105 protein-coding genes, 1 tRNA gene and 3 pseudogenes (1 of these 109 running past the window's edge) are annotated in these 114,656 nt (G+C 64.9%); 41 read left to right on the forward strand and 68 right to left on the reverse strand.

Annotated elements, in window-relative coordinates; translation table 11 throughout:
* Positions 1-65: 65 nt before the first annotated feature.
* The gene (locus U5809_RS20900) at positions 66-842 is read right to left on the reverse strand and encodes an enoyl-CoA hydratase (protein WP_322087980.1); all 777 of its coding nucleotides are present in this window, start codon (positions 840-842) and stop codon (positions 66-68) included.
* 129 nt (positions 843-971) lie between these two features.
* Here U5809_RS20900 and paaN point away from each other — a divergent pair, with 129 nt between their 5' ends.
* The 5 genes from paaN (at position 972) to paaK (ending at position 6,596) form a co-directional block, all read left to right on the forward strand.
* Positions 972-2,678 carry a phenylacetic acid degradation protein PaaN gene (gene paaN / locus U5809_RS20905; RefSeq protein ID WP_322087981.1) on the forward strand — a complete coding sequence of 569 codons (1,707 nt, stop codon included), beginning with the start codon at positions 972-974 and terminating at the stop codon, positions 2,676-2,678.
* An 87-nt stretch (positions 2,679-2,765) separates the two neighbouring features.
* The gene (pcaF, locus tag U5809_RS20910; protein ID WP_322087982.1) at positions 2,766-3,968 is read left to right on the forward strand and encodes a 3-oxoadipyl-CoA thiolase; all 1,203 of its coding nucleotides are present in this window, start codon (positions 2,766-2,768) and stop codon (positions 3,966-3,968) included.
* Between the two features lie 45 nt (positions 3,969-4,013).
* Positions 4,014-4,805 carry a 2-(1,2-epoxy-1,2-dihydrophenyl)acetyl-CoA isomerase PaaG gene (paaG, locus tag U5809_RS20915; RefSeq protein ID WP_282506585.1) on the forward strand — a complete coding sequence of 264 codons (792 nt, stop codon included), beginning with the start codon at positions 4,014-4,016 and terminating at the stop codon, positions 4,803-4,805.
* A gap of 1 nt (position 4,806) precedes the next feature.
* Positions 4,807-5,259, forward strand: a complete 453-nt coding sequence (paaI, locus tag U5809_RS20920; protein WP_322087983.1) for a hydroxyphenylacetyl-CoA thioesterase PaaI — start codon at positions 4,807-4,809, stop codon at positions 5,257-5,259.
* A gap of 38 nt (positions 5,260-5,297) precedes the next feature.
* On the forward strand, positions 5,298-6,596 hold the full coding sequence (gene paaK / locus U5809_RS20925) for a phenylacetate--CoA ligase PaaK (protein WP_282506583.1): 1,299 nt from the start codon (positions 5,298-5,300) through the stop codon (positions 6,594-6,596).
* Positions 6,597-6,761: 165 nt separating this feature from the next.
* Here paaK and U5809_RS20930 read toward each other — a convergent pair whose 3' ends face one another.
* Both U5809_RS20930 and apaG read right to left on the reverse strand, forming a co-directional pair.
* Positions 6,762-7,994 (reverse strand): murein transglycosylase A, encoded by a 1,233-nt coding sequence (locus U5809_RS20930; protein WP_322087984.1) that lies wholly within the window; start codon positions 7,992-7,994, stop codon positions 6,762-6,764.
* An 81-nt stretch (positions 7,995-8,075) separates the two neighbouring features.
* Positions 8,076-8,450 (reverse strand): Co2+/Mg2+ efflux protein ApaG, encoded by a 375-nt coding sequence (gene apaG / locus U5809_RS20935; RefSeq protein WP_011350820.1) that lies wholly within the window; start codon positions 8,448-8,450, stop codon positions 8,076-8,078.
* Between the two features lie 178 nt (positions 8,451-8,628).
* On the opposite strand from apaG, the gene rpe reads away from it, so the two are divergent.
* The 8 genes from rpe (at position 8,629) to U5809_RS20975 (ending at position 15,944) form a co-directional block, all read left to right on the forward strand.
* The gene (gene rpe, locus U5809_RS20940; protein ID WP_011883156.1) at positions 8,629-9,315 is read left to right on the forward strand and encodes a ribulose-phosphate 3-epimerase; all 687 of its coding nucleotides are present in this window, start codon (positions 8,629-8,631) and stop codon (positions 9,313-9,315) included.
* A 4-nt stretch (positions 9,316-9,319) separates the two neighbouring features.
* The gene (locus U5809_RS20945; RefSeq protein WP_322087985.1) at positions 9,320-10,084 is read left to right on the forward strand and encodes a phosphoglycolate phosphatase; all 765 of its coding nucleotides are present in this window, start codon (positions 9,320-9,322) and stop codon (positions 10,082-10,084) included.
* Between the two features lie 357 nt (positions 10,085-10,441).
* Positions 10,442-11,935, forward strand: coding sequence for an anthranilate synthase component I (trpE, locus tag U5809_RS20950; protein ID WP_322087986.1), 1,494 nt, complete (start codon positions 10,442-10,444; stop codon positions 11,933-11,935).
* 13 nt (positions 11,936-11,948) lie between these two features.
* Entirely contained in the window at positions 11,949-12,539 is a 591-nt protein-coding gene (locus U5809_RS20955; protein WP_322087987.1) for an aminodeoxychorismate/anthranilate synthase component II, read from the forward strand.
* A 13-nt stretch (positions 12,540-12,552) separates the two neighbouring features.
* Positions 12,553-13,584, forward strand: a complete 1,032-nt coding sequence (gene trpD, locus U5809_RS20960) for an anthranilate phosphoribosyltransferase (protein WP_282506579.1) — start codon at positions 12,553-12,555, stop codon at positions 13,582-13,584.
* A 29-nt stretch (positions 13,585-13,613) separates the two neighbouring features.
* Positions 13,614-14,399: an indole-3-glycerol phosphate synthase TrpC gene (trpC, locus tag U5809_RS20965; protein ID WP_322087988.1), complete on the forward strand. Its 786-nt coding sequence runs from the start codon at positions 13,614-13,616 to the stop codon at positions 14,397-14,399.
* The gene (locus U5809_RS20970) at positions 14,399-15,025 is read left to right on the forward strand and encodes a CYTH domain-containing protein (RefSeq protein WP_322087989.1); all 627 of its coding nucleotides are present in this window, start codon (positions 14,399-14,401) and stop codon (positions 15,023-15,025) included. Before trpC ends, U5809_RS20970 begins: the two co-directional genes overlap by 1 nt.
* Before the next feature lie 13 nt (positions 15,026-15,038).
* Entirely contained in the window at positions 15,039-15,944 is a 906-nt protein-coding gene (locus tag U5809_RS20975) for a uracil-DNA glycosylase (RefSeq protein WP_322087990.1), read from the forward strand.
* A 123-nt stretch (positions 15,945-16,067) separates the two neighbouring features.
* On the opposite strand, the gene U5809_RS20980 is transcribed toward U5809_RS20975, so the two are convergent.
* From U5809_RS20980 to U5809_RS20995, 4 genes are all read right to left on the reverse strand, one after another.
* Positions 16,068-16,664, reverse strand: coding sequence for an FMN-dependent NADH-azoreductase (locus U5809_RS20980; protein WP_282506575.1), 597 nt, complete (start codon positions 16,662-16,664; stop codon positions 16,068-16,070).
* 147 nt (positions 16,665-16,811) lie between these two features.
* A complete protein-coding gene (locus U5809_RS20985; protein ID WP_322087991.1) occupies positions 16,812-18,611 on the reverse strand; it encodes a M61 family metallopeptidase in 1,800 nt (599 codons plus the stop codon).
* Between the two features lie 105 nt (positions 18,612-18,716).
* Positions 18,717-19,445 (reverse strand): DsbC family protein, encoded by a 729-nt coding sequence (locus tag U5809_RS20990; RefSeq protein ID WP_176051151.1) that lies wholly within the window; start codon positions 19,443-19,445, stop codon positions 18,717-18,719.
* A 90-nt stretch (positions 19,446-19,535) separates the two neighbouring features.
* On the reverse strand, positions 19,536-20,714 hold the full coding sequence (locus U5809_RS20995; RefSeq protein ID WP_322087992.1) for a UbiH/UbiF family hydroxylase: 1,179 nt from the start codon (positions 20,712-20,714) through the stop codon (positions 19,536-19,538).
* Between the two features lie 247 nt (positions 20,715-20,961).
* Here U5809_RS20995 and ychF point away from each other — a divergent pair, with 247 nt between their 5' ends.
* Complete coding sequence (gene ychF / locus U5809_RS21000; RefSeq protein WP_282506572.1) at positions 20,962-22,056, forward strand: redox-regulated ATPase YchF; 1,095 nt, start codon at positions 20,962-20,964, stop codon at positions 22,054-22,056.
* 143 nt (positions 22,057-22,199) lie between these two features.
* Here ychF and gabP read toward each other — a convergent pair whose 3' ends face one another.
* From gabP to U5809_RS21015, 3 genes are all read right to left on the reverse strand, one after another.
* Positions 22,200-23,591 (reverse strand): GABA permease, encoded by a 1,392-nt coding sequence (gene gabP, locus U5809_RS21005; protein WP_322087993.1) that lies wholly within the window; start codon positions 23,589-23,591, stop codon positions 22,200-22,202.
* A 367-nt stretch (positions 23,592-23,958) separates the two neighbouring features.
* Positions 23,959-24,294 (reverse strand): MmcQ/YjbR family DNA-binding protein, encoded by a 336-nt coding sequence (locus U5809_RS21010; protein ID WP_322087994.1) that lies wholly within the window; start codon positions 24,292-24,294, stop codon positions 23,959-23,961.
* 66 nt (positions 24,295-24,360) lie between these two features.
* Complete coding sequence (locus tag U5809_RS21015; RefSeq protein WP_322087995.1) at positions 24,361-25,626, reverse strand: MFS transporter; 1,266 nt, start codon at positions 25,624-25,626, stop codon at positions 24,361-24,363.
* Positions 25,627-25,819: 193 nt separating this feature from the next.
* Here U5809_RS21015 and gcvA point away from each other — a divergent pair, with 193 nt between their 5' ends.
* The 3 genes from gcvA to ettA all read left to right on the forward strand — a co-directional run bounded on the left by gcvA (position 25,820) and on the right by ettA (position 28,974).
* Positions 25,820-26,758 (forward strand): transcriptional regulator GcvA, encoded by a 939-nt coding sequence (gcvA, locus tag U5809_RS21020; RefSeq protein ID WP_282506566.1) that lies wholly within the window; start codon positions 25,820-25,822, stop codon positions 26,756-26,758.
* A gap of 53 nt (positions 26,759-26,811) precedes the next feature.
* Complete coding sequence (locus U5809_RS21025) at positions 26,812-27,120, forward strand: DUF3761 domain-containing protein (RefSeq protein ID WP_322087996.1); 309 nt, start codon at positions 26,812-26,814, stop codon at positions 27,118-27,120.
* Positions 27,121-27,306: 186 nt separating this feature from the next.
* The gene (gene ettA, locus U5809_RS21030) at positions 27,307-28,974 is read left to right on the forward strand and encodes an energy-dependent translational throttle protein EttA (RefSeq protein WP_098549884.1); all 1,668 of its coding nucleotides are present in this window, start codon (positions 27,307-27,309) and stop codon (positions 28,972-28,974) included.
* A 132-nt stretch (positions 28,975-29,106) separates the two neighbouring features.
* Here the strand turns inward: ettA and U5809_RS21035 are convergent, their stop codons facing one another.
* From U5809_RS21035 to U5809_RS21050, 4 genes are read right to left on the reverse strand one after another with little or no spacing between them, the layout of a single operon-like run.
* Positions 29,107-29,730, reverse strand: coding sequence for an HAD-IA family hydrolase (locus U5809_RS21035; protein ID WP_322087997.1), 624 nt, complete (start codon positions 29,728-29,730; stop codon positions 29,107-29,109).
* Positions 29,727-30,278 (reverse strand): cysteine hydrolase family protein, encoded by a 552-nt coding sequence (locus tag U5809_RS21040; protein ID WP_322087998.1) that lies wholly within the window; start codon positions 30,276-30,278, stop codon positions 29,727-29,729. Before U5809_RS21040 ends, U5809_RS21035 begins: the two co-directional genes overlap by 4 nt.
* A 58-nt stretch (positions 30,279-30,336) precedes the next feature.
* Positions 30,337-32,151, reverse strand: a complete 1,815-nt coding sequence (locus U5809_RS21045; protein WP_322087999.1) for an aminopeptidase P family protein — start codon at positions 32,149-32,151, stop codon at positions 30,337-30,339.
* A gap of 18 nt (positions 32,152-32,169) precedes the next feature.
* The gene (locus U5809_RS21050) at positions 32,170-32,424 is read right to left on the reverse strand and encodes a hypothetical protein (RefSeq protein WP_282506559.1); all 255 of its coding nucleotides are present in this window, start codon (positions 32,422-32,424) and stop codon (positions 32,170-32,172) included.
* Positions 32,425-32,595: 171 nt separating this feature from the next.
* Between U5809_RS21050 and U5809_RS21055 the strand changes: the two genes are divergently transcribed.
* From U5809_RS21055 to U5809_RS21085, 7 genes are all read left to right on the forward strand, one after another.
* A complete protein-coding gene (locus tag U5809_RS21055; RefSeq protein WP_322088000.1) occupies positions 32,596-33,360 on the forward strand; it encodes a response regulator transcription factor in 765 nt (254 codons plus the stop codon).
* A 26-nt stretch (positions 33,361-33,386) separates the two neighbouring features.
* Positions 33,387-34,685, forward strand: a complete 1,299-nt coding sequence (gene hemA, locus U5809_RS21060) for a glutamyl-tRNA reductase (protein WP_322088001.1) — start codon at positions 33,387-33,389, stop codon at positions 34,683-34,685.
* An 82-nt stretch (positions 34,686-34,767) separates the two neighbouring features.
* On the forward strand, positions 34,768-35,850 hold the full coding sequence (gene prfA / locus U5809_RS21065; RefSeq protein ID WP_282506555.1) for a peptide chain release factor 1: 1,083 nt from the start codon (positions 34,768-34,770) through the stop codon (positions 35,848-35,850).
* Positions 35,851-35,857: 7 nt separating this feature from the next.
* On the forward strand, positions 35,858-36,700 hold the full coding sequence (gene prmC, locus U5809_RS21070) for a peptide chain release factor N(5)-glutamine methyltransferase (protein WP_322088002.1): 843 nt from the start codon (positions 35,858-35,860) through the stop codon (positions 36,698-36,700).
* Between the two features lie 67 nt (positions 36,701-36,767).
* On the forward strand, positions 36,768-37,079 hold the full coding sequence (grxD, locus tag U5809_RS21075; RefSeq protein WP_121859134.1) for a Grx4 family monothiol glutaredoxin: 312 nt from the start codon (positions 36,768-36,770) through the stop codon (positions 37,077-37,079).
* Between the two features lie 24 nt (positions 37,080-37,103).
* Positions 37,104-37,700 (forward strand): UbiX family flavin prenyltransferase, encoded by a 597-nt coding sequence (locus tag U5809_RS21080; RefSeq protein WP_322088003.1) that lies wholly within the window; start codon positions 37,104-37,106, stop codon positions 37,698-37,700.
* A gap of 210 nt (positions 37,701-37,910) precedes the next feature.
* A complete protein-coding gene (locus tag U5809_RS21085) occupies positions 37,911-38,702 on the forward strand; it encodes a class III extradiol ring-cleavage dioxygenase (protein WP_322088004.1) in 792 nt (263 codons plus the stop codon).
* Between the two features lie 106 nt (positions 38,703-38,808).
* Here U5809_RS21085 and U5809_RS21090 read toward each other — a convergent pair whose 3' ends face one another.
* Positions 38,809-40,407: an APC family permease gene (locus tag U5809_RS21090; protein ID WP_322088005.1), complete on the reverse strand. Its 1,599-nt coding sequence runs from the start codon at positions 40,405-40,407 to the stop codon at positions 38,809-38,811.
* Positions 40,408-40,827: 420 nt separating this feature from the next.
* Here U5809_RS21090 and U5809_RS21095 point away from each other — a divergent pair, with 420 nt between their 5' ends.
* Positions 40,828-41,031 (forward strand): cold-shock protein, encoded by a 204-nt coding sequence (locus tag U5809_RS21095; RefSeq protein ID WP_006477070.1) that lies wholly within the window; start codon positions 40,828-40,830, stop codon positions 41,029-41,031.
* Between the two features lie 99 nt (positions 41,032-41,130).
* Here the strand turns inward: U5809_RS21095 and U5809_RS21100 are convergent, their stop codons facing one another.
* The 3 genes from U5809_RS21100 to U5809_RS21110 all read right to left on the reverse strand — a co-directional run bounded on the left by U5809_RS21100 (position 41,131) and on the right by U5809_RS21110 (position 44,614).
* Positions 41,131-42,381 carry an Hsp70 family protein gene (locus U5809_RS21100; protein ID WP_322088006.1) on the reverse strand — a complete coding sequence of 417 codons (1,251 nt, stop codon included), beginning with the start codon at positions 42,379-42,381 and terminating at the stop codon, positions 41,131-41,133.
* A gap of 186 nt (positions 42,382-42,567) precedes the next feature.
* Positions 42,568-43,173, reverse strand: coding sequence for a nitroreductase family protein (locus U5809_RS21105; protein ID WP_322088007.1), 606 nt, complete (start codon positions 43,171-43,173; stop codon positions 42,568-42,570).
* Between the two features lie 157 nt (positions 43,174-43,330).
* Positions 43,331-44,614, reverse strand: a complete 1,284-nt coding sequence (locus tag U5809_RS21110) for an MFS transporter (RefSeq protein WP_322088008.1) — start codon at positions 44,612-44,614, stop codon at positions 43,331-43,333.
* A 219-nt stretch (positions 44,615-44,833) separates the two neighbouring features.
* Here U5809_RS21110 and U5809_RS21115 point away from each other — a divergent pair, with 219 nt between their 5' ends.
* Both U5809_RS21115 and U5809_RS21120 read left to right on the forward strand, forming a co-directional pair.
* A complete protein-coding gene (locus U5809_RS21115) occupies positions 44,834-45,454 on the forward strand; it encodes a TetR/AcrR family transcriptional regulator (RefSeq protein WP_322088085.1) in 621 nt (206 codons plus the stop codon).
* 76 nt (positions 45,455-45,530) lie between these two features.
* Positions 45,531-46,103, forward strand: coding sequence for a DUF1415 domain-containing protein (locus tag U5809_RS21120; protein WP_322088009.1), 573 nt, complete (start codon positions 45,531-45,533; stop codon positions 46,101-46,103).
* Between the two features lie 20 nt (positions 46,104-46,123).
* Here the strand turns inward: U5809_RS21120 and U5809_RS21125 are convergent, their stop codons facing one another.
* The 5 genes from U5809_RS21125 to U5809_RS21145 all read right to left on the reverse strand — a co-directional run bounded on the left by U5809_RS21125 (position 46,124) and on the right by U5809_RS21145 (position 49,997).
* Positions 46,124-47,014, reverse strand: coding sequence for an SAM-dependent methyltransferase (locus U5809_RS21125; protein WP_322088010.1), 891 nt, complete (start codon positions 47,012-47,014; stop codon positions 46,124-46,126).
* 89 nt (positions 47,015-47,103) lie between these two features.
* The gene (locus U5809_RS21130) at positions 47,104-48,237 is read right to left on the reverse strand and encodes a class I SAM-dependent methyltransferase (protein ID WP_322088011.1); all 1,134 of its coding nucleotides are present in this window, start codon (positions 48,235-48,237) and stop codon (positions 47,104-47,106) included.
* Positions 48,238-48,373: 136 nt separating this feature from the next.
* Positions 48,374-48,706, reverse strand: a complete 333-nt coding sequence (locus U5809_RS21135) for a YegP family protein (RefSeq protein ID WP_322088012.1) — start codon at positions 48,704-48,706, stop codon at positions 48,374-48,376.
* Positions 48,707-48,859: 153 nt separating this feature from the next.
* Entirely contained in the window at positions 48,860-49,354 is a 495-nt protein-coding gene (locus U5809_RS21140) for an LEA type 2 family protein (protein ID WP_322088013.1), read from the reverse strand.
* Positions 49,355-49,775: 421 nt separating this feature from the next.
* Positions 49,776-49,997 carry a hypothetical protein gene (locus tag U5809_RS21145; RefSeq protein ID WP_322088014.1) on the reverse strand — a complete coding sequence of 74 codons (222 nt, stop codon included), beginning with the start codon at positions 49,995-49,997 and terminating at the stop codon, positions 49,776-49,778.
* On the opposite strand from U5809_RS21145, the gene U5809_RS21150 reads away from it, so the two are divergent.
* Positions 49,996-52,164 (forward strand): M1 family metallopeptidase, encoded by a 2,169-nt coding sequence (locus U5809_RS21150; RefSeq protein ID WP_322088015.1) that lies wholly within the window; start codon positions 49,996-49,998, stop codon positions 52,162-52,164. The two genes, U5809_RS21145 and U5809_RS21150, sit on opposite strands and share 2 nt — an antisense overlap.
* 121 nt (positions 52,165-52,285) lie before the next feature.
* Here U5809_RS21150 and U5809_RS21155 read toward each other — a convergent pair whose 3' ends face one another.
* Positions 52,286-53,206, reverse strand: coding sequence for a LysR family transcriptional regulator (locus U5809_RS21155; RefSeq protein WP_322088016.1), 921 nt, complete (start codon positions 53,204-53,206; stop codon positions 52,286-52,288).
* Positions 53,207-53,367: 161 nt separating this feature from the next.
* On the opposite strand from U5809_RS21155, the gene U5809_RS21160 reads away from it, so the two are divergent.
* Positions 53,368-54,345, forward strand: coding sequence for a zinc-binding alcohol dehydrogenase family protein (locus U5809_RS21160; protein ID WP_322088017.1), 978 nt, complete (start codon positions 53,368-53,370; stop codon positions 54,343-54,345).
* A gap of 24 nt (positions 54,346-54,369) precedes the next feature.
* A complete protein-coding gene (locus U5809_RS21165) occupies positions 54,370-54,522 on the forward strand; it encodes a DUF1427 family protein (protein ID WP_282506538.1) in 153 nt (50 codons plus the stop codon).
* Positions 54,523-54,543: 21 nt separating this feature from the next.
* Here the strand turns inward: U5809_RS21165 and U5809_RS21170 are convergent, their stop codons facing one another.
* Both U5809_RS21170 and U5809_RS21175 read right to left on the reverse strand, forming a co-directional pair.
* Positions 54,544-55,572, reverse strand: a complete 1,029-nt coding sequence (locus U5809_RS21170) for a transporter (protein ID WP_282506537.1) — start codon at positions 55,570-55,572, stop codon at positions 54,544-54,546.
* Between the two features lie 206 nt (positions 55,573-55,778).
* Entirely contained in the window at positions 55,779-56,747 is a 969-nt protein-coding gene (locus U5809_RS21175) for a phage tail protein (protein ID WP_322088018.1), read from the reverse strand.
* A 121-nt stretch (positions 56,748-56,868) separates the two neighbouring features.
* On the opposite strand from U5809_RS21175, the gene U5809_RS21180 reads away from it, so the two are divergent.
* The 4 genes from U5809_RS21180 (at position 56,869) to U5809_RS21195 (ending at position 63,910) form a co-directional block, all read left to right on the forward strand.
* Positions 56,869-57,714, forward strand: a complete 846-nt coding sequence (locus U5809_RS21180; protein WP_176051188.1) for a M15 family metallopeptidase — start codon at positions 56,869-56,871, stop codon at positions 57,712-57,714.
* A 301-nt stretch (positions 57,715-58,015) separates the two neighbouring features.
* Entirely contained in the window at positions 58,016-61,969 is a 3,954-nt protein-coding gene (gene tssM, locus U5809_RS21185) for a type VI secretion system membrane subunit TssM (RefSeq protein WP_322088019.1), read from the forward strand.
* Positions 61,966-62,955: a type VI secretion system-associated protein TagF gene (gene tagF / locus U5809_RS21190; protein WP_322088020.1), complete on the forward strand. Its 990-nt coding sequence runs from the start codon at positions 61,966-61,968 to the stop codon at positions 62,953-62,955. The genes tssM and tagF overlap by 4 nt, the downstream gene beginning before the upstream one ends.
* Positions 62,956-62,959: 4 nt before the next feature.
* On the forward strand, positions 62,960-63,910 hold the full coding sequence (locus U5809_RS21195) for an OmpA family protein (protein WP_322088021.1): 951 nt from the start codon (positions 62,960-62,962) through the stop codon (positions 63,908-63,910).
* A 94-nt stretch (positions 63,911-64,004) separates the two neighbouring features.
* Here U5809_RS21195 and U5809_RS21200 read toward each other — a convergent pair whose 3' ends face one another.
* From U5809_RS21200 to U5809_RS21270, 15 genes are all read right to left on the reverse strand, one after another.
* Entirely contained in the window at positions 64,005-66,299 is a 2,295-nt protein-coding gene (locus U5809_RS21200; RefSeq protein ID WP_322088022.1) for a DUF2235 domain-containing protein, read from the reverse strand.
* Positions 66,292-67,143 carry a hypothetical protein gene (locus U5809_RS21205; RefSeq protein ID WP_322088023.1) on the reverse strand — a complete coding sequence of 284 codons (852 nt, stop codon included), beginning with the start codon at positions 67,141-67,143 and terminating at the stop codon, positions 66,292-66,294. The genes U5809_RS21200 and U5809_RS21205 overlap by 8 nt, the downstream gene beginning before the upstream one ends.
* 158 nt (positions 67,144-67,301) lie before the next feature.
* Positions 67,302-68,174, reverse strand: a complete 873-nt coding sequence (locus U5809_RS21210) for a hypothetical protein (RefSeq protein ID WP_322088024.1) — start codon at positions 68,172-68,174, stop codon at positions 67,302-67,304.
* Positions 68,167-68,997 (reverse strand): DUF3304 domain-containing protein, encoded by an 831-nt coding sequence (locus U5809_RS21215; RefSeq protein WP_322088025.1) that lies wholly within the window; start codon positions 68,995-68,997, stop codon positions 68,167-68,169. Before U5809_RS21215 ends, U5809_RS21210 begins: the two co-directional genes overlap by 8 nt.
* The gene (locus tag U5809_RS21220) at positions 68,984-70,024 is read right to left on the reverse strand and encodes a DUF4123 domain-containing protein (RefSeq protein WP_322088026.1); all 1,041 of its coding nucleotides are present in this window, start codon (positions 70,022-70,024) and stop codon (positions 68,984-68,986) included. Before U5809_RS21220 ends, U5809_RS21215 begins: the two co-directional genes overlap by 14 nt.
* A complete protein-coding gene (locus U5809_RS21225; protein ID WP_322088027.1) occupies positions 70,024-72,585 on the reverse strand; it encodes a type VI secretion system Vgr family protein in 2,562 nt (853 codons plus the stop codon). Before U5809_RS21225 ends, U5809_RS21220 begins: the two co-directional genes overlap by 1 nt.
* A 67-nt stretch (positions 72,586-72,652) precedes the next feature.
* Positions 72,653-73,774, reverse strand: coding sequence for a type VI secretion system protein TssA (gene tssA, locus U5809_RS21230; RefSeq protein WP_322088028.1), 1,122 nt, complete (start codon positions 73,772-73,774; stop codon positions 72,653-72,655).
* A 42-nt stretch (positions 73,775-73,816) separates the two neighbouring features.
* Entirely contained in the window at positions 73,817-76,486 is a 2,670-nt protein-coding gene (gene tssH / locus U5809_RS21235; protein ID WP_322088029.1) for a type VI secretion system ATPase TssH, read from the reverse strand.
* Between the two features lie 43 nt (positions 76,487-76,529).
* A complete protein-coding gene (gene tssG / locus U5809_RS21240) occupies positions 76,530-77,630 on the reverse strand; it encodes a type VI secretion system baseplate subunit TssG (protein WP_282506522.1) in 1,101 nt (366 codons plus the stop codon).
* Positions 77,594-79,429: a type VI secretion system baseplate subunit TssF gene (tssF, locus tag U5809_RS21245; protein WP_282506520.1), complete on the reverse strand. Its 1,836-nt coding sequence runs from the start codon at positions 79,427-79,429 to the stop codon at positions 77,594-77,596. The genes tssG and tssF overlap by 37 nt, the downstream gene beginning before the upstream one ends.
* A gap of 77 nt (positions 79,430-79,506) precedes the next feature.
* The gene (tssE, locus tag U5809_RS21250) at positions 79,507-79,992 is read right to left on the reverse strand and encodes a type VI secretion system baseplate subunit TssE (RefSeq protein ID WP_034187524.1); all 486 of its coding nucleotides are present in this window, start codon (positions 79,990-79,992) and stop codon (positions 79,507-79,509) included.
* 62 nt (positions 79,993-80,054) lie between these two features.
* Positions 80,055-80,558 (reverse strand): Hcp family type VI secretion system effector, encoded by a 504-nt coding sequence (locus U5809_RS21255; protein ID WP_048251029.1) that lies wholly within the window; start codon positions 80,556-80,558, stop codon positions 80,055-80,057.
* 71 nt (positions 80,559-80,629) lie between these two features.
* On the reverse strand, positions 80,630-82,120 hold the full coding sequence (tssC, locus tag U5809_RS21260) for a type VI secretion system contractile sheath large subunit (protein WP_176051199.1): 1,491 nt from the start codon (positions 82,118-82,120) through the stop codon (positions 80,630-80,632).
* 15 nt (positions 82,121-82,135) lie between these two features.
* Positions 82,136-82,651: a type VI secretion system contractile sheath small subunit gene (gene tssB / locus U5809_RS21265; RefSeq protein ID WP_282506518.1), complete on the reverse strand. Its 516-nt coding sequence runs from the start codon at positions 82,649-82,651 to the stop codon at positions 82,136-82,138.
* Between the two features lie 54 nt (positions 82,652-82,705).
* Positions 82,706-83,335: a tetratricopeptide repeat protein gene (locus U5809_RS21270; protein ID WP_176051200.1), complete on the reverse strand. Its 630-nt coding sequence runs from the start codon at positions 83,333-83,335 to the stop codon at positions 82,706-82,708.
* 384 nt (positions 83,336-83,719) lie between these two features.
* Between U5809_RS21270 and tssJ the strand changes: the two genes are divergently transcribed.
* From tssJ to icmH, 3 genes are all read left to right on the forward strand, one after another.
* Positions 83,720-84,319 (forward strand): type VI secretion system lipoprotein TssJ, encoded by a 600-nt coding sequence (gene tssJ, locus U5809_RS21275; RefSeq protein ID WP_322088086.1) that lies wholly within the window; start codon positions 83,720-83,722, stop codon positions 84,317-84,319.
* A 102-nt stretch (positions 84,320-84,421) separates the two neighbouring features.
* Entirely contained in the window at positions 84,422-85,768 is a 1,347-nt protein-coding gene (gene tssK, locus U5809_RS21280) for a type VI secretion system baseplate subunit TssK (protein WP_322088030.1), read from the forward strand.
* Positions 85,765-86,547, forward strand: a complete 783-nt coding sequence (gene icmH / locus U5809_RS21285) for a type IVB secretion system protein IcmH/DotU (RefSeq protein ID WP_282506514.1) — start codon at positions 85,765-85,767, stop codon at positions 86,545-86,547. Before tssK ends, icmH begins: the two co-directional genes overlap by 4 nt.
* A gap of 81 nt (positions 86,548-86,628) precedes the next feature.
* On the opposite strand, the gene U5809_RS21290 is transcribed toward icmH, so the two are convergent.
* The 13 genes and pseudogenes from U5809_RS21290 to tssI all read right to left on the reverse strand — a co-directional run bounded on the left by U5809_RS21290 (position 86,629) and on the right by tssI (position 101,140).
* The gene (locus tag U5809_RS21290; protein ID WP_322088031.1) at positions 86,629-86,964 is read right to left on the reverse strand and encodes a hypothetical protein; all 336 of its coding nucleotides are present in this window, start codon (positions 86,962-86,964) and stop codon (positions 86,629-86,631) included.
* 166 nt (positions 86,965-87,130) lie between these two features.
* Entirely contained in the window at positions 87,131-87,448 is a 318-nt protein-coding gene (locus U5809_RS21295; protein WP_322088032.1) for a hypothetical protein, read from the reverse strand.
* 301 nt (positions 87,449-87,749) lie between these two features.
* A complete protein-coding gene (locus U5809_RS21300; RefSeq protein WP_322088033.1) occupies positions 87,750-88,058 on the reverse strand; it encodes a hypothetical protein in 309 nt (102 codons plus the stop codon).
* 317 nt (positions 88,059-88,375) lie between these two features.
* Positions 88,376-88,717, reverse strand: a complete 342-nt coding sequence (locus tag U5809_RS21305; protein WP_322088034.1) for a hypothetical protein — start codon at positions 88,715-88,717, stop codon at positions 88,376-88,378.
* Between the two features lie 784 nt (positions 88,718-89,501).
* Positions 89,502-89,705, reverse strand: coding sequence for a hypothetical protein (locus U5809_RS21310; RefSeq protein WP_322088035.1), 204 nt, complete (start codon positions 89,703-89,705; stop codon positions 89,502-89,504).
* A 325-nt stretch (positions 89,706-90,030) separates the two neighbouring features.
* Positions 90,031-90,390 carry an SMI1/KNR4 family protein gene (locus tag U5809_RS21315; RefSeq protein WP_322088036.1) on the reverse strand — a complete coding sequence of 120 codons (360 nt, stop codon included), beginning with the start codon at positions 90,388-90,390 and terminating at the stop codon, positions 90,031-90,033.
* Positions 90,391-90,461: 71 nt separating this feature from the next.
* Positions 90,462-90,677, reverse strand: coding sequence for an HNH/ENDO VII family nuclease (locus U5809_RS34670; RefSeq protein WP_415877955.1), 216 nt, complete (start codon positions 90,675-90,677; stop codon positions 90,462-90,464).
* Between the two features lie 824 nt (positions 90,678-91,501).
* Positions 91,502-91,676, reverse strand: a pseudogene (locus U5809_RS34675) (RHS repeat-associated core domain-containing protein); the annotation flags it as partial.
* Positions 91,677-91,755: 79 nt separating this feature from the next.
* Entirely contained in the window at positions 91,756-92,127 is a 372-nt protein-coding gene (locus U5809_RS21325; RefSeq protein WP_322088037.1) for a hypothetical protein, read from the reverse strand.
* 416 nt (positions 92,128-92,543) lie between these two features.
* Positions 92,544-92,702 (reverse strand): annotated as a pseudogene (locus U5809_RS34680) (RHS repeat-associated core domain-containing protein); the annotation flags it as partial.
* Positions 92,702-93,280, reverse strand: coding sequence for a hypothetical protein (locus tag U5809_RS21335; protein WP_322088039.1), 579 nt, complete (start codon positions 93,278-93,280; stop codon positions 92,702-92,704). The pseudogene U5809_RS34680 and the gene U5809_RS21335, both read right to left, overlap by 1 nt.
* Positions 93,264-97,913, reverse strand: coding sequence for an RHS repeat-associated core domain-containing protein (locus U5809_RS21340; RefSeq protein WP_322088041.1), 4,650 nt, complete (start codon positions 97,911-97,913; stop codon positions 93,264-93,266). Before U5809_RS21340 ends, U5809_RS21335 begins: the two co-directional genes overlap by 17 nt.
* A gap of 56 nt (positions 97,914-97,969) precedes the next feature.
* Positions 97,970-101,140, reverse strand: a complete 3,171-nt coding sequence (gene tssI / locus U5809_RS21345) for a type VI secretion system Vgr family protein (RefSeq protein ID WP_322088042.1) — start codon at positions 101,138-101,140, stop codon at positions 97,970-97,972.
* A gap of 326 nt (positions 101,141-101,466) precedes the next feature.
* Between tssI and U5809_RS21350 the strand changes: the two genes are divergently transcribed.
* Positions 101,467-102,267 (forward strand): transporter substrate-binding domain-containing protein, encoded by an 801-nt coding sequence (locus U5809_RS21350; RefSeq protein ID WP_282506506.1) that lies wholly within the window; start codon positions 101,467-101,469, stop codon positions 102,265-102,267.
* A gap of 59 nt (positions 102,268-102,326) precedes the next feature.
* Here U5809_RS21350 and U5809_RS21355 read toward each other — a convergent pair whose 3' ends face one another.
* The gene (locus tag U5809_RS21355; protein ID WP_282507472.1) at positions 102,327-102,530 is read right to left on the reverse strand and encodes a hypothetical protein; all 204 of its coding nucleotides are present in this window, start codon (positions 102,528-102,530) and stop codon (positions 102,327-102,329) included.
* 354 nt (positions 102,531-102,884) lie between these two features.
* Entirely contained in the window at positions 102,885-103,427 is a 543-nt protein-coding gene (locus U5809_RS21360; protein WP_322088043.1) for a DUF6622 family protein, read from the reverse strand.
* Positions 103,428-103,882: 455 nt separating this feature from the next.
* On the opposite strand from U5809_RS21360, the gene U5809_RS21365 reads away from it, so the two are divergent.
* Together U5809_RS21365 and U5809_RS21370 are read left to right on the forward strand one after the other, a co-directional pair.
* Positions 103,883-104,905, forward strand: coding sequence for a sensor histidine kinase (locus tag U5809_RS21365; RefSeq protein ID WP_415877957.1), 1,023 nt, complete (start codon positions 103,883-103,885; stop codon positions 104,903-104,905).
* A gap of 1 nt (position 104,906) precedes the next feature.
* Positions 104,907-105,641 carry a LytTR family DNA-binding domain-containing protein gene (locus U5809_RS21370; protein ID WP_322088045.1) on the forward strand — a complete coding sequence of 245 codons (735 nt, stop codon included), beginning with the start codon at positions 104,907-104,909 and terminating at the stop codon, positions 105,639-105,641.
* A gap of 267 nt (positions 105,642-105,908) precedes the next feature.
* Here U5809_RS21370 and U5809_RS21375 read toward each other — a convergent pair.
* From U5809_RS21375 to U5809_RS21405, 7 genes are all read right to left on the reverse strand, one after another.
* Positions 105,909-105,984 (reverse strand) — tRNA-Thr (locus tag U5809_RS21375).
* Between the two features lie 18 nt (positions 105,985-106,002).
* Positions 106,003-106,530, reverse strand: a complete 528-nt coding sequence (locus U5809_RS21380) for a ClpXP protease specificity-enhancing factor (RefSeq protein ID WP_282506500.1) — start codon at positions 106,528-106,530, stop codon at positions 106,003-106,005.
* Between the two features lie 71 nt (positions 106,531-106,601).
* Positions 106,602-107,213 carry a glutathione S-transferase N-terminal domain-containing protein gene (locus U5809_RS21385; RefSeq protein ID WP_006400565.1) on the reverse strand — a complete coding sequence of 204 codons (612 nt, stop codon included), beginning with the start codon at positions 107,211-107,213 and terminating at the stop codon, positions 106,602-106,604.
* A gap of 93 nt (positions 107,214-107,306) precedes the next feature.
* Positions 107,307-108,065: a cytochrome c1 gene (locus U5809_RS21390; protein ID WP_176051077.1), complete on the reverse strand. Its 759-nt coding sequence runs from the start codon at positions 108,063-108,065 to the stop codon at positions 107,307-107,309.
* A 21-nt stretch (positions 108,066-108,086) separates the two neighbouring features.
* Positions 108,087-109,469, reverse strand: coding sequence for a cytochrome b (locus tag U5809_RS21395; protein ID WP_176051078.1), 1,383 nt, complete (start codon positions 109,467-109,469; stop codon positions 108,087-108,089).
* Positions 109,466-110,086 (reverse strand): ubiquinol-cytochrome c reductase iron-sulfur subunit, encoded by a 621-nt coding sequence (petA, locus tag U5809_RS21400; RefSeq protein WP_322088088.1) that lies wholly within the window; start codon positions 110,084-110,086, stop codon positions 109,466-109,468. Before petA ends, U5809_RS21395 begins: the two co-directional genes overlap by 4 nt.
* 218 nt (positions 110,087-110,304) lie before the next feature.
* On the reverse strand, positions 110,305-111,051 hold the full coding sequence (locus tag U5809_RS21405) for a Nif3-like dinuclear metal center hexameric protein (protein ID WP_322088046.1): 747 nt from the start codon (positions 111,049-111,051) through the stop codon (positions 110,305-110,307).
* 21 nt (positions 111,052-111,072) lie between these two features.
* On the opposite strand from U5809_RS21405, the gene U5809_RS21410 reads away from it, so the two are divergent.
* A complete protein-coding gene (locus tag U5809_RS21410; RefSeq protein WP_322088047.1) occupies positions 111,073-112,278 on the forward strand; it encodes a Do family serine endopeptidase in 1,206 nt (401 codons plus the stop codon).
* 207 nt (positions 112,279-112,485) lie between these two features.
* Here the strand turns inward: U5809_RS21410 and tatC are convergent, their stop codons facing one another.
* From tatC to U5809_RS21435, 5 genes and pseudogenes are all read right to left on the reverse strand, one after another.
* Positions 112,486-113,274: a twin-arginine translocase subunit TatC gene (gene tatC / locus U5809_RS21415; protein ID WP_282506492.1), complete on the reverse strand. Its 789-nt coding sequence runs from the start codon at positions 113,272-113,274 to the stop codon at positions 112,486-112,488.
* A 41-nt stretch (positions 113,275-113,315) separates the two neighbouring features.
* On the reverse strand, positions 113,316-113,846 hold the full coding sequence (gene tatB, locus U5809_RS21420; RefSeq protein ID WP_282506491.1) for a Sec-independent protein translocase protein TatB: 531 nt from the start codon (positions 113,844-113,846) through the stop codon (positions 113,316-113,318).
* A 26-nt stretch (positions 113,847-113,872) separates the two neighbouring features.
* Positions 113,873-114,103, reverse strand: a complete 231-nt coding sequence (gene tatA, locus U5809_RS21425) for a Sec-independent protein translocase subunit TatA (protein ID WP_059232563.1) — start codon at positions 114,101-114,103, stop codon at positions 113,873-113,875.
* A gap of 92 nt (positions 114,104-114,195) precedes the next feature.
* Positions 114,196-114,561 carry a histidine triad nucleotide-binding protein gene (locus U5809_RS21430; RefSeq protein ID WP_282506489.1) on the reverse strand — a complete coding sequence of 122 codons (366 nt, stop codon included), beginning with the start codon at positions 114,559-114,561 and terminating at the stop codon, positions 114,196-114,198.
* Between the two features lie 31 nt (positions 114,562-114,592).
* Positions 114,593-114,656: pseudogene (locus U5809_RS21435) on the reverse strand (DUF4870 family protein); it runs 330 nt beyond the window's last position.

A 114,656-nucleotide genomic window follows, 5' to 3' on the forward strand; every position in this document is an offset into this window, starting at 1 on the left:
GCCGGGCGACCGTACTTACAGCAGGCGCCAAACAGCCTTCGGATACCCGCCGTGGCGCAGCCCGATCAGCGGTTCTTGAACTCCGGCTTGCGCTTCTCGACGAATGCCGCCATCCCTTCCTTCTGATCTTCGGTCGCGAACAGCGAATGGAACAACCGACGCTCGAAGTGGACACCCTCGGCCAGCGTCGTCTCGTATGCCCGGTTCACCGACTCCTTGACCATCATGATCGCCGGCAGCGAGAACTCGGCAATCGTCGCCGCAGCAGCAAGCGCCTCGTCGAGCAACTTGTCGGCCGGCAGTACGCGCGACACGAGCCCGGCACGCTCGGCTTCGGCGGCGTCCATGAAACGTGCGGTCAGACACATGTCCATCGCCTTCGCTTTCGACACCGCGCGCGGCAGCCGCTGCGTGCCGCCAGCACCCGGCATGATGCCCAGCTTGATCTCAGGCTGACCGAACTTGGCCGTATCCGCCGCGAAGATGATGTCGCACATCATTGCGAGCTCGCAGCCGCCGCCCAGCGCAAAGCCCGAAACCGCCGCAATGATCGGCTTGCGGATCTCGCGGACCGTCTCCCAGTTGCGCGTGATGTAGTCGCCCCGGTAAACATCCATATAGGAGTAGGTCGCCATCATGCCGATGTCCGCGCCGGCCGCGAATGCCTTCTCGCTCCCCGTGACGACGATCGCGCCAATGTTGTCGTCCGCATCGAACGCCTTCAGCGCGGCGCCCAACTCGTCCATCAGCGCATCGTTCAGCGCATTCAGCGCCTTCGGGCGGTTCAGCGTAACCAGCCCGACACGCCCCCGGGTCTCCACCAGGATGTTCTCGTAAGCCATCTATTTCTCCTCGATCAATGAAATGAGAAACGCCTCGCACATGCGAATAGTTTGATGCTACCATTCTCCGACCAACCGGTCGGTTAATTAATCGATCCAACCCCTCTCAACGTCCATCAGGCCGCCGCCATGACCCATGCACTGTTCACGAAGCACGAAGACACGCTGAAACACGCACTCGCCGCCATCGAGAGCCGCGGGTACTGGAGCCCGTTCGCCGAAATGCCGAGCCCCAAAGTGTACGGGGAAAGCGCGAACGCCGATGGCGAGGCCGCGTTCAAGTCGCACCTCGACAGCACGTTCGAGCTCGACCAGCCGGCTTCCGGTGAAACGGTCGGCGCGGAGCAGTCGCCGTACGGCATCGCGCTCGGCATCCGGTATCCGAAATCGACGCCCGACACACTGATCGCCGCCGCGGCCGCCGCGCAACGCACGTGGCGTGAAGCCGGCCCGAGCGCCTGGGTCGGCGTCAGCCTCGAAATCCTCGCGCGTCTGAACCGTGCGAGCTTCGAGATCGCGTACAGCGTGATGCACACCACCGGGCAGGCATTCATGATGGCGTTCCAGGCCGGCGGCCCGCACGCGCAGGATCGCGCGCTCGAGGCAGTCGCCTATGCGTGGGACGAACTGCGCCGCATCCCCGCCGACGCGCACTGGGAAAAGCCGCAAGGCAAGAACCCGCCGCTCGCGATGCACAAGCGCTACACGATCGTCCCGCGCGGCACGGGGCTTGTGCTTGGCTGCTGCACGTTCCCGACCTGGAACGGATACCCGGGCCTGTTCGCCGACCTGGCAACCGGCAACACCGTGATCGTCAAACCGCATCCGGGTGCGATCCTGCCGCTCGCGATCACGGTCCGGATCGCTCGCGACGTGCTGCGCGAGGCCGGGTTCGATCCGAACGTCGTCACGCTCCTCGCGACCGAGCCCAACGACGGCGCCCTCGTTCAGGATCTCGCACTGCGCCCCGAGATCAAGCTGATCGACTTCACCGGCAGCACGCAGAACGGTACGTGGCTCGAACGCCACGCCCATCAGGCACAGGTCTACACCGAGAAGGCTGGCGTCAACCAGATCGTGATCGACTCGACCGACGACCTGAAGGCCGCCGCCAAGAACATCGCGTTCTCGCTGGCGCTGTACTCCGGCCAGATGTGCACGGCGCCGCAGAACATCTACGTGCCGCGCGACGGTATCCGGACGGCGGACGGTCATGCGAGCTTCGACGAAGTCGCACAGGCCATCGCCGTTTCCGTGCAAAAACTCACCGGCGACCCGGCACGCTCGGTCGAACTGATCGGCGCGATCCAGAACGAAGGTGTGACCGCACGTATCGACGACGCCCGCCAGCTCGGCCGCGTGCTCGCCGACAGCCTGACCCTCCAGCACCCCGCCTTCCCCGATGCCCGCGTGCGCACGCCGCTCGTGCTGCAACTCGACGTGGCCGATCGCGCGAAATTCACGCAGGAGTGGTTCGGCCCGATCTCGTTCGTGATCGCGACCGACTCAACCGCGCAGTCGCTTGATCTCGTCGGGGAAATTGCGGCAGAACATGGCGCGCTGACGCTTTCTGTCTATAGCACCGACGGCGCAATCGTCGATGCCGCGCACGACGCAGCGGTACGCGGCGGTGTCGCGCTGTCGATCAACCTGACAGGCGCTGTATTCGTCAACCAGTCGGCCGCGTTCTCCGATTTCCACGGCACCGGCGCAAACCCGGCGGCCAACGCGGCGCTGGCCGACCCGGCGTTCGTCGCCAACCGCTTCCGTGTGGTGCAAAGCCGCGTCCATGTTGCCCCGAAGGCGGTCCCCGCGGAAGCTGGCCAGACGGCATAACCCGAATGGCCGACGTGCAAACGCCGCCACGTTCTCTACCATGAACGAATCCGCCACCCGGCGGGTTCGTTGCTCATCGATACGCCCATGACAGACGCCTACATCTGCGACGCGATTCGCACCCCCATCGGCCGCTACGGCGGTGCCCTGAAAGACGTCCGCGCCGACGACCTCGGCGCGGTGCCGCTCAAGGCGCTCATCGAGCGCAACCGGAACGTCGACTGGTCAGCGATCGACGACGTGATCTACGGCTGTGCGAACCAGGCCGGCGAGGACAACCGCAACGTCGCGCGCATGTCGGCGCTGCTCGCGGGCCTGCCGACCGACGTGCCGGGCACGACGCTGAACCGGCTGTGCGGCTCCGGGATGGACGCGGTCGGCACGGCCGCACGCGCGATCAAGTCGGGCGAAGCCGCGCTGATGGTCGCAGGCGGCGTCGAGAGCATGACGCGCGCGCCGTTCGTGATGGGCAAGGCCGCCAGCGCGTTCGCGCGCCAGGCCGACATCTTCGATACGACGATCGGCTGGCGCTTCGTCAATCCGCTGATGAAACAGCTGTACGGCGTCGATTCGATGCCGGAGACGGCCGAGAACGTCGCGGTCGACTACAACATCAGCCGAGCCGACCAGGATCTGTTCGCACTGCGCAGCCAGCAGAAGGCTGCACGCGCGCAGCAGGACGGCACGCTTGCCGACGAGATCGTCGCGGTCACGATTCCGCAGAAGAAAGGTGACGCCATCGTCGTGTCGCGCGACGAACATCCGCGCGAGACGTCCCTCGAAGCGCTCGCGAAGCTGAAGGGTGTCGTGCGTCCGGACGGCTCGGTGACGGCCGGCAATGCATCGGGCGTCAACGACGGCGCATGTGCGTTGTTGCTCGCCAATGCACAAGCAGCCGACCAGTATGGTCTGCGTCGCCGCGCGCGCGTTGTCGGCATGGCGACCGCCGGTGTGGAACCGCGCGTGATGGGCATCGGCCCCGCGCCGGCCACGCAAAAGCTGCTGCGCCAGCTCGGCATGACCATCGACCAGTTCGACGTGATCGAGTTGAACGAGGCGTTCGCGTCGCAGGGCCTCGCGGTGCTGCGCATGCTCGGCGTCGCCGACGACGACCCTCGCGTGAACCCGAACGGCGGCGCCATTGCGCTGGGCCATCCGCTCGGCGCTTCCGGCGCTCGTCTCGTGACCACGGCACTCCATCAACTCGAACGTACGGGCGGCCGCTTTGCGCTCTGTACGATGTGCATCGGCGTCGGCCAGGGCATCGCCCTCGCGATCGAACGCGTGTAACCGACGCGCCGCGCGCCTATAACGAAGTCATGAAGGAGACACTGCATGTCCTATCAGGCGATTCAGCTGGATATCGATCAGGCCGCGCGCGTGGCCACGATCACCCTCAACCGCCCCGACAAGCTGAACAGCTTCACGCGGGCGATGCATCGCGAACTGCAGTCGGCGCTCGATGAAGTCGAAGCGGCCGGCGCACGCGCGCTGATTCTGACGGGTGCGGGGCGCGGCTTCTGCGCGGGCCAGGACCTGGCCGACCTCGACTTCACGCCGGGCGCGTCCACCGACCTCGGCACGCTGATCGACGAGCACTTCAATCCGCTGATCCGCCGCCTGCAGCGTCTGCCGATTCCGGTGATCGCCGCCGTCAACGGCACGGCGGCCGGCGCCGGCGCGAATCTCGCGCTCGCGTGCGATCTCGTGTTCGCTGCCCGTTCGAGCAGTTTCATCCAGGCCTTCGTCAAGATCGGGCTCGTACCGGATTCGGGCGGCACGTGGTTCCTGCCGCAGCGCGTCGGCATGGCGCGTGCGCTGGGGCTCGCACTGACCGGCGACAAGCTCGGTGCCGAACAGGCCGAGCAATGGGGCTTGATCTGGCGTGCAGTCGACGACGACGCGCTCGTCGCGACCGTCCGTCAACTCGCCACCCAACTCGCGCAACAGCCGACGCTCGCCATCGCATCGATCAAGCAATCGATGCGCGACAGCGTCACGAACACGCTCGACCAGCAACTCGACCTGGAACGCGACCTTCAGCGCGAGCTCGGTCAGTCGCACGACTATGCGGAAGGCGTGAAGGCATTCATCGAGAAGCGCGCGCCGCGCTTCGAGGGGCGTTGACATGACGAACGCCACCGACACGCTCGAACCCGATTCGCTGGCGCGCGCCACGGCGCAGGCCATGTACGACGCAGATGCGTGCAGCCGCGCGTTCGGCATGGAAATCGCCGAAGTACGCGCCGGCTACGCCCGCCTGCAGATGCGCGTACGGCCCGAATTCCTGAACGGACACCAGACCTGTCACGGCGGCATCATCTTCACGCTCGCCGATTCGACCTTCGCGTTCGCGTGCAACTCGTACAACCTGAACACGGTCGCAGCCGGCTGCTCGATCGAATTCCTGCGCCCAGTGCACGGCAACGACATGTTGACGGCCGAGGCGATCGAACAGGCGCGCGCCGGCCGCCACGGCATTTACGACATCCGCGTCACGAACCAGACCGGTGAAACGGTCGCGATGTTTCGCGGCAAATCCGCCCAGATCAAGGGCACGGTCATCCCGGAAGACCGCTGACGCCGACGGTTCGCACATAACAAACACTGGAGACAGGCATGACTACCCCGCTACCGCTCGAGCCGATCGAGACCGCCTCGCGCGACGAGCTGATCGCACTGCAGCTCGAACGCCTCAAGTGGTCGCTCCGGCATGCGTATGACCACTCGCCCGTCTATCGTCGCAAGTTCGACGACGCGGGCGTGCATCCGGACGACCTGAAGACGCTCGCCGACCTGTCTCGCTTCCCGTTCACGACGAAAGGCGACCTGCGCGACAGCTATCCGTTCGGGATGTTCGCCGTGCCGCAGGATCAGATCTCGCGCATCCATGCGTCATCGGGCACGACCGGCAAGCCGACAGTCGTCGGCTATACGGCCCGCGACATCGACACGTGGGCGAATCTCGTCGCGCGCTCGATCCGCGCTGCCGGCGCGCGCCGCGGCGACAAGGTGCACGTCAGCTACGGCTACGGCCTGTTCACGGGCGGGCTCGGTGCACATTACGGCGCCGAACGCGCAGGGCTGACCGTGATCCCGTTCGGCGGCGGCCAGACCGAAAAGCAGGTCCAGCTGATCCAGGATTTCCGGCCCGACATCATCATGGTCACGCCGAGCTACATGCTGTCGATCGCCGACGAAATCGAGCGCCAGGGCCTCGATCCCGTGCAGAGCTCGCTGCGTATCGGCATCTTCGGCGCGGAGCCCTGGACCAACGACATGCGCGTCGCGATCGAACAGCGGATGGGCATCGATGCGGTCGACATCTACGGACTGTCTGAAGTGATGGGCCCCGGCGTCGCGTCCGAATGCGTCGAGACCAAGGACGGCCCGACCATCTGGGAAGACCACTTCTATCCGGAAATCATCGACCCGGAAACCGGCGAAGTGCTGCCGGACGGCGAACTCGGCGAGCTCGTGTTCACGTCGCTGACCAAGGAAGCGCTGCCGATCATCCGCTATCGAACCCGCGACCTCACGCGCCTGTTGCCCGGCACCGCCCGCACGATGCGCCGGATGGAGAAAATCACCGGCCGCTCGGACGACATGATGATCGTGCGCGGCGTCAACGTGTTCCCGACGCAAATCGAGGAGCAGTTGCTCAAGCAGCGCGCGCTCGCGCCGCACTATCAGATCGTACTGACGAAGGAAGGCCCGCTCGACGTGCTGACGCTCAACGTCGAGCCGTGTCCCGACTCCGCGCCCGATACGGCGGCGATCCACGCGGCAAAGCAGGCGCTCGCGTACGACATCAAGTCGCTGATCGGTGTGACGGCCGTGATCAACGTGCTGCCCGTGAACGGGATCGAGCGCTCGGTCGGCAAGGCGCGCCGCGTCGTGGACAAGCGCAAGGGATAAAGCCAGGCGCAGCCTGTCAGCAATGTGGCGCAGCCATCGCCCCGCGCCAAAAAGAAACAGCCCGATCGGCCCAAACCGATCGGGCTGTTTCGTCTCGGGCACGGCCCGTCAAATCGAGTCACGTCACGTCAGGCATTCCGCACGGAACACCCGCGCCGCTGCGCATCACGAATTCGGGAACAGCAGCCACATCCGGCCGACCTGCTTCATCCGGCCGGCCTGATCACCGGCGTCGTCGCCGAGCCCCCAGAAATAGTCGGCGCGCACGCCACCCTTGATGGCCGAGCCCGTATCCTGCGCGAACACGAGCCGGTTCATCGGTGTATTCGTCAGCGGACGCGTAGTCTGCAGGAACACGGGCGTGCCGAGCGGGATCGCCGACGGGTCGACCGCGATCGAACGCTCCGGTGTCAGCGGCACGCCTAGCGCGCCGATCGGGCCGTCCGCGCCGCCGTGCGGCGCATCTTCCTTGGTCGGCATGTCGCGGAAGAACACGAACCGCGGATTCGTGTCGAGCAATGCGTCGACGCGGGTCGGGTTCGCCTTCGCCCATGCCTTGATGCCCTGCATCGTTGCCTGGGCGGGCGTCAGCTCGCCGCGATCGAGCAGCCACTTGCCGATCGACCGGTACGGCTGGTTGTTGGTACCGCCGAAGCCGACCCGCATCACCGAGCCGTCGTCGAGCAGCACGCGTCCCGAGCCCTGCACCTGCAGGAAGAACGCCTCGATCGGATCGTCGACCCACACGAGTTCGTTGCCGCTCAGGATGCCGGCTCGCTCGAGCTGCGCGCGTACCGGCAGCGCGGCACCCGCGCGATAGCCGGACGGCCAGCGATAGAGCGCGTACTGATACGGGCCGCGGCGCACGCGCGAACCGTGCAGCAGCGGCTCGTAATAGCCGGTCACGAGCCCGTCGAGCGTCCCGTCGGTGTTCGCGAGCTGGAACGGTGTGAAATAGGTTTCGAAGAAAGTGCGTGCGCTGCTGACGTCGAGCTCGTCGAGCCGGTCGGCGGCCGCGCAGGCACGCGCCCACGCCGGCTGGCGCGCGAGCCGCGCGCAGTTCTGCCGCAACGCGGCCGTCGCGCCGATCAGCGAATCGTCCTGCCAGCCCGGCACCTGCTGCCACGCGACCGGCGTGAGCCGCTTCGCGGCGATCTGCCCCGGCACGATCGCCGCGCCGGTCGGCGGCTTCAGCGACGACGTCCGCGTCGGCGCGCTGCCGCACGCGGCAAGCAGCGCCGCCGCCGCGGCCGCTACCACCCACCCGGCCAACCGGGGCCCAAACCACATACAATGTCCGTTCTTGATGGAAACCGCCATGTCAGATTTTCTCGACCAATATCCGATGCTCATCTTCGCGCTCGAAGCCTTCGTAGCGCTTGCCCTGCTGATCTTCATCGTCGTGTGGACGTCGTCGGGCAGAAAGAAGCACACCCGCGGCAACAACGACCGCCAGCCGCGCTGACGCGCTTCGCACGCTCAATGCAGCGTGCGCGGCATGTGCAGCGCGAACTCGTCGACCGGCGCCTCGAAACGTTCGCCGTCTTCCGCCACGCAGAAGTACGCGCCCCGCATCGTGCCGACCGGCGTCGCGATCACGGCCCAGCTCGTGTATTCGAAGTGCTCGCCCGGCTGCAGCAGCGGCTGGTGCCCGACGACGCCGAGCCCCTTCACTTCCTGCACGTGGTTCTCGCTGTCCGTGATGATCCAGTGACGCGCGATCAGTTGCGCCGCGACCTGTCCCGTGTTGCGGATCGTCAGCGTGTACGCGAATGCATATTGACGGCGATCGGGGTCGGATTGTTCCGGCAAGTAGCTGGTTTTCACCGAAACGGTGAACTGATACTGACTCATGATGTTTCCGGTGGAAGGTGACTGTCCGTGCCGGCATGGGCAACGGGGCCGCGGGCGTGCCGCATTGGTTCGGCATTCTATGCGCAATCGGGCCTCGGCCGCACGGCCCGCCGCCGCGTACCGGGTCGCCGGACGGTAGAATGACGGTTTTGCGCCGCAACGTCCCCGCTCCCCTGCCATGACCCAATTTCGTATCGCTCCCAGCATCCTGTCGGCCGATTTCGCGCGGCTCGGCGAAGAAGTCCGCAACGTCGTCGCCGCCGGCGCCGACTGGATCCACTTCGACGTGATGGACAACCATTATGTGCCGAACCTGACGATCGGCCCGCTCGTGTGCGAAGCGATCCGCCCGCACGTGCAGGTGCCGATCGACGTGCACCTGATGGTGCGCCCAGTCGACCGGATCGTGCCCGATTTCGCGAAGGCCGGTGCGAACCTGATCAGCTTCCACCCGGAAGGCTCCGATCACATCGACCGCACGCTGTCGCTGATCCGCGACCACGGCTGCAAGGCCGGCCTCGTGTTCAACCCGGCCACGCCGCTGAACTACCTCGACCACGTGATGGATCGCCTCGACTTCGTGCTGCTGATGTCGGTCAACCCGGGCTTCGGCGGCCAGTCGTTCATTCCGGAAACGCTGAACAAGCTGCGCGAAGCGCGCGCACGCATCGACGCCTATACCGAACGCACGGGCCGCGAGATCCTGCTCGAGGTCGACGGCGGCGTGAAGACCGACAACATCGCGGAAATCGCGGCGGCCGGCGCCGACACGTTCGTCGCGGGTTCGGCGATCTTCGGCAAGCCCGACTACCGCAAGGTGATCGACGAGATGCGCGCGGCGCTCGCCACCGTCGAGCGGAGCTGACACCGTGGCCGATTCGTCGCTTGCCGGCCATGCGCCGGCCGGGGCTGCCGTGGACGCTGCCCCGATCCGCTTCACCGCGCCGCGCATCGAAGCCGCGCTGATCGACCTCGACGGCACGATGGTCGACACGGCCGACGATTTCACGGCCGGCCTGAACGGGATGCTCGCGCAGCTCGGCGCGCCGGCCACGTCGCGCGACGAGGTGATCGGCTACGTCGGCAAGGGCTCCGAACACCTGATCCAGAGCGTGCTGAAGCCGCGCTTCCCGGCCGACGAAGCGCACGCGCGCTTCGACGATGCGCTGGCGATCTACCAGACCGAATACGCGAAGATCAACGGCCGCCATGCGCGCCTCTATCCGGAGGTGGCCGCCGGCCTCGAAGCGCTGCGCGCGGCCGGCATCCGGCTCGCGTGCGTGACGAACAAGCCGCACCGCTTCGCGGTCGAGCTGCTCGAGCAATACGGGCTGGCCGATCGCTTCGGCATCGTGCTGGGCGGCGACAGCGTCGCGCGCAAGAAGCCCGATCCGCTGCCGATGCTGACGGCCTGCGATGCGCTCGGCGTCGCACCGGACGCGGCGGTCGCGATCGGCGACTCGGAAAACGATGCGCTGGCAGGCCGCGCGGCCGGGATGGCGACGCTGACGGTGCCGTACGGCTACAACCACGGCAACGCTATACAAACGATAAATTCGGATGGTATAGTCGATTCGTTGCTGGTCGCAGCTCGCGCGATCACCGCGCACAATGCCGGCCGGCCAACCCTCTGATCATTTCTTCCATCTGCATGTTTCTGAATAAAAAACGGAGTCTGAGCAGCATCGACCGGGGAGCCTGGCCCTGGCGTCGCTGGTCGCGCTAACCTCTTCGATGAGGTACGCTGAAGCACGTCTTCAGCGCCGTTTTTTATCTCGCTGCGCATCCGCGCGCCGATCGTCGCACCACCTCGAGTTCTACCGCGTCCGAACGCTTGCGTTCAGGCTCGGCCGCAGGCTCGCGACGTTCACGCCCGGAGTGCCGGCCGGCAACAGGCACTTCTCGATCGACCGCCCTTTCGCCGACGGCAACCTGCGCAGCGTCAAGTGATCCCTGGCGCACGCGCCGCTCGTCCCGAACAGGACCGGAACATGACCGAACTCGAATTTCAATCGCTCGCGAACGAAGGCTACAACCGCATCCCGCTGATCGCGGAAGCCCTCGCCGATCTCGAAACGCCGCTGTCCCTCTACCTGAAGCTGGCCCAGCCCGAACGCGCGGGCGCCAACTCGTTCCTGCTCGAATCGGTGGTCGGCGGCGAACGCTTCGGCCGCTACTCGTTCATCGGCCTGCCGGCCCGCACGCTCGTACGCACCCGCAACGGCGTGTCGGAAGTCGTGCGCGACGGCAAGGTCGTCGAGACGCACGACGGCGACCCGTTCCAGTTCATCGAATCGTTCCAGGCGCGCTTCAAGGTCGCGCAGCGCCCGGGCCTGCCGCGCTTCTGCGGCGGTCTCGCCGGCTACTTCGGCTACGACGCGGTGCGCTATATCGAGAAGAAGCTCGCGAACACCGCGCCGCGCGACGATCTCGGCCTGCCCGACATCCAGTTGCTGCTGACCGAGGAAGTCGCGGTCATCGACAACCTCGCCGGCAAGCTGTACCTGATCATCTACGCGGACCCGAGCCAGCCCGAAGCCTACGCGAAGGCGAAACAGCGCCTGCGTGAACTGAAGCAGCGCCTGCGCACGACCGTGCAGCCGCCCGTCACGTCGGCGAGCGTGCGTACCGAGACGTTCCGCGAATTCAAGAAGGACGACTACCTCGCCGCCGTGCGCCAGGCGAAGGAATACATCGCGGCCGGCGAACTGATGCAGATCCAGGTCGGCCAGCGGCTGACGAAGCCGTACCGCGACAATCCGCTGTCGCTGTATCGTGCGCTGCGTTCGCTGAACCCGTCGCCGTACATGTATTACTACAACTTCGGCGATTTCCACGTGGTCGGCGCGTCGCCGGAAATCCTCGTGCGCCAGGAAAAGCGCGGCGAAGACCAGATCGTCACGATCCGCCCGCTCGCCGGCACGCGCCCGCGCGGCAACACGCCCGAGCGCGACGCGGAACTCGCAACCGAGCTGCTCAACGATCCGAAGGAAATCGCCGAGCACGTGATGCTGATCGACCTCGCGCGCAACGACGTCGGCCGTATCGCGGAAATCGGCTCGGTGCAGGTGACCGACAAGATGGTCATCGAGAAGTACTCGCACGTACAGCACATCGTCAGCTCGGTCGAAGGCAAGCTGAAGCCCGGCATGACGAACTACGACGTGCTGCGCGCGACGTTCCCGGCCGGCACGCTGTCCGGCGCGCCGAAGGTGCGCGCGATGGAACTGATCGACGAGCTCGAGCCCGTCAAGCGCGGGCTGTACGGCGGTGCGGTCGGCTACCTGTCGTTCTCGGGCGAGATGGATCTCGCGATCGCGATCCGCACGGGGCTGATCCACAACGGCAACCTGTATGTGCAAGCGGCGGCCGGCGTCGTCGCGGATTCGGTGCCCGAATCCGAATGGCAAGAGACCGAGAACAAGGCGCGCGCAGTGCTGCGTGCGGCCGAACAGGTCCAGGACGGCCTCGATAGCGACTTCTGACCGGAGACTGACCATGCTGCTCATGATCGACAACTACGACTCGTTTACCTACAACCTGGTCCAGTACTTCGGCGAACTCGGCGAGGACGTACGTACCTACCGCAACGACGAAATCACGCTCGACGAGATCGCGCGCCTGAATCCCGACGCGATCTGCCTGTCGCCCGGCCCGAGCAATCCGCAACACGCGGGCATCACGCTCGACGTGCTGCGCGAATTTTCGGGCAAGAAGCCGATCCTCGGCGTCTGCCTCGGCCATCAGGCGATCGGTGAAGCGTTCGGCGGCCGCGTCGTGCGTGCGGCGACCATCATGCACGGCAAGGTGAGCCGGATCGAAACCGACTGCCGGGGCGTGTTCGCCGACCTGCCGAAGCACTTCGACGTCACGCGCTACCACTCGCTCGCGATCGAGCGCGAATCGCTGCCCGACTGCCTCGAGGTGTCCGCGTGGACCGACGACGGCGAAATCATGGGCGTGCGTCACAAGACGCTGCCGATCGAGGGCGTGCAGTTCCACCCGGAATCGATCCTGTCCGAGCATGGCCATGCGCTGCTCGAGAATTTCCTGAAGCTGGCCCGTGCCGCGGCCGCGCAAGCCGCCTGACGGGAGCCTCACGATGACGATTACCCCGCAGGAAGCGCTGCAGCGCACGATCGAACACCGCGAGATCTTCCACGACGAAATGCTGCACCTGATGCGGCTCATCATGCGCGGCGACCTGTCGCCCGTGATGGCGGCCGCGATCATCACCGGGCTGCGCGTGAAGAAGGAGACGATCGGCGAGATCGCCGCCGCCGCGACCGTGATGCGCGAATTCGCGAACCACGTCGAGGTGCAGGACAACTCGAACTTCGTCGACATCGTCGGCACCGGCGGCGACGGCTCGCATACGTTCAACATCTCGACCGCGTCGATGTTCGTCACGGCCGCGGCCGGCGCGAAGGTCGCGAAGCACGGCAACCGCGGCGTGTCGAGCAAGTCCGGCAGCGCCGACGTGCTCGAGGCGCTCGGCGTGAACATCGACCTGCAGTCGGAGCAGGTCGCCGCGTCGATCGCCGAAACGGGCATGGGCTTCATGTTCGCGCCGAACCATCATCCGGCGATGAAGAACATCGCGGCCGTGCGCCGCGAGCTCGGCGTGCGCACGATCTTCAACATCCTCGGCCCGCTGACCAATCCGGCCGGTGCGCCGAACCAGCTGATGGGCGTGTTCCACCCCGACCTCGTCGGCATCCAGGTGCGTGTGATGCAGCGTCTCGGTGCGCAGCACGTGCTCGTCGTGTACGGCAAGGACGGGATGGACGAGGTTTCGCTCGGCGCGGCGACGCTCGTCGGCGAATTGCGCGACGGCAAGGTGCACGAATATGAGATCCATCCGGAGGACTTCGGCCTGCAGATGGTGTCGAACCGCACGCTGAAGGTGGAAAATGCCGACGAATCGCGCAAGATGCTGCTCGGCGCGCTGGACAATCAGCCGGGCGTCGCGCGCGAGATCGTCACGCTGAACGCGGGCACCGCGCTCTATGCGGCAAACGTCGCCGAATCGATCGCGGATGGCATCCAGCTCGCCCGCGAAGCGATCGCGAGCGGCAAGGCCCGCGCGAAGGTCGACGAACTCGTGCGCTTCACGCAGCAGTTCAAGCGCTGACACCCCTTACGAATCAAGCAGGAATCCACATGAGCGACATTCTCGACCGAATCATCGCCGTCAAGCGCGAAGAAGTCGCGGCGGCCATGCGCAGCGCGCCGCTCGAGGCACTGAAGCTGGACGCCTCGGCGCGCGACCTGCGCGACTTCGTCGGCGCACTGCGCGCGAAGCACGCGGCCGGCCACGCGGCCGTGATTTCCGAAATCAAGAAGGCCAGCCCGTCGAAGGGCGTGCTGCGCGAGCATTTCGTGCCGGCCGACATCGCGCGTTCGTATGCGGCTCACGGCGCCGCGTGCCTGTCGGTGCTGACCGATGAGCAGTTCTTCCAGGGCAGCGTCCGCTACCTCGAAGAAGCGCGCGCTGCCTGCACGCTGCCCGTGCTGCGCAAGGACTTCATCGTCGACGCGTACCAGATCATGGAAGCCCGCGCGATGGGCGCCGACGCGATCCTCTTGATCGCCGCCGCGCTCGACACGCCGCTGATGCAGGATCTCGAAGCGTATGCGCATTCGCTCGGCCTCGCGGTGCTGGTCGAAGTGCACGACCGCAACGAGATGGAACAGGCGCTGACGCTCAAGACGCCGCTGCTCGGCATCAACAACCGCAACCTGCGCACGTTCGAGACGTCGATCCAGACCACGCTCGACATGCTCGACATGATTCCGGCGGACCGCATCGTCGTGACCGAATCGGGCATCCTGGCGCGCACCGATGTCGACACGATGCGCGCGGCGAACGTGAACACGTTCCTCGTCGGCGAAGCATTCATGCGCGCCGAGCAGCCGGGCGAGGAACTCGCACGGATGTTCTTCTGATGGCGATCGAAAAGGAAATCAAGCTCGCGCTGCCGGCTGGTCAGGCCGACGACGCGCGACGCTTCTTCGAGACGCTGACCGGCGAACCCGGTCACGACATCACACTCGCGAACGTCTACTACGACACGCCCGATCTCGCGCTGGCACGCTCGAAAAGCGCGGTGCGCGTGCGTCGCGCGCCGCAGGGCTGGCTGCAGACGTTCAAGACGGTCGGCAGCGCGGAAGGCGGCCTGCATCGCCGTCACGAATGGGAACTGCCGGTCGCGGGCGACGCACTCGAAATCGACGCGCTCGTCGCGGCCTGCGACGTGCCGGAAGCCGCCGCCGCGCTGAATGACGCGGCCGGCGCACTGCATGCGCTGTTCCGAACGGATTTTTCGCGTACGCTGTGGCGCATCGCAATCGGCGGCGCGACCGTCGAAGCCGCGGTGGACCTCGGCGAGATCGTCGTCCAGGCGGAAAACGAAACGCGCCGCGAACCGATCAGCGAAATCGAACTCGAACTGATCGACGGCCCGGAAGCGGCGCTCGCGACGCTCGCCGCCGAACTGCAGCAGGCGCTGCCGGGTCTCGCTCCCGAAAACATCAGCAAGGCGCAGCGCGGCTACCGGCTGCGCGCGCAATAAACACGCATCACGCATGGCAACCCGCAAGACTTCCCGCGCGCCGCAACAGGCGTCGCTGTTCGACGATCCCGTGCCGGAAACGGCACCGTTCGATATTCCTTCCGCGGCTTCCGAGCCGCCCGCGGCCGGGCGCAAACCCGCGAAGAAAACCGCCGCACCGGCTGCGGCCGCCGCGGCACCGCAGCCCGCAACCGCTGACGTTCCGCATCTCGCCGCGCAATTCGACGCGCTGCCGACGGTCTGGCGCGACGTGCTGAAACCGTTCACCGACAGCGACGCGTACGCGCCGCTGTGCCGCTTCGTCGACGACGAGCGCGCAGCCGGCAAGACAGTCTACCCGACCGACGTGTTCCGCGCGCTGCGCCTGACGAGCCCGGACGACGTGAAGATCGTGATCCTCGGCCAGGATCCGTACCACGGCGACGATCGCGGCACGCCGCAGGCGCACGGCCTCGCGTTCTCGGTGCCGCCGGCCGTCCGCACGCCGCCGTCGCTGCGCAACATCTTCAAGGAAATCGCCGCGAACTTCGGTCACGACACGCCGCGTCACGGCTGTCTCGACACGTGGGCGCGCCAGGGCGTGCTGCTGCTCAACACCGTGCTGACGGTTGAGCGCGGCGCGGCCGCGAGCCACGCGAAGCGCGGCTGGGAGCAATGCACGGACACGCTGATCCGTGAGCTCGCCGGCCGTCATCGCGGGCTCGTCTTCATGCTGTGGGGCGCGCACGCACAGGCGAAGCGCGCGCTGTTCGACGCGAGCGCGCATTGCGTGCTCGAGGCGCCGCATCCGTCGCCATTGTCCGCGCACCGCGGCTTCCTCGGCTGCCGCCATTTCGCGCTCGCGAACGACTATCTGGTCGACGCCGGCCGCGAACCGATCGACTGGCGCCTGCCGGAAGTGGCCGAAACGCTCGCGTAACGCACCGCGCCGGGCCCTTCGAGCCGGCGGTCGGCCGGCATAAAAAAACGCCGCGCCCCTTTTGGGGACGCGGCGCTTTTTTTGGGCGATGCAGCAGGTGCGTCGCACCCGCATCGACCTTCCTTACGCAGCGGCGATCGCTTCGCGCGCGCTGGCCAGCGCGGCGCTTTGCGCATCCGGGCCGAGGTTCAGGCCTTCAGCGTGAATGAAGTTCACGTCGGTCAAGCCGATGAAACCGAGGAACGAGCGCAGGTACGGCGTCTGGCTGTCGTTCGGCGTACCCAGGTACTTGCCGCCGCGAGCCGTCACGACGTGAACCTTCTTGCCCTTGATCAGGCCTTCCGGACCGTTTTCGGTGTAGCGGAACGTGACGCCTGCGCGGGCGATCCAGTCGAAGTACGTCTTCAGTTGCGACGAGACGCCGAAGTTGTACATCGGTGCGCCGATCACGATGATGTCGGCGGCTTGCAGTTCGGCGATCAGTGCATCGCTCTTCGCGACGATCGCATTCTGCTCCGCGGTGCGGTTTTCGGCCGGCGTGAAGAACGCGCCGAGCACCGATTCGTCGAGGTGCGGCAGCGCATCGGCCAGCAGGTCGCGAACCACGACCTTCGCGCCGGCGTTCGATTGTTGCAGCTTTGCCGTCAGTTCGTTAGCCAACAGCGTGGATTGCGCACCTTGCGAACGTGCGGCGGAATTGATTTGCAGAATGGTCGTCATGTCAGGCTCCAGTAGGGTTGCGCTTCGGTAGCGCGAGTGACCCCATTGTGCGTGGCCGCATGACCGCGAAAAAGCGGGTTCAGGGCGACGGATTGTTGCAGCAGCAGAACAATCCATGATCGCGCCCCGATACCCGCTTCAGTACGTTCAACCCTTCAGCCAGGCTTCCCGGGCCTTCGAGACCGCGGCCGGCTTCGCAGCTGCCGTCAGCCGGTAGCGCGTGACTTCCGGGCCGTCGAGCTTCAGCTTCGCGGTGCGCAGCTCGTCGCGGCGGAATGCGTGAATCTCAACCTTGTCGCCCGGCCGGTAGCGCGCGAGCAGCGCATCGAGGTTCGTGCCCGTCACACGCAGCCCGTCGACCGCGATCAGCGTGTCGCCGGCCGACAACCCCGCGCGATGCGCGGCGCCACCTTCGTAGACCGCCGCGAACGTGCAGTCCGCGCCGCCGCGCAGACGCGCGCCGATCGTCGGCTTCGCGGCCGCGCCGTTCGCGACATCGGGTGCGAGCGTCACGCCGAACGGCGCGAGCAGCTCGGCGAGCGGCAGGTCGCGCGTGCCATGCACGGCGTCGGTGAACAGGCGGCCGAGCGCGACGCCCGTCGCTTCCTCGATCAGTGCATCGACTTCGTTTTCCTCGACACCCGCCTGCTTGCCGCGGTAGAAATCACGACCGTAGCGTTGCCACAGCAGGCGCATCACGTCGTCGAGCGACTTCCGGTTGCGCGTCTGCGCGCGGATCGCGAGATCGAACGCGAGCGCGACGAGCGACCCCTTCGTGTAATAGCTGACGATCGCGTTCGTCGCGTTCTCGTCCTGGCGGTAGTACTTGATCCATGCGTCGAACGAGCTATCCGCGACGCTCTGCTTGAGCCGGCCCGTGCCGCGCAGCACGCCGCCGACCGTGCGGCCCAGCGCCGCGAAATATTCGTCCTGCGACATCAGCCCGCTGCGCACCAGCATCAGGTCGTCGTAATACGACGTGAAGCCCTCGAACAACCACAGCAGCGACGTGTAGTTCTCGCGCGTCAGGTCGTACGGCACGAACGCCGCCGGCTTGATGCGCTTCACGTTCCACGTGTGGAAATACTCGTGGCTGCAAAGGCCGAGATACGTGCGATAGCCTTCCGTCGTTTCCGGGCGCCCCTTCACCGGCAGGTCGGTGCGGTTGCAGATCAGCGCGGTCGACGCACGATGCTCGAGGCCGCCGTAACCGTCGCTGACCGCGAGCGTCATGAACACGTAGCGATCCATCGGCGCCTTCTTCGACTTCGGCTCGAACAGCGCGATCTGCGCTTCGCATACGCGCTTCAGGTCGGTACGCAGCCGCTCCATGTCGAGCTGCGTCACGCGCCCGGCGATCACGATGTCGTGCGGCACGCCATGCGCGTCGAACGTCGCGAGCGCGAATTCGCCGATCGTCACCGGATGGTCGGACAACTCATCGTAGTTCGCTGCGCGATACGCACCGAAACCGTAGCGCTTCGTACCGCGCGCTTCGGGCAGCGCGGTGCCGACACGCCACGAGCGGAACGCCGCGCCGGCCGGTTTCGCGATGTCGACTTCGCACGGTGCATCCTCGCGGCCGGCGACGCTCAGGAACACGGCCGTCGCGTTGAAGAAACCGCCCGATTCGTCGAGATACGCGGAACGCACCGACAGGTCCCACGCATACACGTCGTAGCGCAGCGTCAGCGCGCCGGTCACGGGCGCGGCTTGCCACGTGTGCTTGTCGGTCTTCGCGATGCGCACCTTGCGGCCCGCGTCGTTGAACGCACCGAGCGTCACGATGTTGCGCGCGAACTCGCGCACGAGGTAGCTGCCCGGAATCCACACCGGCAGCGAGAAGCGCTGGCCCTCGGGATCGGGATCGGCGACCGTCACCGATACTTCGAACAGGTGCGCGGCAAGATCTTTCGGGACAATCGAATAGCGGATCGGCTGGGTCATCGTGGCAATCGGTCGGTCGAATACTGCGGCGAAAACGAAGAGAGGCGCCGGCAGATCATGCGGGCGCCCCTCGCTGGCCGGGCCATGTGCCCGGCGTGTGGTCGGTTACTTGCTCGAGGCGAGCGCCTGATTGAGCTGGTCGGCCGAGACTGCGCCCGGCAGACGGCGGCCATCCGGCAGGAAGATCGTCGGCGTGCCCGTGACGTTCATCCCGCGGCCGAGCGCGAGGTTCTTGTCGAGCGCGCTGGTATCGCAAGTGCCGGCGCCGGACGGTGCACGGTGGTCGAGCATCCAGCCTTCCCACGTCTTCGCACGGTCGGTCGCGCACCAGATCGCCTTCGACTTCACCGTCGAATCCGGCGACAGCACCGGGTACAGGAACGTGTAGACGGTGACGTTGTCGACCGACTGCAGCGTTGTCTCGAGCTTCTTGCAGTACGGGCAGTTCGGATCGGAGAACACCGCGATCTTGCGTGCGCCGTTGCCCTTGACGACCTTGATCGCATTCGCGAACGGCAGGCTCGCGAAATCGATCTTGTTGATTTCGGACAGGCGGGCGTCGGTCAGGTTCTTGTGCGTCTTGGTGTCGACGAGATCGCCGAGCAGCACGTAGTCGCCCGCCGCGTCGCTATAGATGATCTGCGTGCCGAGGTTCACTTCGTAGAGGCCAGCGACCGGCGATTTCGACACGCTCTTGATCGGTGCGTCGTTACCGAGACGCGCTTGCAGCGTTGCCTTCAACTTGTCGGTGGTCTGGTCGGCCTGCGCGGTGCAGCCGAGCGTCGCCATCGTGACGGCCAGCGCCAGCGACGCGATGCGGATCGTTTTTTTCATCGAAATCTTCCTTCAGCTCAATCGGTATGCACGGCACAGTGTACGCCGTAACGGAACGGAGTCCGACCGGCGAAACAGCCGAAGGTTCGCTCAGCCGAGCGCGGCCGACACGAGCCAGCGCTTCACGAGCGGCTGCGCGCCGACGAAGGCCATGCCCGCATTGCGTACCGCCTTCGCGAGCGAGCCCGGCACCGCGAACAGACGCTGCAGGCCGTCGGTCGCGACCATCAGCGCGCGGATGTCCTCGCGGCGCGAACGCTCGTAGCGGCGCAGCAGCACCGTATCGCCGAGGTTGCGGAAGCTTTCCTTGCCTGAGATCGCGTCGGCGAGCGCCGCGACGTCGCGCAGCCCGAGGTTCATCCCCTGCCCTGCGAGCGGGTGGATCAGGTGCGCGGCATCGCCCACCAGCGCGACGCGCGGCGCGATCAGCTTGTCGACCGTCTGCAGCGCCAGCGGAAAACCGGCGGCCGGCGTCACGCATTCGAGCGTGCCGACCTGGCCGTGCGACACGCGCTCGACCTCGGCCGCGAGCTGCGCCGGATCGAGTGCGAGCAATTCATCGGCATGCGCGGTGTGCGCGGACCATACGAGCGACACGTGGCCGTCCGGCAGCGGCAGCAGCGCGACGATCTCGCCTTCGTGGAACCACTGGTAGGCCGTCTCGCGGTGTGGCAGCGATGCCTTGAAGTTCGCGACGACGCCCGTCTGCCGATAATCGCGCCGCTCGACCTTGGCCCCCATTTGGGAGCGCACCCACGAATGCGCACCGTCGGCGCCGACGATCAGGTCGGCTTCGAGCACCTGCCCGGACGACAGCGTGAGCACGGCCGCGTCGGCACGCACGTCGAAGCCCTGCGCGCGCGCATCGAACCACGTGAGGTTCGGCTGGAACCGCAGCGCGGCGTCGAGCGACGTCTCGACCAGCGACGATTCGGCGATCCACGCGAGCTGCGGCACGGAGGCCTGGTATGCGGAGAAATGCAGTTCCGCATGCGCATCGCCGTACACGCGCATGTCGTAGGCAGGCGCGAGCCGGCTGTGGTCGAGTGCCTGCCAGACCCGCAGCCGCTCGAGCAGTGCTTGCGAACTGGAGGACAGCGCGTAGACGCGCGTGTCGAACGCGAGATCGGCGGGGCGCGGCGTGGCCGGCTGGGCAAGCAAGGCTGTCTTGTAGCCGGACTGGGTCAGCGCGAGCGCGGCCGTCTTGCCGACGAGCCCGCCGCCGACCACGGCGACGTCGAAGGTGTGGTGGGCAGTCATGGCGGGCATTATAGCCGCGGGGCCAAACCCTTACGCGGCCGGACTTTGCGGGAAATCAGCAGAATCGCAGGCGGCCGACGAGGGCGCGGCGGCCCGCCGCATCGGCCATTCGGCGCAACCCCGGAATCCGGGGCGTCGGCACGGTACAATAGCGTTTTTGACCGTCGGCCCGCTGCGCTCCACGCGCCGGCCGCCCTTTTTTCCCGCGCCGCCGTGCCCTGTCCGGCCGCGCCGCCTTACCCGTCCGAAGGATTCCATGAGTCTCAAATGCGGCATCGTCGGCTTGCCCAACGTCGGCAAGTCCACCCTGTTCAATGCGCTGACCAAGGCCGGCATCGCCGCCGAGAACTACCCGTTCTGCACGATCGAGCCGAACGTCGGCATCGTCGAAGTGCCCGATACGCGCCTGAAGGCACTCTCCGAAATCGTCAAGCCGGAGCGTGTCGTGCCGGCCGTCGTCGAATTCGTCGACATCGCGGGCCTCGTCGCGGGCGCGAGCAAGGGTGAAGGCCTCGGCAACCAGTTCCTCGCGAACATCCGCGAAACCGATGCGATCACGCACGTCGTGCGTTGCTTCGAGGACGAGAACGTCATTCACGTCGCCGGCAAGGTCAGCCCGATCGACGACATCGAAGTGATCAACACCGAACTCGCGCTGGCCGACCTCGGCACCGTCGAGAAGGCGCTCACGCGCTACTCGAAGTCTGCGAAGTCGGGTAACGACAAGGAAGCGGCAAAGCTCGTCGCGGTGCTCGAGAAAGTGCAGGCGCAGCTCGACCAGGGCAAGGCCGTGCGCGGCCTCGTGCTGTCGGAAGACGAAGAGGCGCTGATCAAGCCGTTCTGCCTGATTACCGCGAAGCCGGCGATGTACGTCGCCAACGTGAAGGACGACGGTTTCGAGAACAACCCGCACCTCGATGCGGTGCGCAAGTACGCGGAAAGCGAGAACGCGCCGGTAGTCGCCGTGTGCGCGGCGATCGAGGCGGAAATCGCCGATCTCGACGATGCGGACAAGGAAGCGTTCCTCGCCGACATGGGCATGGAAGAACCGGGCCTCGACCGCGTGATCCGCGCGGGCTTCAAGCTGCTCGGCCTGCAGACCTACTTCACCGCGGGCGTGAAGGAAGTGCGCGCATGGACGATCCACATCGGCGATACGGCTCCGCAAGCAGCCGGTGTGATCCACACCGACTTCGAGCGCGGCTTCATCCGCGCGCAGACGATCGCGTTCGACGACTTCGTCTCGTACAAGGGCGAACAGGGTGCGAAGGAAGCCGGCAAGATGCGTGCGGAAGGGAAGGAATATGTGGTGCACGACGGCGACGTGATGAACTTCCTGTTCAACGTCTGATCTGCATCGGCGTGATGCCGTGCGAGATGCACGGTATCGCGTAGCGCGTGCTCCGGCACGAAAGACAAATGGCCCGACCGGCAAACGCCGATCGGGCCATTTTTCATGACCGGGGCTCCCGGCCCCGCCGTCACATCACTTCATCACGTTGCAGACACCCGTCGCCCCGCGCTCGCCCGTGCATCGCGACCGCGCTTGTTCAGCCACGACGCGAGCAGCACGATCAACGCCAGCACGGCCGTCGCACCGACTTCCATCCGGTGATCCTCGCTGATGAACATCACGGTCAGCGTGCCGCAGATGAACAGGATCACCGCCCACGTGAGCCACGGGAACAGCCACATCCGCAGCGTCAGGTCGGCGCCGGTCGATTCGAGCGTCCTGCGCATCCGCAGTTGCGAGATCGCGATCACCAGATACACGAGCAGCGCGATCGCGCCCGACGTCGCGAGCAGGAAGCCGAACACCTGTTCCGGCATCAGGTAGTTCGCGATCACGGTCACGAAGCCGAATGTGGTCGACGCGAGCACGGCCGCGCGCGGCGTGCCGGTCGAATCGGTGCGATGCAGGAAAGCCGGCGCGTCCTTGCGCTTCGACAGCGAGAACAGCATCCGCGACGCCGTGTACAGCGCCGAATTCAGGCAGCTCGCGACCGACACGAGCACGATCACGTCGATGATCGCCTTCGCATTCGGGATGCCGATCAGTTCCATCGCGCGCTGATACGAGCCGTGCTTCGGCAGCAGCGGGTCGTTCCACGGCACGATGGCCGCGACGATCAGGATCGAGCCGAGATAGAACAGCGTGATACGCCAGATGACCGAGTTCGTCGCACGCACGATCTGGCGTTGCGGATTGTCGGATTCGGCGGCCGCGATCGTCACGATCTCGGTGCCGAGGAACGAGAACATCGTCGTGAGCATTGCCGCCAGCACCGCGCCGGCGCCGTTCGGCATGAAGCCCTGATGCGCGAACAGGTTCGATACGCCCGAGACGGCCGGCGCCGGGATGATTCCAACGATCGCCGCGCCGCCAATGCACAGGAACACGACGATCGCGACGACCTTGATCAGCGCGAACCAGAACTCGAATTCGCCGTAGTTCTTGACGGAGAAGAGGTTGGTGATGGTGAGCAGCAGCGTGATGCCGAGCGCGAAGATCCAGGTCGCGATGCCAGGGAACCAGGCGTTGAGGATGGTTGCGGCGGCCGTCGCCTCGATCGGGATCACGAGCACCCAGAACCACCAGTACAGCCAGCCGATCGAGAAGCCGGCCCAATGGCCGATCGCGCGATCGGCATAGGTCGAGAACGACCCGCTGTCCGGATGCGCGACGGCCATCTCGCCGAGCATGCGCATCACCAGCACGACCAGTACGCCCGCGATCGCATACGCGAGTATCGATGCCGGACCGGCTTCCGCGATCGCGTGGCCGGAGCCGACGAACAAACCCGCGCCGATGACGCCGGCAATCGACATCATCGTCACGTGACGCTGCTTCAGGCCCGTGCCGAGGCCTGTATTGCTTCCACTCATCTGTCTCTCTCCAAAAAACGGTTCCGGTACGACCGGGTGTCGCATGAAGGCGGCGCGGGGAGTTGTCGTTCTTGAATCCGGCTGCGACCGCGCGTGCGTCGCACGCGGGCATGAGGCCGGACGGGGCCTGTCGGGTCGATGCGCCCGCGCAGTCTGCGAAGCTGCGGGTGCGATGCGGTGCGCAACGCGCCGGCGCATCGCGTGCGCCCTTTCCATCGGCTTTCGTCAGCCGCCTTCGAAGCGAAGGAGTGTAAGCATCAAACGGTTCTTCACTGAGAACCAATTGAAGAATTTCGATGGAACCACTTGTTGCATCGATGCGAACCGATGCAACGCTTGATCCGGTTCGGCGCCGGTTCGCGTGCTGTCAGCGCGCCGCTTCGTCCCGCCACTTGGCCGGGACGATCGCGTGCCATTCTCGCAGAAGCAGGTTTTTCACGGCGTCGGGATGCGCAGCCGACAGGCGCACCAGCACGATCGGCCAGCCGACATAGTGATCGGTCACGTAATACACGTCGGGTTCCGATTCGATCAGCCATGCGCGCTCGTCGGGGCCGACACCCTTCACGACGAGCGTGTCGCCATCCTCGCGCAGCCGAGCAAGCATCTTGCCCTTCACCTTGAGGGCGGGCGTGCCGTACGAGGTGCCCTCCTCGACACCGCGCCACGCGAGCGCAATCTGCCGGACTTCGTCGAATGTCACGATGCCTCCCGACCGTTGGCCGATGGTTGACGCTCCGGCTACCCTACCGGAAATCGCGCGGCGCGCCTATCCGCCGGCTGCACGCGCGGCCGCCGGCGCCCGCCCCGTCGTCGCGACGATCGCGAACGCGATCGCATTCGCGGCGGCGCTCGCGAGGATCGGCACGAGATAACCGCCGCCCGCGTCGTAGATGAAACCGGCGGCGGCCGGCCCGATCAGCGTGCCGAATGCGACGCTCGTGTACAGGATACCGATGATCGCGCTCACGTTGCGCCCGCCGAAGTAGTCCATCACGACCGCCGGCAGCACGGCGACCCAGCCGCCGTAGAACACGCCGAACACGAGCGCGAACGCGGCAAGCGTCGCGACCGTGCCGGCGCCCGCCCACGCAACGAGCGCAACGGCCATGCCGGCGAACATTGCGAGCAGCGACGCGCGGCGGCCGAAGCGGTCGGCCAGGCCGCCGAGAAAGAAACGGCCGGCCGTGCTGCCGACGCCGATCGCGCCGAGCAGCAACACCGCCGTCGATGGCGCGACGCCATGATCGAGCGCGTACGGCACGAGGTGAACGAACGGGACGAACACGCCGAACGAGCACACGAGGCACGCGGCATAGAGGCTCGCGAACGGCCGCGACGTGACGGCTTCGCGCACCGTCGCGCCGGCGTGTGCGGTCGCGCTGGCCCGGGCCGCAACGGGCTGCCGGCCGCCCTCGTCGGCGGCATCGCCATCCGGCAACAGTCCGCGCCCGCGCGGATCGTTCTCGATCAGCAGCGAGATGCCTGCTCCCAGAACGACCGCGATCACGGCCAGCGTGAAATATGCGCCACGCCAGCCGACATGCGCGATCAACGCGGACGCGAGCGGCGGCATCACGAGCGTACCGACGCCGATCCCGGCGACCGCGAGCCCCGACGCGAAGCCGCGCCGGCGCACGAACCAGCGCTGCACCGCGCCGACGGCCGGCACGTATGCGCAACCGACGCCGAGACCGACCCCGAGCCCATACGCGACATAGACCTGCAGCAACGACTGCGCGGCGCCGGCGGCCGCCAGCCCGGCGCCCGTCAGCAGCATCCCGACGATGGCGAGCCGCCGCGAGCCGAAGCGATCGGCCAGCGGCCCGCTGATGATGCCGAAACCGAAATACAGGAACCCCGCGAGCGAAAACACGAGCGAGATCTGCCCGCGCGACGCCGAGAAATCCCGCTGCAGCGACTCGACGAACGCGCTGAACGAATACGCGCTGCCGAACCCGACGAACGTGACGGCGAACGCGGCCGCGACCACGTACCAGCCGTAGAAGAGACGCGATGCGCCCGGGCGGTTCATGACGATGCTCCTCTCAGGCTCCACCGGCCGCCGGACGGCGTCCGGATTGCCTCATGGATATAGATGAACTATGTTGATCGCATCGGCCGCCGAAAGACGGCCACGAAACATGCGATTCGATGCGACAACGGTACTCGTGAGCATGCATCGCCTCAAACGATATTTCGTCGGCCTTTCGCTTTAGAAAAACTGAATGAATCGTTCCCGCCTGCCGCCGCTCAACGCGCTGCGCGCCTTCGAAGCGGCCGCCCGCCACCTGTCGGTGAAATCGGCAGCCGAGGAGCTGTCGGTCACGCCCGGCGCGGTGAGCCAGATGATCCGCACGCTCGAGACGCATCTCGGCGTGCAACTGTTCGAGCGCGTCAATCGCGGCATCCTGCTGACGGCCGCCGGCCGCGACTACCTGCCGCCGGTGCGCAACGCGTTCCGGCAGATCGCCGATGCGTCGCAGCGCGTATCGGGCGCCGCCGACAGCGGCGTGCTGACCGTGAGCGTCACGCCGTTCTTCGCGTCCGCGTGGCTCGTCCCGCGCCTCGCGCAATTCCGGCACGCGTGCCCGGACGTCGACCTGCAGGTCGTCACCAGCCACGCGCTCGCAAATTTCTCGCGCGACGGCGTCGATGTCGCGATCCGTCACGGCCTCGGGCGCTATATCGGGCTGTGCAGCGAACGCCTGCTGACCGTGGAGATCGTCGCGCTCGCCTCGCCCGAACTCGTCGCGCGGCTCGGCATGCCGGCGACGCCGGCCGATCTCGTCGGCTGGCCGCAGTTGCACGACGCCGAACGCAAGGGCTGGCACATCTGGTTCGGCGCGCAGCGGATCGACGATTTCGGCCCGCCGCGCGGCGCCGCGTTCGACGATTCGGGATTGCTGCTGCAGGCGATCGTCGCCGGCCAGGGCGCCGGGTTGCTGCCGGCCGCGATGGTGCGCGGCGAACTGGCGAGTGGCCGGCTCGTGCAACTCGCCGACGTCGCGTGGCTCGACGATTTCGCGTACTACCTCGTCTATCCGCCGCATCACGCCGAACGGCCGAAGGTTGCCGCGTTCCGTCGCTGGATTCTCGATGCCGCCCGGGCCGACGGCGCGGCGTCGATGTCCGGCGCCGGCAACGATCCGGCACGGATCCGCTAACATGCGGCGCGGGCCACCGGCCCGACCGCCATAACAACAAACCGAGAGAGACCATGCCTGCCCTGCTCCGCCGCGCGACGCGCATCGCGACCCTGTCCGTCGCTTTTTTCGTCGCATGCGCCGCGCTGCCTCCTTCTGCGCATGCGTACCGCGCCACGCCCGGCTACGGTAACGAAGCCGATCTCGACCGTCACGACACGTATCGCAACCGCGACGGCGAAACCGTGCATGCGCCCGCGCATTCGAAATCGGGCCGCGCTCCGGAAGGCGCGAGCGCGCGCTGCCGCGACGGCACGTACAGCTTCAGCCGTCACCGGCGCGGCACGTGCTCGGGGCATGGCGGCGTCGCCGCGTGGCTGTAACGCGGCGCGTCCCGATGGCTGCGCTGCGCCAGCGGCAGTCGACGGCGAAGTACAATACGCGTTCGCACCGCCGACACGCGGCGACGCCGCCGCGCCCCGCGCGGCACGCTCCGTACCGAATCACCCGACGCCGCCACGCCCGCGCGCTGCGCGGCCGTCTCAACCACTTCTGACTTTCACACCGAAATGGCCCAATACGTTTTCACGATGAACCGGGTCGGCAAGATCGTGCCGCCCAAGCGCCAGATCCTGAAGGACATCTCGCTGTCGTTCTTTCCCGGCGCGAAGATCGGCGTGCTCGGCCTGAACGGCTCGGGCAAGTCGACGCTGATCCGCATCATGGCGGGTGTCGACAAGGACATCGAAGGCGAAGCCACGCCGATGCCGAATCTGAACATCGGCTACCTGCCGCAGGAACCGCAGCTCGACCCGACGAAGACCGTGCGCGAAGCCGTCGAGGAAGGCCTCGGCGACCTGTTCCAGGCCAACAAGAAGCTGGAAGAAATCTACGCGGCCTACGCGGAACCGGACGCCGACTTCGACGCACTCGCGGCCGAACAGGCGAAGTACGAGGCGATCCTCGCATCGAGCGACGGCGGCAGCCCCGAGCAACAGCTCGAAGTGGCGGCCGACGCGCTGCGCCTGCCTGCGTGGGACGCGAAGATCGAGCACCTGTCCGGCGGTGAAAAGCGCCGCGTCGCGCTGTGCAAGCTGCTGCTCGAAAAGCCGGACATGCTGCTGCTCGACGAACCGACCAACCACCTCGACGCCGAATCGGTCGACTGGCTCGAGCAGTTCCTCGTGCGCTTCCCGGGCACCGTCGTCGCAGTCACCCACGATCGCTACTTCCTCGACAACGCCGCCGAGTGGATTCTCGAACTCGACCGCGGCCACGGCATTCCGTGGAAGGGCAACTACAGCAGCTGGCTCGACCAGAAGGAAGAGCGCCTGAAGCAGGAAGAGGCATCGGAATCGGCACGCCAGAAGGCGATCAAGAAGGAACTGGAGTGGGTGCGCCAGAACCCGAAGGGCCGTCAGGCGAAGTCGAAGGCGCGTATCGCGCGCTTCGAGGAACTGAGCAGCCAGGAATACCAGAAGCGCAACGAGACGCAGGAAATCTTCATTCCGGTCGGCGATCGCCTCGGCAACGAAGTGATCGAGTTCAAGAACGTCAGCAAGGCGTTCGGCGATCGCCTGCTGATCGACAACCTGAACCTGAAGATCCCTGCTGGCGCGATCGTCGGCATCATCGGCCCGAACGGCGCCGGCAAGTCGACGCTGTTCCGGATGCTGACGGGCAAGGAACAGCCGGATTCGGGCGAAGTCGTGATGGGCCCGACGGTGAAGCTCGCGTACGTCGACCAGAGCCGCGATGCGCTCGACGGCACGAAGACGGTGTTCGAGGAAATCTCGGGCGGCGCCGACGTGCTGACGGTCGGCAAGTACGAAACGCCGTCGCGTGCGTACATCGGCCGCTTCAACTTCAAGGGCGGCGACCAGCAGAAGATCGTCGGCAACCTGTCCGGCGGTGAGCGCGGCCGTCTGCACCTCGCGAAGACGCTGATCTCGGGCGGCAACGTGCTGCTGCTCGACGAACCGTCGAACGACCTCGACGTCGAAACGCTGCGCGCACTGGAAGATGCGCTGCTCGAATTCGCGGGCTCGGTGATGGTGATCTCGCACGATCGCTGGTTCCTCGACCGGATCGCGACGCACATCCTCGCGTTCGAAGGCGATTCGCAGGTCACGTTCTTCGACGGCAACTACCAGGAATACGAAGCCGACAAGCGCGCGCGCCTCGGCGAGGAAGCCGCGAAGCCGAAGCGTCTGCGCTACAAGCCGATCAGCCGCTGACCGGCGCGGCCCGGGCACCCGATACGGCGGCAACGCTGCGCCGGATGCCGTAGGGGCTCGCTTCCGGAGCGGGACAAAGAAAAAGCGGGCCGATGGCCCGCTTTTTTATTCGCCCGAGCCTTCGCCCACCGCTTACGCGAGCGCGCCCAGTTCGCGCAACCGCGCCTCGGTCGTCGCCGCGCTCGTGTGATGAATGCCGTGCCAGCCGAGCGCCGTCGCGGCCGCGGCGTTCTTCGCGTTGTCGTCGATGAACACGAGTTCGTGCGGCGCGATGCCCGGCAGGTGCGGCTCGATCCGCGCATGCATCTCGCGGTAGATCGCAGGATCGGGTTTCACGAGCTTCACACGGCCCGACACGACGATGTCCTTGAAACGCCGCAGGATCGGGAAGTTGTCCCACGCATACGGAAACGTCTCCGCAGACCAGTTCGTCAGCCCGAACAGCGGCATCCCCTGCGCGTCGAGCCGGTCGACGAGCGCGGCACCTTCGTCGAGCACGCCGCCGATCATCTCGTGCCAGCGCGCATAGAACGCACGGATCAGCGCCTCGTGCTCCGGAAACTTCGCGACGAGTTCGGCCGTGCCTTCCTCGATCGTCTGCCCGCCGTCCTGGCGAACCACCCAGTCCATCGCGCACACATGCGTGAAGAACCAGCGGCGCTCCGCCTCGTCGGGAATCAGCTCCCTGTAAAGGTACTCGGGGCTCCAGTCGATCAGCACGCCGCCGAAATCGAACACCACGGCCTTGATCGTCATGCGAACTCCGTTGTCAGCACGTCGGCGAGCGGACGCGGCGTGACCGCGTTGCCCGACAGCGAATTGTTTGCCCAGATGAAGTGGTGATGCGCGACGATCTGCGCGGCCGACAGGTGCGCGCGCTCGTTCGTCGTGTGCAGGTCGGACACGACGGTCGTCCGGTAGCCGAGCAGCGCGGCACGGCGCGCGGCCGAATCGACGCAGAACTCGGTCGCGTAGCCGCAGATCAGCACCGAACGGATGCCATGGCGGTCGAGCTGCGCCGCGAGCGGCGTGTCGTGGAACGAATCGCTCATCTGCTTGCGCACGCGCCAGTCGTCGCTGCCGACGACCAGCCCCGCATGCAGCTCCCAGCCCGGCGTGCCGGGCACGACATCGTCGTCCGCATCGCCGTCGTGCTGCACGAAGCAGACGGGCGCGTTTGCCGCGCGCGCCGCCGCCGTCAACCGGTTGATGCCCGACACGACGTCGTCGAGCCGGTACGCGGGCTGCGCCCGCTCCACCAGCCCGCGCTGCATGTCGATCACGATCACTGCAGTGTCCGCCATTGCTTGCCCTCGGTTTTGTCGTTCGGCCGTTGTCCGGCCGTTATCGCATGTTGTTGCGTCAGATCGGCTGCGTGCGCGCGTCGAGCCATGCCTTCGCATCGCCGCTCAGGTGCCGGCCGACGCGCTCGCGCACCGTCGCGTGATACGTGTTCAGCCACGCGCGCTCTTCGTCGTGCAGCATCTCGATCAGCACGCAGCGCGTGTCGATCGGGCACAGCGTCAGCGTCTCGAACGCGAGGAAATCGCCGAATTCCGTCTTCCCGGCCGCGCGGTTCACGACCAGGTTCTCGATCCGGATGCCCCACTGGCCGGGGCGGTACACGCCCGGCTCGATCGACGTGATCATGCCTTCTTCCATCGCCGTGTGCGGCTCGGCCGGCGCGTAGTGCGAGATGACCTGCGGGCCTTCGTGCACGTTCAGGAAGTAGCCGACGCCATGCCCCGTGCCGTGCCCATAGTCGAGCCCGGCCGCCCACATCGGCGCGCGTGCGATCGCGTCGAGCATCGGCGAGCGGATGCCGCGCGGGAAACGTGCGCGCGACAGCGCCATCATCGATTTCAGCACGATAGTGAAATCGCGCCGCTGCAGGTCGCTGACGGTGCCGACCGGCACGACGCGTGTGATGTCGGTCGTGCCCGTCATGTACTGGCCGCCCGAATCGATCAGCAGCAGGCCGTCGCCGGCGATCGTCGCGTGCGACTCGGGCGTCGCGTGGTAGTGCGGCATCGCGCCGTTCGCGTTGAAGCCGGCGATCGTCGCGAAGCTGGCAGACACATAGCCGGGGCGCCGGGCGCGCGCAGCCGTGAGCTTCTCCTCGATCGTCAGCTCGGTGATCGTCTCGCGGTTCACGGCCTGCTCGAACCACGCGAAGAATTCCGCGAGCGCGGCGCCGTCGTGCTCCATCGTCACGCGCACGTGCTCGATCTCGGCGGAGGTCTTGCGCGACTTCGCGAACGTCGACGGATTCACCGCCTCGACGAGCGTTACGCCGGCCGGCACGGCCTCGAGCGTGCCGAACGTCACGCGGCGCGGGTCGACCAGTAGCGTCGCGCCAGCGGGCAGCGCCGCGAGCGACGCGCGCGCGGCGTCGTAGGCACGGACGTCGACGCCGTCCTGTGCGAGCGACGCGGCCAGCGCCGGCGACACCTTGCCGTCGGCGACGAACAGCGTCGCGCGATCGGCACCGATCATTGCGTGCGCAACGAACACGGGATTGAAGTTGACGTCGGCACCGCGCAGGTTGAACAACCAGGCGAGATCGTCGAGCGTCGACACGAAATGCCACTGCGCACCCTGCGCGTGCATCGCGCGGCGCACTTCGGCCAGCTTGCTCGCGCGCGTCGTGTCGGCCTGCGGCGCCGCGTGCTCGAACACCGCGTCGCCGGGCAGCCCCGGCCGCTCGGGCCAGATCGCGTCGAGCAGGTCGAGATCGGTGCGCAGCGCGATGCCGCGCGCGCTCAGCGCGGCCGTCAGCCCGCGCGCGGCCGCGACGCCGAGCACCGCACCGTCGACGCCGACCGTCATGCCGGCCGGCACGTTCTGCGCCAGCCAGTCGACGTGCGGCGCGCTCTGCTGCCCGCCCGTCATCTTCATCAGCTGCACGCCCGTGCCGGCCAGTTCGGCGTCGGCCTGCACCCAGTAGCGGCTGTCGACCCACAGCCCCGCGAAATCTGCGGTCACGACCAGCGTGCCGACCGAGCCCGTGAAGCCGGACAGCCAGCGGCGCGCCTGCCAGCGCTCGGGCAGGTACTCTGACAGATGGGGATCGGCGGACGGCACGAGATAGGCGGCCAGGTCCTCGCGGGCCATGGCGCCGCGCAACAGCGCAAGGCGGGCCGGCACCGGCGAGACTTCGGGAAGACGGGCATTCATGATTTCACCTGAGAGCATTCAGCGACGGGCCGACAGCGCGACCGTCGCGGCTACGGCGAGGAACGCGACGCCGGTGCAGACCGGCCATTCGAGCGTCTCGCCATCGTAAAACAGTCCCGAGAGATTGCCGGCCATGCGGGCGGCCGCCGCACCCACGATGCCGGCGAGCACCGCGATCCACCACGCCGGCCGACTCGTGCGCCGCATCGGATGCAGCCAGCGGCCCAACAGCCCCACGGCCGCTCCCAGGACAAGGATTCCAAACCAGTTCATTCGACGCCTTCTATAAATTCGGATTCGTCCAATAGGCGTGAACGTTACCAGCGGCTAGCATCGATTCATCCATCGAACCCGGGACCAGCCGGGTGCCGCGAACATTCGAGTGTAGGGGCCGACTCGACGTTATGGCAAGCGCGCACCGGCTGCCGTATTGAAGAAATTCTCATGCGAATCGCTCTGATCGATCCGGAAGCGCGTCATACCGCACTCCTGAACCGCCTGCTCTTCGCGGGCGGTCACGTGTGTCACGCGTTTTCGTCCAGCACCGCATTCTTCGCATGGCTCGCCGCCGACAACACCTGCGACATGCTGATCACCTGCCACTGGGCCGGCGACCAGCCGGCTCAGGAGGTCATTCCGCGCGCGCAGGCGGTCCTGCCCGGTTTGCCGGCCATCGCGATAATGCAGTCGCCGCGCGAAAGCGAAATCGTCTCTTGCCTGCACGCGGGCGCCGACGATTGCCTCGCGCGGCCCGTGAGCGGCCCCGAACTGCTTGCGCGCGTCAACGCGCTGAGCCGGCGCGCCGGCGTACGCCGGCCGCCCACTCGCTCGCGCGAAATGTATGGGGAATATGCATTCGACGCCACGCACGATCTCGTGCGCTTCGGCGACGCAATCGTTTCACTGACGCCCAAGGAATTCCGTTTCGCCCAACTGCTGTTCACCAACCTGTCGCGGCCCGTATCGCGCGCCCATATCCTCGAAACGGTGTGGGGGCGCCGCCGCGACATGAAGTCGCGCACGCTCGATACGCACGCGTCCCGGTTGCGCAGTAAATTGCGGCTGCTTCCGGAGCGCGGCTACCGGCTGCTGCCGCTCTACGGCTTCGGCTATCAGCTCGACCGTGTACCGATCGAGCCCCCAAATTCGCGACCCCGCCGCGCTGATGCCCGGTATGCGGCGAGTGAGGAAATCGCTGAAACGCTATAATATGGGGCTAAACGATAGCCCTCGATATGCAACTCCTCACGATCGGAATCAATCACCACACTGCGCCTGTCGCCCTGCGCGAACGCGTGGCGTTTCCGCTCGAGCAAATCAAGCCGGCTCTCGTCACGTTCAAGAACGTGTTTCTCGGCCCCCAGGCGCCCAATACGCCCGAAGCGGCGATTCTTTCCACCTGCAACCGCACCGAGCTGTACTGCGTGACCGACGATCGCGCGGCACGCGAAGGCGCGGTCCGCTGGCTGTCGGAATATCACCGGATTCCGGTCGACGAGCTTGCCCCGCACGTGTACGCGCTGCCGCAGTCTGAAGCGGTCCGGCACGCATTCCGCGTCGCGTCCGGCCTCGATTCGATGGTGCTGGGCGAAACCCAGATTCTGGGCCAGATGAAGGACGCCGTTCGCACCGCGACGGAAGCCGGCGCGCTCGGCACCTACCTGAACCAGCTGTTCCAGCGTACGTTCGCGGTCGCGAAGGAAGTGCGCGGCACGACCGAAATCGGCACGCAGTCGGTGTCGATGGCCGCCGCCGCGGTGCGCCTCGCGCAGCGGATCTTCGAAAAAGTATCGGATCAGCGCGTGCTGTTCATCGGCGCCGGCGAAATGATCGAGCTGTGCGCGACGCACTTCGCCGCGCAAGGCCCGCGCGAACTCGTCGTCGCGAACCGCACGGCCGAACGTGGCCAGCGGCTCGCCGAACGCTTCAACGGCCGCGCGATGCCGCTGGCCGACCTGCCGGCCCGCATGCACGAATTCGACATCATCGTGTCGTGCACGGCGTCGACGTTGCCGATCATCGGCCTCGGCGCAGTGGAGCGCGCGGTGAAGGCACGCCGCCACCGCCCGATCTTCATGGTCGACCTCGCGGTGCCGCGCGACATCGAGCCCGAAGTCGGCAAGCTGAAGGACGTGTTCCTCTACACCGTCGACGATCTCGGTGCGATCGTGCGCGAAGGCAACGCATCGCGCCAGGCCGCGGTCGCGCAGGCCGAAGCGATCATCGAGACGCGCGTGCAGAATTTCATGCAATGGCTCGACACGCGCAGCGTCGTGCCGGTGATTCGTCACATGCATACGCAGGCCGACGCACTGCGCCGCGCCGAAGTCGACAAGGCGCAGAAGCTGCTCGCACGCGGCGACGATCCGGGCGCCGTACTCGAAGCGTTGTCGCAAGCGCTGACCAACAAGCTGATCCACGGCCCGACGAGCGCGCTCAACCGCGTGAACGGCGCCGATCGCGATTCGCTGATCGACCTGATGCGCGGCTTCTACCAGCACGCGCCGCGCTCGAACGACCAGTCCGGCCACTAGCGCCGGCCGGTCGCCCTGCCGCCGGCCGCGAGCCGGCCTATCCTTTCCGAATACCCCTTGCCCGGGAGCGCCGCTCCACACCATGAAGACGAGCATGCAACGCAAGCTCGACCAGCTGTCCACACGGCTGGCCGAACTGAACGATCTGCTGAGCCGCGAAAACGTCACGGCCGACCTCGACCAGTACCGCAAACTGACGCGTGAACATGCGGAACTCGGCCCGGTCGTCGAGCAATACGCACTGTGGCGCCAGTCGCGCAATGACGAGGCGGCCGCGCAGGAGTTGCTCGCCGATCCGTCGATGCGCGACTTCGCGGAAGACGAAATCCGCGACGCGCGCGACGGCATGGCGCGCCTCGAGACCGAGCTGCAGAAGATGCTGCTGCCGAAGGATCCGAACGACGACCGCAACATCTTCGTCGAAATCCGTGCGGGCGCGGGCGGCGACGAATCGGCGCTGTTCGCGGGCGACCTGCTGCGCATGTACCTGCGCTTCGCGGAACGCCAGCGCTGGCAGGTCGAAATGATGTCGGAGAGCGCGTCGGATCTCGGCGGCTACAAGGAAGTGATCGTGCGGATCGCGGGCCAGGGCGCGTATTCGCGCCTGAAGTTCGAATCGGGCGGCCATCGCGTGCAGCGCGTGCCGGCGACCGAGACGCAGGGGCGCATCCATACGTCCGCGTGCACGGTCGCGGTGATGCCGGAAGCCGACGAGATCGGCGAAGTCGAGATCAATCCGGCCGACCTGCGGATCGACACGTTCCGCGCATCCGGCGCGGGCGGCCAGCACATCAACAAGACCGATTCGGCGGTGCGCGTGACGCACATCCCGACCGGGATCGTCGTCGAATGCCAGGACGACCGTTCGCAGCACAAGAACAAGGATCGCGCGCTGAAGGTGCTCGCCGCGCGCATCAAGGACAAGCAGTATCACGAGCAGCACGCAAAGGAAGCCGCGACGCGCAAGAGCCTGATCGGCTCCGGCGATCGTTCCGAACGGATTCGCACGTACAACTTCCCGCAAGGCCGGATGACCGACCACCGGATCAACCTGACGCTGTACCGGCTCGAGGCGATCATGGACGGCGATCTTGACGAGCTGATCGGCGTGCTCGTTACCGAGCACCAGGCCGAGCTGCTTGCATCGCTCGGCGAAGCCGACTGAGGCCGCGATGCCCGACACCACCGCCGACGAACTGCTGCGCGCGTCGCCGCTCGACGCGGTCGATGCGCGCGTACTGCTTGCGCACGCGCTCGGCTGGACCCGCACGCAGCTGATCACGCGCGGCGACGCGCCGCTCGATGCGGCCGCGGTCGAGCGCTACCGCGCGCTCGAAGCGCGCCGCGTCGCCGGCGAGCCGGTCGCGCAACTGGTCGGGATGCGCGAGTTCTTCGGCCGCCCGTTCGACGTGACGCCGGACGTGCTGATCCCGCGCCCCGAAACCGAACTGCTCGTCGAAGCCGCGCTCGATGCGATCGACGGACTGCCGCATCCGGCCGTGCTCGATCTCGGCACCGGCAGCGGCGCGATCGCCGTGTCGATCGCCGCCGAGCGTCCCGATGCGCGCGTGTGGGCGCTCGACCGTTCGCCGGCCGCGCTCGCGGTCGCGCAACGCAACGCGGACAAGCTGCTCGACGCACGCCGCCCCGGCGGCCCGCCGCAGTGGCTGCAGAGCGACTGGTACGCGGCGCTCGATCCGGCGCTCGTATTCGATACGATCGTCAGCAACCCGCCGTACATCGCGCAGCACGATCCGCATCTCGCGCAGGGCGACCTGCGTTTCGAGCCGCGCGGCGCACTCACCGACGATGCCGACGGCCTCAGCGCGATCCGCACGATCGTCGCGGGCGCCGGCCCCCGTCTGAAACCGGGCGGCACGCTCTGGATCGAGCACGGCTACGATCAGGCCGAAGCCGTCCGCACGATCCTCGCCTCGCACGGCTTCGTCGCGGTCGAATCGCTCGCCGATCTCGCCGCGATCGAACGCACGACCGGCGGCCGGCGGCCGGGCTGATGCCCGGCCCGTCCGGTTGAAATCCGCTATCATTTCGATCTAACGCCCCGCAAACGCAAGGTCAGTCATGGACACCCAACAACGTATCAAGCAAATCGTCGACGAAAATCAGGTCGTGCTCTTCATGAAGGGCAACGCGCAATTCCCGATGTGCGGCTTCTCCGGCCGCGCCGTGCAGGTGCTGAAAGCCTGCGGCGTCGACCAGTTCAAGACGGTCAACGTGCTTGAAGACGACGAAATCCGCCAGGGCATCAAGTCGTTCTCGAACTGGCCGACCATCCCGCAGCTCTATGTGAAGGGCGAATTCATCGGCGGCTCGGACATCATGATGGAGATGTACCAGTCGGGCGAACTGCAGCAACTGTTCGCCGCCGCTTAACACGCGGCATCCGCTCCCCTTTCGATGGCATCTCCCAGCGCGCCGCCACGCCGGCTGATCGTTGCGATCACCGGCGCCACCGGCGCGATCTACGGCGTCCGGCTGCTCGACCTGCTGCGCGCCGCGGGCGGCGTCGAAACGCACCTGCTGGTTTCGAACGCCGGCTGGCTCAACATCCAGCATGAACTGAGGCTGCCGAAGGCCGATCTCGAAAGCCGTGCGGACGTCGTGCACTCGGTGCGCGACGTCGGCGCGACGATCGCGTCGGGTTCGTTCGCGACCGACGGGATGGTGATCGCGCCATGCTCGATGAAGACGCTCGCGAGCGTCGCGCACGGGCTGTCCGACAACCTGATCACGCGCGCGGCCGACGTCACGCTCAAGGAACGCCGTCGTCTCGTGCTGATGGTGCGCGAAACGCCGTTCAACCTCGCGCATCTGCGCAACATGACCTCCGTCACCGAGATGGGCGGCATCGTCTTTCCGCCGCTGCCCGCGTTCTACGCGATGCCGAAGACGATCGAGGAACTCGTCGACCAGACCGTCACGCGTGTGCTCGACCTGTTCGCGCTCAGCGCGCCGCAGACAACACCGTGGGCCGGCATCCGGCACGCGCAGTAAGCGCCACCACAGCGCCCTTCTTCACGCATCTTCTTCGATTTTCACGAGAATTCATTCGATCGCACGCGTATTGATGATTAACCGCGTCGCCACGCATTGCGTTGCGCCAATTATCAACAAACAAGCGTCAATCAAATTCCGAAACGCGAATTTATCAATTCACGGTGCGCGCCTATAGTCACAGGCAAACCCTTTTCGCAGGCCACCACCATGAACCGCTTGCCTTCGCTGTACCTGTCCCACGGCGCTCCGACGCTGCCGATCGACCCGACGCTGCCGTCCGGTGCGTTCACGCACCTCGGCGCCCAATTGCCGCGCCCGCGCGCGGTGCTGATGCTGTCCGCGCACTGGGGCACGCAACGGCCGGTCGCGAGCGTCGCCGCGCACCCGGAAACGATCCACGATTTCTACGGTTTCCCGCAGGCGCTGTACGACATCCGCTATCCGGCACCGGGCGCGCCCGACGTCGCCGAGCGCGCGGTCACGCTGCTGAACGCGGCCGGCATCGCGACCGCGACGACCGAGCACGGCCTCGACCACGGCGCGTGGGTGCCGATGCTGCTGATGTTCCCGGAGGCCGACGTGCCCGTCGCGCAGTTGTCGATCCAGCCGCGCGCGGATGCGGCGCACCACTTCGCGCTCGGCCGCGCGCTGCGGCCGCTGCGCGACGAAGGCGTGATGGTGATCGGCTCGGGCCAGATCACGCACAACCTGCGCGCAGCCGATTTCGGCGCGGCGCCCGAAGATGCGGACCCGCGCGTCGCGGAATTCACCGACTGGTTCGAGACGAAGCTCGCCGCGCGCGATGTCGACGCGCTGCTCGACTACCGCCGGCAGGCGCCGCACGCAGCGCTGATGCATCCGACCGACGAGCACCTGCTGCCGGTCTTCGCGGCGCTCGGCGCGGCGGACGACGATTATCAGCTCGGCATCCAGTCGCTCGGCACCTACCAGCGCGTGCTCGCGATGACGAACTACGTGTTCGCAAGCGCCGGCGCCTGAGCCGCGCAACAATCGTCGACGCAAACAAAAAGCCCGCCCGAGCAGCGCTCGGGCGGGCTTTTTTCGCTGCGTCCTGCCGCCGCCGAATCCGGCGACAGGTCAGGCGTCAGGCACCGATCCCTTCGAGGATCTCGTCGTGCGACTCGCGCTCGTCGAGATATCGGGTCCGGTAGCCGGTATTCACGCCCCAGAAGTAGAACACCAGCGCGATCGCGGCGACGACCAGCATGTCCCAACCGTACGGCAGGTAGCCGTGACCGCCGAATTCCTTGCTGCCGATCAGCGACAGCACAGCCATCGTCGGCAGGTACGCGACCAGCCACCATGCAGCCTTCAGGTCGGCGCCCCAGCCGCTCCAGCCCGACTTCGCCTGGAAGAAGAAGTACACCGGCAGCGCGACGATCATCAGCAGGATGATTTCGCCCGTCAGCGGCCACTTCGCCCAGTACAGGATCAGCGACGCGCACACGAACGCGAACGGTGCGATCAGCTTCATCAGCGGAATCGACAGCGGACGCTCGATGTCGGTCGCCGCGCGACGCAGCGCCATCAGGCTGATCGGGCCGGTCAGGTACGAGATCACCGTTGCGACCGAGATCACCGCTGCGAGCGAGCTCCAGCCGCGGAAGAAGAACAGGAAGATGAACGACACGAGCAGGTTGAACCACATCGCCTGGCGCGGCACACCGTAGATCGGGTGCACGTTGCCGAACATCTTCGGCATCGTGTTGTTGCGCTCCATCGCGTAGATCATCCGCGTGGTCGTCGCCATGTAGGTCGTGCCGGTGCCGCTCGGGCTGATGAACGCGTCGACGTACAGCAGGATCGCGAGCCAGTTCAGGTTCAGTGCGATCGCGAGTTCCGCGAACGGCGACGAGAAGTTGAAGTGCGCCCAGCCCTTCGCGACGTCAGCCGGATTCACCGAGCCGATGTACGCCATCTGCAGCAGCACGTAGATCACGAGCGCGATCAGGATCGACGTGATCACCGCGAACGGCACGCTGCGCGACGGATTGCGCGCTTCGCCCGCCAGGTTCACGGGACTCTGGAAGCCGTTGAACGCGAACACGATGCCGCTCGTCGCGACCGCGGTCAGCACGGCCGACCAGCCGTACGGCGCGAAGCTCGCATTCGATGCGGTGCCGAGGTTCTCCGAATGGAAGCTCGTCAGCATCAGGCCGAGGATCGTGGCGCCCGGGATCAGGAACTTGAAGATCGTGATCGCGGTGTTCGCACGCGCAAAGGCCTTCACGCCCCAGTAGTTCAGCAGGAAGTAGATGACGACCAGCACGGCCGACAACAGCAAGCCTGGTGTGGTCAACTCGCCGTTCACGAACAGCGCATTCGCCCACGGATACGGCCACGTGCTCATGTACTGGATCGACGCTTCAGCTTCGATCGGAATCACGGAAACGATCGCGATCCAGTTGGCCCACGCGCTGATGAAACCGACCAGCGACCCGTGCGAGTAGCGCGCATAGCGCACCATGCCACCCGACTCGGGGAACATCGCGCCCAGTTCGGCGTACGTCAGTGCAATCGCGAGAATCACGACCGCGCCGATGATCCATGCGCAGATCGCCGCCGGACCGGCGATCTTCGCGGCTTTCCAGGCGCCGAACAGCCAGCCCGAGCCGATAATCGAACCCAGCCCCGTCAGCATCAATGCAAACGGGCCGATGTTCCGTTGAATAGAACTCTTCACATCCTCTCCTGTGTCTCAAAAAGCATGGTCGGCCTGCGGTCCGGGATCGGCTCGGACAGCACCGCGCACGCATTCTTGGGGGGACGCGCCACCCGATCAGGGCAACCCGTCCGCGCGGCGCGTAGTTTAACGGTTGCACCTCAAACGTGCCGCCAAAATCGTTCGGCCCCTACAAAAAATTCGCATCGCTTGCAAGCTTTGTAAACCTGATCTACGCAATAACCCTGAGTGCATGGGAATACGGTTGACCATGAGAGCGATTAGCCGTATAAAGGACTTCGCAGGATTTCAAGTGGCGAGTGAATTGGTTCTTTCGTAGTTCGCCCATCAACGGTACTCCGGTTGGTCCTATTACCCCTTCCTTGATTTTCCGCACCCCATGGGCTTCGGCCCCGTTTTATCTTTTTAGGAACAAGTAACATGGCAACCGGTACCGTCAAGTGGTTCAATGACGCAAAGGGCTTCGGCTTCATCACCCCGGAAGGCGGCGGCGACGATCTGTTCGCGCACTTCTCGGAAATCCGCGTCGAAGGCTTCAAGACGCTGCAAGAAAACCAGAAGGTTGAATTCGAAGTGAAGACGGGCCCGAAGGGTCTGCAAGCTGCGAACATCCGTCCGGTCTAAGCTTGGCGCGATAATTCGTGTAAAAAAGCCCCGCTTCGGCGGGGCTTTTTGTTTTTCGGCGCCGGTTGTCCGGCATGACGGCCTTTCAGCCGCTCGCATTCAACCGAATAATCGCTGCGCGTGAATGCCGAGACCCGTCGCGACACTCGCGAGGCGGTCGCCGAACACCGGCTGCGCGTCCGGGAACGCACCCGCAAGCGCACCCGACAGGAACGCGAGCCCGGTCGAACCACCGGTGAAATACAGTGCGCCGACATCGCGCGGCGCGATGCCCGCGAGCCGCACCGTCTCGCGCGCGGCGTCGACGATGCGTGAGGTGTCGTCGCGGCTCGCATCGACGAGGCGATCGGCGTCGAACGCGATCAGCAGGTCTTCTTCCACGTCGTTCAGGTTGATCATCGTCTCCCCGCCCGCCGCAACGCCGATCTTCGCTTCTTCCGCGCGCGCCATCAGCCCGTGCCCGAGCCGCTGCTCGACCACGCTCGTGAGCCGGTCGTACTGCCGCACGTCCTGGTACAGGTGCTTCATCAGCTTCAGCTCGCCGATCCGCTTCGGCGTGTAGACCGTGTTGATCAGGTGCCAGGTCGCGAGATCGAAGTAGATCTTGTTCGGCAGCTCGCGCCCTTCCGGGTCGAGCGAACGGTAGCCGAATGCGGGCAGGATCGACGCCAGCTCGACGCGCCGATCGTAGTCGGTACCCGCGACGTGCACGCCGTGGTGCGCGAGCACGTCGTCCTTGCGCTCGAGCCGCGCCATCCGTTCGGGCCCGACGCGCACCAGCGAAAAGTCGGACGTACCGCCGCCGATGTCGGCGACAAGCACGAGGCGCTCGGCCTGCTGGCGCGATTCGTAGTCGAATGCGGCGGCGATCGGTTCGTACTGAAAATGCACGTCCGCGAAGCCGACCGATTGCGCGGCCGCCTCGAGCTGATCCTGCGCGAGGCGGTCGGCGCGCGGATCGTCGTCGACGAAGAACACCGGCCGGCCGAGGACCGCGCGGCCGATCGGCGCGCCCGCGCGCGCTTCGGCCTTGCGCTTAAGGTGCGTCAGGAAGCGCGCGATGATTTCGGTGTACGCGATTGCGCTGCCGTCACCGAGATCGGTCGTCGTTTCCGCGAGCGGCGAGCCGAGGATGCTCTTCATCGAGCGCATCAGCCGGCCGTCGAAACCGTCGATATAGGAAGCCAGCGCCGCACGGCCGTATTCGACCGTTTCTTCGTCGTTGTTGAAGAAAATCGCGGTGGGCAGCGTCAGGTGGTCGCCCTCGACGGGCGCGAGGCGCATGCCATCGCCGTCGGGCAGCGCTACGGCGGAATTGGACGTGCCGAAATCGATCGCGCAGTAAGTCATGGGAAATTGCCGCAGCAGGGCCGGCGCGAAAACGGAAAGGACGGGCTTTTTAACATGAAGCCCGCGGGATCACAACCGGGGCCGGCCACCGGTACCGCTCAGCGGGCACCGATGGCAACGGCGCGGTGCGCCGCGCCGGGGGCACGCGCGAACGGGATGCACGATGCAGCCCGCCCGCTCGCGCGGTCAGGCTGCCGCGTCGAAACTCTTCTTCCACGCGCCTGCATAAACGACTTCGCCGATCGCATGGCGCGTACGCGGCGCCTTTTCGCGATCGCGCAGCACGGGATCGAGCTTGTCGACGTTGCCGTAGTGGCCGAGCGAGATGATCGACAGGATCGCAACGTCGGCCGGAATCGCGAACGCGTCGCGAAACGCCTTCGCGTCGAAACCGCTCATCTGGTGTGCGGCGAGGCCAAGCGCGTGCGCCTGCAGCACCAGCGACATCGCGGCGGCGCCCGCGTCGTACGACGCGGTCGGCGCCGGTTCGCCCTTCGACGTCAGCGTGTGCGCGGTCACCGCGATCAGCACGGGCGCCGGCGCATTCCAGCCCTGGTTGAACGGCACCAGCGTCGCGAACGCGCGCTTGAACGCATCTTCGTCCTGCGCGCGATCGAATACGACGAAACGCCACGGCTGCGCGTTGTACGCGGACGGGGCCCAGCGCGCGGCTTCGAGCACTGCGTGCAGATCGCCGGCGCTGACGGGCTCGTCCGAATAGGCGCGCGGGCTCCAGCGGCCGGCAATCAGATCGTGAATCGAAACAGTGGTGGGAGCAGGTTTGACGGACATGCGGTTCCTCGCTGAAATCGATGAAAGGGCGCGAACGCCCGGCAAACCGCAAGCATACCCGCTTGAGCGGCTGCGCGCCCGATCCTCCCGCGCTATGCAAATCTCCGTGCCTGCATTGGCCGGCCGCGGGCTGCACGGCCAGCCGCCTTCATCGCGATCAGGCCGCCTGAGCCGCTGCGCGCGACGGGCCGCGGTTGATCCGCAGCACGATCAACGCACCGACGATACACAGCCCGCCCGAGATCATCGACGCGATCGTGTAGGTGCCGAGGCTCGCGCGCAGCAGCCCGGCGCCGAGCGCCGCGAACGCCGCGCCGAGCTGGTGGCCGGCGACGATCCAGCCGAACACGACCGGCGCCGCGGCCTTGCCGAACACGTCGGTTGCGAGCCGCACGGTCGGCGGCACGGTCGCGATCCAGTCGAGCCCGTAGAACATCGCGAACAGCGGCAGCCCGAAGAAATCGATCCCGAACGCATGCGGCAGGTAGATCAGCGACAGCCCGCGCAGCCCGTAGTACCAGAACAGCAGCACGCGATTGTCGTAGCGGTCGGACAACCAGCCGGACAGCGTCGTGCCGAACAGGTCGAACACGCCCATCGCCGCGAGCAGCGACGCGCCCTGTACTTCGGTCATCCCGTAGTCGCTGCACATCGCGATCAGGTGCGTGCCGACATAGCCGTTGGTGCTCGCGCCGCAGATGAAGAAACTGAAGAACAGCAGCCAGAAATCGCGCGAACGGCTCGCCATCAGCAGCGTGCGGAACGCGACCGCGAGCGGGTTCTCCTTCGACACGTCGGGCGCGGCCGGCGCATCGGCCGGTTCGCCGTACGGGCGCAGCTGCAGGTCGGCCGGCCGCTCGGGCAGCAGGAAAGCGACGAGCGGAATCACGATCGCGGCCGCCACCGCGACGACCAGCACGACCGGCCGCCAGCCGTGGTGTTGCGCGATCGCCGCAAGCATCGGCAGGAATACGAGCTGGCCGGTGGCCGTGCTCGCGGTCAGGATCCCCATCACGAGGCCGCGCCGCGCATGGAACCAGCGCGTGACGAAGGTCGCGGACAGCGTCAGTGCGACGACGCCCGTCGAGCAGCCGACCATCAGGCCCCAGATCACGACCATCTGCCAGCTCTGCGTCATCATCGACGACAGCGCGACGCCCACGCTCATCGTCACGAGCGCCGTGAGGATCGTCGGGCGCAGCCCGAAGCGCTGCATCGCGGCGGCCGCGAACGGGCCCGTCAGGCCGTACAGCGCGATGTTCACGGAGATCGCCAGCGAAATCGCCGCCCGGCTCCAGCCGAGTTCGCGCTCGAGCGGCACCATCAGCACGCTCGGCGTCGCGCGCGTGCCGGCTGCCGCCAACAGGATCAGGAATACCACCGCCGCCGCGAGCCATCCGTAGTGAAACCGCCCGCCGATTCTTGTCACTGCCCAGTTCATCTTCGCGTTCTCCAGTTGGCGGTTCCGGCGCCATCGCACCCGCTCCGCCCCGACCAGGCCACCTCCGCCGCACATTTCCACATCGGCTGACCCGGGCCGACGCTTGGCATTTGTCTGTTGATCCGGCCGCGATTGTTACCGACCAGTCACAAGTGTGTTGCGATCGTAGTTACCAGTCGGTAACATGTCAAGCAATTCACTATGCAGCCGAGGGTCATCATGTCGGGCATCGAGATCGCCAAGCCGCCGGCGCGCCGCACGCGCCGGCCGATCGACGGCGCCACCGCGCAGGAGCACCTGCTGCGCGCCGCCGAGGAGCTGTTTTACAAGGAAGGGGTTCGCACGGTCGGCGTCGAGGCGGTCGTGGAGCGTGCAGGCGTCAACAAGATGAGCCTGTACCGCCAGTTCTCGTCGAAGGACGAACTGATCCTCGCGTATCTGGAGCGGATGGATGCGTGCTTCTTCGAGCGCCTCGACACGAGCGCCGCGAAGCACCCGGGCCAGCCGAGGGCGCAGTTGATCCAGTATTTCGTCGATCTCGCCGAGCGCGCGACGCAGAAGGACTATCGCGGCTGCCCGTTCGTCAATGTCGCCGCGGAATTCCCCGATGCGTCGCACCCGGCGCGCGAGCGCGTCGCGCAGAACAAGGAGCAGCTGATGAAGCGGCTCGTCGCGCTGTGCGAAGGCGTCGGCGCGCGGCAACCGAAGGCGCTGGCCGACGCGCTTGCACTGGTGGTCGAAGGCATCTACGCGGCAAGCCAGACGTACCGGCACGGCGAGACGCCAATCGGCACCGCGCCCGCGCTCGTCACGCAGTTGATCGAAGCCGCCTGCGCTTGACGGGGCGCATACGCCCGAGCGCGGCGGGCCCGCTACAATGCGGCCCTCGCCGTTCTTCCGCCCGACTGGTTTCACGATGACCGACACCCGCACCGAATCGCACGACGACATCCTCGCCGCCACCCGGCACTGGCTCGCGCGCGCGGTCATCGGGCTCAATCTGTGCCCGTTCGCGAAAAGCGTCTATGTGAAGGAACAGGTGCGCTACGCGATCAGCGACGCGACCACGCTGGAAGACGCGCTCGCCGAACTCGAAACAGAGCTGCGCGCGCTCGATGCGGCGGATCCGCAGCAGGTCGACACGACGCTCGTGATCTTCCCGCATGCGTTCGCCGATTTCGTCGATTACAACGATGCGCTGTTCTTTGCCGAGCGGCTCGTGCAGCAACTGCGGCTCGACGGCGTGCTGCAGATCGCGAGCTTCCATCCGCAATACCGGTTCGAAGGCACCGAGCCCGACGATATCGAGAACTACACGAACCGCGCGCCGTACCCGATCCTGCACCTGTTGCGCGAGGACAGCATCGCGCGCGCGGTCGACGCGTTTCCGGATGCGTCCGCGATCTACGAAAAGAATCAGGAAACGCTGCGCCGCCTCGGCCACGACGGCTGGCGCGAATGGATGCGCCGGCCGGGCGACGACGTCTGACGCGCCGCGCGGGCTGCGCGTCAGCCTTCGGCCGGCTCGACGGCCTCGCCGCCTGCCGCCGCGGCTTCCGCCACGAAGAAGCGCTCGTTCAGTTCGGCAAGGCCGAACATCCCGAGGATCTCGTTCAACCGCTCGCCGGGCCGCCGGCGCGGCAGGTTCTTGTACTGAGCGATGATCAGCTCGTTCTTCATCGAATGCTCCCAGCCGACCAGCTCGGTCACGCTGACCTGGTAGCCGTGCGCCTCGAGTTGCAGGCAGCGCAGCACGTTGGTGATCTGGCTGCCGAATTCGCGCGTATGCAGCGGATGCCGCCACACCTCGGTCAGCGCGTTCGCGAGCGACTTGCCCTTGTTCTTGCGCAGCACGCCCGCGACTTCCGCCTGGCAGCACGGCACGAGCACGATATGCTGCGCGCGCTTCGCGAGCGCGAAGCGGATCGCGTCGTCGGTCGCCGTGTCGCACGCATGCAGCGCGGTAACGACATCGACGGTTTCGGGCAGCCGCGGCGACGTGATCGAATCGGCGACCGACAGGTTCAGGAACGACATGCCGCCGAACCCGAGCCGCTCGGCCAGCTCGGTCGAGCGCGTGACGAGCTCCTCGCGCGTCTCGATCCCGTACACGTGCGACGCGAATTCCGGCGTGCCGTGCCCCGGCTGCTGCTTGAAGAACAGGTCGTACAAGATGAAGCCGAGATACGACTTGCCGGCACCGTGATCGACGAGCGTCACGTTGCTTTTGTCGGCTTGCACGCCGGCGAGCAGCGGCTCGATGAACTGGAACAGGTGATAGACCTGCTTCAGCTTGCGGCGGCTGTCCTGGTTCAGCTTCCCGTCGCGGGTGAGGATGTGCAGTTCCTTCAGCAGCTCGACGGACTGTTCCGGGCGGATTTCGTGGGTTTTGTTCGACATCGTGATGCGGCGCCGGGCCACGGTCGGTCGACCACGGCCCGGCGGCGGGAATTCGTGAGGAATGGCGACAGTTTACCGAAAATACGCGGTCAGGCTCGCGTGCCGAGCCGCCAGAGCGACGTGACCTCGGCGCGGCGCGCCGCGTGAAGCGGATCGTCGGCGTCCATGGACTTCGGATGCGCGGGGCGGATGTCGTCGCGGCCGAGCACGACGAGGCCCGCCTCGTCGATCCATTGCAGCAGTGTCTCGCGCGGCCGCAGGCCGAGATGCTCGGCGAAATCGGACAGGATCAGCCAGCCTTCGCCGCCCGGCTCGAGGTGCGCGGCGAGCCCTGCGAGGAAACCGCGCAGCATGCGGCTGTCGGGGTCGTAGACCGCGTATTCGATCGGCGCGCTCGGCCGGGCCGGCACCCACGGCGGGTTGCAGACGACAAGCGGCGCACGGCCGGCCGGAAACAGGTCGGCTTTGACGACGTCGACCTGGCTCGCATGACCAAGCCGCGCGATGTTCTCGCGCGCGCAGGCGAGTGCACGCGGATCCTGGTCGGTCGCGACGACACGCTCGACGCCGCGCGACGCAAGCACGGCCGCCAGCACGCCGGTGCCGGTGCCGATGTCGAATGCGAGCGACGTCGCCGGCAGCGGCGCGCGCGCGACGAGTTCGACGTATTCGCCGCGCACCGGCGAGAACACGCCGTAGTGCGGGTGAATCGGCGCGCCGCCGAGCGCCGGAATCGGTACGCCCTTCTTGCGCCACTCGTGTGCGCCGACGAGACCGAGCAGTTCACGCAGCGACACGACCGACGGTGCGCCGCCGGGGCCGTACGCCTCCTCGCATGCGGCTCGCACATCGGGCGCGCGGCGCAGCGGGATCGTGTAGTCGGCGTCGAGCGGGATCAGCAGCATCCCGAGCGTGCGGGCGCGCTGCGATTGCGCGAGACGATGCAGATTGAATGCGTCGACGCCGGCCGCGGCTTGCGCCTTCTTCGGCTTGCGCTCGACACGGCGCGCCATCGCCTGCACGAGCTGGCGCGCATTCTGGAAATCGCCCTGCCAGACGAGCGCAGTGCCCTCGCACGCAAGGCGATAAGCCGCGTCGGCAGTGAGGCGATCGTCGGCGGGCACCGCGCGCTTCGGCGGTTGCACACCGGCTTCGGAGCGCCAGCGCACGGCATGATCGGCGCCGTCGGCGTCGGTCCAGTGGAAAACAGGGGAATCGGTCACGCGAACTCGGTTACGGTTGGCTTCAATGGCGGCGAGAATTCACCGCGCGGACCACACCATACCGCGCTTTGCCCGACCCGGCAAAACGGGCGCCGCAACGCCCGCCGATCAGCGCTCGTCGCGGCGCAAGCGACGATCAGGCGAGATCGAAGGTTTCCGCACCGGGCGCATCGCGCTTGACGGCCGCGATGCCATTCTCGCGGCCCTGCACGCTCCTGTACGTTTCGCTCGTGCCGATGATCTGGTGGTTGGCGGCCTTCAGGTTGAACATCGGCTCGCCGTTGTGGGCAAGCTTGCGCTCGTAGCGCTCATCCAGCGGCGCATTGTCCCGCACTGACGCGATCCCGTTTCTCGCGCCGCCCTTCTCTTCGTACCGCTCGCTCGCGAGGATGATCTCGCCGTTCGCCGACTTCAGGTGAAAGTAGTACTGACCGTTCGTGGCTTTCCCGATCTCGAATTTTGCCGCCATGGTTTGCTCCCGAAAGAATGTCCGACCGTCGGACATCGGCAAGTGTAGGGGCAACACCATCGAAAATCGGCATCAGGCGGCGATAAGCGTTGAAGACTGTCAAATGGTCAATTTTCAGCGACATTTGAACGACGTTTCCGAAAACCACACGACCTACCCGCCCCACCCCGGCATGACGGGCAAGCGCAGCGTGCCCGCGTCGTTGAAGTGCACGGTGCCGAGCACGCCGCCCGCGAGCCGGCCGCGCAGCGCATACGGCAGCTCGCCGTTCGCGGCCGCGCCGGGCAGGTTCCACGCCTGCCGCGCGGCGGCGAATGCGGACACGGACACCGGCACGTCGAGCACGGCTTCGCCGAAACGCGGCACGGTGCCCGAGCGATCGCTGACGCCGCTCGCGAACGGCGTGCCGTTCAGGTCGAGCGCGACCGAGATGCCGTCGTATTCGATCGGTGCGTCGTTCGGGTTCTGCACGCGCAGCTTCAGGTTGAAGCGCATCTCGAGGCCCTGCCCGACGAGCGGGTCGAGCCCCGCGACCGACACGCGCACGGGGTCGCGCGTCAGCCCCGCGCAACCGCCGAGCAGCAGCGCGGCGGCAACCAGCATCGGCACGGCGCGCAGCGGCGCGAAACGGAACAGGGTACGTGGCATGGAACAGCCTCCTCGCGGCGATCGGTGAGCGGGTCGTCGATGCATTGTACCGAGCGCACCGCCCCACGCCGGATTTCGTAGTTTCCGCGGCGACCCAAGATCGTTAATAGATTAAAACTACGAATTCGACAGCTAAACGGAAAGCGAATTAATGACTTCCAGCATTCAATGAAGCGCCAAGAATTCAATAGATGCTCTTTCTAAATTTTTCGTTTCCTTTACCCAAAACCATCAAGTATATTTACGCATCCTTGGAGCAAGCCGACAAACCTTGAAGCCGCATGACGGCGAATTTACGGAACGGCAACACGCCTTCCTTCCGTCCTGCGGACTGGCCCGGCCAGCCCCGTAGGTCGTCGGTTCAAAGGGATTGCGCGCCCACGCCGGGCGTGCGGCCCCGTGTCGTGCGCGCGAAATCAATTCAGTACAACACGCGTCCGGCCATTTTGAACTGGCAAGTTAACCAATATCCGGAAATCCAGAGGGGGCAGTAAACCATGATTACCTTCACGTAGTCGGCTACCGTCTTTCCGAATAATCCGTCATTGCCATTTTTTCGCTGTTGATTAACGGCGAGGGGATTGCTTTTGCCGGCGTTTTCGCAGCACTGAACGATTCTTTCCACAATCGAGGTTTCAGTCATGTCGATTCATATTCGCAAGATGCGTTATCTGCCGCTCGTCGCCGCCCTGGCGCTCGCCGGGTGCGGCGGCGACGACGGCGGTGCAGGCTCCGCTTCCGCGCTCAGCTCCGCCGGCGCGCCGCATACGGGCTCGTCGCCCGCCGTCACCGCGCCGCCGAGTGCCTCCAACGTCGACAAGAGCGTGTCGCCTGTCGAATTGCCGGCCACCGTGGTACCGGTGAACTACCGGCTGTGGTTCCGCCCGAACGAGGCGCTGAACGCGTTCGACGGCCGTGCAGATGTCGAAATCAAGGTGCTGAAGCCGGTCAACAACATCGTGATCGCCGGCCACCGGATCAAGTTCACGAACGGCCGCATCACGCTGCAGCCGGGCAACATCCAGCTGATCGCGACGCCGCAGGACAAGGGCGACTTCTATCAGCTGCGCCCCGTGAGCGGCACGATCTCGCCGGGCAACTACTCGCTGCACATGGAGTGGTCGGGCATCATCAACTTCAAGTCGTACGACGATCCGGTCGCGAAGACGGGCGGCAGCTGCGGCGACGATCCGTATCCGGGCTGCTCGGCCGCGGAAGGCATCTTCCGCGTCGACCTGAAGGGCACCGACGGCAAGACGAGCGGCGCGATCCTGACGCAGGGCGAAACCAACCTGTCGCGCCAGTGGTTCCCCGGCTGGGACGAACCGGCATTCCGCCCGACCTATGAAGTGACGGCCGAAGTGCCGTCGAGCTGGCGCGTCGTGTCGAACGCGGCCGAGAAGCCGTCGACCAATGTCGGCGGCGGCTACAAGCTCGTGCAGTTCGAGAAGACCCCGCCGATGCCGTCGTACCTGCTGTTCTTCGGCGGCGGCCTGTTCGACACCTACGAGGACGACTTCACGAGCCCGCTGCCGGGCGGCAAGGGCGGCCTGCACCTGCGCGTGTTCACGCCGCCGGGCATGAGCGACTGGGCGAAGCCGGCGATGGATCGCACCAAGCAGGCGCTCGACTTCTACTACCGCTACACGGGCATCGCGCTGCCGCTGACGAAGTTCGACACGGTGGCCGCGAACGACGCGTTCAAGGAGCAGAAGGACCTGAACTTCGGCGGGATGGAGAACTGGGGGTCGATCCTCGAGTTCGCCGACGACATCCTGCCGCAGCCGGGCCAGCCGATGTCGCACTACGGCAACGAGGTGCTGACGCACGAAGTCGCGCACCAGTGGTTCGGCGATCTCGTCACGACCGACTGGTGGGACAACGTATGGCTCAACGAATCGTTCGCGACGTTCTTCGAAACGAAGACGACGATCCAGTTCTTCCCCAACGAGTTCAGCTGGCTCGACCAGGTGAAGAACAAGTATCGCGTGATCAATCGTGACATCGGCCCGAACGCGTTCCCGGTCGCGCCGAACTTCAACGACTGGGCGTCGAACGATTTCGTGCTGAGCGCCAGCGCGTTCACGTACGACAAGGGCGGCCACGTGCTGAAGACGCTCGAGAACTATCTCGGCGAACAGACGCTGCGCAAGGGTCTGCAGCAGTACCTCGTCGACTACTCGTTCGGCAACGGCACGCCGAAGCGTCTGTGGGATGCGCTGTCGAAGGAAAGCGGCCAGGCGGTCGGCCCGATCGGCGACAGCTACGTGCGCCAGACCGGTGTCCCGCTGATCTCGCTCGACACGCAGTGCGACCTGACGAAGAACCAGACGGTCATCACGCTGAAACAGCAGCCGTTCCCGAACAAGAACGCGTATCCGGGCCTGCAGTGGACGGTGCCGATCACGCTCGCGTACGGTCAGGGACTCGCGAAACGCACGACGCTCGCGCTGAAGGACACGCAGACGCAGACGCGGATCGACGGCTGCACGGGCGTGGTCGCCGACCCGAGCGGTCTCGACTACTACATCGTGAACTACAGCGACGCGGCCTGGAGCGGGCTGCTCACGCAGGTCAACGGCTCGACCGATCCGGTCCTGCTGGCGAACCTGAAGAGCGAAGCCGCGCTGCTCGTCGCGAACAACCTCGCACCGGCATCGCGCTCGACGTCGATCGGCTCGGTGGCTTCGCCGGCCGCGATGAAGCTGCGCCAGACGCCGACCTTCGGCGGCGTCGAGCTGACGACGAAGGAGCGCCCGGCACTGCACTACCAGGGCGTCTTCAAGCCGCGCAAGGTAGTGACGCAGTAACGGTGCGCATCCGGCCGGCGCCGCGCAGCCTGCGGCACCGGCCGGCGCACCGGCTTCTCCGACCTTTGACGGGCCTCGCATGCGAGGCCCTTTTTTCTTTCCGTACGGTGCCCGCCCGCCGTCATGCCCACGCGGCATCCCACGCCGGCTGCGCGAACCACGACACGAGGAATGCAACGAGTTTCGACGTCCGTGCGCTGCCGCGCGCCTGCTGGCGCAGCACGTGGATCGTCGCCGGCTCGGGCGTCGCCGCGTACTGCGGCAGCACCGCACGCAACCGCCCGTCGCGCAGCGCGTCCCCCGCGAGCCAGGTCGGCAGGTGCGCGAGACCGAGCCCCTCGAGCGCCGCTTCGAGCAACGCCTCCGAATGATTGCTGCGAAACCGCGGTTGCGCCGGGACATGGCGACGCTCGCCGAAGCGCCACGCACCCGGCGGCGGCGCGCCGTGCCAGGCGAGACAGTCGTGGCCAGCGAGCGCGTCCGGCGATTCGGGCTCGCCGCGCCGCGCGAGGTAGGCCGTACTCGCACACAGCACGCGCCGCTGCGGCGCGAGCACGGTCGCGACCAGGCGCGTGTCCTCGAGCGGGCCGATGCGCACCGCGAGATCGACGTCGGAGCCGAGCCGCGCACCCTGCAGGTCGACCATGCTGTCGGTCAGCACCAGGTCGACCTGCAGCGCCGGATGACACTGCATGAACGCGGCCAGCGCGGCCATCAGGTGCCGCCGGCCGAACGGCGCCGGACAGTCGACGCGCAGCAGTCCGCTCGGCTCGTCGCGCTGGCTGTGCAGGTCCTCCTGCAAGCCGCGCAGTTCGGCCAGCATCCGCGTCGCGCGCCCGTACAGCAGTTGGCCGGCCTCGGTCGGCCGCAGCGCGTGCGTGGTGCGATGCAGCAGGCGAATGCCGAGCTGTGCCTCGAGGCGGTCGATGCGCCGCGTAACCGACGACGCGGCGACGCCGAGCCGGCGCGCGGCCGCCGAGAAGCTCTGCTGATCGACCACATCGACGAACAGCGCGAGATGCGGGGTAAGAAAGTCGTCCATGCGGGGCCTTCGGATTTGGCTATGCGTTTATCGCAAAGCAATCATCCGCTTTTGCCTGTTTCCGCGTCAAATCGGGCCGACTAGACTGCACTCATCCTTTTCATCCGCTGCACGCACCGGCCCGCCGGGTCGCACGGCAGCCATCCGTCACGGAGATCATCATGCGCAGCATCCGCTTCGACGCCCCCGCCGCCGACATCGAGTCGCTCGACGCGCGCGTCCGGGAACTCGACACGCCCGCCCCGGCCGACGGCCAGATGCTGATCGAGGTGCGCGCGGCCGGCGTGAACCCGAGCGACGTGAAGGCCGCGCTCGGCCGCATGCCGCATGCGGTGTGGCCGCGCACGCCCGGGCGCGACTGGGCCGGCATCGTGCGCAGCGGCCCGGACGGCTGGATCGGCGCGCCGGTGTGGGGCTCAGGCGGCGATCTCGGCGTCGGACGCAACGGCTCGCACGCGGAATGGCTCGTGCTCGATGCGGCACAGGTGCGCCGCAAGCCGGCCGTGCTGACGCTCGACGAAGCAGCCGGCGTCGGTGTGCCGTTCGTCACCGCGTACGAAGGCTTGCGCCGGGCCGGCATGCCGGCGGCCGGCGACGTCGTGCTCGTGTTCGGTGCGAACGGCAAGGTCGGCCAGGCCGCGATCCAGCTCGCGAGCGCGCATGGCGCGACCGTGATCGGCGTCGAGCGCAGCCCAGGCGGCTATCGCGGCCACGCATCGGGCAACGTGCACATGATCGACGCGTCGAAAGAACCCGTGGCCGACGCGGTGCGCGCGGCGACCGGCGGCCACGGCGCGGACATCGTCTACAACACGGTCGGCAGCCCGTATTTCGAAGCCGCGAACGCGTCGATGGCGATCGGCGCGCGGCAGATCTTCATTTCGACGATCGACCGCAGCGTGCCGTTCGACATCTTCGCGTTCTATCGCGGCCAGCATACGTTCGTGGGGGTCGATTCGCTGCAGCTCGGCGGTGCCGCGGTCGCGCAGATCCTCGACACGCTCGCGTCCGGTTTCGGCAACGGCACGCTGCGACCGTTCCCGATCGGCGACGACTACGTGTACCCGCTCGACCGCGCGCACGACGCATACCGCGCGGTGCTGGCCGGTGCGCGCGAGCGCGTGATCCTCAAGCCCTGACGCCGGACCACACGGGAGGCTGCCATGACGGATTACGTGACCTCGCTCGCGGCGGGCCTCGGCGTCGGCGTGCTGTACGCGCTGCTGAACGTGCGCTCGCCAGCCCCGCCGCTGGTCGCGCTCGTCGGCCTGCTCGGGATGGTGATCGGCGAGCGTGCGATCGCGCTGCTGCGTTGACGTGCCGATGCGGCTGCCGCGCTAACGGTCGCCGCGACGCCGGAACGCCCACCATGCGGCGAGCCCGGTGAAGCCCGCGACGAGCAGCACCATCAGCCAGAAGCCGTGCTTGTTTTCCGAGAACGGCACGCCGCCGACGTTCATCCCGAAGAAGCCGGCGACGATGTTGATCGGCAAGGCGATCACGGTCACGAGCGTGAGCGTGAACAGCGTCCGGTTGTTCTGCTCGTCCAGACGCGAGCCGATCTCTTCCTGCAACAGCTTGATCCGCTCGTTGAGCCCCGCCAGATCGGCAAGTACCAGCGAAAACTCTTCGGTCGACTCGCGCAGCTCCTGCACGTCTTCCAGGTGCAGCCACGCGGGCGGCTTCGCGAGCAGCCGGAAGATCGACCCGGGTTCGGGCGCGAGCATGCGCTGCAGGCGCGTCAGCGTGCGGCGCATCGCACCAAGCTCGATGCGGCTCGACGTGAGCCGCTGCGACAGGAAGCGATCCTCGATGCGGTCGACGTCGACGCTCGTGCGCCGCATGATCTGGATCAGCAGGTCGGCCTGGTCGCGCAGCAGGTGCACGAGCAGTTCCGCGGGCGACCTGAACTGCTCGCCGTCGCGCACGCACGCGCGCAGCGTGTCGACCGAGCGCAGCGGCTTGAGCCGCGCGGTCACCATGATGCGCTGCTCGACGTGGACGAACAGCGTCGCAATCTCCGACGGCGTCAGTTCGAGGTTGAACATCACGTCGTTGACGATCGCGCGCAGCGCACCGTCTTCCTGCTCGATGCGGGTCGAACGCGACCCTTCGTGGAGAAATTCGAAGAAACTGTCGGGCAGCCCGAGATGCGTGCGCATCCAGCGCTCACTCGCGCCATGCGCGAGATTGAAGTGCAGCCAGACGAAATCGCCCGACGCGCCCGCACCGTGCGCGCGGCACGTGCGCAGCCACGCGGCGGCCGCGTCGGCATCGAGCGTCGCGCCGGAGCCGCCCGGCACGAAACGGAAGCCGCACACCATGCCGGACGTATCGGCGCCGTAAGTCTGTACGATCAGGTCCATCGTGTCGAAGGTCGTGCGGCGCGCGACGCGCCGCACATCGCGGGTCGCGGGCCCGCGCCGGGAAAAGAAAGGAGACGTATGCCCGACGGGCGTGACGCTCTCGTGACAACATCAGGCCGCATCATACCGGCAGCTTCGTGGCCCCAAAAGCAACGCGCCGCCCAACGGGCGGCGCGGTCCATGCATGGCGGCAAGCGCAAGACGCGTTACTGCCGCGTCTCCGACTGTGCGGCGCTCGGGCACGCGGGGTCCTTGCCCCAGTGGCCGTCACACACGCGCCAGCGGCACAGCTGATCTTCGAAGAAACCGCGCTCCGAACACTCCTTCACGCGCGACCCGAGCGAGCCGGTCGTCGCTGCCGTCTTGGTCGGCACGACCTGCCCCTTCTGCGCGGCGAGTTTCTTGTCGGCCGGCTTCGTGCGCGCAACGAGCGCCGCGAGCAGGTCGGCATCCGGATCGTCCTTCCCGGCCGCCTTCGCGGTACGGGTCGACGTCGCATCGCGGCGCTTCCTGGCCTGCGCGAGCTCCGCCTCTTGTTCCTTGCGATGCTTGCGGGCCTCGGCCTTTGCATCGGCCTTCGCGTCGGCCTTGCCATGCGCCGCGACCTTCGTGCTCTTCGTGGCGTCGGCCTTCGCGGTCCTGGTCGTCGCGACAGCGGCGGCAGTGGCGGCTGCGGCTGCACCGGCCGTGGCTGCGCCCGATGCGTCGTCGGCGCCATTGGCCAGCGCGCGCGACAGGCGGCTGCCGTCCGCGGCGGACGCGGCCGATGCGGATGCAACGGTCTGGGAAGCCGAATCGTCGTTGACGATCGTGGCCGGCTGGACGGCGGACGCGGCGGATGCGCCATTCTGCGCGACCTGCACGGCGGCGTTGCTGGCCGGTGCGGCCTTGGCCGGCGCGGCTGCCGCGGGCTCGGCGGCCGTCACGGCGCCGACCTGCTCGCCCGAATGCTGCTGCATGCGCCACGCGCCCCAGCCGCCGACGGCGACCACCAGTGCGACGACGGCGGCGATCGGCGCCTTCAGCGAACGGCGCGGCGGTTCGGCGGGCGGCGTGACACGGCCTTCCAGATTCGCGAGAATGCGCGACTGCTGAGGTCCTCCCTCGCCTGCCGGTTTCGTATCGGACAGCAGGCTGGGCGGAGTTTTCGAATTTGAATTTTCCGGCGCACTCATTCAGCGTCTCATTGAATCCTGGTTTAATTCACCGCGATAATATAGCCCGGCCTCTCGAAGCAGCCTGATTCTAAGAGCAAGCATTGCAAAACACAATCAATTCCAATTTCCGGGGATTTCTTTGATTGCCGTCGCACTCGTCGCCTATTTCGCCCTTGCCGTAGCGGTTGCGGCACTGTTGCTTTTACCGGGTATCCGCGCGACCGTTTTCGAATCCGTCGCCCAGTTTCACGGCCGTCTTACGCGCCGTGCGAACGATCGCGCCGCGCGTACGCGGAGTCAGATTGTTAAATCGGCAAGCGTTACGCGCGGCGCATTAAACGATGTGCAAAATTTACTGGTTCGCCGGCGCTTGATGATTATGGTATCGGCAGGTATTCTTGCGACGCCGCCATTGGTCGCCATTGCTTTACGCGGCCGGCAATTGTTCCAGTACGACGACACGGCGCGCGTGCCCGACGAGAAAATCGCCGCGCTGCTGCAGGGCGAGCAGCTCGTGCCGCCACCGCCGCTGCCGCCGGAAGTCTTCGCCACCAAGGAAGTCGAGCAGATACGCCCGGCGCTGAAGGATGCGAGCCGCGACTGGAACCTGCTGGATCCGGATTTCCGTACGCGTTTGCTGCTGGTCTACAAGATCATGCACGAACAACACGGTTATGAAATGGCGCTGCTGGAAGGGTACCGAAGCCCGGAACGGCAGAACCGGCTGGCGGCGATGGGCGGCAACGTGACCAACGCGGCAGCCTTCCAGAGTTATCACCAATTCGGGCTGGCGGCCGACAACGCATTCCTGCGTGACGGCAAGCTGGTCATTTCCGAGAAAGATCCCTGGGCGATGCGCGGCTACCAGTTGTACGGCCAGGTCGCCGAACAAGTCGGCCTGACCTGGGGCGGCCGATGGAAAATGATGGATCTCGGGCACGTTGAATACCATAAACCCGGTTTTAAACTGGGACGCGGCAGCTAGCCAGGGCTGCCGGACAGGAAATAATGAGGGCGGCATGGGGCTTTTTAATATCCCGGCAGGAAACGATATGGGCGACGCAAAAAATCGGGCATTCCAGTGCGCGATTTTTTCCGGCCGCCGCTTCCGTTTTAAATCTCACAGCGTCCTTTCATTAATGCGCGCGCCTTCTCCGATGCCGCGGGCGCATTGATGCCAGCCCCCTTCATCCCGTTTGACAGCATGGCGACACATCGCGGCGCCACCCTTGCCGCTCGGCGCGCCTGCGTCGCCTCACCGAATCGCACCGGAACCTGAACGTCCTATGCAACGCATCCTCAACGTGCTGACTCATCCGCGTACGCTCTCGATTGTCGGGATCGTCGCGCTAGCGGCGATCCTCTTCATCGTCGCCGACATGCTGCAGCTGCCGCTCCTGTGGGCGGCGATCGCGTTCGCGGCGATCCTCGCGCTGTGGCTCGTCGTCGCGCTGTGGCGCCGCTGGCGCGTGAAGCGCGCGAACCAGCAGCTCGGCCAGGTGCTCGAGGAGCAGGCGGAAACCGGCAAGATCGCCGCGCCCGCCGCCGCCGCGCTCGCCCCCGATTCGAAGACCGCCGACCTCGACGTGCTGCGCACGCGCCTGTCGGATGCGGTGAAGACGATCAAGACGTCGAAGATCGGCCAGGTGTCGGGCGGCTCCGCGCTGTATGAACTGCCGTGGTACATCGTGATCGGCAACCCGGCTGCGGGCAAGAGCAGCGCCGTGCTCAACTCCGGCCTGCAGTTCCCGTTCGCGGACAAGAACAGCGCCGTGATCCACGGCATCGGCGGCACGCGTAACTGCGACTGGTTCTTCACGACCGAAGGGATCCTGCTCGACACGGCCGGCCGCTATTCGGTGCACGAGGAAGACCGCAGCGAGTGGCTCGGCTTCCTCGGCCTGCTCAAGCGTTATCGTCCGAAGGCGCCGATCAACGGCATCATCGTCACCGCGAGCATCGCCGAACTCACCGGCAACCGTCCCGAATTCGCCATCAACCTCGCGAAAAACCTTCGTCAGCGCGTTCAGGAGCTGACGGAAAAGCTGGAAGTGTTCGCGCCGGTCTACGTGATGTTCACGAAGGCCGACCTCATCACCGGCTTCACCGAATTCTTCAGCAGCAGCGACAAGCACGAGTACGACCGCGTGTGGGGCGCCACCCTGCCCTACGAGCCCGACGACAAGCGCGACGTGGTCGCGCAGTTCGACACGCACTTCGAGGAACTCTACGAAGGGCTGAAGGAAATCAGCGTCGCGCAACTGTCGCTGTCGCGCGGCAACCAGTTGTCGCCGGGCCAGTTGAGCTTCCCGCTCGAATTCTCGACGATCAAGCCGTCGCTGCGCGCGTTCCTCGCCACGCTGTTCGAGAACAATCCGTTCCAGTACAAGCCGATCTTCCGCGGCTTCTACTTCACCAGCGCGCTGCAGGAAGGCGAAACCAACAGCGCGGCCGCGCAGCGCATCGCGCACCGCTTCGGCCTCGACGGCAGCGCGCTGCCGAAACCGCACAGCGCCTTCTCGAAGAACGGCTTCTTCCTGCGCGACCTGTTCTCGAAAGTGATCTTCGCCGACCGCCAGACGGTACGCCAGTTCGCGAGCCCGACCAAGACGCGGCTGCGCTATGCGACCTTCTTCGGCTTCGTCGCGGCGCTCGCGATCGCGCTCGGCGGCTGGACCTGGTCGACGATCGGCAACCAGCAGCTCGTGTCGAACGTGCAGGCCGACCTCGACAACGTCACGCGCCTGCAGCAAGGCCGCAACGACCTGCAGTCGCGCCTGCAGGCGATGGACATCCTCGAAGACCGGATCGAACAGCTCGAGCAGTTCCGCCGCGACAAGCCGCTGTCGGTGTCGCTCGGCCTGTACCAGGGCGACCGTCTCGAGCAGCACCTGCTGACCGAGTACTACAACGGCGTGCGCCAGATCCTGCTGGCCCCCGTGTCGCAGAACCTCGCATCGTTCATGAAGGACGTGAACGCGCACCCCGAACAGCTCGTGCCGATGACGCGCCCGCCCGAATCGGGCGCCGTGCAGGGCGGTGCGATTCCGGTCTCGACGAATGCGGCAGGCGCCGCGCCGACGGCCGGCGCCGCACTGGCCGCGTCCGGTACCGCACCGGCCGCCGCAACGGCACAACAGCCGGCCGCACCGCAGGGCGGCCTCTACAGCGACGCGTCGCCGACCAACGTGCAGGACGCGTACAACGCGCTGAAGACGTACCTGATGCTGTCCGACAAGCGTCACGTCGAGCAGGCGCACCTGACCGACCAGCTCGCCCGCTTCTGGCGCGGCTGGCTCGAGACGAATCGCGGCAACATGCCGCGTGACGAGATGATCAAGAGCGCCGAGCGCATGATCTCGTTCTACCTGTCCCGCGTGAACGACAACGACTGGCCGATGATCGACGCGAACCTCGCGCTCGTCGACCAGACCCGCGAGAACCTGCGCCGCGTCGTGCGCGGCATGCCGGCCCGCCAGCGCGTCTACGAGGAAATCAAGGCACGCGCGTCGACCCGCTTCGCGCCGATGACCATCGCGCGCATCGTCGGCGACGGCAACCAGTCGCTCGTGGCAGGCAGCTACGCGATTCCGGGCACGTTCACGCGCGAAGCGTGGTTCGACTACGTGCAGCCGGCGATCCGCGACGCGGCGACCAAGGAACTGCAGGCGAAGGACTGGGTGCTGAACACGTCGACGCAGGACGACCTGACGCTCGAGGGCAGCCCCGAGCAGATCCAGAAAACGCTCGTCGGCATGTACAAGACCGAGTACGCGCAGCACTGGCAGAAGTTCATGCAGGGCATCGCCGTGCAGGGTTTCAGCAGCTTCGGCCAGGCTGTCGACGGGATGAACCGCCTCGGCGACCCGCAGGATTCGCCGATCCGCAAGATCCTCGAGACCGCGTACGACCAGACGTCGTGGGACAACCCGTCGCTCGCGAACGTGACGATCAAGAAGGCGCAGACGGGCGTCGTGAACTGGGTCAAGCAACTGTTCTCGCGCTCGCAGGCCGGCCAGATGGCGGCCGCCAACATCGACATCAACGGCAACCCGGCCGAGGTGCCGATGGGTCCGATCGGCCAGGAGTTCATCGGGCTCGCGCGGATCGTCGCGACGCATGACGGCACGTCGATGCTCAAGGGCTACATGGATTCGCTGTCGAAGGTCCGTACCCGCTTCAACGTGATCAAGAACCAGGGCGACCCGGGCCCGGGCGCGCGCCAGCTGATGCAGCAGACGCTCGACGGCAACGGTTCGGAGCTCGCCGATTCGCTGAAGCTCGTCGACGAGCAGATGCTGACGGGCCTCACCGATTCGCAACGCAAGTCGCTGCGTCCGCTGCTCGTGCGGCCGCTGATGCAGGCGTTCGCCGTCGTGATCCAGCCGGCCAGCGCCGAAGTCAACAAGGTGTGGAACGCGCAGGTCTACCAGCCGTTCCAGAACTCGCTCGCGACGAAGTACCCGTTCGCGGCCAGCGCGAAGGTCGAAGCCGGCGCCGGCGAGATCGCGCAGGTGTTCGGTCCGGACGGCTCGATCGCGAAGTTCGTCGGCACGACGCTCGGGCCGCTCGCGGTGCGCCGCGGCGACACGCTCGCCGCCCGCACGTGGGGCGACATGGGCATCGGGCTCACGCCGGACTTCACGAACGGCTTCGCACGCTGGGTCGCGCCGCTCGCAGGCGGTGCCGCCGGCAGTGCAGCTGCATCGTCCGAGCCGCAGACCGTGTTCCAGATCCTGCCGCAGCCGAGCACGGGCACGACGGAATACACGATCGCGATCGACGGCCAGCAACTGCGCTACCGCAACACGCCGCCGCAGTGGACCAACTTCGTGTGGCCGAACCCGCAGGGCTCGCCGGGCGCGACGCTGTCGGCGACGACCTTCGACGGCCGCACGGTGCAGCTCGTCAACGAACCGGGCCGCTACGGTCTCGAGAAGCTGATCAACTCGGCGCAGCGCAAGCGCCGCCCGGACGGCACCTTCGACCTGACGTGGGCGCAGGGCAGCGTGAACGTGTCGGTGACGATGCGCATCATCAGCACGTCGCAACCGTCCGGCGGTGGCGGCAGCGACCAGCCGCAGCAGCAGAGCCTGCGCGGCCTGCAACTGCCGTCGTCGGTCGCCGACGCGAGCGCGGGCGCCGCGCAGAACGCGACCCAGTCCGCCGGCACGGGCACGCCGGCGGCCGCACCGGCCGTCGCGGCCGCCAACGCAACGAATGCACAGGGGGCGCAATGACGCAAACCGTTCAGGCGCAAATCGCCTACTTCGGCAAGATTCCGTCGCGTGGCGACTTCGTCAAGAGCGCACACAATCCGCAGCTGCTGCAGACGCTCGACCGCTGGATCGCGCAGGCGCTCGAACTGCTCGCGGAAGATCCGCGCTGGAAGATCGTCTACGAGGATGCGAAGCCGATGCATTTCGCGTTCCTCGGCTCGCGCAGCAAGCTCGCGATCGCGGGCCACATGGTCGCGAGTCACGACGTGTCGATGCGCCGCTTCCCGTTCCTCGGCGCAACCGCGCTCGAGGTCGACCGGCCGCTCGCGTTCCTCGCGCGCAGCCCGCTCGCGTTCGCACGGCTGTGGTCGCGCGTCGCCACGCAGATCCCGCCGCTGCTCGGCAGGGACGAGCCGCCCGGCGCGCTGCAGGCGCTCGGCGACACGCAGGTGCCGATCGACGTCGGCGGCCCCGGCACGTCGCATGACGGCACCTTCAACGACTTCGTCGAACACCAGTCGCTCTACGGCCTCCAGGAGATGCTGCTCGAAAGCGGTCATCCGGTGCGGCTGCGCGGCGCGATGCTCGCGCTCGGCTCGCTGCTGCGGCCGGTGATGCAGAGCGGCTCGTCGCACATCGAACGCGGCCTCACGCTGCCGCTGCCGGTCGATCCGTTCTACCGCAGCCTCGTCGCCGCGTTCTGGCTCGAACTGATCGCGCCGTTCGTCGCGCAGGCCGACTTCGAGCTCGCGATCTTCATCGGCACGATCGCCGAGCGCGAACGGCTCGTCATCGGCTTCAACGGCGCGTCGGCGAAGACGCTGCTGAGCGTGGTCGACCCGCAGACCTACGCCGCCCACAACATCGACATCGACGATCCCGAGTGGATCGACGCCCATGCGCAAAACGATCAGCAGATCAGCAAGCTCGTCAGCTACCTCGACCAACCGCAACTCTCGCTGCGCGTCGCCATCGACGCGTTCCGCGAAGCGTTCATCGGAGGCTGACCGGATGCATCGCACGATTCAAGACCGGCGCCCGCGTTTTTCGGTCGCCCTCTCGCCCGCCCTCGCCGCCCTCTTCGCCGCGGGCCTCGTCGCCAGCGGTGCAGCCTTCGCGCAGAACACCGGCGCCACCGTCACGCCGGTCGGCAACGGCACGGTCGCCACGACCGCGCTGCCGTCGTCGAACCCGAACGCCGGCGCCGCATCCGGCACGGTGGTACGCGGCACGGCCGGCACGATCACGCCGCCGCCCGCGAACGCGACGCCCGGCCAGGTGGTCGTCGGCGGCAAGGTACCCGACGAGGCGACCAAGGCCGCCGTGCTGCAGAAACTGCGCGATACCTACGGCGCGACGAACGTCGTTGACCAGATCGAGGTCGGCGACGTCGCGACGCCGCCGAACTGGAGCGCCAACGTGCAGAAGCTGCTCGGCACGCAGCTCAAGCAGATCAGCAAGGGCCAGTTGAAGATCAACGGCACGCAGATCGAGATGAAGGGCGAGGTGCACAACGAAGCGTTGCGCCAGCAACTCGCCAGCGACATGGCGAACACGCTGAACCCGACGTACACGATCAGGAACGGGCTGCGCGTGTCGGCGTCCGAACAGGGCGTGCTCGACCAGACGCTCGCGAACCGGACGATCGAGTTCGAGACCGGCAGCGCGACGCTGACGCCGCAGGGCCGGCTGATCCTCGACCAGATGGCGGCCGCGCTCGCGAAGATGCAGAACCGCACGGTCGACATCATCGGCCACACCGACAACTCGGGGAACCGGACGTCGAACATCGCGCTGAGCCAGGCGCGTGCGGACGCGGTGAAGGGTTACCTGATCACGAAGAGCATTCCGCCGCAGCAGATGACGACGACGGGCGTCGGGCCGGATCAGCCGATCGCGCCGAACGATACGGCGGACGGGCGGGCACGGAATCGAAGGATCGAGTTCCGGGTGGGACAGTAAGACGTGCGGCCGGCTCATCGCGAGCCGGCACGCGATCCGATGCGGGCGGCGACAGGCATGTCGCCGCCCGTTTTTCATGGGCGGCCGCCGGCCGTCAGTGGACGGGAGGCGTCGCGCCGCCCTTGTAGCTTTTCGCCCATTCCTGGCTCTGCTTGGCAGCCTGATCGATGCGGGCGGCGACGCGATCGTCTTTCTGGCGCTGCTTCGCTTCCTTGGCGAGATCGCTCGAACCGAACTCGTCCTTGTCCCGTGTGCGGAAGTACAGCGACGGTGCCAGCACATGGTCCTGCCAGCTCGTCAGCAGCGTGTCGTGAACGAGCATGTCGAACAGCGCCATCACGTCCGGCGGAAGCGGGTGTTTGCCGTCGATGCCTTCCTTCCAGGCCGACACGAGTTCCATCTGCGGTTCGGGCAGCATGGCTGCTTCGACGGCGTCCGCGCTTGCCTTGTTGTTGGAATCCCAGGAGTCCGGCATGTTTCGGATTTGCTCTGCGGATTTCTTCAGGCCTTCCTGGTACGACGCGCGACGCAGCTTCTTTGCCGCCTCTTTCTCGAGACGCTCCCAGACCGTCGAATAGTCATTCGGCGCTTCCGCGATCAGTTGCTCATAGCGCTTTTGCGCAGCGTCGCTCGCGGCCTTCATCCCCCGCAGCTTCTCCTGATCCGCCGGGCTGCGGCTGGCCAGCATGCTCATGTTGATGCCTTGCCGCTGCAGTTCCCAGTCGAGTTGCGACTTCGTCGTCTTGCGCTGCAGGTCGGCGTCGCTCGTGTTCCGCTTCCAGTCAGCGACCGGGTCCGAAATCGTGCGACGAAACTCCGGGTCCATGTAGCGGGCTGCAATCCAGCGCATGAATATCTTCGAGTGTGCAATGAAGTCGACACCGGCTTTGCGGGGCACAAGGGCATAGTAAGCGTCGACGAGTTGCTTGATTCGGTATTGCTTGCCGTCCGCGTTGATCGGCTGTGCGATCGTGAATTTCCGGAAGGTGTCAGGCTTTTTGTCTCGCAGGTCCTCCATCGTGTCCATGACCGCGCCTGCCTTCAATGCTTCCAGCAGCATGTCTCGCAGAGGAATCCGCATCAACTCGGCATTGAAGCCCAGTGAACCCTTGGGCGCGCCGCCGACGACATCGCAACTCGTGCCCGGATAAAGGAATTGCTCGCCACGGGTCTTCTCGAGACTGTCGAGACGCTGATAAAAGCGCATCTCGTGCGCCGCGGCGAAATGAACGCAGCGCTGCACACTGGCCGGTATGCCAAGGGCTCGATCCTTGTAGCTGGTCTTGATCATTCCCAGATACGGCACCATACCGATCAACTCGCCGGCCTCTTCCGACATGGCCGATGAAACAGCGTCGAGCAGACCGACAAACTTGATCTGGATCGATACGCCGTCAATGGCGAGATCCATGTCGTCCCTGCGCTTGTATTTCTCCGCCAGGTCGTTGATGAACGCGCGTGCGAGCACGCACCCGCGATCCGCGCCGAACACCGATACCTCGATGGCCCGAACTTTCGGCATCTGCTTCTTGACGGCGTGGTACGCCTGTTCGAACTGATCCTTGGCTGCGATCACCCGTGTGTCGACGCCCGTCCCGAAAGCCTTGGCCATGACGGAGTTGTCACGTACGATCGGCACGTTCTCCATCGCTATGCCGACAAAAAGACTGCGGGCAACTGCCCAGCCCGCCTTCATCGGGGCGCCTTTGACGTTGTTCTTGAAATCGTTCTTCGCGTTACGCCACAGCAGCGTTCCGGTGGCCTTGGTGCGCTCCCAATATCGCTCCGGCGACGCATTCACCACATTCATGATCCGCCGCGCCTGCGCGGGAATGTGCTCGATATCCTTCCGAAGATCCTGGAATGCCTTGTCGATGGGTCGAAGCGAAAAATCTCCCTCAAGAAAATTCTCGATGAACTGCTTCTTGACGTCGTCGACACGCGTTTTGACGCTGGCCTGTTTGATTGGGGTATTGACGCGCGTGAACGACTTGGCGGCCGACTCCGCTCCGCTCAACGCCTTCTTGCCGCCCATCTTGGCGGCGGCTACACCCGCATTGATCCACTCGTTGGCTTTGGCCGACTCGTTGAGCGGTGTGCCCAGCCCCGAATAATAGAAGCGGAACCAGAACTGATTGACTGGCCGATGCCTGTCGTCGTTGTCCCGGTGCGCTTCCCACAAACGGCAGATGTTCGAATATTGAGAGCTCGACTTGTCGTCGATATCGCGATTTCTGCCAAATGCATCGAAGAAAAATCCCATGCGGATCGTCGCGCCGCACGGCAGACAATCCCCTTTCGGGTACATGTTCGCGTCCTGGCAGACGAGCTGCATGTACGTGGACATCGGCGTCGCGTCATCCGGATCGAGCTTGATTCTCTCAGCCATGCTGCTTCTCCTCCGTGCGCGGCGGCGGCACCAGGCCGTCGGGAATCGTCGGTACGTTCACCGGCCTGAACTTGCCGCTCGCCAGTTCGGACAACACGTTCTTCGGTAGCGCTTGCATCGATCTGGCGAACGCACCGGGCTTTCCAGCCGCTGCCCGCAGGACCCGCTGCACCTCCGGATGCGCGTCGAATCGACTGTTCACGAGCAAACTGAAATACGCGTACTGATCGAGGTCATTCCGGTCGGTCAGCTGGTATTTCAACCACGCGGCCGCTACGACACGCGCAATGCGCCGATGCGACTGCCCATCCGTATCGTCGAATTTCTTGTCCAGTTGCTCCTGATAATGCGCCGCCATCCATCGGGAAACATCCACGACCGGAATGCGCGATTCGTCCAGAAGTTGGCCCGGAAACTGAAGCTCGACGTGACGATCCGGATAGAAATGAACTTCAAGAATGCGGCTGCCGACTTTCTCCGGAACGGCTGACGGTGGCATCGCGACCTTGGTCTCGACTTGCTGCGCATGCGAGTCGTCCATCGTCCATCGATCCGCGTCGTAGTACTTCCACTTGACCGTAAACTCGGTGCCCTTGAGCGTGTAGCAACACGCGACACTGCCGCCACCTGCGCCAGGTGGATCGTCTCCGCCACCGCTTGCCTTGTTGCCGTAAGCATCGGTGATGGTGAAGCCGTTCATGTTGTACGGCAGATAATTCCGACCCATCACCGAAATCCCGCTGTAGGTCGGCTCGGATTTACCACAGGCCGTCACGGCTGCGAACAACAGGCAAGTCGCCAGAACACGGCCCGTCATACGCGCCAGTTTCGTTCCTCTATGCATCGATGTTTCCCTTCTGAGTGACACCTCGCACGCCGTTCCGTGGCAAGCAAGCGCCTGTTTTACATCTGTGTTCGATCGCATTCGCGCGCGGCTCGGGGGCCGTCCTGCGTGCGATATCGACGAGCGCCGGACCGCGCCGCTGATCGAACGCGCCCGACTCAGCCATGCCGCACCTCCGGCACACGCGGCGGCGGCAGCAATCCGTCCGCAATCACCGGGACAACCACCGGCTCGAAGTTATCGCTCGCCAGCGCCGACTGCACGCTCTTCGGCAGGGACTGCATCGACTTCGCGAACGTACCGGACTTGCCGGCGGCCTCCTGCAGGACACGCTGAACCTCGGGATGCGCATCGAATCGGTTGTTCACAAGCAAGGCGTAATACGCATACTGCTCGAGATCGCCTCGATCGGTCAGACGATATTTCAACCACGCAGACGCCACGATCCGGGCGACACGACGAAACTGCTGGTCTTCGCGCTCGTCGTATCGCTTGTCCAGTTTCCCTTGATACCGCTTCACCCATCTCACGACATCGACAATCGGCAGGCGTGCATCATCGAGCATCTGGCCGGGAAACTGGAATTCGACATGCCGGTCGGGGAAGAAGTGCACTTCGAAAATGCGGGAACCCACATTGTCCGGCGACCGGGACGGCGGCATCGACACCTTCGCCTCGGCACGGAACGTCTGCTTGTCCCCTTTGTGCCATTGGTCGACATCGTAGTAATTCCATTTGACGACAAACTCCGTGCCCTTCAGCTTGTAGCAACATTTGACACTACCGCCCCCCGCACCCGGCGGATCATCACCGCCGCCACTCGCCTTGTTCCCGTACGCGTCGGTAATGGTGAAGCCGCTCATGTTGTACGGCAGATAGTTGCGGCCAATAACCGAAATCCCGCTGTAGGTGGGCTCAGACTTCCCGCATGCCGTCACGGCCGTGAACAACAGGCAAGCCAACGCCGTCCTGCGTGCGATATCGACGCGCGCCAGACCGCGCCCTTGATCGAACGCACCCGACTCAGCCATGCCGCACCTCCGGCACACGCGGCGGCGGCAGCAATCCGTCCGCAATCACCGGGACAACCACCGGCTCGAAGTTATCGCTCGCCAGCGCCGACTGCACGCTCTTCGGCAGAGACTGCATCGACTTCGCGAACGTACCGGGCTTGCCGTCGGCCGCCTGCAGGACACGCTGAACCTCGGGATGCGCATCGAATCGGTTGTTCACAAGCAAGGCGTAGTACGCGTACTGCTCCAGATCATCGAGATCCGTGAGTCGGTATTTCAGCCATGCCGTTGCTACGACACGAACGATGCGTCGAAACTGCTGATCTTCGCGTTCGTCGTACCGCTTGTTCAACTGATCCTGATAGCGGCTGGACATCCAGCGCGACACATCGACCATCGGAATGCGCGATGCATCCGCCAGCGCACCGGGAAATTGCAGCTCGACGTGACGATCCGGGTAAAAATGCACTTCGAGAATTCGGTCACCGATCTTTTCCGGAACCTGGGCCGATGACATCACGGCCCTTGCCTCGGCATGAAGCGTTTCCTCGTTACCTTTGTGCCACTGGTCGACGTCGACATAGTTCCATTTGACCGTGAACTCGGTACCCTGGAGCTTGTAGCAACAAGTCACCCCGCCTCCGCCACCCGGCAAGCTATTCCCACCACCCGCCTTGTTTCCGTAAGCATCGGTGATCGTAAATCCATCCAGGTTGTAGGGCAGATAGTTGTGAGCGATCACCGAGATCCCGCCATACACCGGCTCCGACTTGCCGCACGCGCTCAAGCTCGAAGCCACCGCAAGCAGGCCCACCGCCACCCCGGACCTACGCCACGCCACTGCGCGCCTCCAGCAACGCGCGCTCGTGCGCATCGCGAATCGCATCCCAGGTCGCATCGTCGATCGACGCCAGCGCCGCATCGACGCTCGTTTCTCCGCGCGACGCGGCTTCGAGGCGCGACTTCACGGCCGGATGCTCGTCGAACCGCGGCGCAACCTGCACGCCGGTCACGACATAACAGAGCAGCCCGACCTCGTCGACGATCCCGTGTGCCGCCGCGCGATCGAGCTGCCCGACGACCTGGTCGTGAAGCTGCGCATCGGAGAGGTGATCGACCACCGCCGCCATCGTCTCCCGAAACTTCAGCACGAGCTTGTCCGGATACCCGAGCTCGATCAGCTGCGCGTGCTGCCGCTCGCCCAGGCCCGGCGCATCGCCTGCCGGCATCGCGCCTTCGAGCACCGGCGCATCGTTGCGCCACACGACTTCGTCGAGCCGCCGGTCGCGATACCGGATCTCGTCGAAGGGCGCAACGAACCGCGTTGCCTGCGCATCGCTCCACACCCGCCGCACGCGCTCGAACACGTGGTTGTCGAAGAAGAACAGGTAGTACGAGCGACCATTGGGCAACCCGTACTGCACGTACTGGCGCAGATGCGCATCGAGCGCGTCGAACGACCACGTCGACCACAGCCACGTCACCGCATGCAGGTCGACGGCCTCCAGCCACAGCTGGCGCAACAGCCGATGCTGCTCGGCATGCTCGTCGTCGAGCGCGTCTCGCTCGAACGCGATCAGGTACGGTGCGATATCCGTATAGGCATCGAGCCCCGTATCGGTCCAGAGCGACGCATAACGCAGGCGACGCACCGTCGCGAGCTGCACGTCCAGCTCCTGATAGCCGCGCGTATCGACGAGCGCATAAAGCCGCAACGCCCTGCCGTCGTCGTCCGCGCGCGCCAGCGGAGCCTTGAGCATCTCCAGAAACGCCGGCCACTCGCGCTCGCGCGGATTCGGCGCGGCGTCGATGGCTGCGTTTGCGTCAGTCCCGTCGTTCCGTTCGCCCACGTCGTCGACTTCGTCCATCAATCCGCCTCGACCATCGATTCGCGGCCGCTATGCGCATTCAGCACGCATTGCTTGCAGGTGCCGCCCGGCATCGCCGGCAACGGATACGGCATGCTCGTCGGGCCACTGAACGGGTGCTGGGCACCTTTGATGTCGATCTTCCCCGGCGCGTGAATCTCGATGTTTCCGCCCTTGATCCGCACGTACGCGCCACCCGAGGTCAGCAGGATTTCCTGCTTGGCGGCGACGTCCACGTTCTCGGTCGCCGATACGATCTTGACGATCTTCTGCGCGGTCAACTCGATATCGTCGGCGTGCGCCTGGATCTCGACCTTGCCCTTGCCCGCGAACAGCTTCATCCCCGCGTTCTGGGCAAACAGGCTGATGCGATCCCGGATACCGGCGATCAACGACTTCCCGCTGGTGATGAACGTGCTTTGACCGCTGACGATGTTGGCCTGCCGATCGCCCGATGCGTGCACCGACTGCTGCGACGCGAACGCGATGCCTGACGGACTCGAGAACAGCATCACCGGCTCCGTGAATGCATTCGCGTTGCCGGTCCCGCCGCCGGCTGTCCTGCCGCCGCCCGCCGTCTCACCCGGCACGCTGCTCTGCGTCGCATCGGTGAACTGCTTCAGTGCGTCGTGACCGGTGCCGAGGCTCTCCGCCTGATGCGCCTCGCTGACCTGCGACATCGATTCGATCAGCCCCTCGGCATTGACGAGTTGCTGTTGCGCTTCCTTCACATCGAGCGGCTGGCTGTTCGCCTGCTTCGGATGCGTCGTCACGTACAGGCCCTGCCCGGCACGCACGGCGCCGTATGCATCCGTGCGCAGGTCGAAACCCGAGCCGAGATACGCGCCGCGCGTGTTGCCGTTCTGTTCGATCAGATAACCGAGATGGAGCAGCGAATTCGCGCTGCTGCTGAACAGGCGCGCTCGGTTCTGCCCGGTCGCGTCATCGAGCACCATCTCGTTGTGACCGGATCCCGCGTACTCCTTCGACCGGAATCCCGACAGGATCCCGTCGCTATGCCACTGCGGCGCGGTCGCACCGTTGTAGACGCGATGCATCACGATCGGCCGGTCGCAGTCGCCACCGATATAGCCGATCAGTACTTCTTCGCCGACCCGCGGGACATGAACGCCGCCGTAACCGCCGCCGGTATCCGACTGCACGACGCGCATCCAGCACGAGGCGGTTTCGGTGCCCTGGTTCTGCCGGTCCCAGACGAACATGACCCTGATCCGGTTCAGTTCGTCCGTATACACCTCTTCGCCCTTCGGCCCGACGACGACGGCCGTCTCGAGCTGCATGACGGGCTTCCGGTGCTCGAACGGGCTGCGATACGGCACGGCCGCGCGTTGCGCTTCGACTTCGACGAGATAAAACCCTGCCGAGCCGTCGTCATGACCTGCCTCGAAGGCGGCAGCTTCACCGTGGCCGGCTTTCACCTGCGCCAGACGGCCCTGCAGGCTATGCGGGAAATTCGCTTCGTGGTCCGAGATCGGCAGGTTGTTCTCGATGAACCGCGAGACCTTCACGGCCGCGAATTCCCGGTCCTGAGCCGAATCGCGATCGTGCTCGGGGTGATCCGCCAGCGTGAAGCGCCGGCCCGCATCGATCCCGCGCACGCCACCCACGCCAAAAAAGCGCTTCGCGCACGACTCCCATTGCTCCAGGCGAATCTTCGACAGATGTTCGCCACGGTCCTGGCCCGCGTACGTATACGCGCCGGTGTATTCGTAGATCTCGGTCTGGCCCGGCAGGTCGCCCTGATCGGCCTTGGTCGGCAGCGTCGTGCCGTTTGCGCTGCCGGCAGAGGACGGCGACTTGTAATCGAACGTACGCGTGGTGTGCAGCGAACTCTGCAGGGTTCGCGACGCGGCCCATTGCGTGAAACCCGTGGTTTCGCTGCCCGTTCCCGAGCGGTCGAACCTGACGGTGTTCGGCGACAGTTCGTCGACCGCGTGCAGGTCGTCGGTAATCACCAGCGTGTGCGCGCTGCCGTCCCCGTCATGCCGCCAGAAGCCGAACAACCCTTCGTCTTCCATCAGGCGATGCACGAAGTTCCAGTCGGTTTCGCTCTGGCGACAGTAGGAACGCGACGGCAGCGGCTTCGACAGCGCGAACTGATAGCGCCCCTTGGCCTGTGGGTGCGTATCGAACACGTCGGCCAGGATCGTGTCGACACTCTGGTCCTGCCAGTACCGCATGTCGCTGCGGAACTTGAGAAAGTGCATCCACGACGCGAAGGTCAGTTGGTAACCCGACAGGCTGCCGTCGGCGCCGAGCCTGCGCGCCGCATGGATATACCCGTTGATCGGCAGGTACGACTTGTCCGCCTGCTGGATCCACAACGTGACCGGCTGCGCGATCAGCGTCTTGAGCTCGATGTCGCTCGCGGTCGACACGAGATCGAGTTCGGCGCTGAAGTCGCGCCCCAGTTCGGCATGAATCACGGCCCGGCGCGGCACCAGCGCATTGTTCGGCAGCGACGGGATGTCGATCTTCAGCAAGCGATCCTGCTGAATCAGGCCACCGCGAATCGCCTGTGCCAGTTCGGTCACGTTCATGCGTCAGTCCATGTTCTTGTCTGCCGCAGGCCCGCGGGCCTGCACTCTCAGGTAGCCAGCCCGACGCTTACGACTGCTCGTCCGGCCGCACGCCCAGCAGCTCGCGAATATGCGACAGCGAGCCGTCGTCCTTCACGACGCTCTCGAGCCACTTGTGCAGCGGCATGTCGGCCCATTCGGCCGCCTTGTCGGCAAGATACGCGACCGGGCTGTGCGGCTCGGTCTGGCGGAAATAACGCGCGACTGCACGCAGCTGGTCGACGGCCTGCGCGCGGTTCTGGATACCGGCGATCATCGGCGTCACCGGAGGACGCGGAGCGCTCTGCTGCTGCACGTGGGTCTCCTCGGTCTGGATCGAATTGCCGAAAACCGGCTCGATGCGCTCGGGCTGCGCCTGCGGCGCCGCTTGCGTGTGCGGTGCGCTACCCGTATAGCCCTGCTCGCGCGCAAAGCGCTCGGCGAGCCGGTACACGGTCTCGAACGCGTCGCGCGCCTGCCGGAAGCTCGGCGCCGAATCGCCCGCGCGCTCGACGAGCCGCTCCTCGAACGCATCGAGCGCGAATTCGAACGCTTTCAGATTCGCCAGCAGCGCCGTGTAGAACGCGATCGGTGTCATGCGCCGCGACGAGTCGATCTGGTCGAGCGACGGCTTGCCGCGCGCGATGTCGTCCGCGTGATCGGGGTCGCGCTTGATCGCCTGTGCGACGTGCTGCGCCACTTCCCAGTCGAGCGTGCTGAACGCGTTCGACGCACCGTCCGTCATCGGCACCGCGCGCAACAGCTCGGCCGTACGGCCGGACAGCCACGCGACGTTGCCGAGCCGGTATTCGGTGTCCTCGCCTTCGGGCAGCGGGTGCACGGTGTCCCAGAACTCGCGGCACAGGCCCTCGAGCAGCGCATAACCTTCGGCGAGGCCGGTAATACCGTCCTCGAGCGCGAGCGCCTCGGTCAGCCACACGCCGAGCCGCAGGTCCTTCGTGCGCGTGCGCAGCAATTCGCCCGCATGGTCGACGACGAAGCCCCAGTCGGCCTCCTTGATCTCGGTCACCCATTCGCCCTGGTCGAGCGTCGGATCGTCGTAGCGCCGCGCGTCCTGGATCGCGTCGAATTCGTTCGAAAACAGCAGGTCGTCGCCGCTGGGCGACGCGTCGCTGATCGGTGTCAGCAGCTCGGGGAGATTGATCGGCATGGTTCGGTCAGTTCATCAATGCTGGGTGATGCGCGGCCGCGCTCATTCGACGGTATACGCAAATTCGCCCGCCTCGTCCGCACGCACCGCGATGCGCGCGATGGCTTCGCCGTCGGCGATCCGGCCGAGCACGTGGCCCGCGATCTCCGGCAGCAGCGTGCCGTTCAGGATGTGGTCGACGTTGCGGGCGCCCGAGTCGACCTCGGTGCAGCGCGCGAGCACCGCCTCGACGAGCGACTCGTCCCATTCGAACGCGGCCTTGTGGTTCGCCTCGATCCGGCGGCGGATCCGTTCGAGCTTCAACTCGATGATCTCGACGAGCACGTCGTCGGAAATCGGATAGTAGGGCACGACCTTCATGCGCCCGAGAAACGCGGGCTTGAACGTCTTGTACAGCTGCGGGCGCAGCGTCTCGGCGAGCGCGTCCGGATCGGGCAGCTCCTCGGCCGGCTTGTTCAGGCAGGCCTGCATCACCGCGGCCGACCCGACGTTCGACGTCAGGATGATCAGCGTGTTGCGGAAGTCGATCTCGCGCCCTTCCGCGTCGTCCATCGCGCCCTTGTCGAACACCTGGAAGAACATCTCGAGCACGTCGGGGTGCGCCTTCTCGACCTCGTCGAGCAGCACGACCGAATACGGATTGCGGCGCACGGCCTCGGTCAGCACACCGCCTTCACCATAGCCGACGTATCCCGGCGGCGAGCCCTTCAGGCCCGACACGCTGTGCGCTTCCTGGTACTCGCTCATGTTGATCGTGACCATCTTGCGCTCGCCGCCGTACAGGATGTCGGCCAGCGCGAGCGCCGTCTCGGTCTTGCCGACGCCCGACGGCCCGACGAACATGAACACGCCGCGCGGCTTGTTCGGATCCTCGAGGTTCGCGGTCGCGGTGCGCACGCGCTGCGCGATCGCGTCGAGCGCATGGTCCTGGCCGATCACGCGCGCGGTAAGCAGCGGCTGGAGGTTCAGGACGGTGTCGATTTCATCCTTCACCATCCGGCCGAGCGGAATGCCCGTCCACGCGGCGACGATCTCGGCGACGACGTGACCGTCGACCTGCAGCGGCACCATCGGCTCGCCGCCCTGCAGCGCATGCAGTGCGGCCACGCGTTCGCCGAGCTTGTCGCGAGTGGCTTGCACGTCGACCGGCTGGCCGTCTTCCGACGGGCCGCGCGCCTTGTCGAGCGCGTCGCGCAATTCGGTGATCTCGGCGACGATCGCGCGCTCGGCTTCGTAGCGCTCCTCGTCCTTCGCCAGTTGTTCGAGCGCCGTGTCGCGCGCACCGCGCAGCTCGCCGAGTCGCTCGTCGTGCGGTGCGCCGCCCGCCGCCTCGCGCTCCAGCGACGCGATTTCCGCATCGATCCGCTCGATCCGCTTCTTCGTGTCGTCGATCGCCGCCGGCGTCGCGCTGTGCGCGAGCGCGACTTTCGCGCACGCGGTGTCCAGCACGCTGATCGCCTTGTCGGGCAGCTGGCGGCCGCTGATGTAGCGGTGCGACAGGCGCACGGCCTCGGTGATCGCACCGTCGAGGATCCGTACGTTGAAGTGCTTCTCCATCAGGCCCGACATCCCGCGCAGCATCGCGGCCGCAAGCGGCTCGCTCGGCTCCTCGACCTTCACGACCTGGAAGCGCCGCGCGAGCGCCGCATCCTTCTCGAAGTATTTCTTGTATTCGCTCCACGTCGTCGCAGCGATCGTGCGCAGCTCGCCGCGCGCCAGCGCCGGCTTCAGCAGGTTCGCCGCGTCGTTCTGGCCGGCCTGGCCGCCCGCGCCGATGATCGTGTGCGCTTCGTCGATGAACAGGATGATCGGATGCGCGCTCTTCTTCACTTCGTCGATCACGCTTTTCAGGCGGTTCTCGAACTCGCCCTTCACGCTCGCGCCGGCCTGCAGCAACCCCATGTCGAGCACGTGCAGCGCGACACCGCGCAGCGGCGGCGGGACGTCGTCGGCCGCGATCCGCAGCGCGAGCCCTTCGACGACCGCGGTTTTGCCGACACCGGCCTCGCCGGTCATGATCGGGTTGTTCTGGCGGCGGCGCATCAGGATGTCGATCGCCTGGCGGATCTCCGCTTCGCGGCCGATCACCGGATCGATCTTGCCGTCGCGCGCGCGCTGCGTGAGGTTGGTCGTGTACGTGTCGAGCGCGGGCGTCTTCGACGGGCCGTCCACCGGCGCCGCACCGTCGGCGGCCGGCACCGCGCCACCGTCTTCCGTCTCACCCTGGCGCGGCTCGGCCTCGCTCGATCCGGCCACGACTTCGTCGAACTTGTGCTTCAGGTCCGTCACGTTCATTTCCGCGAACTGCGACGACATCCGCTGCGCGAACTGCGCGAGATCCGGCGCGGTCAGCAGCGCGAGCAACAGGTGCCCCGAACGAATGCGGCCGAGCTGCGAATCGAGCGATGCGATCAGCCACGCCTGCTCGAACAACGCGATCAGATGCACGGAAAACACCGGCGTACGCGTGTTGCCGGTCTTCAGGCGCGTCAGCTCGCGCTCGAGATCGGCACGCAGTGCATGCGGATCGACACGGCTCGCGCGCAGCGCGAGCGGCAGATCGCCGGCCGGCTCCTCGAGCAACGCGAGGAACAGGTGCTCCAGATCGACCTCGTAATGGCCGCGCGCCAGGCACGCGCTTGCCGCACGCTCGGTCGCGTGCCGGCACAGCGGGTTCAGTTTCGTGATCAGGGTCTTCAGAGGCGTGCTCATGGCGTCGATCTCAGGTTCGATTGCGTGTTGTTGTCGTTCGGAATCAGTGAATCACGTGCAGTTCGTAGCGTGCGTCGGAGCGGTCCTCGATCGCGTCGCGCGTGCAGAGGAACGCATCCCAGCCGAGCCGCGAGCCCGCGCCGAGCACACTCGCGCCGACCTCGGTGCGCTTCAGCACGAGCTTCACCTCGTACTCGAGCGTGACACCGGCGAGCAGCGTCAGCATCCGCTCGAGCGCGATGGCCTGCGCGCCACCGGGCAGAAATGCCTCGTAGTCGCGCTTGGACAGCGGGCCGACGATGATCCGTGCGCGCATGTCGCGCTGCCAGACGCGTTCGCCGACGAGCGCCGTCGCGCCGAGCACCGCGTTGACTTCGCCAAGCACGCTCAACTGGTCGGGCGGCACGTCGTACCACTTGCCGACGAACTGGTCGATCTTCACCGGCACGCGGAAGTAATCGGACAGCGCGCGCTGGAGGTACGCGGCCGACATCGGCCGGTGCCGCGCGGCCAGCGCGTAACCGGCGACGGCCTCGTCGAGCACGCCGCCCGAGCCGGCCGCGAGGCTGTCGCGCACCTCGTCGCTCGGCACGCCCGCGATCGCGAGCAAGAGCGGCAGATAGCGCTCGTCGCGGTCGAGCTCGTAATGGAACGGCAGCCGGTATTTCTTCCACGCCGCGTAGAACAGCGCGGTCGCACGGTTCGAGAACACGTCGAAGAACGCGCGCGCCGCGTGATCGCGCCGCAGGTGCTCGCGCGCGACGATCTGCTCGGTGTAATGCAGCGGCAGCGCGCCCTGCCCGCCGAGCAGCCCGAAGAACGCGGGGGTCAGCTCGACGTGGCCGAGCTCGCCGGCTGCGAGCGCGGCGCCGCGCTGCTCGCCCGAATCGAGCAGCGTGCCGTCGTCGTCGAACGAACGCACGCCTTCGATCTCGCTCGGCGGAAAGCCGAGCGACAGCGTGTTGCGGAATTCGATGCGCTGCGCGACCACGTCGCCCTGCCGCCACGCGCCGGGCGCATCCGACGCCTGCCGCGCGAACAGCCCTTCGAGCACGCGCACCGCCTGGAAGAACTCGAAGCGGTGGGGCTCGTCGAGCAGCGCATCGACTACGCCAGGATCGATTCGCCGGTTCGGGGCTTGCATCGGATGATCTCCTCGCCGGTGCGCTTCGACACGACGACTAGTTGAACAAAGCTGTTGAGGTGGACGTAGAGCCCGAAGAAGCTGTCGAGCACGCGCACGAACGACGCGAGGCTCGCGCCCACGAAGTGCTCCTCGTCGATCGTCAGCCGGATCTCGATGCCGCGCACGAAGGTCGCGAACGGCTTGCCGGGCAGCCACTGCACGGCGCCGCGCTGCTCGATGCCGGCGAGGCCGTCGATCTGGCGCATCGATACGGCCGTGCGCCGCAGGTCGTACAGCGTCAGCATTTCCTTCAGCGGCGCGAGACCGTGCGCGACCAGCGACACGTGATTGAGCGCGAGATGCGACACGAGCCGCCAGTGCGCGGCGCGGCCGCGCTCGAAGCGCACGCTCTGCGTCGGGCGGCGCAGCAGCGAGATGCCGCTCGTCTGCGCACCGCCTTCCTGGAACAGGTCGCCGCCCTCGAGGCCGAACGCGAGCATCGCCGGCAGGTCGCGGTTCGTGCAGGTGAGGTCGAGGCTCAGCGTGTCGGTTTGCGGCGACGTCGGCTCGAAGTCGATGTCGACGATCGAGATCTCGGTTTCGTAGCCGGGGCTCTTCTGCGCAACCCAGTCGTTGCGGCGCGCGAACCAGTAGTGGCCGATCCGGGCCGATTCGCCGTGATGCAGCGAGTAGAACGGCCGGAACTCGATCACCGACTCTTCATGCGCCTGCTGCCGGACGAGCTTCACCGAATCGATCGAATACACCTCGTACGCGAACGCGCGCCGCGCCTCGGCGATCACCGGGTACGACACCGCGCGATGCGTGATGCGGATCGGCTCGCCGTGCTGGCGGAACAGGTTGACGATCGGCGTGCAGAACAGCCGGAAATGGCTCGGCGTCAGCAGTTCGAGCAGCCGCGCGACGTGCGAATCGCTGCGCACATCCTGCAGCACGAGATGCAGCGTCGCGCGCTGGCAGCGGCCCGACGCGCGCGCGATCGCCGCGAGATCGAAATCGACGAAATCGAACTTGTCGGGGAACGCGAAGTATTCGGTGAGCAGGCGGTACGCGGGATGCGATTTCGCCGGATAGTCGATCAGCGCGTCGTCTTCGCCGAAGCCGGCCTGTGCGATCGGCAGCTTGCGCAGCGCGGTCCAGCGGCCGTTGCGTTCGGGCTCGACGTACGCGCCGAGCACGTTGACGAACAGGCAGTCGGTGAGCGCGGCGACGAACGACTGCTCGCCGTGCAGGTGCGCGCGCAGCGTCGACACCTTCAGCGCGCCGAGATCGAGCTGCGCGGCGAGCGATTCGAACGTGATCGAGATCACGCCCGTCGCGTTGGACGGCAGCACCGTCGCGCTCGGCGCGAGCGCGACCGGCGTGTATCGGGCTTCCGAAATGCGGATCGGCGCGAGCGTCACGTCGTAGGCGGTGCGGAACCGGCACTGCACGCCGCGGATCGGGCGGCTCTTCAGCTCGGTGCCGCGATCGATCACGACCGGTTCGGTCTGCTGGCCGGGCGAAGCCGGCGTGAACTGCGCGATCGAGCACGACGGGAACGGCCGCAGGTAGTGCGGATACAGCACTTCCAGCAGCGCTTCGGTGAATTCGGGGTAGTCGTCGTCGAGTTTCTTGTTGATGCGCGCGCCGAGCAGCGCGAACGACTCGATCATCCGTTCGACGTGCGGATCCTCGCAATGCTCGCCCGATAGCGCGAGCCGCGCCGCGATCTTCGGATAGCGTTCGGCGAAATCTCGCGAATAGCGCCGCAAAAACGATAATTCGCGCTCGTAATACGGCAGCAATTCTTCCATCGACGACCCCGAACCTCAATATTTCCTGCCGGACCCTGAACCATCACCGGGCGGTCCGGCCCGCTCGGCGGCTTGATTTACTGCATTCTCGCGGCGCGTGCGCGCGTGACCGAATACTGCAGCGTCGACGGTTGCAGCATCGCATCGAAACTCACCGGCTCCTCGGCCGGGTGCACGACGAGCAGCGCCTGGATCGCGAAGTAGAGCGCGTTGGTGGCCTGCTCGTTCAGCTCGAACGTCACCTGCACCTGCTGCAGGCGCGGCTCATGGCGCGCGATGGCCTGCTGGATCGACTTGCAGATGAACGCGCGGTCGTAGTGGCTCGCGAGGCTCAGCCCCGCGAAATCGTTCAGCCCGTAGGTCAGCACCGACTTCTGGCATTCGGGCAACGCCGCCAGTTCGCTCTCGGTGTGCGCGATACGTGTGTTGAGGATCGCCTCGACGTCGCGGGCGACCGTGTTCTTGAGCTCGTCCAGCGACAATTGCCGCATCGCTGCCGAGGCCGGCAGGTGCGGTTCGTCGTCGAACAGCTTGTCGAGAAAACTGGGTTCGAATCGTTTCATCAGCCGGCATGCACAGCGAAAACGGCAACGGGACGCCGTGCGCCCCGTTGCCGCAACCGACCTTAGACCGCGTAGGTCTTGTCGTTCTTCGTCAGGCTCCAGGCGCCTTGCGTGTTGCCGCCCTGGTTGCCGCCGATCTTCTGCTGGGTCTGCTTCCACTGCACGGCTGCGTACTTCAGCGAGAACGTCTCGATCGGCAGGCCTTCCTCGCGGACGCTCGGTGCGATGCTCGAGATGATCACGTACTTCAGCTTGACTTCCAGATACTGCACGCGCTTGCCTTCACCGTCAGCGCGCGAGAAATGGATCGTCACTTCGTCGAACGTCGTACCGCCCGACGCGTGCTGGTACAGCAGCGGGCTCGCGGAGTCGATTTCCTTCGAGAACACCATGTCGCCGTGTTCGCAACGCGTTTGCGTCAGGCCGCCGGCCGACGACGCCGTTGCCGAACGCGGCTGCAGGATCGAGTGATCCCACGACTTCAGTTCAAGCCAGCCCTGATGGTCCTTGTCAGCCGACTCGCCTTTGACTGCCGGGCTACCAAATTGCAAGTGAATGTGTAACATGGCCCTTCTACTCCCCAAAGAGGTGGTTTTAACGTCCTACCCAGGCGGCCCGCCCGGGCGATTTTGCTCGCTTATGAATTTGCCGATTTGGGCAGATCAGCGACAAGTCGCAGAGAAATCGAGAGTTCGTCGAGCTGAAAGTGCGGGCGCAGGAACGCGACCGAACGATACGAGCCCGGCTTCCCCGGAATCTCCGACACTTGTATGGAAGCCTCGCGCAGCGGGAATTGCGCCTTCTGCTCCTGCGACGCGTTGTCGTCGAGCAGGACGTACTGCGAAATCCACCGGTTGAGGAATGTTTCCACGTTCTGCGCCGAGGCAAAGCTGCCGATCTTGTCGCGCATCATCGCCTTCAGGTAGTGCGCAACGCGCGATACCGAGAAGATGTACTGAAGCTGCGCGGACAGAACGGCGTTCGCGTTGGCGCTGTCGGTGCTGTATTTCTTCGCTTTTTGCACCGACTGCGCGGCGAAAAACGCGGCGTAATCGGAATTCTTGCAATGGACGAGCGGGATGAAGCCGAGGTCGCTCAGCTCCTTCTCGCGGCGATCGGTGATCGCGATCTCGGTCGGGCACTTCAGCGCGACTTCGCCGTCGTCGGTCTTGAACGTGTGGGTCGGCAGATCCTCGACGAGGCCGCCGCCTTCGACGCCGCGGATCGCCGCGCACCAGCCGAAGTCGTCGAACGCGGCCGTCAGGCGGGCCGCGAAGGCCCACGACGCGTTGCACCACAGGTACTTGTCGTGCTCGGTGCCGTCGACGTCCTCGACGAAGTTGAAGCGTTCAGCGGTCTGGCCGTCCTTCGGATTGAACGGCAGGCGGCCGAGGAAGCGCGGCAGCGTCAGGCCGACGTAGCGCGAATCTTCCGAATCGCGGAACGACTTCCACTTCGCGTATTCAACCGTGTCGAACACCTTCGCGAGATCGCGCGGCTTGCCGAGGTCGGAGAACGACTCGAGGCCCAGCAGTTCCGGCGACGCCGACGCGATGAACGGCGCATGGGCGGCCGCCGCGACGCGCGACATCTGCTCGATGAAATACAGGTCTTCCGGCTGGCGCGAGATTTCGTAATCGCCGACCAGCGCGCCGAACGGCGAGCCGCCGAACGTGCCGAATTCTTCTTCGTAGACCTTCTTGAACAGCGCGCTCTGGTCGAACTCGCTCGCGCCCTTGAAGTCGCGCACGAGGTCGCGCTTCGGTGCGTGCAGCGCCTTGATCTTGATCGTCTGGCCCGTGTTGCTTTCCTTGACCAGGTAGTCCATCCCGCGCCATGTGCTCTCGAGGCGCTGGAATTCCGGCGCGTGCATCACGGCGGAAAGCTGCGTGGAGATCAGGCGGTCGAGCTCCGCGACGCGCGCGTCGATCGTGGCCGACAGGTTGTCCGACACGATCACCGTGCCGTCGAGCACCTGGTGCACGAGTTCACCGATCAGGTCCTTCGCGCGTGCGTGCTCGGAATCGGATTTCGCGACCTTGCTCTTCTCGACGATGTCGTCGAGCAGCGAAGTCCCGGCGGCATATTCCGCACCGCTCGCTTGGGCCGCAGCCGTTTGCTGGTTCATCTCAACACTCCGTCGTCATTCGCCGTCTTTGTCGCCGCCGGTGCCCTTCGCGAGCTCCTGCAGTTGCTGCGTGTTCTTCAGCACCTCGGACAGCAGATCCTCGAGCTTGTCGTTGCCGGCAAGCTTGTTGCGCAGGTCGGCGAGCTTCGAGCGCGCCTCGAGCAGGCGGCGCAGCGGCTCGACCTGTTCGACGACTTCGTCCGGGCTGAAATCCGACAGCGAGCGGAACTTCAGGTCGACCGCGAACTTGCCGCCGTCCTCGCTCAGGCGGTTTTCCACCTGGAACGCGGCGCGCGGCTCGATCGCCTTCATCACGTCGTCGAAATTGTCGCGGTCGATGTTGACGAACTTGCGGTCGCGCAGCTTCGGCTGTTCGATTTCGGACTGGCCCGCCAGATCGCCGACAACCCCGACGACGAACGGCAGTTCCTTCACCTCGATCGCATCGCCCTTCTCGACCTCGTAGGTCAGCTGGACGCGCGGCGGCCGTATTTTCTGCAAGCTTTTCTGAATGCTTTCTTTCTTGGCCATCTCGACGGCTCCCAGGTTAGTTGTGGTTATCGCGTCAGTTGCGCTCAGTTGCGCTCAATTGCGCAGTGCGCCGAACGGATCGGCGCTGCCCTTTTGCGGCGTGGCGGGCGGCGTCGGCGTGGTGGCCGCTGCCGCTTCGGCGGCCGGTGCGGCGACACCCTTCGGACGATGGACGACGCGGCGCGGCGGGCGCGTCTTCACGGCCTTCGTTTCCGGCGGGAACAGCGCCGATTCGCCCAGCGTGTCGCGCAGCTGCTTCGCCAGCGCCTGCGCATCGGACTTCGCGTCGCCCGCGAGCGACGAATCCTGGCGCAGCTCGCCCAGCGACTGCGTCGCGATCCGCAGGCCGGCGACGGCCAGCACGCTCTTCGCCTGACGGTCGGTCGCGTCGCGCTGCAGCGCTTCCTGGGCGGCGACGATCGCCTGGCCATAGTGGTTCTGCGCGAACTGGATCTGCGCGATGCGCGACCACGGCTCCTCGCGCGTCGGATCCGACTTCGCGAGCTGCTGGTACAGGCCGAGTGCCTTGTCCTGATCCCCTGCCTTCGCAACGGCGTCTGCATCGGCCAGCGACTTGTTGAACACTTCGGCAGTCGGCGGCGCGGGAGGCTGGCTCGCGCAACCGGCGATCACGCCGCAAGCCACTACTACCCCAGACAGTTTTGCGAAGAGACGGTCTTTCATCGTTATATCCACCGGCGCGTGAGTTTTAAATCGTTGAGAATCTGGTTCTTTTGCTTTGCAAGAAGCGCGCGGGTATAGTACCGATCAATTTTTCATAATTCAATCGTCGTGTGAAGAGTAATTCCTTTTAAAACCGGGCGCTACCCCCTCGAATGACCTATCGCCGCGGGCTCGCAGCGGTTTTTCTTTCGATCGGAATGCGCAAGTTTTACTGGTTGCACGACGCACCGCCCGGGTAGCGGAAAAAATTTCCGGACGCCTGCCGAGACGCAGCGCGCTTAATAGTTGAACAGTGCAATGCCGGGGATTCGCAGCGAACGCGGAAATACCCGGCAGTTTTGACAGGGATAAAGGCGGCACGCCGGAAAAACGATGAGATCGTCCATGATTCGCTACGCGCTGCCGCTGGTTGCGTGCGCCCTTCTGGCCGGATGCGCGGCCGCTCCGCTGCTCGGCTCGGCCGCGAGCGCCGTGATGTCCGCGGCCGGCATCGGCAAGCCCGAGTTGCCCGACGCGCAGAAGCCGCCGCGCAATATCGGGCTCACGCTGGCCGCCGCGCCGAACCTGAATGCCGCGACCGACAACAAGCCGCTCGCGCTCGTCGTCCGGCTTTACGCGCTGAAGGACCCGACGTCGTTCCAGCAGGCCCCGTTCGACGCCTTTACCGATCCGACCAAGGAAAAGACCGCACTCGGCGCCGACCTGTTGAACGTACGTGAAATCACGCTGATTCCGGGCCAGCGCTATACGGCGACCGAGAAGGTTTCGCGCGAGGCTCAGGCGTTCGGCATCGTCGCGCTGTTCCGCGATCCCGCACTCCAACGATGGAAACTGACGTTTGATCCGGCGAAGTCGGAGAAATCCGGCATAATCATCGGCCTGCATAATTGCGCGATGACGGTCACCGATGGCACTGTCATTGCACCGCAGCAGGGTGCGCCTTCACAACCGCTGAATATGCTTTCTTCGGTGTCCTGCGGTTAAAGATGTCGCACGAATGTCAATTAACAAGAGTTAACAATTGGCGATTTAATTCGGGCACGAACAAATCGATTACATCGCAACGCCACATTAACCGGATTTGACATGAGTTATTCGGCCAAGGTGCTGTGGGGGGAAGGGCTGTTCCTCCGGCCCCAACACTTTCAGCGGCAGGACGCGTACCACGAAGCGCGCCTGTTCGAGTCCATCCAGGCGATCCAGCCTTACAACTGGGGCGTGCGCTCGGTGCGCATCGACCGCGACGCGCTCGGCAGCAACGTGCTGCGCGTGGCGGAACTTGCGCTCGTGTTCCCGGACGGCGCGCTGTATGCCGCGCCGCAGGCCGACGACCTGCCGCCGCCGATCGCGCTGGACACGCTGCCCGACGGCATCAACGAATTCGTGTTCTATCTCGCGCTGCACCCGCTGCGCGAGAACGGCACCAATTACAGCGGCGATCCGGCCGCCGGCTTCATGACGCGTTTCGTCAGCGAGCAGACGAGCGTCGCCGACAATTTCACCGACGCCGCCGAGGCCGACATCACGTTCCTGAAGACGCAGGTCAAGCTGATCGCGCACAGCGAACCGCGCGACCAGCTGCTGTCGGTGCCGCTCGTACGCGTGCGCCGCACCGCGACGTCCGGCTTCGAGATCGACGACAGCTTCGTGCCGCCGTGCCTCGCGATCGAGGCGTCGCCGATCCTGCACCAGCGGCTGCGCCAGCTCGTCGACGCGCTGCAGGCGAAGGTGAACGCGCTGTACGGTTTCCACCGCGAGCCGTCGAAGAACATCATCGAGTTCCGCTCGGGCGACATCGCGTCGTTCTGGCTGCTGCATACCGCGAACGCCGCGTTCGCGACGCTCGCGCACCTGCACCAGCACGCGGCGCTGCATCCGGAGCGGCTGTACCAGGAATTGCTGCGCCTCGCGGGCCAGCTGATGACGTTCTCGAAGGGCTATACGCTCGCCGATCTGCCCGTGTACCGCCACGACGATCCGGGACCGAGTTTTGCGCGTCTCGACCTGATGCTGCGCGAGCTGCTCGACACCGTGATCTCGACGCGCTACTTCGCGATCACGCTCGACGAGGTGCGGCCATCGTTCCACCTCGGCCGCCTCGATTCCGGCAAGATCGACGACAAGACCGAGTTCTACCTGGCCGTGTCCGCGGACATGCCGAGCGTCGAGCTCGTCGATGCCGTGCCGGCCCGCTTCAAGGTCGGCGCGCCCGACGACGTCGACAAGCTCGTGCTGTCGGCGATGCCCGGCGTGCGGCTGTCGTACACGCCGCAGGTGCCGCCCGCGATTCCGGTGCGGCCCGGCGCGTGCTACTTCGCGCTCGATTCACGCAGCCCGCTGTACGAGCGCATGCTGCAGGCCCAGTCCGCGATGATCTATGCGCCGACTGGCATCAATGACCTGAAATTCGAACTGATCGCGGTCACATCATGAGCTACGCGCCTTCCCTGTTCGGCGACAACGCGCCGGCACCCATGCATACCCCGGCGTCGACGGACTCCGCGTTCCAGGCGCGTTCGCTGCTCGACTTGCTGTACGACGGCTTCTTCATGCTGTTCCTGCTCAAGAACGGGCGGGAACCGGACAGCGCCGGCGAATTCGGCACGCGGATCCAGGAATTCCTGTCGGATTTCGAGCGCGGCGCGAAGAAGCTGAATATCGCCGCCGAGGATGTGTACGGCGCGAAATTCGCCTTCTGCGCGGCGATCGACGAAATGGTGCTGTCGTCGCAGTTCAAGATTCGCGCGGACTGGGAACGCCGGCCGCTGCAACTCGTGCTGTTCGGCGAGCAGCTCGCGGGCGAGAAGTTCTATCAGTATCTCGAGGAGTGCCGCGCGCAGGGTGCGGCGCGGCTGCAGTCGCTCGAGGTGTTTCATATGTGCCTGCTGCTCGGGTTTCAGGGCAAGTATCTGCTCGAGGGGCCGGAGAAGCTCGCTTATCTGACGGCGCGACTGGGCGACGAAATCGCCCATATGAAGGGCAAGCGCGCGCCGTTCGCGCCGAATTGGCCGCTGCCGGACCAGATCGCGCACCGGTTGAAGCGCGAGGTGCCGGTCTGGGCGATCGGGGCCGTGTTCGCGCTGGTTGCGCTGCTCGGGTTTCTCGGGCTCAACACGTATCTGAAGGACAAGACGCTGCAGGCGTTGGCGCCTTATTCGCAGGTGATCAAGGTCGGGCCGGAGTCGGCTAATTTGACGATTTCGTTGCCGTAAGAAGCGCGGGGCGTTCCAACGCCGCTTCATGAAAAAAGGACCGCAATGCGGTCCTTTTTTATTTGCACGCGTTTCGATGCATCACTCAATCCAGACATCTTCATAACCCGCATCGTCGACGATGAAACGCGCACCGGCCGGCAACCGCAGATAGGGCAGAACCGACGGCAGGTATGCCGACAGATGCGCGGCATGCAACGGTTGATAAAAATCGACGGCGTCGGAGTATTCGCCGCAATGGAAGAACCAGCCGACGTTCTCGCCCTCGGACAGCGAGATGCGGGTGCCGTAGACAGGCATGCGCCCGAGCGTCGACATCGCGACGGCAACCATGTCTTCAGGCTCGACGGCAGGCAGGCCATATCGCGCGCAAATGGCTTCCTGTTGCGCGCGCAGCGTCGCGGGATCGCCTGCCATGTTCATTTCCCTCCCTGTCGTGCGGCGAGTCAGCCAGTCTGCCAGCATACGTGGATCACGTCGAATTGCGGTCGCGCAGTTCGGTGACGAGCGATTTGGGATTCGCGTCGTGCATCGGGCCTCCCGGTTGAACGCGCCGTGCCGCCGGCGAGCGGCCTGCGTGCCGTCAGAACAGAATGAACGCGTCGTTTTCGATGTAGAACACGAACGCATCGAACAACTGAGCCATGCTCGGCTCGTCGATCTGGTCGTGCGCGTTGATCACGATGTCCTCGATCGTCGCGCTGTCGAGCGTGATCTGCCAGCCGGATTGGCGGGCGATGGCAGGCGCGGCGACCTCTTCGTCGTCTCCGGTGTCTTCGGAGAAAGCGCCCGCCGTATCGAGCGTCCAAGGCCTCGGCGGCAGGTAGAGCCATCCGGAGAAATCGCCCGGGCGTTCGAGAATATGTTGCAGCGACACTTCGGTCGCGGAGTCGATCGACATGGGTATTGCAGTGGTATCGGAGATGATTGCGTTGCTTCGGCCGCGAGATTCTCGCGGCAGGCCGTGATTATGCCAATTTCAAGCGAGCGCGATTGGCCGGCTTCCGTTGCAGATCGGGTTGCGTGCTGCACATCGATCGAAACGCCGCCAGATCGAACATCCGGCGAGAGCGGATCGGGAAGGGAGACGACGGTGATGCTTGCTGCGAGATCAAGACGATCCGCATGGCGCCGGCCGGACCGAACGAGCGGTCATGTGCACATGCTTCGGCACATGACCTGTACATGATCCGCCGAACCGGTCAGGCAACCCGGCTCTGATATTCGCCAAAGCACTTGTCGCAAACAGCAACGAGCCCATCGAAGACAGCCGCATGCTGTTCCTCGAAATCCGGTCCAAACGGTACATCACCAGGCTCCGGCAGACCGAACTGTTTCGCGACCTCCGTCGAAACAAAGTACGAAATGTCGGCGAGTCCGTCTCCCAGCCAGTCGATGTCATAACGGAGAATCTTCAAGCGCCTCGCGTCTGTTTTCATGTCGGCGGCGATATCGCTCGAAACGTGCATCACTCCGGTTGCGCCATGCGATTTACACAATATCCTGCCCATGACTCATCCTATTGACGTTTCCCATTCGCGATTATCCACTTAATGGTTTCGCGTGTTGTGGTGGGCACATTCTGCGCACCGCCCGCTCGCAGAATGTCTCCGACGTGCGTCACACAACTTCGGTTGTTTTTGTCGTACACACCGTCGGGATGCCCCAAACGCCTGGCCTGCTCCTGGTACGCAGCGGTAGCATCCGGCAAATCGACGTGAATCGTGTTCTGAACCGTAGATGCGGGCGCCATATGCTGCCCGGTAATAATCGCATTGTGCTCGTCGTCGACAATCACCTGGTGCGTTCGCATGGTACGCCCGGCCACTCAGACCGGTTGACCGAAATAGACAATCTCGAACATGTCGACCCATCGGTGAAATGGCTCCGGCAACACGTTCAGCAAATCGCTTTTCCCGGCAATTTTTGCATCGCACGCGAACACGACTTCATTGACTTTGGGATCGGCGTAAACGGTCAGCACGACGAGGTGCCCACCGCTCCCCGCGAACGCTGCGCGCCGGCAATGCCCCGGGTCTTCGACGTCGTCGAAGAATTCGACACCCGATGCAGCCAAGTCTGTCTCCCGGCATTCGAAGTATCCCCAGTCCGCGATCCTGACCGGACAATCCCGAAAAGCCGCTTCGAGGGATGGGTAGTGAGTCGTCATATATCTCAATGAAGTGCGCTCGCAATGCCGGATCGCGACCGTCAGGTCCAGGCGAGGCTTGTATGAGCCAATGTCCTGCAGCCCCCGTCCGCATACTTGTCGCGCTATCCAACCCCAAAGAGCGAATCGATGACGTTCTTGGCCCATGTCTTGATGTCACCCCAAGTGATTTTCTTTTGCCTCGCAATTTTTCTCATAAAAATGATCGACCATGCGATGGCAAGACCCGCGGCGACAAATATACTTAAAAATGAAAATTTACTCACCAGGATTAAAGAGTCCCAATTTCTCCGTGGTGTACGAGTGCGACATGAAAGGCGACTACCACCTCCGCATAATCCAGCCCACCGGATGCGTCGCTGCGTGAACAACCTTGCGGTACATAGCGATCGGCCGCACTGCATGACGGCGTTTCGAACCCTTCCACCGGTGCACTCACGTACTGCACCATCGGCACGAACGAGCCCACTTCGTACAGGCAGCCTTGCCCCGCGCTCTCATACGCCAGCGTATCGCCATCCCACCCGAACACCACCCGCTCAGAGTTCACACATGTCGGATTCGACAGCCAAACGCATCATGGAACTCCCCCAATTGGTGCTGCCACGGCGTCTCCTCAGCATGTTCCGAACTCGAAATGCATCTCCCCATGAACCTCGGCCGGTGGAGAATCACCTTCGGCACGTCGACCCGTGACGTCCTACTTAGTCGTGACGCAGGTACCATCCGTGACTTTGCGCTTACCCACTGCGCAGCACCCACCACCTGATGCAATCAATTAACTTCACTCTTCAAAACCGGCCATGGCATATCCATCCGCCCCTATCTTAAAGCATTCATCATAAAACCAAATCAAGTAAATACCTTTTTCACCAGCCCCGCGATCACCAATCAATTGATCGAAGTTACTTTTCGAAACCTCCCCAAACCTATTTTCCATCACATCATAATCAATGCACTCAAACGCCTCGACACCCTTGAATACCACCGAAAATTTAAAATCCTTCTTCCGCCCCCACCATCTTCCACACGCATAGATTTACTGAATCGCGCATTAAAGATCATGCTTTTACTTGACGCACTGTAAACAAGCTCATCAAGCCAAAAAGCTGTACGAGAACACACAATTCCAACCGGAGTATTTATAGCCACCGCCTTCAATTCGGACATATCGTCTTCCCTGCATTGACAGACTAACGGCCGCCGCTGCGTTTCTCACCGATCAGGGGAGAAACGAGTAACCGCGCGTTGGTCGATTTCAGGGCATTGTGCCCAGAAACAACAACGGCCGCGTGAGCGGCCGTTATCTTAGCTTATGGTGACGACTCGAAATACCAAGTCAAGAACTCGTTAAAAGTTGCCCAGCGCGCCGGAACTTTCCCTTTTATAAAATCATCCAGAACCGCAATATCAAGATCGTAGACAGCGCCATCGTCTTTGTTATACAGGTACATCCCCTCGCTTTCATCGGACGTTAAAGCCAGATACTGCTTCGGAACACCATAACGGCCTTCAATATAATCCGTTTGATCCGGAATTGCGGGAATAGCCGGACCCTCGATATCAAGCAACTCAGCAACAGGTCGCGGGCTTATAAAGCTCCCCTGATACTTGAGGTAAAACTGTCCAAAATCAGTATCCGAAGCAACCCCCAGATTCTGAAGTGCACTCATGGCCGTTTTCGGGTCACCTCTAGCGATGTCGCCGGTAGACCCTGCCAGATACTGATCGACTGCCGATGGAATCACAGACTACATCCTCCATTTTTTGAAGCGTTCACCCCTGCTGCGCGATCTTGCCAGTATTGCTTTCGGTCGATGTCAAAAGCATTGCGGTCAACGGGGAAATCAGGATTCTTTTGATTTCCATACGGATGTAATGCTTCGCGACCTGCACCACTGGCAGCCCTATGCGTGCTGGTTGTTACTTCGAACAAGGGACCTGTGGATTGGGAACACATGCCCGTACTACCTGAATGCCAATCTTCAACTCATCATACAGACAACAAGGGCCGCTCACGCGGCCCCTGATGTTTCACTTCTCTTTTCGGGTGTTCTCATCAATCAGGCGCAAACTCACTGTGAAGGTCGACTGCGGCATCTTCATTAAGCTCCGCTCTGGCTCCGTCGTAACCTACAGCAGTAGTAATGAACCGATCAACATTCTCGTCAACGACCCTTGATCCGTCGATTACAGCAAAGAGGCCAAACAATGCAACGCGAACCGATTCCGCTATCACTTCATCGAGTAGCCGTTGTTCATCGCTAGGTAAACGAGCACGCCACTCCGAAACCTTGATCAGTAGATCACGAGGTCGCCGCCCCGGAGGGGCAGTAAAAGTTCTCACAAGATCATTTGCCGCCTGCTCCTGCACACGTATCCGGATCGCAGCAACGAATTCCTCTGTATTCGTGACCGAAGTCCCTTTTATGTGAATACTATTTCTTAAATGCCGTCGGGGACATTTCCCTGTTGAGCGCAATGAGTCGTTGCAAGCACTTGTTAGAAGCGCCGGTGTGTTGCCTCAATCTCTGATGTCACCAGCTAACAAATCTCTCGCCGATCCCATATACACGCCCTTATGAGTCGGAATTTGTTCATGCTCACCGGCAGGAACAGCGATGGCTGGACCAGTCTTTGGATCGTAGCCAACAACAACCTGGGCGGCTGGGTGTTTTTGCATAGCGTGATGAATATCTAGACCGTCGCCAGAAGCCGAACGCCACTTGAGATCGTCGTACGTACCAACATCGTACTTCGAGCACGGATCACAAGGACATCGAGCCGGTCCCAGTGGATCGACCCAGCCTGTCGGGCTCGGCGCGTACTGGAAGACGTTGAAGCCACCGGCCAAGCCAATCGGGTCCTTGCTGACAAACCTACCGGTGTCGGGATCATAGTACCTGTGCCGGTTATAGAACAGCCTCGCTTCTGGATCATGCTGCTGCCCCTTGAACCGTGCGGGTTAAGCGGCGTTAGTCCATTACATCAACTATTGAACCGTCAAAACCACCAAGCCGGAATACTTTCCTGTTTCCCTACGAGCCGATGTATTTGTATTTTAAATTTAGCTCGTCGTTCGTTCCACTCAATTCAACATGCAAAATAGGCTCCTCGGCGCTCCCATTCACCCAAAGCACACATTCGGCGCCCCATGATTGACCTCCGTCCATTTCGAAGAGGTCAATGTATGGCCTGGATCCTCTCTTGCCGGAGAACGCCAATTCGATCGGCGCCAGCCCAATACTGGGCTTCCCCCCGAAGTAATCGTCGAGGGACTCGCATATCTCGTCGAGAATCGGTTCGGTTACTCCAAACTTCGACTCTAGCGCCCTTTTGTCCATCGAGTTGATTGCGTCAAGGAATTCAGAGATCGCCTTATACGCTCGATCATTCAATGATGGGTTCATCTCAGCCTCATTCGTTTCGATGGAGTTGTCGTCCCAGACCCGGCGTTAGCGCCGATGCTGGAGAAATAGCCACGTGCGCGTAGGACGGTACATTTGGCCGCCTTGGAACTGAGTCCTGCTGCCTTCAGCGAATTGAAGGCTACTACGGTTTCGCTTCCTAAGGTGCCAGCAAGAGACGCATTGTCCTGCGTCCGATTCGCACGGTAGTGCGGTGTTCCACGAGTCGTACCGTCGGCATTTCGACCCTGTAGACTAATTGCCGGCGCATTGTTGTAGTCTTAGTTTGGCAGACCATTCACGGCGGCATCTTGGTAAATGTGATGGGAGTCTTGTTGCCCGCCGATCTTTCTCAGGTCGCCGTGCCTTCCGGTCACGACACCTTCGTCGGCGAGAATCTTCTCGCAATCGTCGGCGCAAGGGCATTTCGTGAGCCCTAGCGGGTCAATCCACTGCACCGGGTTCGGCGCATATTGATAGAGGTTGTCGCCGCCCGCGAGACCGATCGGGTCCTTTGACACGAAACGACCTGAGCTCGGATCGTAGTATCTGTGTCGGTTATAGTGCAGCCCCGTCTTTAACCATCAACCATGCTCATGAACACGTCGGTTTGGGTATTCGATAGAGTTTGGTTAACCCGCTGCTGAAGTTCCGCCAAAAAGTCTGGTCGTACAGCTAGCGTGTCATCGTAAATATCTTTCGAGTATCGCCTTACAAAGAGATCGCACCAAATGCGTAACGCCTCGGCAAATGCCTTCGTGTCGTTCGAAACAGGATTCGCTTGCCACGCTCCCGAACCATGACGAGCAAAGAGGATGACACAACCATCCGCTCCAACCCTTCCAATGATTGGATCACCGCTTATCTCTCCGAGGGCTACCCAGTCGTCCGGCCAGTTTGGTAAACGCCTCCCTGTCGAGTCAATACGGTACCCAATCTGTCCGTTTTCCAAGCTAGCTTTGTTTCCGAATAGGCGAAGCTCCTCAGCCGACCAAGGAATATGTAGGTCATTCGCTCTTAGTGCTGATAACCAAGTTGCGGTTTCGTTGTTCCATGGCAGTGTCAATATTTCGGACGTAGTCGTTTGTTGGGCAGAATCTTCATCAACACCGAGAATCTGGCGAATCTCACTAAAAATACTATCGACAGGTTGCATTTCTATTCTCTCGTTGATGCTGATTTGTCATTGCCGCACGATCAATCAATCGACCCGAAGTGGCGTTCTGATAGTTACCTCGGTGCCCTTGCAAACTATTCAAATGATCGCCACCGTTCGGCCCATTTGACAGGAAAACAATGTTGCGCGGGTCACCCGCCCATGCAGGGTTACTCTCAACGTTGTTTATGTGATGGCCTGTAAATCCAGTAACTTTCCCGGAACTTAGCAATTCGTCCATTTGTGCTGGCGTCCAGTCAACTGTCCCCGAACCCGTTGCCTTCACCAAATCCTGCTCCGCTTTCCAGGCTCGGTTGATGCCCGTCTGGCGTGTGCCCGCCATCGGTGTAAGGCCGTCCCTGATTTTATAACGGAGTAAGTTGCAAGGCGCTAACCCCAACGGATCGATCCACTGTACCGGATTCAGTGCGTACCGGAACAGATTCAGGCCACCTGCCAGTCCGATCGGGTCCTTGCTGATGAACCGGCCACTGCTCGGATCATAATACCGATGCCGGTTATAGGTGAGCCCCGTTTCCTCATCAACCTGCTGTCCCTGGAATCGCAACGGGTTCTTCGGTACGACGCCCGTCGCCTTCGACGCTCGCGCAATGACTTCCCGCGCTTCACCCCAAGCCTTAAACGACGCTTCCCATACGACGTCTCCGTCGTCATCCGTCAGCAACTGCGGCGTCCCGATCTGATCGCAATGGTAATAGAACAGCGCCGCGTCACCCCGCCGCTCCGGCGCCTTCTGCAGCGGATCATCCTCCGGCACGTAACGATCGGTACCCTTCCATTCGGGCGTAGCAATTCCTTCCACCGGCTCCGCCACATACTGCGCCAGCGGCACAAACGTTCCCGGCTCGTACAAATAGTGCGTGCCACGCTCGCCATCGCTCTCATACGCCAGCGCGTCACCATCCCATCCGAACACCGTCCGCTCGCCATTCACCTCCTTAGCGATCCGACGACCGAACGCGTCATAGAAATACCGTGACTGACTCTGCCGCGACGCCTCCGCAACCCGCGCCGACAACAAGCGATTGAATTCGTCCCACTCGTATTCCTGCTCCCCCGCCGGCGTACGCTTGCGCACCAGATTCCCGCGCGTGTCGTACTCGAAGTGCATCCCTGCATACGCCTTCAGCAGGTTACCCAGCACCTTCGGCACCTCGACCGGCAACGTGCTTTCCGGCCGCACCGGGCTCGGACGGGAGGCCGGTGCTTCGGTCGGCCGCACCGGATCGATGATGTTGCTCGCCGGGTCGAATGCAAACCGTTCCTTCGCGACCGGACTGATCGCCTCGATCAGTCGCCCGACCGGGTCATAGCGGTAATCGATCCCGCCCTTGCGGCTATCCTCGATTCGCGATAACTGCCCCGCCGCGTCATAGCGATACCGCCGCTCTGCGAGCGGCGCAGGCGACGTCGACCGCTGAATCGTCTGTTGCAGCACACGTCCTGCCGGATCGTAGTGCGTGCGCTGCCCGACCTTGCTCGACAGCACGCGTACTGTCTCGCGATGAAGGTCATCGCGCTCGAATTGCACACGCTCCTCGCCATCGAGCAGCATCCCGTGCACATATCCCGAGCCATACATCAGCCAGTCAACCGCATGGCCATCCGGCCGCACGGTACGTCGCCGGTTACCGAGCTCGTCGTATTCGTGATGCCACACATAGCTACGCCGGTCGCCGAACAAATCGTAGGCGTGATGTTCGCGCACGAGATTGCCGACCGGATCGAAGAAGAACTGCACGCGGCTGTACCGGTTCACCGCGTCAATCAGCCTGCCGCTCCGGTCGTACGCAAACCGTTCCTCGCTTTCCCCCGCGACACGCTTCATCAGGCGGCCATTTGCGTCGACGTCGATCGACGTCACGCAACCCGCTTCATCAACCGAAACAAGGCTGCCGCTGTCCGGGTCGTATTGATAACGCGTCGACTTGCCATCAAAACCGATTTCCTCGATCAACCGCCCCGCCGGATCGTGGTGGAACTGGTACGTTGCAAGGTTCGCATCGGTCAGCGCGGTCAAGCGGCCAAGACGGTCGTAGCGATACGTAATCGTCTGCCCGAGCGCATCCGCGCGGCTCGCAATACGACCCACTGCATCGTAGCCGTAGCGGGTCGATCGATTGAGTTGATCCGTATGCCGCAACAACCGGCCTTCTGCGTCGTATTGCACGTGCTCGACACCGGCCGGCGAACGCGTCTCCGTCAATTGGCCGTTCGGGCCATAACCGTAGGCAACCACGCCACCGGACGCGTCCTTTGTCTCGATCACGCGGCCGATATCGTCGTATTGCCACTCCGTCTTCTTTCCGGAGCAGTCCGTGTAGCTCGTCAATTGCCCGGCGGCATTGTATTCAAGTGCCTTCGAGCCGCCCTTCGCATCGGTGATCTGCGTAGGCAACCCTTTGTCGTTGTAGGCGTACTTCGTCGCATGCTCGAGCGGATCGATTTCCTCGACGAGGTTGCCGGCATCATCGTACTTGCGCTGCCAGACATGACCGTTCGGATCGACAAGCCGGATCATCTGATCCTTGTCGTCGTACGCCATCTCGACAATGCTGCCGTCCGCGCGCTCGTGCCATGTCCGGTTGCCACGCGCGTCATAACGCATCTGCTCGATGCTGCCGTCTTGCAGAATGTGCAGCGTCAGATTGTCGTGCTCGTCGCGCCGGAACCATTCCTCGCTTCCGTCCGGATAGGCGATTCGATAAACGTACCCCTTGATATTGAAGTAGTAGCGCGACATCTGACCGAGCGCATCGGTCACGTAGGTCAGCCGAATGTTCGGATGCCATGCAAGGCGGATATCGAGGCTGCCGTCGTCTGCGTACTCGCGCACGCATTTCGCGTTCGCGTTGTCTTCAGCGTCCGCGCCGTCCCATTCAAGCGTCATCCCGCGGCCGGTGCGATCGGTATAACGCGTCACGAGATGGCGGCGGTACTGATAGCTCCACGCGTTGCCGTACCGGTCGGTTGCGCGCACGAGATCGCCCGCTTCGTCATAGGCGTAACTCGCAAGCGTACGGCGCGCTCCGTCCTCGAGCACCTGCTCGATCATCACGACCCGGCCTTGCTTGTCGTGCTCGAACGACAGCACGTTGTTACTCGCATCGATCAAGCGTGCCACGCGGTCGAGCGCGTCGTAATCGAGCGTGATCGTATTGCCCGCACGGTCCTTCTGCATCGCCAGCCGGAACGCATTGCCGCGCCGTTCATACGCGTGAAGCTGGTCGTGACCGTATGCAATCGTGACCCATGTCTCGTCCAGCCGTGTCAGCGTCAGGTTCTCCGAGAGGTCGTCATACACCCCTCCGACTGCAAGCGCTCGATATTCGATGCTGCGCCCGCTGGCGTCGCGAAAGAACCATGTATCGCCTTCGACATCGATGCGCGTCGTATAGGGCGTGAGCCACCGCGCGCCAAGTTCCCCGTTGTCGTATGCGGAGAGGCGCGACCGATAAGTGCGCGCCCAGACGAGCGGCAGCGCGCCGGGCAGTTCAAAGTCCGCGTGAGTGAAAGTCTCGTCGCCGAAAGCAAAATCGATCGACCCGGTCGATGCACCAACCCCACAACCTTTACAAGGACTCTGGCCAGCACCTGCCGCATGCACCTGCTGTCCGGTCGCACCTGCTGGCTCCTGAGGACGCTCATGCTGCGCGCGCCCCTTGCCGCCGGGCGGCACGTCGGCAGTCTTTTCATGAAGCTTGCCGCGTGCGCGCACCCTTGCCACGGCCTCGATCACTTGCGCGATCAGCCACAGCATCTTGCCTTCTTCGCTGCCGTTCAGATCGCGGATCGCCTTCGCGACTTTCGGCGCCTCGGTCTTCAGGAACGCAACGATATCGCGGAACGGTTGCAGCCACGAATCCGGAGCAAGCTTCGCAGCCGTCCCGGCCGTCGCGTTTCCGGCTTCCTTCCCCAACGCGATCGAACCTTCGTACCCGTACTCGATCGCGTCAACCACCAGCATCGGGTTGTACCAGGAGCGCTTGTCCATCTTCTGAGCGATCTGCGCGGTACGCCGCACGTTCGCGCTACTGTCGAAAATTTGCCCTTTGAGGGCGAGCTCCAGTCCGGTCGCAATACCGACCATCAATTCCTGCGCCTTGTGCGCGCAGTCGTTCAGCAGTTCAACAAGAACGTCCTGCAGGGTCTTCAGGAAGTTTTCGATTTCGGTCGCGGCAGCGGCGTTGACGTGCGTTATAAGCACCGAAATGAGCGCTGCCCCGAGATTGCCTCGCGAAATCAGCAATTGATTGCGCACGAGCGCCAGAAGCGGGCGCGCCGACAGGCGAAACGATGCCAGCGGCGGCGGAACCGGAATGACCCCGATCAGGTTGATTGCAAGCCCAAGGTAGTCGAGCAGATTGGCGTGGCGCTTCTCGACGATCATCACGATGTCGCAAACCGCGTCGTAAAACGCCATCAGGTTACCGATGATCGGCACCGCGCTCGCGAACGTTTTCAGATCCTCGAACGAAACGTGATTGCCGCTGATCTTGAGCAACCACTTATTGAAACGATCGCCCCCCGCCGCCACATCTTTCGGCGAAATATCGCTGAGCCAGGAAACGGCCTGTTCCTTCTCGGCGCCCGGTGGAAGTTGTTGTGCCATGTCGTTCTTGGTTCAAGTCGCGATTTGTTGTTCCAGACGGCTGATGCGCCGCTCTCTCAGGATTTCAGCGGTCCACCGAATCCGCTCGTCGGCAGCTTCATGCCGGTTGCCCCCGCAGCGGATGCCACCGTCGTAGCGCCCTTGCCGGCGACGCCGGGCAGCGCCCCCTGCAGCATCCCGGATGCCGCGTTCGCGGCCGGTGCAGCCAGTGCGGCAAGGCCACCCTGCCGTGCAGCCTGCACCATCCCGGCGACCTGCTTCGCAGCGCTGCCGAGGCTCGACGCCGTCTGTAACGCGGACACTGCGCCTGCGCCACCTAATGCACCCGCCGCAGCCGGCAACGCGGAGCTCGCCAGTCCGCCCAGCGCAGCACCGGCCCCACCTCCGCTCGCAAGTCCCATCGCAGCCGTCGCAGCCGCAGGCGCCATTCCCTTCAACTGGCTCGCAAGCTGCTCCGACGCAGCGGCCTGCGCCGCCTGCGACGGCGGCTCAACGGACTCGACTGGCCACTGCACCTGCTTGAAATAATTCGCCGGCTGATCCGACTCGCGCGGGTCCTTCCCGAACTCGACACGTACCGCACCTGGCGGCAGCCCGCTCACGACCGTATAGCCGCTGTTGTCGAGCGCCCCCTTCTTCAGTACCGAACCGTTCACGTCTTTCACCGTGAACAGCCCGCCCTTCACCGCCTCGCCGTTCACGTACTTGTGAAACAGCTCCAGTTGCCCCGGCTGATCCGGCCGTGGGCTCGGCAACGGATACCCCATGCTCGCCGGCCCCGCGAACGTATGCGATGCACCCTTCACATCGACCGCACCCGGCGTATGAATCTCGATGTTCCCGCCTTGAATGCGGATGTACCCGCCGCCGCTCGTCAGCAGAATCCCCTGGTCGGCCGCGATCTCGATCTGCCCCGTCGCCGACACCACCTTCACCGCCTTCTGCGCGGTCACCTCGATGTTGTCCGACTGCGCCTGGATCTCGACCTTGCCCTTGCCGGCAAACAGCTTCATCCCCGCGTTCTGCACGAACAGGCTCAGCTTCTGCCCGATGCTCCCGATCAGCGATTTGCCCGCGGCCACGTGCACGCTCTGCCCGCTCGCCACGTTCACGTGATCGTTCGCTACCACGTGCACCGACTGCTGCGTCGACATCCCGATCCCCGACGGGCTGCCGAACAGCATCACCGGCTCCTTGAACGCGTTCGCGTTACCCGTGCCGCCACCCGCCGTGCGCCCGCCCGACGCGCTGCCCGACTTGCTCTCCTGCGTCGCGTCCGTAAACGCACGCATCGTGTCCTGCGCGTCCTTCAGGCTTTCCGCCTGATGCTGCTCGCTCACGCCCGACATCGCCTCGACCAGGCTCTCGCCCGTCACGAGCTGCTGCTGCGCTTCCTTCACGTCGAGCGGCTGGCTGTTCGCCGCCTTCGGGTGCGTCGTCACGTACAGGCCCTGGCTCGCGCGCACCGCGCCGTACGCGTCCGAGCGCAGGTCGAACCCGCTGCCCAGATACGACCCGCGCGAATTCGCGCTGTGGTCGATGATGTAGCCCAGATGCAGCAGGCTGTTCGCACTGCTGCTCATCAGCTGCACGCGGTTCTGCCCGGTCGCGTCGTCCATCACGAGCTGGTTGTAGCCGCCGCCCGAATACTCCTTCGACCGGTAGCCGGACAGGATCCCGTCGCTATGCCATTGCGGCTGGTTCGCGCCGTTGTACACGCGCCCGACGGCCAGCGGCCGGTCGCAGTCGCCGCCGACGTAGTCGATCAGCACTTCCTCGCCGATGCGCGGCACGTGCACGCCGCCGTAGCCGCCGCCTGTATCCGATTGCACGACGCGCACCCAGCACGATGCGTTCTCATCGCCCGGATTCATCCGGTCCCATACGAACTGCACGCGGATCCGGTTCAGTGAGTCGGTATAGACCTCCTCGCCCTGTGGCCCGACGACGATCGCCGTCTCGAGATGCATCTCCGGTTTTTTATGCTCGAACGGGCTGCGGTACGGCACGCTCACACGCTGCGCTTCGACCTCGACGAGATAGAAGCCGGTCGATCCGTCATCGTGCGGCACGCGAAACGCGGGACTGGCACCATAGCCTTCCTGTGCGCCTGCCAATGCCTCGCGCAGGCTGTACGGAAAATCCGCGCGGTCGCTCGCAACGGGCAGGTTGTTCTCGATCCACCACGCGACCTCGATCGCGGCGAATTCGCGCTGATCGGCGGAATCGCGATCGTGCTCGGGATGCCCGGTCAGCGTGAAACGCCGGCCCGCATCGATCGCGCGCACGCCGCCTGCGGCATGGAAGCGCTTCGCCTGCGACTCCCACTCCTCCATCTTGACCTTCGTCAGATGGTCGCCGCGTGTCTGGTCCAGATACGTATAAGCGCCCGTGTACTCGTACACCTCGAGCTGGTCCGGCAGTTCACCCTGGCCGGCCATCGTCGGCAGCGACGTGCCTTTCGGATTCGACGGTTGCGCAGGATTCTTGTAGTCGAACGTGCGCGTCGAACGCGTGACGCTCTGCAGCGTGCGCGAGCCCGACCATTGCGTAAACGCGTCGGCCCCGCTTGCCGCACCACCGCGATAGAAGCTCACCGTCTCCGGTGACAGCGGCGCAAACGCCTGCAGGTTGTCGGTGATCACGAGCGTGTGCGACTTGCCGTCGTCGGCCTGCTGCCACGCGCAGTAGAGCCCCTCGTCCTCCATCAGGCGATGCACGAAATGCCAGTCGGTGTCGTGCTGACGCGTGTAAGAGCGATTCGGCAGCGGCTTCGACAGCGCGAAGCGGAAATGGCCCTTGGCCTGCGGGTGCTGGTTCAGCACGTCGCTGATGATCTGGTCGACGGTCGTGTCGTTCCAGAGCCGCTGATCGCGACGGAACTTCAGGAAATGGGTGAAATCGGCGAATGTGAGCTGATAGGTCGTGAGCCCACCGTCGGCGCCCAGCCGGCGCGCGGTATGCACGTATCCGTTGATCGGCCGATAGCTGCGGTTGCCTTGCTCGATCCACAGCGTGACAGGCTGCGCGATCAGTTTTTTAAGTTCCAGATCGCCTTCAGTCGACAGCACGTCGAGCGTAAACTCGTACGCGCGCCCGATGCGCGAGCGGCCGACTGCCCGCTGCACGGTCAGGACGTTGCCCCCCAAGGGCGTATCGATCTTCAACAACCGGTCCTGCTGAAGCAACCCGCCGCGCAATGCGGCAACAGTGTTCTGCATGTTCATGGCTACGGCCTTTTTTCTTTTGACGCGCCCTCGGATGGCGCGAGCACTGAACTTCGCTCGCGCGATTTTACAGAGAAATTACGTCAGTCCCTGAAAACCCACCGGAACTGCAGACGCGTCATCCGTTCCGCCCGTACGCCGCCTGCACCCACGCCGGCCAGCCCGTGCACCCGTCGTGCCCCCCTGAAATCGATTGCAATCAGGGCCAATTCGACTTCCGGCGCGGCGCGGTTGCGAGTAGTGTCTACGTGCCCGTATTCCGGCCTTACCCGGGTCCGACCGATACCCGGCGCTCACCACACGACACTGAACCCTGGAGATCTACGATGAAACGTTCGAAGTTCCTGCTGTCGGGCCTGCTGCTCGCGTCGGCCCTCGGCTTCACGGCCGTCGCCGCACACGCCGACGACCTGCTCGATTCGGTGAAGAAAGCCGGCGTGCTGCGCGTCGGCCTCGAAGGCACCTATCCGCCGTTCAACTCGCGTGGCACGTCCGGCCAGCTCGAGGGTTTCGACGTCGACGTCGCGAACGCGGTCGCCGGCAAGCTCGGCGTGAAGACGCAGTTCGTCCCGACCGAATGGAGCGGCATCATCGCCGGCCTCCAGGCCAGCAAGTTCGACGTGATCGTCAACCAGGTCACGATCACGCCGCAGCGCAAGGAAGCGCTCGACTTCAGCGAGCCGTACACGTACTCGGCCGCGCAACTGATCCAGCGCAAGGACGACACGCGCAACTTCAAGTCGCTCGACGACTTCAAGGGCAAGAAGCTCGGCGTGACGCTCGGCACCAACTACGACCAGATGGCACGCGCCGTGCCGGGCATCGAGGTGCAGACGTATCCGGGCGCGCCGGAAAAGCTGCGCGACCTTGCCGCGGGCCGGATCGAGGCAACGCTCGACGATCGCCTGATGCTGCCGTACATGATCAAGACGTCGAACCTGCCGCTGCGCGCGGGTGCGATCGTGAACGGCGGCAAGCAGGAAATGGCGATCCCGTTCCGCAAGGGCAATCCGAAGTTCGAGAAAGCGATCAACGACGCGCTCGATTCGCTGCACAAGGACGGCACGTTGAAAAAGATCTCGATGCACTGGTTCGGCGCCGACGTGACGGTGCCGGTCGCGCAATAAGTCGCACGGTGTTCAACGCGTCACGCCGTTCATCTGGATGAACGCGTGACGCCTTCCCCTCAAGCCGCTTCGTCGAAGCGCGCCAGCAGCAGCTGGCCGATCGGTGTCAGCGCCGGACGCGCAGCCACGGCGTTCATGCGCGCCTGCGTATCGTCGACCAGCCGCTTCTCGACCAGCACGGCAAAGGCCGGATTCGATTGATCGACGCTGTCCGGCGCACGCGCAATGCGCAACAGCATCGAGAATTCATGCGGACTCAGCATGGTCCTTGTCTCCTGATCGTCCGCGATCCGGTTCGAACCGGCGTCGATCGTATTTTTGAATGAAATGGCGCGATGCATGACCGTCGCGCCGCCGGGAGCGAGATCCCGGCAGGCCTGCCTGCGACGCGGGCACGTCGTCGCGAGCGGGTTGCGCACGTCGCGGATCCGGCGATGCCGCCACGACGGGAACGTGCAACGTTATGGGCACACCATGACGTGACCGTGACAGGAAAACGGGGCGCAAGACAGCGAGCGTCGCATGCCGTTTCGATTCGATGTCGATCCAGTTGACGAAGACGGGCCGCATCACATGCGTGACCGCCGGTTACTTGCTCGCCGGCCGTGTCGCGCCCTTCATCGCGGATCGGCCGAATACGGGAACCCGCCACGCGCCGATCCGCTCGCATGGCGCATGCAGCGCACGACCACGTTCACCGCGCGCCCGAGCGTCATCCCGATGAGCACGCCCCATACCGCGAACGACAGCACCACGAAGCCGCTCGTCGCCGCCCACGGCACTTGCACGGCGACCGCGTAATGGATGCAGGTTTCGGCGACGAACGTCAGCATCAGCGTGACCAGCAGGCTCGCGTCGCCGGGCAGGCGCACGCGCAGGCCCGAGGCGGCCGGGCGGTACTCGAGCCGCCACCGGCTCGCGTGCAGCCAGCCCAGCGCCGCACCGCCCACGACGGCCGCCAGCGCAGTCGCGTTCGCTTCGATACCGGCATGCGGAAAGAGTCCGTTCAGGCTGGCGATGCCGAGCATCCCGAACGCGATTGGCGAGATCAGCGGACGGGCCGCCGGCACCTCGCGCGGAAAACAGCGCTTGATGCCGACATAGAGCAGCACGCAGAACATGACGTACACGTAAGACTTCAGGTGAAGGAGAGTGGACATGGTCGGAGTCGCCTGATCGGAGTGGACACGGCAACACCGTACTGCCCGATCCGGACGGGCGGCGTAGCTTGCGACGGGTGGCGGGAATTCGCGGACGAGTTGCGCCTCGCGGCGATGATCGTTTGGCGAATCGGGACGGTTGATGCGCGATCGCCTCGCGCAGCCGGCAACGTCTGAACCCGTCGGCGCTTCGCGCTCGACGCGCGACCGGCAACGCCCCGTGTCCTTCCGCAGCGCCTTCCACTACACTCGTGACGGAAACCGGCCAACCGTCGGCAGTCGAAGTGGTTCGTCGAAGCCAAGCGCCGTTCGTCGCAACGCACGCGCGATCGGCCCATCCGGCAGTAAGGTCAAGCCATCGGCGCATCGCGCGCCCACCCTTACCCGACACCATGCGAGCCACGTCCGACCCGTCGCCGATTCCGCAGCCACCCGCCAGCGCCCCGCCCCGGCTGTTGCGCGATCCAGCCATGCTGCTCGCGTTCACGTGCTTCAACTCGGTCGTCGGCCTCGGTTTCTGGGCCCTCCATGTCAACGAACCGCTGTTGCCCTACCTCGTCGTCGCCAACGCGATCGGTTTCTGCGCACTGCTGTTCAGCCATGCCGCCGACCGGCTGCTGCCGCGCAAGCCCGGGCTCGCGCTGAAGGCCGTCGTGATCGCACCGGTCAGCGTACTCATCGGCTTCGAGATCTCGGCAGCGATCGTCCGCGGGAACGTGCCACACGTGTTCGGGCGCGCCCGCCTCGGAACGTGGGACAACTACGGGCCGTCGTTTCTCATCTCGGCAATCCTGTTCGTGTGCGTATCGCTGTTCCTGCAGTCCATGCGCATGCGTGCAACGCTCGAGACCGAACGCCGCGAAGCCGCCGAAGCGCGCCAGGCCGAGACGGCCGCGCGCCTGGCGCTGCTGCAGGCGCAGATCGAGCCGCACTTCCTGTTCAATACCCTCGCGAACGTGCAAAGTCTGATCGAGCGTGATCCGGCCCGCGCGTCGACGATGCTCGACAGCCTGAACCGCTACCTGCGTGCGAGCCTGCGGCGCACGCGCGATGCGACGTCGACGCTCGGCGAGGAACTCGAACTCGTCGAAGCATTGCTGAAGATCGCATCGATCCGGCTCGGCGAGCGGCTTTCTTATACGATCGACGTGCCGGCGGATTTGCACGCGTTGCCGTTCTCGCCGCTGCTGCTGCAGCCGCTTGTCGAGAATGCACTGCTGCACGGGATCGAGCCGTCCATCGACGGCGGCGTGATCGTGATTCGCGGCAGGATGCGGGGCGACAGGCTCGAACTCAACGTGATCGATACGGGTGCCGGCCTCGGCAAAAGCGACACGCGCCTGCACGGCGGCGTCGGGCTCGCCAACGTCGCCGCGCGCATCCGGACGCTGCATGGCGAGCGCGGCCGTGTCACCGTCGAAACGAACGTCGCCGCCGCACATGGCGTCACCGCCACCCTGCTGATTCCGATCGACTGACATGCCGACTGCCCTCATCGCCGACGACGAGCCGAATCTGTCCGCCTCGCTTGCGCAGCGGCTGGGGCAGCTCTGGCCCGAACTGGAGATCGCCGCGATGCCGCGTAACGGCGTCGAGACACTGGCCGCACTGAATGCGTCGCCACGCCCGGACATCGCGTTTCTCGACATCCGGATGCCCGGCATCGACGGGTTGAAGCTCGCTGCGCTGGTGCCGGACGTGCATGTCGTGTTCGTCACGGCGTACGACGAATATGCGGTCGACGCGTTCGATCGCGCGGCGGTCGATTACTTGCTGAAGCCGGTGACGGACGAACGACTGTTGCGCTGTATTGCGAAGCTTCAGCGCGGCGGACCGTCTGTCGCGCATGCCGAAGCGTTGACGCAGGCGGCGCAAGCGCGAGATGCCGCACCGATCCGCTGGCTGACCGTGGGCGTGAAGGATGCAACGCGGCTCGTCTCGGTCGACGACGTGCTGTATTTCCAGGCGTCGGAGAAATACACGGAAATCGTCACGGCCGGTGAACGGCTCGTGATTCGCACGCCGTTGAAGGAACTGATGCAACGGCTCGATCCGGAGCGGTTCACGCAGGTGCATCGCGGCGTGATCGTTGCGTACGCAGCGATCGATCGTGTCGAGCGTGACTTGCTCGGCAGATTGCGGATTCGCGTGCATGGGCAGCGGGAAATGCTGCCGGTCAGTCGTGCGTATGCGGGATTGTTCAGGCAGATGTGAGCGGATCGGCCTGCGGCACCGGCAACGCGATTACGCGCCGACAGGCAGTGGATGGCGTGTTGGCAGTCTACCTGGCTGAAATGCGCCGCTGCGTTCAGATTCGTCGACGATGCTTCGCGCCGCGTGATCTTTCATTGGTTCGACAGATCGATGTCGAAAAGACGGACTCCGTGTCGCGGCACGGGGACAAACGACAACCCGTCGGCCGGGAAAGTGAACGCTGAAATGACGAAGGGCCGGGAGGAAAACCTCCCGGCCCTTCGAATTTGGTGCCGGCTGCAGGACTCGAACCCGCCACCTGATGATTACAAATCAACTGCTCTACCAGATGAGCTAAGCCGGCGTAGCGCGAGATTCTACCTCATTTCACGATCTTGAGGCGAGGTCTGTTGCCACCTTTCGAACCGTCGCCATCGCCGTCGGTTTTCGGCGGTTCGTCGGCGCCTTCGGAGGGTTCCTCGTTCGCGCCACGGTCGGCAACCGGCGTCAACGCGGCAGGCGACTCGTCGCGCTGCGCCTCATCCGCTTGCGCAGCTTCTTCGTCGAACGCACCCGAATCCGCGCCTTCGCCCGCGACCGCATCGACCTGGAACGCCATGCCCTGCCCGTTCTCGCGCGCGTAGATCGCGAGCACGTTCGCCACCGGAATCTCGATCTTGTGCGCCTTCCCGGAGAACCGGGCCGTGAACTCGATCCACTCGTTGCCCATCTGCAACTGGCTCGTCGCCTCGAAGCTGATGTTGAGCACGATCTCGCCGTCACGCACGAACTGACGCGGCACGCGCGTCGAGTTGTCGACCCTCACCGCGATATGCGGCGTGTAACCGTTATCGGTGCACCACTCGTACAACGCGCGCAGCAGATAAGGCTTCGTTGAAATCTCTTGCATCACAATCCTCGAACCCGGAGCGGGCGCGCGGCACGCCGCGCCGCCCTCCCCGTCTTGCCTTCATTGCATCATCAACGACGCATGACCTTTTCGGACGGCGTCAGTGCTTCGATGTAGGCCGGACGGCTGAAGATCCGTTCGGCGTACTTCATCAGCGGCGCGGCGTTCTTCGACAGCTCGATGCCGTAGTGATCCAGGCGCCACAGCAGCGGAGCGATCGCGACGTCGAGCATCGAGAACTCTTCGCCGAGCATGTACTTGTTCTTCACGAAGATCGGCGCGAGCTGCGTCAGGCGATCGCGGATCGCGAGGCGTGCCTTCTCGTGATTCTTTTCCGCTGCCTTGCCCTTCTCGTTCTCGAGCGTGCTGACGTGGACGAACAGTTCCTTCTCGAAGTTGAGCAGGAACAGGCGTGCACGTGCGCGTTGCACCGGGTCGGCCGGCATCAGCTGCGGATGCGGGAAGCGCTCGTCGATGTACTCGTTGATGATGTTCGATTCGTACAGGATCAGGTCGCGCTCGACCAGGATCGGCACCTGACCGTACGGGTTCATCACCGAAATGTCTTCCGGCTTGTTGAACAGGTCGACGTCACGGATTTCGAAGTCCATGCCCTTCTCGAACAGCACCAGCCGGCAACGCTGGGAGAACGGGCAAGTTGTGCCGGAATACAGAACCATCATATTTGCGTTTCCTCAAAAAAGCCGAGGGCCGGCACGCGGCGGCACCCCTTTCACGGGTTCCGTCTTGCGCCGGCCCCACGCCGTCAGGCGTGTTTACTTGATATCTTTCCAGTACGCGGCATTGAGCCGCCAGGCCAGGAAAGTCAGGACACCGAGAAAGATCAGCACCCACACGCCGAGGCGTTTGCGGGTCTGCTGGGCCGGCTCGGACATCCATGTCATATAGGCCACCAGGTCGGCAACCGCAGCATCATAGTCGGGCGACGAGAGCGTGCCCGGCGTGACCTGCTGGAAGCCGACGAGCGTGTGGACCTTCTCGCCCGTCTCCTCGTCCGTCTTGTCTTCGAATTTGGCAATGCGCTGCCCCTGCAGCTGCCACAACACATGGGGCATGCCGACGTTCTCGAACACCGCGTTGTTCCAGCCGGTCGGCCGCGTATCGTCGCGGTAGAAACTCCGCAGATACGTATACAGCCAGTCGCGGCCGCGCGCGCGCTCCTCGACCGACAGGTCGGGCGGCGTGGTGCCGAGCCAGTTCTTCGCGTCTTCGGGCCGCATCGCGACGGACATCGTGCTCCCGACCTTGTCGGTCGTGAACAGGAGATTCGCTTCGATCTCCTTCTGGGATATGCCCAGATCCGTCAGACGGTTGTAGCGCATCAGGTTCGCGCTGTGGCAGTTCAGGCAATAGTTTACAAACAATTGCGCGCCGTGCTGAAGCGAAACGAGATTTTCCGTGTTATCGGGCGCCCGGTCGAGCGGAAAATTACCTTCCGCCCGCACGGCCGGCGCCGCCAGCAGCGCACACGCGGTCACCCCGATCAGTGCGAGTGTCGAAAGCAGTTTCTTCATGTCGTTCTCTCCTCGCTCACGTTAATGGGGCTTGAAGCGCACCCGCTCCGGCGGCTGCTTGAACGTGCCAAGCGGCGTCCAGACGGGCATGCCGAGGAAGAACGCGAAGTAGATCAGCGCGCAACACTGCGCGATCAGCGTGGCCGCCGGCGATGGCGGCCGCGTGCCGAGGAACGCGAGGGTCAGGAACGCGGCGACGAAGATCCCGAGGAACACCTTGTGGAACAGCGGCCGGTAGCGGATCGACTTCACCGGGCTGCGGTCGAGCCACGGCAGGAAGAACAGCGTGATCACCGCCGAACCCATCACGACGACGCCCCAGAACTTCGACTCCGTCAGGTACATGAACACGACGATCGCCGCGGCCAGCACCGGCAGCCCGGCCTTCCACTTGCCGCGCGCACGGATCAGCGCAAGCACGCCGAGCAGCGCGATCACGATCATCAGCACGATCTTGAACGGGTCGGTGGTCGCGCGCAGCATCGCATAGAACGCGGTGAAGTACCAGACCGGCGCGATCTCGGGCGGCGTCTGCAGCGGGTTCGCCGGGACGAAGTTGTTCGCCTCGAGGAAGTAGCCGCCCATCTCCGGCGAGAAGAACACGATCAGCGCGAAGATCATCAGGAACACGCACACGCCGAGGAAATCGTGCACCGAGTAGTACGGATGGAACGGGATGCCGTCGAGCGGGATGCCGTTCTCGTCCTTCTTCGCCTTGATCTCGATGCCGTCCGGGTTATTTGACCCCACTTCATGCAGCGCAACGAGGTGCGCGACCACGAGGCCGACCAGCACGAGCGGAATCGCGATCACGTGGAACGCGAAGAAGCGGTTCAGCGTGACGTCGGACACGACGTAGTCGCCGCGAATCCACAGCGACAGGTCCGGGCCGACGAACGGGATCGCCGAGAACAGGTTCACGATCACCTGCGCGCCCCAGAACGACATCTGGCCCCACGGCAGCAGGTAGCCGAAGAATGCCTCGGCCATCAGGCACAGGAAGATCGCGCAGCCGAAGATCCACACGAGCTCGCGCGGCTTGCGGTACGACCCGTACAGCAGCCCGCGGAACATGTGCAGGTAGACGACCACGAAGAACATCGATGCACCGGTCGAGTGCATGTAGCGGATCAGCCAGCCCCACGGCACCTCGCGCATGATGTACTCGACCGACGCAAACGCGAGCGTCGAGTCGGGCTTGTAGTTCATCGTCAGGAAGATGCCCGTGACGATCTGGTTGACGAGCACCAGCAGCGCGAGGGAGCCGAAGAAGTACCAGAAGTTGAAGTTCTTCGGCGCGTAGTACTCGGAAACGTGCTTCTTCCAGGTGGACGTGAGCGGGAAGCGCTGGTCGATCCAGCCGGTGAGACCTGTCGTGGAGACTTCCTTGTTGTCGGCCATCACGCTTCTCCTTTCTCGTCCTTGCCGATCACGAGGGTAGTTGCCGACGTGAACATGTAGGGCGGGATGTCGAGATTCTGAGGCGCCGGTTTGTTCTTGAACACACGGCCGGCGAGGTCGTAGGTCGAACCGTGACACGGGCAAAGGAAACCGCCCGGCCAGTCATCCGGCAGGTTCGGCTGCGGACCCGGCGTGAAGCGTTGGCTTGGCGTGCAGCCGAGGTGCGTACAGACGGCCATCACGACGAGAATGTTCTTGCGATCGGCCCGCGAGCGATATTCGTTCGCGCAATACGCGGGCAACGGCATCGTATAGGGCTTTTCGGTGGCCGGATCGGCCACTTCCTTGTCGGCCTTGACCACGTCGGCCAGCATCGAATCGGTGCGATTCAGGATCCAGACGGGCTTGCCGCGCCACGGCACGGTGACCATTTCACCGGGCTTCAGCCCGCTGATATCGACCTCGACCGGCGCACCGGCCGCTTTCGCTTTCGCGGACGGCGCCAGCGACGCCGCGAAAGGTATAACGGTGGCTACGCCTCCCACGCCACCTGCTACGGATGTCGCAATCAGCCAGGTACGGCGGCCGCTGTCGACGCGTTTCTCTTCCTTGTCTCGCATCACACGCCCCACTTCTGAGTTGGATTTTCCGTCACGACTTTTCATTCCGCCGCTAGTTTGCTCGAATGGAGTCGCCATTTACAAGGCCCGGAGATGAAAATCCCTTCGAAGTGATTGATAGTCAAGGGTTTTCCCCCACTATCGGAGCGATTAAATCATTTCACTTTTAAGCATCTGCTACATTGAGAAATTTCGATGCGCCGCCGCAAATCCGGGGTTCAGACCGGATTATGAATATCGATAAAAAGGTGTTCGATATCGAATTCCTCGGACAAGTGGGCGCCAAGTGCCTGGATTCCGTAACGTTCGGTCGCATGGTGCCCTGCCGCAACAAACGCGACGCCGCTCTCGGCCGCCGTGTGCGTCACGTATTCGGAAATCTCGCCGGTCAGGTACACGTCCGCGCCGGCGTCGATCGCCGCGTCGAAATAGCTCTGCGCGGCGCCCGTGCACCACGCGATGCGGCGCAGCTGCATTTCCGGATCGCCGAGCACGAGCGGCGTACGGCCCAGCGTGCGCTCGACCTTCGCGACGAAATGCTCGAGCGTGACCGGCATCGGCAGCGTCGCCATCCAGCCGAGGTCGCCTTCGCCGAAACGCTGCTCGCCGATCAGCCCGAGCTTGTTGCCGAGCTGCGCGTTGTTGCCGAATTCGGGATGCGCGTCGAGCGGCAGGTGGAACGCGAACAGGTTCAGGTCGTTCCTGAGCAGCAGCTTCAGGCGCTGGTACTTGCGGCCCGTGATCTGCGGCGCCTCGTTGCGCCAGAAATAGCCGTGATGGACGAGCACGGCATCCGCCCCCCATTCGAGCGCGGCTTCGAGGAACGCAACCGACGCGGTGACGCCGGTGGCGATCTTCTCGACCTTGCGGCGCCCCTCGACCTGGAGGCCGTTCGGGCAATAGTCCTTGAAGCGCGCGGTTTCAAGGGTATTGTTCAAGTACAATTCAAGTTCGATCCGATCCATATAAACCTCTAATCCATTCAGATGCTTAGACGCTTCTGGCTGTTCTTCGCGCAAGCGGTTACCGTGCTGCTCGCGCTGATGTTCATCGTCGTGACGCTCAAGCCGCAATGGCTGCAACGGCAAGGACAGCTCGGCAAGCAGCTCGCCACGCCGATCGTTGCGCTGCGGGAAGTCGCGCCGGGCATCGGCGGCGCACCGGCGACCACGTCGTACGCCGAAGCCGCGCAGAAGGCGATGCCGGCCGTCGTCAACGTGTTCTCCAGCAAGGACGGCTCGCTGCCGCCCGACCCCCGCGCGAAAGATCCGCTGTTCCGCTACTTCTTCGGCGACCGCAACGCCCGCAAGCAGCAGGACGAACCGGCAGCCAACCTCGGCTCGGGCGTTATCGTGAGCCCTGAAGGTTACATTCTAACGAACCAGCACGTCGTGGACGGCGCCGACCAGATCGAAGTCGCGCTCGCCGACGGCCGCACGGCCACCGCGAAGGTGATCGGCAGCGATCCCGAAACCGATCTCGCCGTACTGAAGATCAACATGACGAGCCTGCCGACGATCACGCTCGGCCGCTCCGACCAGTCGCGCGTCGGCGACGTCGTGCTCGCGATCGGCAACCCGTTCGGCGTCGGCCAGACGGTCACGATGGGGATCATCAGCGCGCTCGGCCGCAATCACCTCGGCATCAACACGTTCGAGAACTTCATCCAGACCGACGCGCCGATCAACCCCGGCAACTCGGGCGGCGCACTGGTCGACGTGAACGGCAACCTGCTCGGCATCAACACGGCGATCTATTCGCGCTCGGGCGGCTCGCTCGGCATCGGCTTCGCGATACCCGTCTCGACCGCGCGCACGGTGCTCGAAAGCATCATCACGACGGGCTCGGTCACGCGCGGCTGGATCGGTGTCGAACCGCAGGACGTCACGCCGGAGATCGCCGAATCGTTCGGGCTTCAGCAGAAATCGGGCGCGATCGTCGCCGGCGTGCTGCAGGGCGGCCCGGCCGACAAGGCCGGCATCAAGCCGGGCGATATCCTCGTGCGTGTGAACGGCGAGGACATCACCGACACGACGAAGCTGCTGAACACCGTCGCGCAGATCAAGCCCGGCACGTCGACCAAGGTGCACGTCGTGCGCAAGGGCAAGGAGCTGGACGTGAACGTCGTGATCGGCAAGCGCCCGCCGCCGCCGAAGCAGGCGCTCGACGAGCAGGACAGCGATACCGAGTGAGGTTTCGACGAGCGGGGGCGGCGCAATACCGCGCGCCGCGCCGTCGATGGAAATGAACAAGGGCAGCCGGTTGGCTGCCCTTTTGCTTTGCGTCGATCTATCCGTCTTGCCGGGAAGGTGGCCGCGCTACACGCTTGCCGGACGGCTGCGCCACCGCGCAGCCCAGGCCGGGGCCGGAAGGCCAGCGCGTCACCCTGCGCGCCGCCGTCAACTCGTGGCTTCGCCGTTCCCCGTCTCGCCCTCTTCGGCAGGCTTCTTCGGCACGAAGAACCGCGCGGCCAGCAACCCGATCTCGAACAGCACGATGAGCGGCAACGCGAGCATCAGTTGAGAGAACACGTCCGGCGGCGTGACGACCGCCGCGACGACGAACGCGCCGACAATCACGTACGGCCGCATCTCCTTGAGCTTCTTCAGCGAAAGCACGCCCATCCGGACGAGCAGCACGACGACGATCGGCACCTCGAACGTGACCCCGAACGCGATGAACATCCCGAGCACGAAGCTCAGGTAGTTGTCGATGTCGGTCGTCATCTCGGCCCCGAGCGGCGCATTGTAGTGCGCCATCACGCGGAAGATCGTCGGGAACACGAGGAAGTACGCGAATGCCATCCCGCACAGGAACAGCACATAGCTGCTGCCGACGAGCGGCGTGACGAGCCTCTTCTCGTGCTGGTACAGCCCCGGCGCGACGAACGCCCAGATCTGGTACAGCACGACCGGCAGCGCGATCACGAGCGCGACGAGCATCGTGACCTTCATCGGCACGAAGAACGAGCCGGTGACGTCGGTGACGATCATCTTGCCGTCCTTCGGCAGGTTCTCCATCAGCGGCCGCGCGAGCAGCCGGAAGATGTCGGGCGCCCAGTAGACGAGCCCGAGGAACACGACGATCACGGCCAGGCCCGCGCGAATGATGCGATCGCGAAGCTCGACGAGATGGGAAATGAAGGTTTCTTCCGGGGCGTCGCCCGGGTTCTGCTGGGGGTCGCTCACGCCGGCCCTCGGTAGGATTGACGAGCGAGCATGCGCTCGGCTCAGAAGAAGCGCGTCGGCCGGCGCAGGCTGGCCGGCTGGTGGCGCGCGACACGCGCGGCGCCCGACTGCACGTGCGTGCGGCGGGTGGTCGCGCGCTTGTACCAGACAGGCGTCGCCGCCTGCTTCACGCGCCAGTTGCGGCGCTTCGGCGCAAGCGCGGCCGAACTGCCGCGCCACGACGGCGCCGCGGGCGCATCGGAACCGTAGGAACCGGCGTTACCGGAAGCCTCGTCGAGACCGCCGACCGCGGAATGCCACGTGTCGTTCAGGTCCTTCTCGTGCTCGCGAAGGTTGTCGTGAATCGTCGTCTCGACATTGCGCGCGGCCGATTCGAAATCGGTCTTCATCGTCCGCAACGCGTCGAGTTCGATTTCACGCGAGACCTCGGCCTTCACGTCGTTGATGTACCGCTGCGCACGGCCGAACAGCGCGCCTGCCGTACGCGCGACGCGCGGCAGGCGCTCGGGGCCGAGCACCACGAGCGCGACGACGCCGATCAGCGCCATCTTGGAAAGACCGAGATCCAGCATCGCGAATGCCTGTCAGCGTGCCGGCGTTACGCCTTGTTCGAATCGGAACGCGTCGTTTCCTTCGCGTTGACGTCGACCGAGCCCGTGCGCGGCAACTGCTGCGCATCGGCCGGCGTTTCGCCTTCCTTCATGCCGTCCTTGAAACCCTTCACGGCGCTGCCGAGATCGTTGCCGATGTTGCGCAACTTCTTCGTACCGAAAACCAGCGCGACGATCAGCAGCACGATCAGCCAGTGCCAAATGCTCAATCCACCCATGATGAAACTCTCCTCAACCACGCCGCCGGGCGGCGCAAATCGCCGGCGACACGCCGGCTTCGACTATCGATGCGGGGAAACGCCCCGCGCCGTCAACCCATCCGCTGCCAGGGGCGCGGACCGGCCAGGATATGCGCGTGCAGGTGGTAGACCTCCTGCCCGCCGCCCGGGCCCGTATTGATGACCGTGCGGAAGCCGGTTTCGCCGCCCGTGTACGCGACGCCGAGCTGGTCGGCAAGGCGCGCGACGAGCAGCATCAGCCGGCCGAGCATCGGCGCATCGCCCTCACTCGCCGCCGACAAGGTCGGCAGGTGCTGACGCGGAATCACGAGCACGTGCGTCTCGGCCGCCGGGCGGATGTCGCGGAACGCGACGAATTCATCGTCCTCGTGCACCTTCGTGCTCGGGATCTCGCCTGCCGCGATCTTGCAGAACAGGCAATTCGGATCGTGACTCATGTTGCTCCTGCAGACGCCCGCGCGCGGCCGGTCAGAACCACGCCTGCGGATCGAGCGTCTTGTTGTCGTTCAGGTACAGCCAACCCTTGATGATA

Source organism: Burkholderia sp. BCC1999, assembly GCF_905339975.1.
Classification (GTDB): Bacteria; Pseudomonadota; Gammaproteobacteria; order Burkholderiales; family Burkholderiaceae; genus Burkholderia.

Excerpts from the sequence above, each read along its gene's own strand:
- U5809_RS20900 (WP_322087980.1), bottom strand. The coding sequence starts at position 842 with ATGGCTTACGAGAACATCCTGGTGGAGACCCGGGGGCGTGTCGGGCTG.
- paaN (WP_322087981.1), top strand. The coding sequence starts at position 972 with ATGACCCATGCACTGTTCACGAAGCACGAAGACACGCTGAAACACGCA.
- pcaF (WP_322087982.1), top strand. The coding sequence starts at position 2,766 with ATGACAGACGCCTACATCTGCGACGCGATTCGCACCCCCATCGGCCGC.
- paaG (WP_282506585.1), top strand. The coding sequence starts at position 4,014 with ATGTCCTATCAGGCGATTCAGCTGGATATCGATCAGGCCGCGCGCGTG.
- paaI (WP_322087983.1), top strand. The coding sequence starts at position 4,807 with ATGACGAACGCCACCGACACGCTCGAACCCGATTCGCTGGCGCGCGCC.
- paaK (WP_282506583.1), top strand. The coding sequence starts at position 5,298 with ATGACTACCCCGCTACCGCTCGAGCCGATCGAGACCGCCTCGCGCGAC.
- U5809_RS20930 (WP_322087984.1), bottom strand. The coding sequence starts at position 7,994 with ATGAAGATCAGCAGGGCAAGCGCTACGAAGGCTTCGAGCGCGAAGATG.
- apaG (WP_011350820.1), bottom strand. The coding sequence starts at position 8,450 with ATGAGTCAGTATCAGTTCACCGTTTCGGTGAAAACCAGCTACTTGCCG.
- rpe (WP_011883156.1), top strand. The coding sequence starts at position 8,629 with ATGACCCAATTTCGTATCGCTCCCAGCATCCTGTCGGCCGATTTCGCG.
- trpE (WP_322087986.1), top strand. The coding sequence starts at position 10,442 with ATGACCGAACTCGAATTTCAATCGCTCGCGAACGAAGGCTACAACCGC.
- U5809_RS20955 (WP_322087987.1), top strand. The coding sequence starts at position 11,949 with ATGCTGCTCATGATCGACAACTACGACTCGTTTACCTACAACCTGGTC.
- trpD (WP_282506579.1), top strand. The coding sequence starts at position 12,553 with ATGACGATTACCCCGCAGGAAGCGCTGCAGCGCACGATCGAACACCGC.
- trpC (WP_322087988.1), top strand. The coding sequence starts at position 13,614 with ATGAGCGACATTCTCGACCGAATCATCGCCGTCAAGCGCGAAGAAGTC.
- U5809_RS20970 (WP_322087989.1), top strand. The coding sequence starts at position 14,399 with ATGGCGATCGAAAAGGAAATCAAGCTCGCGCTGCCGGCTGGTCAGGCC.
- U5809_RS20975 (WP_322087990.1), top strand. The coding sequence starts at position 15,039 with ATGGCAACCCGCAAGACTTCCCGCGCGCCGCAACAGGCGTCGCTGTTC.
- U5809_RS20980 (WP_282506575.1), bottom strand. The coding sequence starts at position 16,664 with ATGACGACCATTCTGCAAATCAATTCCGCCGCACGTTCGCAAGGTGCG.
- U5809_RS20985 (WP_322087991.1), bottom strand. The coding sequence starts at position 18,611 with ATGACCCAGCCGATCCGCTATTCGATTGTCCCGAAAGATCTTGCCGCG.
- U5809_RS20990 (WP_176051151.1), bottom strand. The coding sequence starts at position 19,445 with ATGAAAAAAACGATCCGCATCGCGTCGCTGGCGCTGGCCGTCACGATG.
- U5809_RS20995 (WP_322087992.1), bottom strand. The coding sequence starts at position 20,714 with ATGCCCGCCATGACTGCCCACCACACCTTCGACGTCGCCGTGGTCGGC.
- ychF (WP_282506572.1), top strand. The coding sequence starts at position 20,962 with ATGAGTCTCAAATGCGGCATCGTCGGCTTGCCCAACGTCGGCAAGTCC.
- gabP (WP_322087993.1), bottom strand. The coding sequence starts at position 23,591 with ATGAGTGGAAGCAATACAGGCCTCGGCACGGGCCTGAAGCAGCGTCAC.
- U5809_RS21015 (WP_322087995.1), bottom strand. The coding sequence starts at position 25,626 with ATGAACCGCCCGGGCGCATCGCGTCTCTTCTACGGCTGGTACGTGGTC.
- gcvA (WP_282506566.1), top strand. The coding sequence starts at position 25,820 with ATGAATCGTTCCCGCCTGCCGCCGCTCAACGCGCTGCGCGCCTTCGAA.
- U5809_RS21025 (WP_322087996.1), top strand. The coding sequence starts at position 26,812 with ATGCCTGCCCTGCTCCGCCGCGCGACGCGCATCGCGACCCTGTCCGTC.
- ettA (WP_098549884.1), top strand. The coding sequence starts at position 27,307 with ATGGCCCAATACGTTTTCACGATGAACCGGGTCGGCAAGATCGTGCCG.
- U5809_RS21035 (WP_322087997.1), bottom strand. The coding sequence starts at position 29,730 with ATGACGATCAAGGCCGTGGTGTTCGATTTCGGCGGCGTGCTGATCGAC.
- U5809_RS21040 (WP_322087998.1), bottom strand. The coding sequence starts at position 30,278 with ATGGCGGACACTGCAGTGATCGTGATCGACATGCAGCGCGGGCTGGTG.
- U5809_RS21045 (WP_322087999.1), bottom strand. The coding sequence starts at position 32,151 with ATGAATGCCCGTCTTCCCGAAGTCTCGCCGGTGCCGGCCCGCCTTGCG.
- U5809_RS21050 (WP_282506559.1), bottom strand. The coding sequence starts at position 32,424 with ATGAACTGGTTTGGAATCCTTGTCCTGGGAGCGGCCGTGGGGCTGTTG.
- U5809_RS21055 (WP_322088000.1), top strand. The coding sequence starts at position 32,596 with ATGCGAATCGCTCTGATCGATCCGGAAGCGCGTCATACCGCACTCCTG.
- hemA (WP_322088001.1), top strand. The coding sequence starts at position 33,387 with ATGCAACTCCTCACGATCGGAATCAATCACCACACTGCGCCTGTCGCC.
- prfA (WP_282506555.1), top strand. The coding sequence starts at position 34,768 with ATGAAGACGAGCATGCAACGCAAGCTCGACCAGCTGTCCACACGGCTG.
- prmC (WP_322088002.1), top strand. The coding sequence starts at position 35,858 with ATGCCCGACACCACCGCCGACGAACTGCTGCGCGCGTCGCCGCTCGAC.
- grxD (WP_121859134.1), top strand. The coding sequence starts at position 36,768 with ATGGACACCCAACAACGTATCAAGCAAATCGTCGACGAAAATCAGGTC.
- U5809_RS21080 (WP_322088003.1), top strand. The coding sequence starts at position 37,104 with ATGGCATCTCCCAGCGCGCCGCCACGCCGGCTGATCGTTGCGATCACC.
- U5809_RS21085 (WP_322088004.1), top strand. The coding sequence starts at position 37,911 with ATGAACCGCTTGCCTTCGCTGTACCTGTCCCACGGCGCTCCGACGCTG.
- U5809_RS21095 (WP_006477070.1), top strand. The coding sequence starts at position 40,828 with ATGGCAACCGGTACCGTCAAGTGGTTCAATGACGCAAAGGGCTTCGGC.
- U5809_RS21100 (WP_322088006.1), bottom strand. The coding sequence starts at position 42,381 with ATGACTTACTGCGCGATCGATTTCGGCACGTCCAATTCCGCCGTAGCG.
- U5809_RS21105 (WP_322088007.1), bottom strand. The coding sequence starts at position 43,173 with ATGTCCGTCAAACCTGCTCCCACCACTGTTTCGATTCACGATCTGATT.
- U5809_RS21110 (WP_322088008.1), bottom strand. The coding sequence starts at position 44,614 with ATGAACTGGGCAGTGACAAGAATCGGCGGGCGGTTTCACTACGGATGG.
- U5809_RS21115 (WP_322088085.1), top strand. The coding sequence starts at position 44,834 with ATGTCGGGCATCGAGATCGCCAAGCCGCCGGCGCGCCGCACGCGCCGG.
- U5809_RS21120 (WP_322088009.1), top strand. The coding sequence starts at position 45,531 with ATGACCGACACCCGCACCGAATCGCACGACGACATCCTCGCCGCCACC.
- U5809_RS21125 (WP_322088010.1), bottom strand. The coding sequence starts at position 47,014 with ATGTCGAACAAAACCCACGAAATCCGCCCGGAACAGTCCGTCGAGCTG.
- U5809_RS21135 (WP_322088012.1), bottom strand. The coding sequence starts at position 48,706 with ATGGCGGCAAAATTCGAGATCGGGAAAGCCACGAACGGTCAGTACTAC.
- U5809_RS21140 (WP_322088013.1), bottom strand. The coding sequence starts at position 49,354 with ATGCCACGTACCCTGTTCCGTTTCGCGCCGCTGCGCGCCGTGCCGATG.
- U5809_RS21150 (WP_322088015.1), top strand. The coding sequence starts at position 49,996 with ATGTCGATTCATATTCGCAAGATGCGTTATCTGCCGCTCGTCGCCGCC.
- U5809_RS21145 (WP_322088014.1), bottom strand. The coding sequence starts at position 49,997 with ATGACTGAAACCTCGATTGTGGAAAGAATCGTTCAGTGCTGCGAAAAC.
- U5809_RS21155 (WP_322088016.1), bottom strand. The coding sequence starts at position 53,206 with ATGGACGACTTTCTTACCCCGCATCTCGCGCTGTTCGTCGATGTGGTC.
- U5809_RS21160 (WP_322088017.1), top strand. The coding sequence starts at position 53,368 with ATGCGCAGCATCCGCTTCGACGCCCCCGCCGCCGACATCGAGTCGCTC.
- U5809_RS21165 (WP_282506538.1), top strand. The coding sequence starts at position 54,370 with ATGACGGATTACGTGACCTCGCTCGCGGCGGGCCTCGGCGTCGGCGTG.
- U5809_RS21170 (WP_282506537.1), bottom strand. The coding sequence starts at position 55,572 with ATGGACCTGATCGTACAGACTTACGGCGCCGATACGTCCGGCATGGTG.
- U5809_RS21175 (WP_322088018.1), bottom strand. The coding sequence starts at position 56,747 with ATGAGTGCGCCGGAAAATTCAAATTCGAAAACTCCGCCCAGCCTGCTG.
- tssM (WP_322088019.1), top strand. The coding sequence starts at position 58,016 with ATGCAACGCATCCTCAACGTGCTGACTCATCCGCGTACGCTCTCGATT.
- tagF (WP_322088020.1), top strand. The coding sequence starts at position 61,966 with ATGACGCAAACCGTTCAGGCGCAAATCGCCTACTTCGGCAAGATTCCG.
- U5809_RS21195 (WP_322088021.1), top strand. The coding sequence starts at position 62,960 with ATGCATCGCACGATTCAAGACCGGCGCCCGCGTTTTTCGGTCGCCCTC.
- U5809_RS21200 (WP_322088022.1), bottom strand. The coding sequence starts at position 66,299 with ATGGCTGAGAGAATCAAGCTCGATCCGGATGACGCGACGCCGATGTCC.
- U5809_RS21205 (WP_322088023.1), bottom strand. The coding sequence starts at position 67,143 with ATGCATAGAGGAACGAAACTGGCGCGTATGACGGGCCGTGTTCTGGCG.
- U5809_RS21210 (WP_322088024.1), bottom strand. The coding sequence starts at position 68,174 with ATGGCTGAGTCGGGTGCGTTCGATCAAGGGCGCGGTCTGGCGCGCGTC.
- U5809_RS21220 (WP_322088026.1), bottom strand. The coding sequence starts at position 70,024 with ATGGACGAAGTCGACGACGTGGGCGAACGGAACGACGGGACTGACGCA.
- U5809_RS21225 (WP_322088027.1), bottom strand. The coding sequence starts at position 72,585 with ATGAACGTGACCGAACTGGCACAGGCGATTCGCGGTGGCCTGATTCAG.
- tssA (WP_322088028.1), bottom strand. The coding sequence starts at position 73,774 with ATGCCGATCAATCTCCCCGAGCTGCTGACACCGATCAGCGACGCGTCG.
- tssH (WP_322088029.1), bottom strand. The coding sequence starts at position 76,486 with ATGAGCACGCCTCTGAAGACCCTGATCACGAAACTGAACCCGCTGTGC.
- tssG (WP_282506522.1), bottom strand. The coding sequence starts at position 77,630 with ATGCAAGCCCCGAACCGGCGAATCGATCCTGGCGTAGTCGATGCGCTG.
- tssF (WP_282506520.1), bottom strand. The coding sequence starts at position 79,429 with ATGGAAGAATTGCTGCCGTATTACGAGCGCGAATTATCGTTTTTGCGG.
- tssE (WP_034187524.1), bottom strand. The coding sequence starts at position 79,992 with ATGAAACGATTCGAACCCAGTTTTCTCGACAAGCTGTTCGACGACGAA.
- U5809_RS21255 (WP_048251029.1), bottom strand. The coding sequence starts at position 80,558 with ATGTTACACATTCACTTGCAATTTGGTAGCCCGGCAGTCAAAGGCGAG.
- tssC (WP_176051199.1), bottom strand. The coding sequence starts at position 82,120 with ATGAACCAGCAAACGGCTGCGGCCCAAGCGAGCGGTGCGGAATATGCC.
- tssB (WP_282506518.1), bottom strand. The coding sequence starts at position 82,651 with ATGGCCAAGAAAGAAAGCATTCAGAAAAGCTTGCAGAAAATACGGCCG.
- U5809_RS21270 (WP_176051200.1), bottom strand. The coding sequence starts at position 83,335 with ATGAAAGACCGTCTCTTCGCAAAACTGTCTGGGGTAGTAGTGGCTTGC.
- tssJ (WP_322088086.1), top strand. The coding sequence starts at position 83,720 with ATGATTCGCTACGCGCTGCCGCTGGTTGCGTGCGCCCTTCTGGCCGGA.
- tssK (WP_322088030.1), top strand. The coding sequence starts at position 84,422 with ATGAGTTATTCGGCCAAGGTGCTGTGGGGGGAAGGGCTGTTCCTCCGG.
- icmH (WP_282506514.1), top strand. The coding sequence starts at position 85,765 with ATGAGCTACGCGCCTTCCCTGTTCGGCGACAACGCGCCGGCACCCATG.
- U5809_RS21290 (WP_322088031.1), bottom strand. The coding sequence starts at position 86,964 with ATGGCAGGCGATCCCGCGACGCTGCGCGCGCAACAGGAAGCCATTTGC.
- U5809_RS21295 (WP_322088032.1), bottom strand. The coding sequence starts at position 87,448 with ATGTCGATCGACTCCGCGACCGAAGTGTCGCTGCAACATATTCTCGAA.
- U5809_RS21300 (WP_322088033.1), bottom strand. The coding sequence starts at position 88,058 with ATGGGCAGGATATTGTGTAAATCGCATGGCGCAACCGGAGTGATGCAC.
- U5809_RS21305 (WP_322088034.1), bottom strand. The coding sequence starts at position 88,717 with ATGACGACTCACTACCCATCCCTCGAAGCGGCTTTTCGGGATTGTCCG.
- U5809_RS21315 (WP_322088036.1), bottom strand. The coding sequence starts at position 90,390 with ATGAGTGCACTTCAGAATCTGGGGGTTGCTTCGGATACTGATTTTGGA.
- U5809_RS34670 (WP_415877955.1), bottom strand. The coding sequence starts at position 90,677 with ATGTGTTCCCAATCCACAGGTCCCTTGTTCGAAGTAACAACCAGCACG.
- U5809_RS21325 (WP_322088037.1), bottom strand. The coding sequence starts at position 92,127 with ATGAACCCATCATTGAATGATCGAGCGTATAAGGCGATCTCTGAATTC.
- U5809_RS21335 (WP_322088039.1), bottom strand. The coding sequence starts at position 93,280 with ATGCAACCTGTCGATAGTATTTTTAGTGAGATTCGCCAGATTCTCGGT.
- U5809_RS21340 (WP_322088041.1), bottom strand. The coding sequence starts at position 97,913 with ATGGCACAACAACTTCCACCGGGCGCCGAGAAGGAACAGGCCGTTTCC.
- tssI (WP_322088042.1), bottom strand. The coding sequence starts at position 101,140 with ATGAACATGCAGAACACTGTTGCCGCATTGCGCGGCGGGTTGCTTCAG.
- U5809_RS21350 (WP_282506506.1), top strand. The coding sequence starts at position 101,467 with ATGAAACGTTCGAAGTTCCTGCTGTCGGGCCTGCTGCTCGCGTCGGCC.
- U5809_RS21355 (WP_282507472.1), bottom strand. The coding sequence starts at position 102,530 with ATGCTGAGTCCGCATGAATTCTCGATGCTGTTGCGCATTGCGCGTGCG.
- U5809_RS21360 (WP_322088043.1), bottom strand. The coding sequence starts at position 103,427 with ATGTCCACTCTCCTTCACCTGAAGTCTTACGTGTACGTCATGTTCTGC.
- U5809_RS21370 (WP_322088045.1), top strand. The coding sequence starts at position 104,907 with ATGCCGACTGCCCTCATCGCCGACGACGAGCCGAATCTGTCCGCCTCG.
- U5809_RS21380 (WP_282506500.1), bottom strand. The coding sequence starts at position 106,530 with ATGCAAGAGATTTCAACGAAGCCTTATCTGCTGCGCGCGTTGTACGAG.
- U5809_RS21385 (WP_006400565.1), bottom strand. The coding sequence starts at position 107,213 with ATGATGGTTCTGTATTCCGGCACAACTTGCCCGTTCTCCCAGCGTTGC.
- U5809_RS21390 (WP_176051077.1), bottom strand. The coding sequence starts at position 108,065 with ATGAAGAAACTGCTTTCGACACTCGCACTGATCGGGGTGACCGCGTGT.
- petA (WP_322088088.1), bottom strand. The coding sequence starts at position 110,086 with ATGCGAGACAAGGAAGAGAAACGCGTCGACAGCGGCCGCCGTACCTGG.
- U5809_RS21405 (WP_322088046.1), bottom strand. The coding sequence starts at position 111,051 with ATGGATCGGATCGAACTTGAATTGTACTTGAACAATACCCTTGAAACC.
- U5809_RS21410 (WP_322088047.1), top strand. The coding sequence starts at position 111,073 with ATGCTTAGACGCTTCTGGCTGTTCTTCGCGCAAGCGGTTACCGTGCTG.
- tatB (WP_282506491.1), bottom strand. The coding sequence starts at position 113,846 with ATGCTGGATCTCGGTCTTTCCAAGATGGCGCTGATCGGCGTCGTCGCG.
- tatA (WP_059232563.1), bottom strand. The coding sequence starts at position 114,103 with ATGGGTGGATTGAGCATTTGGCACTGGCTGATCGTGCTGCTGATCGTC.
- U5809_RS21430 (WP_282506489.1), bottom strand. The coding sequence starts at position 114,561 with ATGAGTCACGATCCGAATTGCCTGTTCTGCAAGATCGCGGCAGGCGAG.